The following is a 115,343-nucleotide window of genomic DNA, read 5'->3' on the forward strand; positions in this document are numbered from 1 at the left end:
CGCCGCAGGAGCCGGGCACCGTGTAGCGTCGGCCCTATGCGGCCGCGCGCAAGCGCGCGAAGCCGTTGCGCAGGTGGCGGGCGAGTTCCGTCGCGGCCGGTGTGTGCTGGCCGCGCGGAAGATGAAGGTTGATCGCGAAGTTCGGCAGCGCGGGCAGGCCGCTGCCGGCCGGCAGGATGTCGAGGTCGGCCGGCACGGTCGACGCGAGCCACGCGGTGACGGCGAGGTCGGAGCGCACGGTCGCGGTGGTGGCGTCGATGCTGCCGTTCTCGAACACGGTGCGCCACGCGCGATCGCAGCCGCGCAGCGCGTCGAGCACCGTCGGGCGGAACGCGCAGGTCGGCGCGACCATCGATACGGGCAGCGGCGTGTTCCGGTACGCGGTGCCGCCTTTCGCGCCGACCCAGACCAGGCGGTCGACGGCGATGCACTCGCCGCGTGACGGCCCGACCGGCGCCTCGATCAGCGCGACGTCGAGTTCGCCCTGCGCGAGCCCCCGGTGCAGCTCCGGCGACGCCTCGCACACGAGCGTGAGCGCGACCTGCGGATGCGCCTGCGCATAGCCCTTCAGGATCGGCGCGAGACAGGTGCCGACGAGATCCTGCGGCGCGCCGAGGCGCACGGTGCCGTCGACCGCGCCGGCCGTCATGTCGGCCAGCAGCGCATCGTGCACGGCGAGCAGCCGGCGCGCCTGCCCGAGCAGCCGCTCGCCGTCCGGCGTGAGCAGCAGGTTGCGGTGCTCGCGGACGAACAGCGGGCCGGCCAGCGTTTCGAGCCGCGCAACCTGCTGGCTGATCGCGCCTTGCGTCAGGTGCAGCGCGCGGCTGGCCGCCGTCATGCTGCGATGATCGGCGACCGTGACGAAGGCGCGCAGCAGCGCGAGGTCGAGATGACGTGCCATGCGACGCATTATGAACGCTAATGACAGGCATAAAAAGCTTTCGCTGTCGTAATGGCGGGATCGCGCGTAAAACAGGGCTTCGACGACGCCAACCGGGAGCTTCCGTGCCGTTCCGAGACTACCTGCCGCTGATGCTGTTCGTGATCGTGTCCACCGTGACGCCGGGCGGCGCGACGACGCTCGCCACTGCGTCGGGCGCGCATTTCGGCTACCGGCGTTCGCTGCCGATGATGGCGGGCATCGCGGCCGGCCTGGCGTCGATGGCCGCGGCGGCGGCGGCCGGGCTCGGCGGCGTGCTGCTTGCGCTGCCCGCGTTGCAACTCGTGATGAAGGCGGTCGGTTCGGTGTACCTCGTGTGGCTGGCCGTGCGCATCGGGCGCGGCGGCAAGCCGCGGCTCGATGCCGAGGTGCACCGGCCGCAGGGATTCCTCAGTGGCGTCTGGATGCTCTGGCACAACCCGAAAGGCTGGGCGATGACGCTCGGCGCGGCCGCGTCGTTCGCCGCGCTCGCGTCCGGCCCGGCCCGCCTCGGCATATTGCTCGGGCTGGCGTTCGGCGTGGCCGCGATGGCTTCGCTGTCGCTCTGGTGTTTCGCCGGGCTGCTGTTCGCGCGGGTGTTGCGCACGGAGCGGCAGTGGCACTGCCTGAATGCGGCGCTCGGCGTGCTGCTCGTGATCTCGATCGTGCCGATGTGGCTGCCGTAGCGGGGCGGCCGCACGTGTCGTGCGGCCGCCCGAAGGTCAGCGCGAACCGGCGCGCGCGGTGCCGGCCGGCTGCCCGCCCGTACCGGGCGACCACAACGGCAGGCGCAGCGTCGTGACGACGCTTGCCGCGTGCAGCACGCAAAGCAGGCCGAACGCCCACGCATAGGCGTTCGCCGGCGTGCCGCCGCCCGCCGCCGATTCGACCTGCAGCCGCCATGCGAGGAACAGCGTGCACACGGTGGTGAACGTCGGGCCGCCGAGACGCTGCACGATATTGAGCGAGGTCGTCGCCATCGGCAGGTTGCGGCGCTCGACCGACGCATACGCGGCGGCGATCGACGGCGCGCCGATCGCGCTCTGGCCCATGCCGCGCAGGAACAGGGCCGGCACGAGCAGGTAAGGATCGTAGCCGGTCAGCGCGAGGAACACGAACGGCAGCGTCGCGAGGAGTGCGAGCAACGCGCCGGCCGAGGCCAGCCGGCGCACGCCGAACCGGCTCGTCAGCGCGCCCATCGACGGATACGTGACGAGCATGCCGAGGCCCATCGGCGCGAGCAGCCAGCCCATTTCGCCGGGCGTGCGCCCGCACGCCTGGATCAGGAACACCGGAATCAGCATCTGGCCCGCGAACAGCGCGCCGTTCGACAGGAACTGCGTCGACGCGGCCGCGCCGAACACCTTGCCGCGAAACAGCGCAAGGTCGATCAGCGCATCGTCGCCATTGCGCGTCTCGACCCGCAGGAAGGCGGCGAGCAACAGCGCCGACACGACGATCGCCGCGATGCCGGGCGCTTCGTTGATCCGCTCGATGCCGTACAGGAACAGCACGAGCCCCGGCGACAGCAGCGCGAGGCCGACCCAGTCGAGCGTGCGCCGTGGCGCGTCGTCGCGGTCGGCGGGCAGGAACCGCGCGGCCAGCGCGAGCGCCAGCACACCGACGGGCAGGTTCACGAGAAACAGCCAGCGCCACGACGCGTGTTGCAGGATCGCGCCGGCCACGACCGGGCCGAGGATCGGCGCGAGCAGCACGGGCACGGCCGCATAGCCGATCACGCGCGCCATCTGCTGGCCGGCGACACGCGCGATCATCATCTGCGCCATCGGCGCGAGCAGCCCGCCGCTGACCCCTTGCAGCACGCGGAAGGCGATCAGCGACGGCGCGGACCATGCGAGCCCGCACAGGGCCGACGTGAGCGTGAACGCCGAGAAGCACCACAGATACAGCGCCTTTGCGCCGATCCGGTCGACGAGCCAGCCGTTCAGCGGCAGCACCAGCGTCAGCGCGAGCAGGTAGCCGCTCGTCACCCACTGGATCGTCGCGAGACTCGCGTGCAGGTCGGTCGCGAGGCTCGACAGCGACACGTTGACGATCGTCGCGTCGAGCTGCGACAGCAGCGAGCCGAGCGTGGCTACCGCGCCGACCTTCCAGATCGACGGATCGAGCCGGCCGGCCGCGCGGCGCGGCGCCGGCTGCGCGCGTTCGCCGCTCACGCGCCGCGCCGGTCGAGCAGCGCGACGATGTCCTGCGTCGTGCCCGTCTCGCCGAGGCGCGGGAACAGGCGCTCGACGCTGTTCGCATGCGCGTCCGCGTTGAGGTCGGTCATCGCGTCGATGGCGAGCGTGACGTTGTAGCCGAGTTCGTGCGCCTGCCGTGCGGTCGACTCGACGCCGATGCTCGTCGCGACGCCGGCCAGCACGATCTGCGTGACGCCGGCCGCCTTCAGGTGCGCGTCGAGGCCGGTGCCGGTAAACGCGCCCCAGGTCTTTTTCGTCACGACGTGGTCGCCGGGCTGACGGTTCAGTTCGGGGACGAGCTCGGTCCAGTCGGCGGGCAGCGCACCGGCGCGCGCCTGCTGCTGCGTGCGGCCCGGCGCAACGCCGGCGACGTTGACGAGCACGACCGGCAGGCCGCGGCTGCGGAATGCGTCGAGCAGCGCGCGGCTGTGTGCGACCACCGGCTCGACCGGGTGCGCGGTGGGGAGGGCGACGATGCCTTTCTGCAGGTCGATGACGACGAGTGCCGTGTTCGTGTCGAGACGGGTTGCGCTCATGATGGGGGCTCCGTGGAAGGGACGAGGAAAGCCGTGCGCGCGAATGCCGCGAGGCGCGCGGGCCGGGTTCACTGCTCGCCGATGCGGCGGATCAGCGGGATTGCGGCGGCGAGCGTGTCGATGTCTGCGGGGTCGAGCTGCTCGATCGCGGCGCCGAGCCACTTGTGCTTGGCGGCGTTGCGCTTGAGTCGTGCGTCGAGGCCGGCCGCGGTCAGCCGGAACAGGATCTGGCGGCCGTCGGTCGGATGCGGTTCGCGCTCGACGAGACCGTCTTCCTCGAGGCTCGCGAGAATCGCCTTCATCGATTGAGGCTTCATCGCTTCGGCGCGCGCGAGATCGGCGGTCGTCATCGGCCCGTGCCGCTGGAGTCGCGCGAGCGCGCTCGTCTGGGACATGCCGAGCCCGTCGGATTCGATCGCGGAGCGGAGCCGGCGGACCAGTTGGCCGACCGCGAGGGTCAGGTCGGCCGCGACGATATCGGCGGAAACGCCGGATTTGCGTGGAGGGTTCATGCGGCGAATCATAGAACACGACAGTTAAACTTGCAAGTTTAACTGTCGAATTGACCGCCGGATCGAGGTACGGCCGGGTGCGGTTACGCGCCGCGGAGCGGGACCGGTACGACCTCGTTGTATCTGGGGGTCGCGTTCTCGTGCAGCAGGTCGCCGAGGTATTGCGCGAGTTCGTCGGCGGCGAGCGCGGACGGTATGTGCAGGTTGGCCGCGCGTCGCTTGCCTTCGGTGCCGAGATCGAACACGGCCCAGCGGTCGTCCTTGCGCACGACGGCGAGTAGACGGCCAAATGCGTTGAAGCGGTATTCGTCCTGCATGGCTGCGCTCCCGTAGGAGAATGCGCCGGCCGCCCGCGCGCTCACTGGATCGAGCAGGACAGCCAGCGATGGATCTTGATGGCATCGCTCGAGACGCCCGCACGCGTCGGTGCGCCGAGCAGCACGACCGTTTCGCGGCGGCCCTTCACACGCATGCGCATCACGACGCCGTGCCCCGACTCGTTGATGAAGCCGGTTTTCTGCAGCCGGATCGGCAGGCGGCGGTAGCGGACGAGCGGGTCGGAATTCACGTACACCAGCTCGCCGTCGCCCGGGCGCACGGTGGTGGACGTATCCGTCGAGAAATAGCGGATCAGCGGGTCCTGCGCCGCCGCGCCGACGAGCTTCGCGAGATCCTCGGCCGTCGACACGTTGTGCGGCGACAGGCCGGTCGGCTCGCGGAAGTGCGTATGGTGCATGCCGAGCCGGCGCGCCTCGCGATTCATCGCGTTGACGAACGCGGCGCGCCCGCCCGGGTAGTCGCGGCTCAGCGCGGCGGCCGCGCGGTTTTCCGACGACATCAGCGCGATATGGAACATCTCGCGGCGCGACAGTTCCGAACCCACCTGCAGGCGCGACCCGGTGAACTTGATCGTGTCGCGGTCGCGCGCGGTGACGCGCAGCACGCCGTTCAGCGGACGGTCGGCGTCGCGCGCGACGACGGCCGTCATCAGCTTCGAGATCGACGCGATCGGCCGCACCGTGCGTGCGTTGCGCGCCAGCAGCGGCGTGCCGGAGTCGACGTCGAGCAAGTAGGCCGCACGCGAATGCAGGGCATTGACCGAGCGCGGGGTGTAGCCGCAGCTTGCCATCAGGCGCGGTTTCGCGGCGGCCGGGCGCGGACGGACGGCGGTCGTGCGCTTCGCGCGGCGATGCGGGGCCGGGGCGGCGTGACGCTTGATCGTCTGATGCTTCGCACTCGGGCGGCGATGCTTTATCGCCTTGTGCTTGCGGAGGGGTTTCTTCTTGACGGCTTTCTTGTGCGGATGCGCGTGGGCCTGCGCGGTGCGATGCGGCTGCGCGCGCTGCGCGGACGCGTTCGCGGCGAACGCGAGCAGCAGGAACGAGAGAGCGAGGATCAGCGTGGTCCGGGCGCGAGGCACGCGCGCGATGAGGCCGGTCAAGCGAAAGTCTCCTTTCCACGCGCGAGGTGGCGGCGCGGAATGCATGGGCGGTCAGCGGGTGCGGGAAATTATAAGGTCGTTCGCGGAAGGATGACGATAGCAGCCGGCCGTCGGCGCGCTGTTTTGCCGGCTGTCGCTGCGGTGTGCCGCGTTTTGAGTCGATATGTCGCGCCGGCGTGACAAACGATGGCACGGCCGGCAAGATGGCGAGCTCATCGTCAGGAGAACCCATGTCACGCCAACCGCATGCGTTGCCCGTGCTGCCGCTTGCATCGATCGACAGCCTGTCCGCGACAGGTGAACTCGTTGCCTTCAACGTCGGCGCGGACGATGCGTTGTACGCGGCATTTGCACTGGAACCGCTCGATGACCGGACACGCTCCGACGGCGCTTCGTTCGCGATCACGCCCCCCTCGGCTGCGCAGCGCCATCGCTTGATTGCGTGGCGCGAAGGCGAAACGCTGCTCGATCTCGTCGTCGACAACGAACCGTTCGATATTCACGAGATCCAGCCGGTGGGAGACGATCTGCTGCTGGTCTGCTGTCGATCCTCTTATCGCGGGCCGGACGACTTCGACCTGAACGGCCGCCTCTATTGCCGCGACGGCACGCGTTGCGGAGAAATACTGCTGGGCGACGGCATCCGGTCCGTGCAGGTCACGGACACGGGAGAGATCTGGACGTCCTATTTCGACGAAGGTGTCTTCGGCAATTTCGGCTGGGGGGCGCCGGTCGGGGCGTCCGGACTGGTCGCCTGGAGCCGGCGCGGCGAACTGCTTCATGCGTTCTCGCCGCCCGAGGGGCTGGGCCCGATCGACGACTGTTATGCGCTCAACGTTCAGGGCGACCACGACGTCTGGTTGTATTACTACAGCGAATTCGCGCTCGTCCACTTGCGCGACCGGCAGCCTGTTGCGTCATGGCGTATTCCGGTCAAGGGCAGTCACGCGTTCGCGGTGATGGAAGACCAAGCGCAACACGGTGAATGCGTGGCGCTGTTGTGCGGGGCATACGGCGATCGCGACGTGTTGCAGCTCGTGCGTCTGGGCACCGATGGCCAGGTACGGGTGGTACGCGCGTATCGCATGCTGAATGGCGGCTCGGCGCCTGTGGGTGTGGCACGCGCGGTCGGCCGTGGTCGTGCGCTGTACGTTGTCGGCACGGACGGCAACGTGTATCGGATCGACATGACGGGGCTTTGCGCGGCCGATACCGCTTAACGTGGCCAGTTCCGCCGCGACACGACCGCGAAACTGATCGCGATCGACCCCGTTACCACGCGCGGCGGCGGATCGTCGAGCGCGTCGCCGAAGCGAAAACGGCGGCTGCGTCCGTCGCTGCGTTCGGCACGACGTTTCGGCGCACGCGTATCGGCCGCGGCGGTGCGTTCGTTCGCGACGGCCGTATCGCACGGCTGGTCGGCCACGCAGTCGGCGGCATGATCGAGGGGCATGACAGTCGGTTCCGGGAAGGGCATGCCCGTATTGAACGTCATTGCCTTCGATCGGTAAAATGAATGTTTCAATCGTTATGATTCCTTTTAAGAATGGAATTGAAACTGCTGCGTACGTTCCTGACCGTCACCGAGCTGTGCCATTTCAGCCGCGCGGCCGATACGCTGCACATGAGCCAGCCGGCACTGAGCAAGCAGATCGGTGCGCTGGAGGCGAGCCTCGGCGGCAAGCTGTTCGAGCGCGGGCGGCACGGCGCGGAGCTGACGCCGTTCGGCGAGCGTTTCCTGCCCGACGCGCAGGCGCTCGTGCGCGATGCCGACGAGATCCTCGCGCGCGCACGGGAGGCGACCAGCGGGCAGCGCGGGCATCTGCGGCTCGGCATTTGCCTGTCGGTGCTGACGATCGTGCCGAAGCGGGTCGCGGAGTTTCGTCGCCGCAATCCGGGCATTGCGGTCACGTTGAGCGACCTGTCGTCGTCCGAGCAGACACGCCGGCTGCGCGCGGGCAAGCTCGATGCCGGGTTTCTGCGCCTGCCGTCCGACGAAGGTTTGTCGTCGTTCAAGGTGATCGACGAGGGGCTCGCGCTGGCGGTGCCGCCGCATCTCGGCTTCAAGCGCGTGCCGGCCGATCTCGACGTGCTCAACGAGATCGGCTTCATCGCGCTGCAGCGAGCGCGGGGCCCGGGGCTCGCCGCGCAGATCGATCGATGGTGCGTCGAGCGCCGCTTCGTGCCGCACGTGACGCAGCAGGCCGAGGACGTGCAGTCGGTGCTGACGTCGGTCGCGGCCGGTGTCGGCGTCGCGTTCATTCCGTCGCGCGCACAGTACCTGCTGCGCGATGCGACAGTGCTGCCGCTCGATGGCCGGAATGCAAAGTGGCGCGTCGGGCTTGCGTGGCGGTCGGATCGCGACGATCCCGTGACCACGCGCTTCGTGTCGTTCATGCGTGCCGCGATCAAGGACGCCTGACGGACGAAGCGATATAGTCTCCGCAATCGGCGCTGAATGCGCGAATGAATACCTGTCTGCTACGGACCGAACCGATGACCTCAGAATCCGACGAATCCCCGCTCGATCCCGCACTCGTCGCGACGCTCGCAACGCTGAACGACGCCGCGAGCGATCCGGCCGGCAAGACCTGGTCGTTGCCGAAGATCGCGAAACGCACGCAACTGCCGATGAGCACGCTGCGCCGCGTGCTGACGCAGCTCGACGCCGCGGGCCTGAGTGCGACGACGCTGAACGAAGACGGCACCGGCAGCGCCGCGCTGACCGACGAAGGGCGCGCCGTGTGCGCGCAATTGTTCGGCGCGAACGATACGCAATGAAAAACGGGCCGCTGGAAGCGGCCCGTCGTCTGGCGGTTCGGTATGCGGTTCGATGCCGCATACCTGCGTGTCACCAGCGCGCCGTCACGCCGCCCATCACCGAATGACGATAGGTCTGGTCGTTCAGCCCGCGCCGGTAGCCGATGTCGAGATCGAGCCACGGCTTCGGCGAATAGATCGCGCCCGCGATCGCGAATGCGGGATTCGCGCCGGCGCCGCGCTCCGTGTTGCGCGACGTGCCGATGTCGGCCACGATCTGCAGCTTGTCGGTCGCCTTGTAGATCGCCGCGCCCGACACGGCCCAGATCGACGTCAGGTCGCCCTGGCGATTCGGCTGGTAAGTGAGGCCCGCATTCGCAAGCAGCGAGAAGCGAGCGATGTCGGCCTGCGCGAGCAGCGTCGCGCCGGTGCCGACGCGGCCGGTGCCGAGCCCGCGGCCGTCGTTGCCGGTCGGCATCGTCACCTTCGGTTTCAGCGCGAGCGACAGCGGCCCGCGTTCGACGAAGCGCCATTTCATGCCGATCTCGACATCGCCGATTCCCGCGCCGTTCTCGTCGGTCCGCGTTTGCAGATGCGTATAAGGCGCGTTGACGTAGAGGTCGACGTGTTCGCCGAACCCGCGCGTGAGCGTCGCGTTCCATAGCTGGTGGCGGCCGTTGTCGTCCTGCTTCGAGGTTTCCTCGCCGTTGAACTCGAACTGCCAGTTCGCATTGCCCTGCGTGCCCGTATCGTCGCTGACGAGCGGGTGAGCCGGATAGGCGTCGAACGGTGCGAGGAGTGCGCTCGCGGCGGCGAGCGGAAGGATTCTTTTCATCACATTACCGATAGAGCGTCGTGAAAGGCCGGCCCGCGCGCGTTGCGCGGGCCGGTACATCGTCATCCGAACGGAATCAGAACCACTGCTTGTAGCGGCGCACGTAGATCGTCTTGACGATCTGCGCGAGCAGGATATAGCCGACCATCGTCGTGGCGAGCCACAGCCAGAAGGTGCCCGGCAGGTGCATGAAGCCGAGCGACTCCGCGAACGGCGAGAACGGCAGCCAGCAGCCGATCGCGATCGCGGTGAATGTTGACAGCAGGACCGGCAGCGCGGCCGTGCTCTGCAGGAACGGAATCTTCTGCGTGCGCAGCAGGTGCACGACGAGCGTCTGCGACACGAGGCTCTCGATGAACCAGCCCGAGTTCATCACGATCTGGCCGCCCGTACCGCCGTTCAGGTGATACATCGCACCCGCGCCGAATACCGTCCACATCAGGATGTACGTCGTGATGTCGAACACCGACGACGTCGGCCCGACCCACAGCATGAAGCGGCTGATGTTGCCGGCTTCCCACTTGCGCGGCTTCTTCAGGAACTCGGGGTCCATCTTGTCCCACGGCAGCAGCATCTGCGACGTGTCGTAGATCAGGTTCAGCACGAGCAGCTGCGTCGCGAGCATCGGCTCCCACGGCAGGAACGCGCTGGCGACGAGCACCGAGAACACGTTGCCGAAGTTCGAGCTCGCGGTCATGTTCAGGTACTTCAGGATGTTGCCGAACGTCTCGCGGCCCTTGATCACGCCTTCCTCGAGCACCATCAGGCTCTTTTCGAGCAGGATGATGTCGGCGGTTTCCTTCGCGATGTCGGCGCCGCTGTCGACCGAGATGCCGACGTCGGCGTCGCGCAGCGCGGGGGCGTCGTTGATGCCGTCGCCGAGGAAGCCGACCGTGTGGCCGTTCGCCTGCAGCGCCTTGACGATGCGAGCCTTCTGCAGCGGCGTCAGTTTCGCGAACACCGTCGTGCGTTCGACGACCTGCGCGAGCGTCGCGTCGTCGAGCGCTTCGATCTCCGTGCCGAGGATCGGCTTGCCGGGTTCGAGGCCGACCTGGCGGCATACCTTCATCGTGACGATCGGGTTGTCGCCCGTCAGCACCTTCACCGCGACACCGTTTTCGCGCAGCGCGGCGAGTGCCGGCGCGGCCGATTCCTTCGGCGGGTCGAGGAAGGTCAGGAAGCCGCGCACGACGAGGTCGTGTTCGTCGGCGGTGCGGTACTGCTCGCGCTCGTCGCCGCGCGGGATCGTGCGCGTCGCGAGCACGAGCACGCGGAAACCGTCCTCGTTGTACGCGCTGGCCTGTTCGAGCAGCCGCTTGCGCGCGACGAAGTCGAGCGGACGCACGCCGTCTTCATCCTGCACGTGCGTGGAGACGGCCAGCATCTCCTCGACCGCGCCCTTGCAGATCAGCAGGTGCGTGCCGCGCGTGTCCTCGACGACGACCGACAGGCGGCGCCGGACGAAGTCGAACGGCAGTTCGTCGATCTTCTTGTAGCCCTGCGGCTTCACGCGCTCGCCGATCTCGTCGGCACGTGCGACGACCGCGATGTCGATCAGGTTCTTCTGGCCGCTCTGGTGGAAGCTGTTCAGCCAGCCGAGCCGCAGGATGTCCTCGTTCTTGTGGCCCGACAGGTCGAGGTGATGCTCGAGGATGATCTTGTCCTGCGTGAGCGTGCCGGTCTTGTCGGTGCACAGCACGTCCATCGCGCCGAAGTTCTGCACCGAGTTCAGGCGTTTCACGACGACCTTGCGGCGCGCCATCGCGACCGCGCCGCGCGCGAGGTTCGCGCTGACGATCATCGGCAGCATCTCGGGCGTGAGGCCCACGGCCACCGCGAGCGCGAACGTGAGCGCGCTCAGCCAGTCGCCCTTGGTCAGCCCGTTGATCATGAACACGATCGGCACCATCACGAACATGAACTTGATCAGCAGCCAGCTCACGCTTGCGACGCCGCGGTCGAAGCTCGTCTCGATGCGCTTGTGGCTCACGACGTTGCGCGCGAGCGAGCCGAAGTACGTATCTTCGCCGGTCGCGACGACGACGGCCGTCGCCGTGCCGCTGACGACGTTGGTGCCCATGAAGCAGACGTTCTCGAGATCGAGCAGCGATGCCGATGCATCGTTCGCCGCACCGTCCGCGGGCGAGCTCGCGGATTTGCCGGCCACCGCGCCGAGCGTGTCGTATTTCTCGACGGGCAGCGCTTCGCCGGTCAGCACGGCCTGGCTGATGAACAGGTCGCGCGATGCGAGCAGGCGCACGTCCGCCGGGATCATGTCGCCGGCCGACAGGTGCACGATGTCGCCGGTCACGACTTCGCGCATCGGCACTTCGCGGCGCGCCGGCTCGGACGTGTCGGTCACGGAACGCTGCACGGTGGCCGTCGTGCGGACCATCGCCTTCAGCTTCTCGGCCGCGCGCAGCGAGCGGAATTCCTGCACGAAGCGCAGCAGCGCGCTGATCGTGACCATCGTCAGCAGGATCGTCATGCCGACGTAGTCGCGATCGTCGGGTGCGGCGAACCAGACGTCGGTGAAGAAGCTGATGGCGGCCAGTACCAGCAGCACGTAGACGAACGGGTTGTGGAAGGAAAGCAGCAGCTGGCGCGTCCAGTGCGGCGGCTTGTCGTGCGCGATTTCGTTCGGGCCGTAGTGCTGCAGGCGATCGGCGGCCTGGTCGTAGGTGAGGCCGCGCGTGCTGGTATGCAGCGCCTTCAGCGTGTCTTCGAGCGGACGGGCCGCTTCCTGCGCGACGCGCATGATGCGCGGTTCGTTCTGCTGGCCGGCGCCGGTCTTGATGAAGCCGCGCTGTTTCTTCTGCGAGGTGTTGTGTCGTGTCGTCATGAGTCGTTCCTTGCGCACGAGGCGGCGGGCGGGGAGCGACCGTGACGTTATCGACGCACGAGCGCTCCCCGCCGCGTCGCGTCAGGCGCGATCGGCTGTGGATCGGTGATGGATGGAACGCTCGCCGGCGCGTGCGGTGCGGCCGGAGGGGCGATGCGCGGCGTCGCACCGGCGAGCGGTAATCGACTACTGTCGTCTGAGTTCATCTGCACTCCTGTCGGTTGCGGGTAATCAGCACGGGCGATCGACGGCGACGCACGCACGAAGGCGCGCGGCCGGACGGCACGCGAACGGAAGGCGCACGCGGCTGACGCTGCGCGCAACACGAACGCACGCGCGCGACGGCGCGGCGCGTGCGTTCGACAACATCGAAAATTCGGCGGGAGATCTGGCCGGTCAGGCCGGAAGGGCGCCGCATCCTGCTTCCCGGGATGCGGCAGAAGACGAGGCTCTGCGCGTTTTCCTCAGGCAGCAGTCAAGTTGGTCAAGCACCAACTACAACTCGCATCGGTGTTCACAGAACACTCCATGTAATTAGACGGGAGCGATGGTAATGGGTCGCTGTGCGAAGCGTCAACCCTTTTGTCGGTCGTTATTTCGAGAAACGTAATCGGGCTGATGTGTGCGTGGCGCCGCCCCGGATTGCCGCGAATGAAACGGCCGCGCGCATGCGTGATCGGCATGCGCGCGGCCGCGTGGAAGCAGGGCGGGTTACTGGCCCGCTGCCGCGATGGCGGCCCCTGCGTCGACAATGCCCGAGCCTGCCGGCATCGCGGAGCACGACGTGCCGGCCGCGAGCTTGGTCGTGCGCGCGCCGCCTTGCAGCTTCTGCTGGATCTGCGCGGGCGTGAGGTTGCCGTTCACCGACAGCATCAGCGCGGCGATGCCCGACACCTGCGGCGTCGCAAGGCTGGTGCCGTTCGCGAGGCCGTAGGTGTCCGAGCCCGGCGTCGTGGTGCCGGTGTTCGACGTCGACAGGATGTTGACGCCCGGCGCGCTCAGCGAGACATCGGCGCCGAAGTTGCTGAACGAGGCACGGCGGCCGGTCGCATCGGTGGCGCCGACGCTGATCACGCCGCGGCAGTTCGCAGGCTGGTCGAGCCCGGTCGACAGGCCGTCGTTGCCGGCCGCGACGACGACGGTCACGCCCTTCGCGGTCACGTCGTCGATGGCCTGCTGGAACGTCGTGCTGCACGCGCCGACACCGCCGAGGCTCAGGTTGATGACCTTCGCGGGGCGCGGGTTCGTCGGCACGCCGTTCACCGGGATGCCGGCTGCCCAGCGCATCCCGTCGGCGATATCGCTCGTCACGCCGCCGCACTTGCCGAGCACGCGCACCGGCAGGATCTGGCTGAGCCATGACACGCCGGCGATGCCGGTGCCGTTGTTGGCGGTCGCGCCGATCACGCCCATCACGCGCGTGCCGTGCCAGCTGCTGTCGCTCGGCTGGCTCGCGCAGTGATAGTACGGGCCGTTTGCGTTGTCGAGTTCCTGTTGCGTGACCCAGTCGCCCGGATCGGTTGCGTCAGGGTTGCGCGTCAGGCCGTTGTTGCTGGTGTTGACGTTGCTGATGAAGCTGTAGCCGGACAGCAGGTTGCCCATGAGGTCGGCATGCGGCCGGTAGCCGGTGTCGAGCACGGCCGTGACGACGGTCGGCGAACCCTTGGTCACGTTCCAGGCGGGCGGCAGGTCGATGCCGGCGGTCGGGTCGGACAGGTACCACTGCTGGTTGTAGAGCGGATCGCTCGGCGTGTCGCGGATCTGCATCGGGTGATCCGGTTCCGCGTAGTCGACGTCCGAATCGGCCGCGAATGCCTGCGCGAGCGCGGCTGCGTCGGTGGCTGCCATGCGCTGGCCGAGCGACAGCACGGCCGCGCCGTTCGAGATCGTCCGTTCGACCTGCACGTTCACCGGGGCTTGCCCGACCGTGCTCGCATAGGCACGTGCACTGCCGGCGACCGGTGCCGTCCAGCGCGTCATCGAGCGCTGGATGACCGCGTCGAGCCGCGTCCCGTTGTCGATGGCCGCCATCGCACGCGTGGCCGTCAGCGTCTTCAGCTTGACGATCAGGTGATCGATCGGCGCTTCTGCCGGCGCGGCCTGCGCGGCCATCTGCACGGCGGCCTGCTGCGTCGCGCATGCATTGTTGCCGGCCGAGGCGGGCGGGGTCGTCGGTGTGCCGGGAGCGGGCGTCGGGGCGGGGGCAGGTGCCGGTGCCGGCGCCGCGTTGGACGAAGACGGGTTGCTGCCGTCGCCGCCGCCTCCGCCGCCGCAACCGGCGAGGGGCAGGAGGGCGGCGGCGGACAGCATGCCGGCGAGCATGCGCGCATGTGCGGAGCGCGCCAGCGCAAGATTGAAACGCTTGGTTCTCATGTTGAAACTCGATCCTCGTAGATAACCGTCGTGCCGGCGGTGGCGCTGGTCCGGCTGACCCGGACCTTGTCGTTTTTTGTCTGGCGGCCGCGGCAAGCTTGCTGCGACGCGCCATGCACTGGGTAACGGCTGGCGCGGCGGCTTCTTGAGTGCGTTTCACGAGAAAAACCGGGGCTTGCGCAAACGATTACGTTGCTGCGTCGCAGCATGAACACGTGTTTGGAACGTGTGGCACAGAAGGCGGGGCGAGCCCGCGTGCGGCCGGTCGGGCGAAATGCGCGGCAAGGGCCGGTTTGCGCGGCACGGCAAACGTCTTTCAATGCGCGGTCACGGTGGAAGGTTGCTTACGCTTTCCCTGATGCGACGCGAATTTTGTCGGGCGTAGGATCGCGATTCGATCAACGTTTCGTCAGGAGAAAAGCATGGATCGCCGCTTATGCAGGCTGGCCGTCGCGCTGTCCTGTGCGCTGGCGGGTACCGCGCACGCGCAGGCCCTCACCGGCACGCTGAAGAAGATCAAGGACACGGGCGTCGTGTCGCTCGGCATTCGTGAGTCGTCGGTGCCGTTCTCGTATTCGGACAACCAGCAGAAGAACATCGGCTATTCGCGCGACATCGCATCGCGCATCGTCGACCAGCTGAAGACGGAATTGAACCTGCCGAACGTCTCGGTGAAGGAGATCCCGATCACGTCGCAGAACCGGATTCCGCTGCTGCAGAACGGGACGATCGATTTCGAATGCGGATCGACGACGAACACGCTCGAACGGCAGAAGCAGGCCGCGTTCTCGAACAGCATCTTTCTTTATGGCATCCGCTTCAGCACGCGCAAGGATTCGGGCGTGAAGGATTTCGCGGACCTGGCCGGCAAGACGGTCGCGACGACGGCCGGCACGTCGGACGAGCGCCTGCTGCGCAAGCTCAACGAAGAGAAGGCGATGAACATGACGATCATCAGCGCCAAGGATCACGCCGAAGCGTTCATGAACGTCACGACCGGGCGCGCGGTGGCGTTCGTGATGGACGAGCCGTTGCTGTACGGCGAGATCGCGAAGGATCGCAACCCGGGCGCGTACACGGTGACGGGCACGCCGCTGGTTCACGAGAATTACGCGTGCATGATGCGCAGGGACGATCCGGCGTTCAAGCGCGTGGTCGACGGCGTGATTGCGAAGATGCAGACGTCGGGCGCGGCCGAGAAGCTCTACGACCAATGGTTCATGCAGCCGATCCCGCCGAAGAGCGTGAGCCTCAACTATCCGCTGTCGGCGGAGATGAAGCAGCTGTTCAGGAATCCGACGGATCAGGCGCAGTATTGACCGGATGCGGTATTGATCGACATTCGGTAATGAAAAACCGCCGGTGCGTGCCGGCGGTTGCGGTGTGGAAGGCAAGTGGCTGGAACAGCATCAGGTCTTGATCTCCGGGCCAAGCGCGACCGGTACCGCCAGGAACGCTCGAGGTACCGGCCCAAGTCAGGATTCGAGCGGCCTGAAGCGTCTGCTGCAATGCCCGTAGCGGATTTCCGGGTATGCCGCAATCGGCATTCAACCTCGTCCGTGCCAGGGGAATCCGGCGGCATGACGCGACAACAGGCACAATACGGCATTCGACATGACGCACGGGTGTTCGCGGTTCGAACATCGCACGACTGCGTCACCGCTGTCCGACCTCCTCCCCAGTCGTCATGAACGCCACGCTCACTCCCGCGCGCGAGTCGAACTCGCCGCGTTTCCTGTTGTTCCTGATCTGCCTGTTCGCGTCCGCCGGCCAGCTCGCGATCGACATCTACGTGCCCGCGCTGCCCGACATGGCACGTTCGTTCGCGACCACGCCGCAGGCGATCCAGTCGAGCGTGTCCGGCTACATGGCCGCCTACGCGCTCGGCCAGCTCATCTTCGGGCCGGTCGCCGACGCATATGGGCGCAAGCGCGTGCTGGCGTTCGGGCTCGTGATCTATACGATCGGCTGCCTGCTGTCGCTCGGCGCGCAGAACCTGGAGACGTTCGTGCTGGCGCGCTGCCTGCAGGGTTTCGGGATCGCGACCACCAACCTGCTCGCGAAGGCGATCATCACCGATTCGTTCTCCGGCCAGGCGCTGATGCACGCGTTCACGTACATGTCGATCGCGTGGGGGCTCGCGCCGATCATCGCGCCGGTGATCGGCGCGCACCTGCAGGAATGGTTCGGCTGGCGCGCCTGCCTCGTGTTCCTGCTGGTGTACTCGCTGGTGATGTGGGCGCTGCTGTGGCGATACCGCGAAACCTTGCCGAAGCCGGTGCATCTCGAGCCGCGCACGCTGATGGCGAACGCGGGCAAGGTGCTGGCGAGCCCGGTGTTCCAGAGCTGCTTCCTCGCACAGGGGCTGTGCTACAGCATCCTGCTGGTGTTCAACATCGTCGGGCCGTTCATGGTGCAGACCACGCTGCACAAGCCGCCGACCTTCTTCGGTTATCTCGCGCTCGGCATCGGGCTCATGTATTTCCTCGGCGGGCTGTCGAACCGCATTCACGGGCGCGGGCTGCCGAGTGCCGAGCAACGGCTGCGTATCGGTGCACGCGTGATGGCGGGGGCGTCGGTCGCGATGCTGGTGCTGGCGCTGACCGTCGGGCTGCGCGTGTGGACGCTCGCGACGCCGGTGCTCGTGATGGGTTTCTGCGCGGGCGCGATGTACCCGACGCTGATGGCCAAGGGCAATTCGCTGTTTCCGCATATCGCCGGCTTGACGAGCGCGATCCTCGGATGCGCGCTGCTGCTCGTGTCGTCCGCGATGATGGGGCTGGCCGGTTTCGTGTCGATCCATGTCCTGACGCCGCTCGCGGTCTTCTTCGTCGCGCTGTCCTGCATCGTCGTGTGGATGGTCACCAAGCTGCTGCGGTACCTGTCGCAGCAGCAGGCCCAGGCCGCGCCCGTCGCGTGCGGGCGTGGGGAGGCCGCGTAAATGCCGCCTGTCGACTGCTCCATGACCCCGATCCTGCTGAACCGCGTCGCCCGAACCGACGCCGCCGACCTGATCGCCGCCAATCGCGCGAGCCGGGACCATCATCTGCCGTGGGTCGACTCGTTCACCGACCAGGCGGGATTCGACCAGTGGTTCGGGCGCTGCCTGACGGGGCCGAACGTCGGCTTCGTCGCGCGCGAGCGCACGTCCGGGGCGGTGGTCGGCGTGGTGAACCTCAACGAGATCGTCGGCGGCGTGTTCCAGAGCGCGTATCTCGGGTACTACGGGATGGTGGCGTTCAGCCGCAAGGGGCTGATGACCGACGCCATGCGCGCGGCGATCGGCGTCGCGTTCGGCGAACTCGGGCTGCATCGGCTCGAAGCGAACATCCAGCCGGGCAACCATGCATCGATTGCGCTGGTTCGGCGGCTCGGCTTCACGAAAGAGGGGTTTTCTCCGCGTTATCTGCGCATCGACGGCGCATGGCGCGACCACGAACGGTGGGCGCTGCTGGCCGACGACGCGCCCGAAGCGCGCGGCTGACGCGCGATACCAGGCAGTAGCGGGCGACCTTCTTCCCGCCGCCGGCCGCTTGTCAAAGCGGATGCGCCGCGCCGGCCTGCGTGAGCAGCGTAACCGCAGCCGGATCGGGCATCCCGTTCGCGTCGATCGCGCCGGCTTTCGCGAGCGCGACGAGATCGCTGTCGACACCCGGTTGCCCGACCGTGAACGACGTGGTCAGGAACGCCGGCGCCGTGAGCGTGACCGAATAGCGCTGCTGCAGGTTCGTCACCACGGCCGATTGCGCGGCCTGTACGGTGTTCGGGCTGTTCATCGCCTGCTGGTAGCGCGGATTGCCCTGGAAATTGCCGATCAATGCGGCGGTGTTCGTGCCGAGCTGGGCGGCGAGATAGACCAGCATCAGTTCGGTCTCGGGCGTCGTATTGAACGTGCCGCCCGCGTACGCGAGCGAATGCAGGCTCGTGCCGCCCGACGTCACGGTGACGACGCACGGCAGCGCGGCATTGACCGTCACGCGGTAGTTGCCGCCGCCGTCGGTCAGCGTCGTCGCCGAGCCCGTCACGCAGCTGACCGTCACCTGCGCGCTCGCGAGCGCGTCGCCCGTCGCGGCCGTGCCCGACAGCGCGACGGTTTGCGTGTTGTTGTTGTTGAAGCAGACATCCACGCCGAAGCAGGCATCGCCGTTGCACGCCTGAAGCGTTGCGAGGGTGGCGAGGCAGAGCGTGCCCAGCGCGGGGCGGATGAAACGCCTGGGGTGCAGGTTCATGGTCGCTGGCCTTGAGGAGAGTGGGGCAACCGGTAGGCGACGACGGTGCGGCGCCGTTCACATTCTATGTCCCGAAGCGGGGCGCTGCTTGCCCGTTTCGGTCGTCTGGCCGGCCTGCGGCCGGACGCGGCCTGACGACGAGCGCGACGTGCAGCGGCACGCTGAAATGACGAGATCCGGAAGTCGGCCGGAAACCTTTCAGTTCCTTTCACAATTGGTTATGCTGCGGGACGATTAAAAACGACGAGAGAACGTGCCGTTCCCGATGGAGCCGGCGCGCCGTTTCCGACATGAATTCGAAACGACAGACGGGCCGGCCGTGCGCGCCGGGCGGCGAGGGCGATCCGGCATCGCGGGCAGGCACGGCCCGAACCGGCATTCGGCACACACGCGGCACCAAGGGCGTGACCGGCAGGTCCGGCTTCCGGAAGGCCACTGCCTTGCTCGCGGGCGCGATCCTGCTGTTCGGCGGCACGGCCATCGCGGCGCCGGCCGAAGAAGGCGGCGTTGCCGTCGCGGCGTCCATGGCCGCCACGTTTTCCACCCCGACCCGGTCGGCCTGCACACACGTGGCCGCCGCGGCAGCCTATCCGGTCGCCCCGAAGCCGGAAGCCGCACCGCCGTTGAAAGGCCGCGTGACGGACACGACGGGCGTGCTGAGCGCGGCCTGCGCCTCCGAGCTGACCGACCGCCTCGCCGCGCTCGAACAACGGCTCGGCGTACAGGTCGCGATCCTGCTGGTCGGGTCGACCGGACAATCGACGATCGAACAGTTTGCGACCACCGTGTTCGACCAATGGAAACTCGGCAAGGCCGAGGTCAACAACGGCCTGCTGCTCGTCGCCGCGCTCAACGACCATACCGTGCGGATCGAAGTCGGCTACGGGCTCGAAGGCACGATTCCGGACATCGTCGCGGGCCGGATCATTCGCGAGCGGATCGTGCCGGCATTCCGCGAGAACCGCATTGAAGCCGGCATCAACGATGCGCTGGACGCGCTGACGCACGAAATGATGCCGGCCGACGTCGCCGCGCCGGAGCCGCCCACACCCGCCACGGCGCTCGACGGGCGCGACGAAGCATACGAAACGGCCGCGGCGACCGCGACGGATGCCGCGAACCCGCCGCCCCGCGACGCGCGAGCCGGCGGCGAAAAATACCAGTCGAACGGCCTGCCCGAGCGGAAACGCCCGAACACGGGCGGCGTGCGGTTCTGGTTCCTGCTCGGGGTTGCCAATGTCGTGCTCGGCGTGGTCGCGCAATGGCGCAAGCTGCGCCGCAGGGTGGCGCTCCTGGCCGCCTGGCTCGTGGCGGCCGTCGTGCCGGTCGTGATGCTGCCGGTCGGCGCGATCTTCAACGGCAATCTCGAAGCCATGCTGGGCGCCGCGGCGTTCGTTCCGGCGGCCGCCGGTGTCGGGCCGTGCCTGCTCGGCATCAACCTGTTCCGGTCGGCGCGCGTGCGCAAAATCACCGCGATCGTGGGCGGGACGCTGTTCATGATCGTCGCGATCGGGCGCGAAATGGACTATTCGGTCGGGGAAGTGCTGTCCGGCATCTTCGGCGTGCTGTGCGTACTCGCCGTGATCTGGGCGAAGCTGACGGGCGGCGGCTCGTCTTCGTCGTCATCCTCGTCCGGCTCCCGGTCGCAATCGAGTTCCGATTCGTTCCGCGGCGGCGGCGGATCGAGCGGCGGTGGCGGCGCATCGGGCCGCTGGTAGCGTCCGCGCGCAGCCTGCCTGCGCACCTGATTCCTTTCACCTGCCGCTCCGCCCGGAGCGTTCAACCGGAAACAACCCATGATGAAATGGATTCGAATCCTGCTCGTATGCTGCGTGCTGGCCCCGCTCGCGGGGTGCGGCTACAACGCGATCCAGTCGTCCGACGAGGACATCAATGCCGCATGGTCCGAAGTGCTGAACCAGTATCAGCGCCGCGCGGACCTCGTGCCGAATCTCGCCGCGTCGGTGAAGGGCTACGCGTCGCACGAGGCGCGCGTGCTGACCGAGGTGGCATCGGCCCGTGCGCGCGTGGGCAGCGTGCAGATGACGCCGGAGATGGTGAAGGACCCGGCCGCGCTCGCGGCGTTCGACCAGCGGCAGGGCGAGCTGTCCGGGGCGCTGAGCCGGCTGATGGTGGTGTCCGAGCGTTATCCGGAGCTGAAGGCGAACGAAGCGTTCCGCGACCTGCAGACCCAGCTCGAAGGCACGGAAAACCGCATCGCGGTCGCGCGCGGCCGCTACATCAAGACGGTGCAGCACTACAACGTGCAGATCCGCCAGTTCCCGGGCGTCGTGATCGCGAAGATCTTCGGCTACCAGCCGCGCCCGAATTTCAGCGTCGCGAACGAAGCGGCGGTTTCAACCGCGCCGGCACTCGATTTCTCGGCGCAGTCGCAGTCGCAGCCGCAGCCGGCGAAGGCAAACGCGGCCGGCGAGTAAGGCCGGAGCGTCAGGTCGAAACGTCCGACCGAAGCGCGCACTCAGGGCTTGCGCGCGGCCGCCTTCGCGAACGCGCCGCGCACCTCGAAGCCGATCGCGTCGGCAACATTGCCGCGCGCATCGACGAGTTCGAGCCGGTGCCGGCCCGGCCACGGCATCCACGCGACGCGGTCGGCATGCCCGATCACCTTGTCGTCGAGCCGCCACGCGAACTTCGCGGTGCGCCCGGCCGAGCGCTCGAACCAGATTCGCTGATTCTTCGGCGGAATGTCCGGGTCGATCGCGAAGATCGTGCCGTCGGTCGGCGTGCCGATCGTCAGCGGCGCGCGCGCGCCGTCCTTGCCCGGCGTGACGGGGGCGGCGAGCCGGATCGTGTCGACCGCCGTGCCCGCGACGAACCACTCGTTGCGTGACGGTTCGATGTCGCGCTCGAAGGTGATGCGGCGCGTCTCGACGCCGGCCGGCGCGCGCGGCGCGCGGCTCGGCACGTCGCGGTGCAGGTAGCCGACGACGGCCGACCACACCGGCGACGCGCCCGTGACACCCGACACGTCCCACATCGGCGAGCCGTCCGCATTGCCGACCCACACACCGACCGTATAGCGCGACGTGAAACCGACGGTCCAGTTGTCGCGCATGTCCTTGCTCGTGCCGGTCTTGACTGCCGAGAAGAAGCGCGTCGCGAGCGGATTGTCGAAGCCGAACGTGCGCACGCGCGCGTTGTTGTCGGAGAGGATGTCGGTCACGACGAAGCTGGCTGCCTCGCTGAACACGCGCGTGCCGTCGGCCGCGCGGGCGGGCGAGGCGGCCGATGCGCCGGATGCCGGTGCCGGCGTTGGCCGGTCGACGACCTGGCGGGCGACGCCGCCGTTCGCGAGCGCGCGGTACGCGTTGGTCAGCGACAGCAGCGTGACGTCCGCACTGCCGAGCGCGAGGCTGAAGCCGTAGTAGTCGCCTTCCTGCGCGAGCGGCAGGCCGAGCGCAGTCAGCGTGCGCGCGAAGCGGTGCGGCGTGACGAGCACGAGCGTGCGCACGGCCGGCACGTTCAACGAGCCGCCGAGCGCGCTGCGCACGCTCACCCAGCCCTTGAAATCCTTGTCGTAGTTCTGCGGGATGTACAGGCCGCCGCCGGCGGCGAGGTTGATCTGCGCGTCGTCGAGCAGCGACGCGGCCGTCAGCCGTTTCTCGTCGATCGCCTGCGCGTACAGGAACGGCTTGAGTGTCGAGCCGGCCTGGCGCGGCGCGAGCACGGCGTCGACGTCGCGCGCGCTCGACAGCGCGCCGGACGAGCCGACCCATGCACGAATCTCGCCGGTCGCGTTGTCGATCACGACGACCGCACCGTCCTGCACGTTGCGCCGGTGCGCGGGCGCGTTGAGTTCGGTCAGCGCGCGCATCAGCGTGTCGCGTGCGAAGCGCTGCAGCGGCGCATCGAGCGTCGTGCGCACCTGCGCGCCGGCCGCCGGCCGGACCTCGGCCGCGATGCGTCGCGCGAAGTGCGGGGCGAGGGCGGCGCCGTCGTCGCGCGCGGCGCTGGCCGGCCGCGCGGTGACCAGCTGCACGTAGCCGTCGAGCGAAGCACAGGCCGGCTCCGCGTGCATGTCGCGCAGGATCCGGCACGCGCGCTCGGCGACCTTCGCGGGCGTGGCGTTGGGCGCACGCACGAGCGCGGCCGCGATCGCGGCTTCGCGTGCGTCGAGGCCCGACGGCGCCTTGCCGAACAGCACCTGCGACAGCGCGGCGAGGCCGATCGTCTCGCCGCGGAACGGCACGAGGTTCAGGTATGCTTCGAGCACCTGGTCCTTGCGCCAGCCGCGTTCGAGCAGCAGCGCGTTGACGGCCTGCGAGGCCTTCTGCGGCAGCGAGCGCTGGCCCGACCGGCGCGGCGAATCGCTGAGCAGCCCGGCGAGCTGCATCGTGACGGTCGATGCGCCGCGCGTGCGTTCGTTCCACAGGTTGCCCCACGCGGCGCCGGCGATGCCGCGCCAGTCGACCCCGCTGTGTTCGTAAAAGCGCTTGTCTTCCGACACGACGATCGCCTCGCGAAACGCGGGCGACACGTCCGCGAGCGACACCCAGTCGCCGCGCCGTTCGGTGAGGTCGACGCGCGTGCGCTGCAGCGGCGTGCCGTCGCGCGCGAGCAGCACCCAGTCGGAGCTGCGCCAGTTGCGGCGCACTTCGTCGTAGCCCGGCAGCGCATGCGCGACGAGCGGCGCGGCCAGCACGACGGCGACGAATACGCGGCCGGCGAAACGCGCCGGCCGCGGCAATACCTGATCGATCATCGCGTACTCGTTACTTGCCCGCGTCGGCCGGCTTCACGGTCATCGGCGGGTTCGGCCACAGGCCGTACACGGACGGCGCGTACAGCGCCTCGACACGCGTCGGCGGCAGCCCGAACGTGCCGACGTTGTTCAGCCGCACCGTGTACTCCACCGAGAATTTGCCCTTCGGCAGATAGTCGTAGTACGCACGGTAGCCGTCGAAGTCGCGCTCGATGAACGCCGGCCAGGCGCCGTCCGGCGTCTTCTCGCCCTGCGTCGCGGCTTCGGAGTCGCGGCCGAGGCCCGAGCCGAGGATCGTCGAACCGGCCGGAACCGGATCGTTGACGACGACCCACGTCATGTCGCTCTGCGCGTCGATGTCGAGATGCACGCGCACGACGTCGCCGCGCGTCAGCACGCCCTTGACGGCGGGCGACACCGGCGTGACGGTCTTCGTGATCCGGTAGCCGGCCGCGAACGGCGAACGCAGCGGCACGGCCGCGAGGCTTTCGATCGTGGCCCACGGGCGGCCGGTGCCGTCTTGCGTGACGGACAGCGTGGCCGGTGCCTGCGACGCGCGCGGCCACGGCAGCATCACGCTGCGGGCCGCGGCGGCGCGGGTGGCCGGGGTGGCCGGGGTGGTCGATGCAGCCGGGTCGGCGGGCGCGGGTGCCGGCGCCTGCGACCACGAGATCGTGCGTTCGTCGCCGCCGAGCGCGACCTTCGTCGCGCCGGCAACCGGCGTGCTCTCGTAGGTGCGCGAGAAGCGCTCGACCGCGAGCAGGCCGAGCGCGTTCGACGTGGTCGTCTGCCATGCGCCCTGGCGCTGCAGGGCGAGCAGGCCGGCCGTCACGCGCGGCATCTCGTCCTTCCACGCCGGATCGCCGGCGAATTCCAGCGCGAGGCGGGCCGCGTTGGTCTCGTTGCTGGTCATCAGCCACCACAGGTCGTCGTCGCGCGCGGTCGAGAACACGAGCTGCGTGCCCTGGTACGTGAGGCGTGCCCGCAGGATCTGCTCGACCTGCGCGCGTTTCTCGTCGCGTTGCGGGATGTCCTTCACGCGCGTGAGGATCGCGTGATAGTCGATCACCGCCGACGTCGGCCACTGGTTCGGCGCGATCTCGATCGAGCCGAGCATGCGTCCTTGCGCGGCACCGTAGCGCGACAGCGCCTCGATCGCGGCGAGCTTGCGGAGGTCGCGATCCTGGCGCGGCGCCCACGTGTTGCGCTCGAGGCGGCCGTCGACGAAGCGCGCGAGCCCGGCTTCGAGCTGCGTGCGGAGGTCTTCCGGCAGCGCGAAGCGCGGGTCGAGACGGCTCGCCTCGTCGGACACCACGAGCAGGTACGACGACAGCGTCGCGCTGCCGGCGTGCGAATCGTCGGACGACGGCGGGAAGTAGCTCGCGAGCCCGTCGCTGTCGAGATAGACGGGCATGCGGGCGATCAGCGCCTGCCATTGCGCGGGATCGCGCAGGCCGATCGCGCGCGACGTCTGCTGTTCGAGGCAGCGGTACGGATAGCGCTCGAACCAGCGCTTCACGCCGGGCAGTCCGTCGGCGAGCTTCGACTGCAGCGACACGGCGATGCCGCCGCGCGGCAAGCCTTGCGCGTTGTTCGCGGCGCCGGCCGGGGAGGCCACCGGCACCGTCAGCGTGCCGTCGACCTGCGCGAGCGTCGCCTGCTGAACCGTGACCGGCAGTGCGGGCACGACCTTCTGCGCGACCGCCAGCGCGTCGGACGCGCGCTTGCCGCCTTGCTCGGCCGCTTCGATGCGCCAGTTCAGCGCACCGGCCGCGTCGAGCGCCTGCTCGGGCACGGTGATCGTCCATGCGACTTCGGTTGCCGTATTGGCCGCCAGCGATATGGTTTGCGGTGCGACATCGAGGCCCGTCACACGCGGCGTCACGACGACCTGCATCGCGCGGTCGGTCGTGTTGCGCAGCGTGACTTGCGCGCGGAACGCGTCGCCTTCGCGCACGAGCGGCGGCAGGCCGGAGATCAGCTGCAGATCCTGCGTACTGCGGATCGACGTGCTGCCGGTGCCGAAGCGGTCGGGGCCGACCGCCGCGATCGCGACGATCCGGAAGCGCGTGAGCGCGTCGTTCAGCGGCACCTCGACGGTCGCGCTGCCGTTGGCGTCCAGCGTCACGCGCGGATTCCACAGCAGCAGCGTGTCGAACAGCTCGCGCGTCGGCGCGCTGCCGCCGCCGCCGCCGGCCGGCACGGCCTTGCGGCCGAAGTGGCGGCGACCGACGATTTCCATCTGCGCGGTGGCCGTCTCGACGCCGTACGCGCGTCGCCGCAGCATCGCGTCGAGCAGGTCCCAGCTGTTGTTCGGCATCAGTTCGAGCAACGCCTCGTCGACGGCCGCGACCGCGATCTGCGTGCCGGCCGGCGCGGGCTGGCCGTTCGGCAGTGTGACCTTCACGTGCGCCTGCGCCTTGCTGCGCACGGTGTAGCGCGTCGCGTCGGTCGTCACGGTCACGCCGAGACGGTGCACGCCGGTGCCGACCTTGATCTCGCCGAGGCCGTAGCGGAACGCGGGTTTCGACAGGTCGACGAACGCCGTCGGCGCTTCATAGTGACGGCCCTCGCGCCAGAATGCGCGTGCCCATTCGACCGGTGCCTTCCAGCCCCACGTGAAGAACGAGTACCAGGGCACCTCGCGAATCCGGCCGCGCAGCGCGAGCACCGACACATAGACGTTCGGCCCCCACGTGTCGCCGACCTTCAGGTCGACCGTCGGGTTCTTGCCGTTCAGTTCGACGATGTGCGTTTCCATCACGCCGCCGCGCTCGACCGCCACCAGCGCGGTCGCGTAGCGGAACGGCATGCGCACCTGGAAGCGGGCGGTTTCGCCCGGTTCGTACGAGGTTTTCTCGGGGATCACGTCGATCCGGTCGGTGTTGTCGCCGCCGAACCAGAGTTCGTCTTCGCGCGTGACCCATACCGAGGTCGACGCGTTCGACGTGCGGCCGTCGCCGTCCTTGGCCACCGCGATCAGCTGCACGTTGCCGGCCTGTTCGAGCGTCGCGTCGCAGGCCATGCGGCCCTTGTCGTCGGTCTTGCCCGAGCACAGCACGCCGAGGTCGCGGGTGTCGCTCTTGTTGTCGTACGCATAGAAGCCGCCGACCATCCGCTTGCGCGACGACGTCGTGATGCGCGCGACGCCCTTGATCTCGATCGGCACCGACGCGCGCGGCTTGCCTTGCAGGTCGACCGCCAGCGCCTGCACGGGCACGCGCTGGCCGACCGAGACCCAGCGGCCCGCCTTGATGCCGGCCACCACCGCGGCCGGCCACAGGATCGTGTCGCCGCGAATCGTCTGCACTTCGCCGTTCGGGTCCGCGAACGTCGCTTCGAGCGCGATGCGCTTCGGTGCGTCGACGTCGGGCAGGCCCTTCAGCGTGACCGAGCCGGCACCGTTGCGGTCGAGCGTCAGCGGCAGCTTGTCGGCGATCAGCTTCGTCGCGTCGGGATCGTTGTTCGACGACGACGCGTTGTCGCCGTCCTGCGAATCGTCGTCGGCATTGCCGTCGCTCGTGTCGGGGCGATACGGCGTGAAGCTGAAATCCTCGAAGCGATCGGCGAACGGCGGCGATGCCCACTTCATCAGCGCCGACACCTGCACGGGCAGGTTCGATGCGCCGCCGCCCGACACGTAGTCGATCTGCACCGCGAGCGGCGCTTCCTTCACGGCGACGAGCGGGCTCTTCTGCGCGTCGCGCGCGCCGATCGATCCCTTCAGCACCGGCAGGCGGAACGCCTCGACGCGGAAGCTGCCGCTGTAGTAGGTGGACGTGGGCGAGTCTTCCGGGCCGCCTTCGAGCTCGACGCTGTATTCACCGAGCTTCGCGGCGGCCGGCAGCGTGAACTGCGAGTCCGCGCTGTGGTCGGCCGCCCACGTGAGCGGCAGCTTGTAGGTCTGGCCCGTGCCGAGATGGCGGATCGTCACGCGCGTCGGGTATTGCGACGGGAACGCGAGGCTCTGCAGCGTCTCGGACCGGATGAAGTGCTTCATCGACACGGTTTCGCCCGCGCGCAGCAGCGTGCGGTCGAACACCGTATGCGCGCGCACGGTCCGTGCGCTGTCGGTATCGGTCGGCACGTTGAAGCGCCACGATTCGATCCCGCGGTTCCAGCCCGAGCTGACGAACGCCATGTCGGGGCCCGTCTTCGGATCGTTCACGCGGGCCGACACGAAGTAGTCGTCGAAGCGTTGCTCCGAGTCGGACGAGCTGCATGCGCGCTTCGATTCGAACGCGCCGTCGATCTTCAGCAGCCCCTGCGCGTCGGTCGTGCCCGATGCGATTTCGTCGCCGTTGCAGTCCGACACGCGGATCTGCGCGTTCGGCACGGGCTTGCCCTTGTCGAGCGTCGTGACCCACACGAGGTTGTTTTCGCGGCCCTGTTTCAGGTGCACGCCGAGGTTGGTGACGAGCACCGTGGTGCGCACGTACATGCTCGACGGCTTCGCGAGTAGCGAGCGGCCGAGCGCGGGCGACGCGAGTTCGAGCACGTAGAAGCCGGGCTTGTCGATCGGCACGCCGACGACTTCGAACGGACGCAGTGCCTTCGGGTCCGCCTTCGGCAGCGTCAGCGCCTGCACGCCGGGCTGGCCCTTGAGCAGGGTCAGCGAGCGCACGTCGATGCGGCGATCCTTCGGTGCGGGCGCCTTCTCGCCGGCTTCGCGCGGCACGTAGGCGGGGTGCTGGCCCTTGCGTTCGAGCAGGCCGGGAATCTGGCTGTCGATCGAGCCGGCCGTCATCGACCAGTTGTCGAAGCGGTCGACGGTGCGCATCCACTGACGAATCGCGGTGTCGTCGTCGACCTTCAGGTTCGAGAACTGCGCGCCCTGGGTGTTCAAGCCGTCGATATGCAGGTCGGCCTCGACGTTGCGCAGCGTGACGGGTACGAGCGCGGGCGTATCGGGTTCGGCGAAGCGTTCGACGATCCCGAAGGTGCCCGACGAGAACTTCGCGAGCGGCGGCATCGGCGCGGTGCGCGTCGCGAGCGGGAACAGGTCGGCGTTCGACAGCGGTCGGTCGGTCACGTCGCGCAGGCCCGACGGCAATTCGATCGTCAGGCCGGCCTGCTCGGGCAGCGGCGGGTTGAACGTGACGGTGGTGACTTCCTCGCTCTTGTCGTCGGCCGCGAAGGTCGGCGACAGCGAACCGTCAGGGCCGCGCAGCTTGATCGCCTCGGCGTTCTTGCGCGAGATCGGCGCGTTGAACGACAGCGTGAGCGGGCGCAGCGGCGTGCAGGGCGCTTTCGCGTTCTCGCGCTCGCACGAGAAGCTCGCGGCGAACGGTGCGCGCACGGTGAAATCGAAGCGCCGTTCCGTTTCGTTCGGAATCCCGCTCGGGCTCGTGACGCCCTTGCCGTACACGAGCTGCATCTTTGCGCTCGCGGGCAGCGCCTGCGCGCACGACAGCGTCAGCACGCGCGCGGCATCCTTCTTCAGCCCGAAGTGATCGAGCAGCGCGTTGCGCGCATCGTTGTCGGCGGCCGTGACGGGAATGCGGTTGCCGATGCCGGCCGCTTCGCACCAGATGTTCGCGAGCGCCGAGCGCGGTTCGGCCGGGCCGTTCAGCTTGAGCACGAATACCTGGTGTTCCTCGATCTCGCGCGAGCCGGGGCGGACGTTCACCGGGAACGGGCCGCCCGTCTGGAACGTGAAGCGGCGCGGGCCGCTGGCCGCATTGCCGGCGACCGAACGCAACGTGTCGTTGAGCGCGACCGAGCAGCGCACGCCGGGCGGCAGGTCGTTTTCGAAATCGTAAACCCAGGTCTTGTCGTCGAGCCAGTGACCCTGGCCGCGCGCGGCCGCGGAATCGTTGCAGGTGACGCGTGCGGGATTCGGCGCGGACGCCGAGCCGAACGCGACCATCGGTTCGTCGAACTTGACGACGCTCTGCCGGACTTCGGTGACGGTGCCTTGCGGCGAGACGCTCACCGTGCGGGCCGCGCCGGCATGCAGCGACAGTGCCGTGGCGCCGCCGAGCGCCGCGACGGCGCCAAGGCGCCAGAGCAGCCGGGTGGTGTGGTGGATGCGTTCCGTTTTGTTCTGTTTGTCGTGCTGCTTCATCGCTCGATCGCCCTCGGAGGGAAGCTTTCTGTTTGATTGCACGCGATTCTAACCGACCGACATGCGCATGCATCGTCGCGCGCGGTCAGTGTGTCGCCGGTGTACGACATGGGTGCGTCGGCCGCAACTTTGTCGCGCCGACGATACAAAAAAGCAGCGAAATGTCGATTGTCTCGGATTGCGGAACATTTAATGGACTATAAAAAGATTGTTCGATCCGATTTGTGCGCGTACATTTCAGGTCCGCGCCAATGTTTGAGAAATATCAAGCGTGGTTTTCCCGAATCCGGTGTTCGAGAGAAAAGGAAACATGCACAACGACAACACTCCCCACTCGCGTCGCACTGGCGACGCAGCCGTAACAGGCATCACTCGGCGTCAATGGCTGCAGGGCGCACTGGCGCTGACGGCGGCGGGCCTCACGGGCTCGCTGGCGTTGCGGGCCCTGGCCGACGATCCCGGCACCGCGCCGCTCGATACGTTCATGACGCTCTCCGAAGCATTGACAGGCAAGAAGGGGCTGAGCCGCGTGCTCGGCCAGCGCTTCCTGCAGGCCTTGCAGAAGGGTTCGTTCAAGACCGCCGACAGCCTGCCGCAACTCGCCGGCGCACTCGCGTCCGGTTCGCTGAATCCCGATCAGGAAACACTCGCGCTGAAGATTCTTGAAGCGTGGTATCTCGGCATCGTCGACAACGTCGTGATTACCTACGAAGAAGCATTAATGTTCAGCGTCGTGTCCGATACGCTCGTGATCCCGTCGTATTGCCCCAACAAACCCGGCTTCTGGGCCGACAAACCGATCGAGAGGCAAGCCTGATGGCCGATACCGATACGCAAAAGGCCGACGTCGTCGTCGTCGGCTCGGGTGTCGCAGGCGCGATCGTCGCGCACCAGCTCGCGATGGCGGGCAAGTCCGTGATCCTGCTGGAAGCCGGCCCGCGCATGCCGCGCTGGGAAATCGTCGAGCGCTTCCGCAACCAGGTCGACAAGACCGACTTCATGGCCCCGTACCCGTCGAGCGCGTGGGCGCCGCATCCGGAATACGGCCCGCCGAACGACTACCTGATCCTGAAGGGCGAGCACAAGTTCAACTCGCAGTACATCCGTGCGGTGGGCGGCACGACGTGGCACTGGGCCGCGTCGGCGTGGCGTTTCATCCCGAACGACTTCAAGATGAAGACCGTGTACGGTGTCGGCCGCGACTGGCCGATCCAGTACGACGACATCGAGCATTGGTACCAGCGCGCCGAGGAGGAACTCGGCGTGTGGGGACCGGGCCCCGAGGAGGATCTTTACTCGCCGCGCAAGGAGCCGTACCCGATGCCGCCGCTGCCGTTGTCGTTCAACGAGCAGACGATCAAGAGCGCGCTCAACGGCTATGACCCGAAGTTCCACGTGGTGACCGAGCCGGTCGCGCGCAACAGCCGCCCGTACGACGGCCGGCCCACTTGTTGCGGGAACAACAACTGCATGCCGATCTGCCCGATCGGCGCGATGTACAACGGCATCGTGCACGTCGAGAAGGCCGAGCAGGCCGGCGCGAAGCTGATCGACAGCGCGGTCGTCTACAAGCTCGAGACCGGGCCGGACAAGCGCATCACCGCCGCGGTCTACAAGGACAAGACGGGTGCCGACCATCGCGTCGAAGGCAAGTACTTCGTGATTGCCGCGAACGGCATCGAGACGCCGAAGATCCTGCTGATGTCCGCGAACCGCGATTTCCCGAACGGTGTCGCGAACAGCTCGGACATGGTCGGCCGCAACCTGATGGACCACCCGGGCACCGGCGTGTCGTTCTACGCGAACGAGAAGCTGTGGCCGGGTCGCGGCCCGCAGGAGATGACGTCGCTGATCGGCTTCCGCGACGGCCCGTTCCGCGCGACCGAAGCCGCGAAGAAGATCCACCTGTCGAACATGTCGCGCATCAACCAGGAGACGCAGAAGATCTTCAAGGCCGGCAAGCTGATGAAGCCCGAGGAGCTCGACGCGCAGATCCGCGATCGTTCCGCGCGCTACGTGCAGTTCGACTGCTTCCACGAAATCCTGCCGCAGCCCGAGAACCGCATCGTGCCGAGCAAGACGGCCACCGACGCGGTCGGCATCCCGCGCCCGGAGATCACCTATGCGATCGACGACTACGTGAAGCGCGGCGCCGTGCACACGCGCGAGGTCTACGCGACGGCCGCGAAGGTGCTGGGCGGCACCGAAGTCGTCTTCAACGACGAGTTCGCGCCGAACAACCACATCACGGGCGCGACGATCATGGGCGCGGACGCACGCGACTCGGTCGTCGACAAGGACTGCCGCACGTTCGACCATCCGAACCTGTTCATCTCGAGCAGCTCGACGATGCCGACCGTCGGTACGGTGAACGTGACGCTGACGATCGCGGCGCTTGCGCTGCGGATGTCGGACACGCTGAAGAAGGAAGTCTGACCGTGCGGAAATCTACTCTCACCTTCCTCCTCGCCGGCTGCCTCGCGCTGCCGGGCCTCGCACGCGCGGCCGATGCGGCCGATCCGGCGCTGGTCAAGCGCGGCGAATACCTCGCGGTCGCGGGCGACTGCATGGCCTGCCACACCGCGAAGGGCGGCAAGCCGTTCGCGGGCGGTCTCGGCATGCCGATCCCGATGCTCGGCAAGATCTATACGAGCAACATCACGCCCGATCCCGAGACGGGCATCGGCAACTGGTCGGCCGAGGACTTCGAGCGCGCGGTGCGCCACGGGGTGTCGAAGAACGGCGACAACCTGTATCCGGCGATGCCCTACGTGTCGTACGCGAAGATCAACGACGACGACGTGCAGGCGCTGTATGCGTACTTCATGCACGGCGTCGAGCCGGTCAAGCAGGCGCCGCCGAAGAACGAGATTCCCGCGCTGCTGAGCATGCGCTGGCCGCTGAAGATCTGGAACTGGCTGTTCCTGAAGGACGGCGCGTACGAGCCGAAGCCGGCGCAGAGCGCCGAGTGGAACCGCGGCGCGTATCTCGTGCAGGGCCTCGCGCACTGCAGCACGTGCCACACGCCGCGCGGCATCGCGATGCAGGAGAAGTCGCTCGACGAGACGGGCGGCAGCTTCCTGTCGGGTTCGGTGCTGGCGGGCTGGGACGGCTACAACATCACGTCCGACGCCAACGCGGGGATCGGCGGCTGGACGCAGCAGCAGCTCGTCCAGTACCTGCGCACCGGCACCGTGCCGGGTCTCGCGCAGGCGGCCGGGCCGATGGCCGAGGCGATCGAGCACAGCTTCTCGAAGATGACCGAAGCCGACATCGGCGCGATCTCGACGTACATTCGCACGGTGCCGGCAGTTGCCAGCGGCGACGCGAAGCAGTCGCGCTCGTCGTGGGGCAAGCCGGCCGAGGACGGCCTGACGCTGCGCGGCGTCGCACTCGCGTCGTCGGGCATCGATCCGGCACGGCTGTATCTCGGCAACTGCGCGACCTGCCACCAGATGCAGGGCAAGGGCACGCCGGACGGTTATTACCCGCCGCTGTTCCACAACTCGACGGTGGGCGCACCGAATCCGACCAACCTCGTGCAGGTGATCCTGAACGGCGTGCAGCGCAAGGCCGGCAGCGAGGACGTCGGGATGCCGGCGTTCCGCCACGAGCTGTCGGATGCGCAGATCGCCGCGCTGACGAACTACCTGACCGGGCAGTTCGGCAATCCGGCCGCGAAGGTGACCGAGCAGGACGTCGCGAAGCTGCGTTGATGCGGCGCGCGACGAAGCAGGGCGATAACTGACAAGAGGAGGAGCACAGCACATCGGGTTGTTGCCCGATGCCGGTTGTTGCAGAGCGGGATGGGCGGCGCAGGCGGCCGTCCGTCCTGGTTCATTCGCAATCCGGTGCGCCGGGCGTATTTGCGCCATGCGCATCGCTTTCGTTGATCGACACCATGACACCGAATCAACCGTTTCTCGCGTCCCAGCGCGATGTGCTGCTGCTGCTTGCCCGGATCCTGCTCGTGATCCTGTTCGTGATGTTCGGCTGGAAGAAGATCGTCGACTTCCCCGGTACCATCGCGTTCATGGGTTCGGAAGGCGCGCCCGCGCCGATCATTTCCGCCGCGATCTCCGTCGTGATGGAGCTGTTCGTCGGGGTCGCGATCCTGGTCGGCTTCCAGACGCGCGCGCTCGCGCTGCTGCTGGCGCTCTATACGATCGGCACCGGCATCATCGGCCATCACTACTGGACGATGACGGGCGGCGAGCAGATCAACAACATGATTCATTTCTACAAGAACATCGCGATTTCCGGCGGCCTGCTCGCGCTTTGCGCGGCGGGCCCCGGGCGTTTCTCGATCGATCGCGGATAAACGGACCCGGGGCGCGCGCATGGGGCGCGCGCGGGAAGGTCGAGACTCCGAGGGGGCATCATTTTGCGACTCAAACATTTCGCATGGCTGATCGCGGCCGCCACACCGGCGGCTGCCTTTGCACAGACGAGCGTGACGCTGTACGGCCGCATCGACGGCGGCATCGAATACCTGAACCACATCGCGCAGCCGAACGGCGGCAGCGCGACCCGCTGGAGTGCCGAAGGCGGCGACTGGGGCACCAGCATGTTCGGCTTGAAGGGCTTCGAGGATCTCGGCGGCGGGCTGTCGACGGTCTTCAACCTGGAGACCGCGTTCCAGGTGATGAACGGCACGACGGGCGGCGGGCGCATGTGGTCGCGGCGCGCGTATGTCGGGCTCAAGAGCGACACGTGGGGCCAGCTGCAGGCCGGCCGAAACCTGTTCATCGACAGCGACGGGGTGTGGGAATTCGACCCGTTCGTCCAGCAGGCGTTTTCGTCGGCATCGCTCGTGCGCGGCCGCAACTGGCAGCAGACCAGCAACAACATCGAATATCACAGCCCCGTGATCGGCGGTTTCGACGTGCAGGCGCAATATGCGTTCGGCAACCAGTCGCGCGGCTTCAACTACGGCGCGGCCGACGATTTCGGTCGCTCGGACGGGATCATGATCTCGTACCACTCGCCGTTGCTCGACGTACGCGGCATCTACGATGAACTGCGCGACAACAACGGCAAGTTCAGCAACATCTTCACCGCGTCGCGCGAGTACTTCGTCGGTGCGAACGTGAAGGTGTCGAAGTTCAAGATCCAGGGCGCGTATACGCACTACCAGGCGCCGGACAGCCCGGCCGGGGTGGCCGATCGTGCCGATCACTACTGGCTCGGTGCGACCTACACCGCGACGCCGCAATGGGCCGTGACGGGCGGCGGTTACTACGTGAAGGTGGGTGATGGCGGCGGCGACGCGTCGCACGATCCGTCGGGGCACGCGATGATGTACGTGCTCGGCACCACGTACAACCTGTCGAAACGCACGTTCCTGTACGGCACGGTCGCGTATGTGCGCAACGGCGGGAATTCGAACTTCTCGCTGCTCGCGACGCCGCGTGATGCGACGTCGGGGACGAGCCCTATGACGGGCGAGTCGCAGACGGGGGCGTATGTGGGGATGATGCATACGTTTTGAGCGGCGAAGGTATACGCCTTGCACGCAACAACGCACGGACGGTTGCCGCCCGTGCGTTGTTGCTTTGACGGCGGCGTGACCGGTGCCGGTCAGAACACGCATGCGTCGGTCGTGGTGAGCGTCGCGAACGGGCCCCCAAGCGTCACATTGTGATGCGTAACGATCCGCTCGGCCGGCAACGCGGGCGTGTCCATGCAGGTATGCGCATCGGCGACCAGCACCGCACGAAAACCATGATCTGCGGCCGCACGGCACGCCGTATCGACGCAGTACTGCGTCTTCATCCCCGCAATCACGATCTCGCCGATGCCGGCCGCATGCAGCCATGCGGCGAGCGGCGTGCCGGTGAAGCAGCTCGACTGCGTTTTGGCGAACACGGTATCGCGTGCGGCATCGATTGCGAGTTCAGGCAGCAGTGCGGTCAGCGGCGAGTCGGGTGCGATCGGCGAACCGGCGGGGCCGGTGTGCCGCACCGCAAATACCGGTGCACCGGTTTCATGCGCACGGCCGATCAACCGGTTGATGTTCGCGAGCACGCGTTCGCCGTCGTAGGGCCGCTCGGGGCCGTGATACAGGCCGACCTGCATGTCGACGACGAGCAGTGCGCGCTTCGGGGAAGAGGTTTCGGGCATGGCGTTTCTCCTGAGTGACCGATACGGACGGAGAAACGACAAGACCCCGTCCGGAACCGGCGGGGCCTGTGAGGAATCGTGGCGCTACGACCTTGCGCGCACTCGCCGCACGAGCCCGCCGAAGGCGGTCGTGCGCGTCGTGGTCGAGGAGGTGGTCGTGGTGTGGCGCATGGAGCGATCATGCCCGATGCGCACGCACTGCGTCAATCGCGCATCCGGCATCGCCCACCGGTCAGTCGAGTGCCTTCCCGGCTTTTTCGTCCATGCAGCGGATGGCGAGCAGCGTGAACGCACCGCACCCAATCGCATACCACGCCGGCGCATTCGGATTGCCGGTTGCCGCGATCAGCCACGTGACGAAAAACTGCGCGAAGCCGCCGAAGATCGCGACGCCCACGCTGTACACGAGTGCGCCGCCCGTCGCGCGCACCGCACGCGGGAACAGCTCGCCGAGCATCGCACCCGTCGCGCCGATGTTGATCGCGTGCACGATCGACAGCGCGGCGATGATCGACAGCAACGATGCAGCGCCCGGCCAGCGGTTCAGCGCGATGAACGCCGGGTAGATCGCGGCCATCAGCGCGATGCGCGTCCACCAGACGATCCGGTTGCGCCCGTACACGTCGGACAGGTGGCCGCCGATCGGCGTCACGAGCATCAGGATTGCGCCCGCGACGCAGCCGGCCGTCATCGACAGCCAGGTCGGCAGATGCAACACCTGCACGCCGTAGATCGCCATGTAAAACACGATGATGTAGTGGATCGACGTGCCGCCGATCGTCACGCCGAGGCCCGCGAACACGGCCTTGCCGTGATGGCGCAGCACGTCCGCGAGCGGCAGCGATGCGACCGGCTCGTCGTGCGTGGCGGCGGGCGCGGCGGCCGGCACTTCCTCGACGGTGCGGCGCAGCCAGTAGCCGAGCGGCACGAACAGCGTGCCGATGATGAACGGGACGCGCCAGCCCCAGCTTTCGAGCTGCGCGGCATTGAGCGTCGACGTCAGCGCGACGCCGGTCAGCGCACCGGCGAGCGCGGCGAGTCCCTGGCTCGAGAACTGGAACGATGCGTAGAAGCCGCGACGATGCTGCGGCGCCTGTTCGAGCAGCAGCGTGGTCGACGCGCCGACTTCGCCGCCCGACGCGAACCCTTGCAGCAGGCGCGCGAGCACGAGCAGCAGCGGGGCGGCGAGGCCGATCTGCGCGTAGGTCGGCGCGACGGCGATCGTCGCGGTGCCGAGCGCCATCAGCAACAGCGTGAGGATCATCGCCTTCTTGCGGCCGGCGCGGTCGGCATACATGCCGATCACGAGCCCGCCGAGCGGGCGCGTGACGAAGCCGACACCGAAGCTCGCGACCGCGAGCATCAATTGCCCGAACGACGAATGCACGGGAAAGAACAGCTTGCCGATCAGGATCGCGAAGAAGCTGTAGACCGTGAAGTCGTAGAACTCGAGCGCGTTGCCGACGGCGGCGGCCGCGATCAGCCGGCGTTTCTTCGCGGCGGCGCGAGCATCGACCGGCGTGCCGGCGAGCGAAAGGGCGGACGTTTCCATGTGGGGTTCCCCCGGTTGGCGCGAAACGATGGGATGAGGGGCCGTCAGGCCGCGAGCCAGGCTTCGGCGATGCGAACCCAGTAGCTCGCGCCGATCGCGAGGATGTCGTCGTTGAAGTCGTAGCCGGGGTTGTGCACCATGCAGCCGCCCTTGCTGCCGATCCCGTTGCCGATGAATGCGTAGCAGCCGGGGCGCGCTTCGAGCATGAACGCGAAATCCTCGCTGCCCATCAGCGGCGCTGTGTCGGTTTCGACACGCTCGGCGCCGAGCATCTGGCGCGCGATGTCGGCCGCGAATGCAGTCGGCTCGGCGTGATTGACGAGCACCGGGTAGCCGTAGTCGTAGTCGACTTCCGCCGTGACGCCGAAGCTTTCCGCCTGGCCTTTCGCGAGCGCTTCGATGCGGCGCGCGAGCAGCGCGCGCACATCGGCGTTCAGCGCGCGCACCGACAGCTTCATCACGACGGTTTCGGGAATGATGTTGAAGGTCTCGCCGGCCTGCACGCTGCCGACCGTGATCACGGCCGCATGCTGCGCATCGACCTCGCGCGCGACGATCGTCTGCAGCGCGACCATGATGCTGCCCGCGGCCGACATCGGATCGCGCGCGAAATGCGGCATCGCGCCGTGCCCGCCGACACCGCGCAGCGTGATCGTCACGCGGTCGGCCGATGCCATCGCGGCGCCGGTGCGGAAGGCCATGTCGCCGGCCGCGCGGCCCGGCATGTTGTGGATCGCGAAGATCGCGTCGCACGGGAAACGGTCGAACAGGCCATCGTCCATCATCGCCTTCGCGCCGCCGAAGTTTTCTTCGGCCGGCTGGAAGATCAGGTTCAGCGTGCCGGAGAACTGGCGCGTTGCCGCGAGGTGGCGCGCCGCGCACAGCAGCATCGCGGTGTGGCCGTCGTGGCCGCACGCATGCATCTTGTTCGCATGGCGGCTCGCGTACGGCAGGCCGGTGGCTTCCGCGAGCGGCAGTGCATCCATGTCGGCACGCAGCCCGACCGTGCGTGTGCCTTGCCCTTCGCGCAGCACGCCGACCACGCCCGTCTTGCCGATGCCGCGATGCACGTCGTAACCCCAGCTGGCGAGCAGCTCGGCGACGAGGTCGCTCGTGAGCGTTTCCTCGAATGCGAGTTCGGGGTGAGCGTGGATGCGGCGGCGCACCTCGACCAGCTCGGGCGCGATCGCGGCGATACCGGGGATGACGGGGTTCACGGCTTGCAGCATGGTCTCTCCTGTGGGGCGGCTGGGGCGTTTGACGCACATATGACGAGCAAGCATATAAATTTCTTTTGCGTACCAGAAGCTGATAAATTGCTTTGGTGCTCACCACCGGTTGCCGCTCGGGAATACCCTGAGCCGGTGTGTGCCGTGCAGCACAGGGTTTCCACGGATCACGCGTCGCCGCCATGAAATACCATCAGCTGAAAGCGTTCGTCACCGTCGCGGAAGAGGGGAGCATTCGCGCGGCCGCGCGGCGCCTGAACGTGTCGCCGGCGGCACTGACGAAGGCGGTCAAGGAGCTGGAGATCGCGCTCGGCGTGTCGCTCGTCGTGCGCACCGCGCGCGGCGTCCAGCTCACCGCGTTCGGCCAGCAGTTGCAGGTGCGCGCGCGGCTGATCGTCGCCGAAATGCAGCGCGCCCGCGACGACATCGAGCAGGCGCAAGGGGCGATGACGGGCTCCGTCGCGGCGGCGGTCACGCCGGCCGCCGCGGTGACGATCCTGCCCGATGCGTTTCGTGCGTTCCGGCGGCGTTTTCCGGTGGCGCGCGTCAGTATCGTCGAAGGGTTTCCGGGCGTCGCGCTGCCGCGGCTGCACGACGGCTCGCTCGATTTCGCGGTGGCCGTCGTCGTGCCCGAACTGCTGGCCGCCGAGTTCGATCACGCCGAACTGTATTCGAGCCGTTCGCTGATCGTCGCGCGCAAGGGGCATCCGCTCGCATCGGCCACGTCGCTCGCCGATCTCGTCGAAGCCGACTGGCTGATGAATCCGTCGCCCGAAAGCTCGACGCAGGTGCTGTTCAATTCGTTCGTCGCCTACGGGTTGCCGGTGCCGGCGCGCGTCGTCGAATGCCCGAGCTTCGGGCTCGCGCGCAGCCTGATGATGGGCTGCGACCTGATTGCCTCGATGCCCGAGCAGCTGCTGCAGGGCGAGTGGGCGCGCGACCAGTTCGCGGTCCTGCCGATCCGCGAGCGGTTGCCGGCCGTATCGGTGCAGGTCATCACGCGTCGCGACAGCCCGCTGACGCCGGCAGCGGCCATGCTGCTCGATTGCCTGCGCGATTCCGCGCGGCGCAAGGGGCTGCTGTGAACCTGCACCCGCGAGCAGCGACCGTCATGTGTCGTTATCCTGACGATCGGGCGTGCGACGTTGCCGTCGCCCGGCGGGCACGTGGCTTGCGCAGCGGGCACGTCATCGCGGCGCAAGCCGCGCGAGCCGGTATCATAGCGGCCGGCCCGCCGCTCCGGCCGGCCTCCAACAACATCGCCATCCGGCATCCAGCAAGCAGAGGCATTTCATGACCAGTGCAACCCAATTCGACAACGTATCGATCGTCAAGCGCGCGAACGTCTATTTCGACGGCAAGTGCGTGTCGCATACCGTGCTCTTCCCGGACGGCACGCGCAAGACGCTCGGCGTGATCCTGCCGTGCGCGCTCAACTTCGGCACCGATGCGCCCGAATTGATGGAAGTGCAGGCCGGCAAGTGCCGCGTGAAGCTCGACGGCAGCAGCGAATGGCAGACCTACGGCGCCGGCGAATCGTTCTCGGTGCCGGGCAAGAGCCGCTTCGACATCGAAGTGCTCGAGACGCTCGATTACGTCTGCAGCTACCTGTAAGACGCGCGCAGCAAAAGAAAAGCCCCGCCGAAGCGGGGCTCGTCACAAGCGGATGGCGCAAGGCCATCCGGAGCGCCTGTTCTCTTACAGGCAGGCGTTGATGTCGCCGGCCGACGATGCGTCGCCGCCGCGGAAACCAACCCACGTCTTTGCATTCGCGGCGTTGGCCGGACGCACGACGGCCGCGGCGCCGTTCGGCGGCTGCTGGCCCGGCGCATACACGGCCATGGCGAGGCCGTTCGCGAGTTCATACTGCGACGTCACTTGTTGCTGCGACTTGTCGGCCCAGGTCTTGGCGATGCATTGCGCGACCTGATCGGCGGGCTTCTGGCTTTGTCCCACGTTTTGGAGGGCAGAATCGGCTGCATGAGCAGAAAATGCCACGGTCAATGCGATGAGCGGTAAGTATTTCGCGTTCACGTTATCTCCCTCGAGTCGTGATTGATTGAGTGGGATGCGCAGCAGGACTGCGTGCAAGTGAGATCGCATCGAACAAGCACGGTTCCGGCTATTCCGAAACAAGTTGTTAACGCGCTTGCCAAATGGCGACTCCGATGCTGTGCATTTTGCTGCGGCACGGCATGCATCGTGTGCGGTTCGACGTCATGCGCGGCGTGGTCGGCGCGCTGCCCGGTCGTGTGGTGAGGTGATGGTCGCGGCGAGCGGCATGCGTGTGCATGCCGTGCCGCAACTCTTTATTTGATCGCGCAGTGGAATGGCTGATTGATGGCCCCGTCGCATGAGCACCATGATGACAAACTTTCGGCCGTCGAATTGTTAACCAACTTTAAACAGGGGAAGCGACGGAATGCGAGGCGGCACGCGACGGGCGTGCCGAATCGCGTGCAGAGGTGACGCGAGCGGCGCGTGCGCGGCGAGGGTGCCGCGCGGTGCGGTGGGTCAGCCGGCCTTGCGCGTGCCGATGTCGCGCAGGTTGGCCGGGACGATCGGGCGGAAGCGCTCGCGTTTCTGTTCGTCGTCGACGTGCTGCAACGCGGGCTTGATGAGGTCGCTGCGCGACACGATGCCCGTGATGCGCATCGAGTGCTCGTCTGCGACGACGGGCAGGCGCTCGAGCCCGAGCATCGCGAGTCGCGACGCGACGACGCGGCACGTTTCGTGCGCTTGGGCAACCGCCGGCGCACGATTGGCGAACGCGCGCGAGATCGGCGTGTCGGCTGCAGCCTGTGCGCGCTGCGCATCGAGCGTCGCGCGATCGACGAGACCGAGCAGGCGCCCGTTCTGCACGACCGGGTACGCACGGTGCGTCTGTTTCGCGCCGAAGTACCGCGACTCGACGGCATCGAGCGTCGCCGCGCCGTCGATCGTGACGAGCAGGTCGGCGGACGTCATTACTTCGCCGATGTCGTGCCGCTCGAGCGGATCGACGCCATATTCGCGATAGATGTGATAGCCGCGGCGTGCGATCTTTTCCGTCATGATCGAGCGTTTCATCACGATGGTCGCGAAGCCGTGCGCGACGAGCGTCGCCGCGAGCAGCGGCAGCAGCGCGTTCGCGTCATGCGTGAGGCCGAACGCGAACACGATCGCGGTGAGCGGGGCGCCGAGCGTCGCGCCGAGAGTCGCGGCCATGCACACGAGCGGCCACAGTACCGGGTCGCCGCCCGGCAGCATCGGCGACAGCACGGTGCCGAGGCCGGCGCCGAGCATCAGCAGCGGAGCGAGCACGCCGCCCGACGTGCCCGAGCCGAGCGCGATCACCCACATCACGGCTTTCACGAGCAGCAGCGCGAGCGCGATCTTCAAGGCGATGTGCTGGTGCAGCAGGTCGCCGATCACGTCGTAGCCGACGCCGAGCGCGCGCGGCTCGAGCCAGCCGCCGATGCCGATCACGATCGCGCCGAGCGCGGGCCACCACATCCAGTGCACCGGCAGCTTCGCGAAGGTGTCCTCGACGCGGTACAGCGCGGCCGACAGCCCGCATGCGAGCAAGCCCGACAGCAGGCCCGCGACGATGCACGACAGCAGCGCGACGGGCGTCGGCGCAGCCGTCGTCAGCGGAAACAGCGGATCGACGCCGAAGAACACGGCGCGGGCGAAACCCGCCACCGCGCATGCCAGGGCGACCGGCAGGAAACTGCGCGGACGCCATTCGAACAGCAGCAGTTCGACCGCGAGCAGCACGGCGGCGACCGGCGTGCCGAACACGGCCGTCATGCCGGCGGCCGCGCCGGCGACGAGCAGCGTCTTGCGCTCGGCGGCGGTCACGTGCACGCACTGCGCGATCAGCGAGCCGAGCGCGCCGCCCGTCATGATGATCGGGCCTTCGGCGCCGAACGGGCCGCCGCTGCCGATCACGACGCCGGACGACAGCGGCTTGAGGATCGCGACCTTCGGCGACATGCGGCTCTTGCCGAACAGGATCGCCTCGATCGCTTCCGGAATGCCGTGGCCGCGGATTTTTTCCGAACCGAAGCGCGCCATCAACCCCACGATCAGCCCGCCGATCACCGGCACCACGATCACCCACGCGCCCAGCGTGTTGTTCGCGGGCGAGCGTTCGACGAACGAGAACTGCTGGAAGAAGAACAGGTTCGTGAACAGATGGATCAGGCTCAACAGCACGAACGCGGCAAGCGTGCTGAGCAGGCCGATCCCGGCGGCAAGCAACGCGATCCTGGGCAGGCGTTCGTTGGTCGAGAAATCGCGTTTGTGTGGGGCGTTCATCGGCGTGGAAAAGGCATGGGTCAGTAATCGATCTGCGGAACCTGGAACGCGTCCTTGAGCGATTTCAGCTCGGCGCGATGCATGGCCGCGAGGCGGACGAGCAGCGTCTCGCCGGCCGGCTCGAGGTGAACCTCGACCTGCCGGCGATCCGCTTCGCTCGTCTTGCGCTTCACGAGGCCGAGCGCTTCGCAGCGCGTGACCAGCGCGACGACTCCGTGATGCTGCGCCTGCAGGCGTTCCGCGAGTTCGCCGATGGTCGCCCATTCGCGATGCGGGTAGCCCTTGATGTGCAGCAACAGCAGGTATTGCAGCGGCGTCACGCCCTCGCTTTGCGCGGCGCGCTCGGAGAAGCGCTCGAAGCGGCGCATCTGGTAGCGGAACTCGGACAGTTGCTGGAAATCGCTTTTCGTCAGCGCGCGTCGGGTATCGTTCATCGGGGTCGGTCGGGCGGTCGGTTACGGTGACGTTGAATATATCACAACATGATATAAATGGCCGAATTCGTGCGGACAGGATGCGTTCCGCGTTGCACCGGCCGCTACATGGCGTTACGTGCGCGGCATACGTCAGGCGGCATCGAGCATTTGCGTCTGCCGATAGAGGCCCGTGACGAGATCCGTCTGGGTAATGATCCCGACGAGCCGGTGCGATTCATCGACGACCGGAATGTGGTGGTGGCCCGAATGCGTCAACAGCGGGACGAGCGCGGTGATCGGCATCGTTTCCGGCGCGCACGCGACGTCGCGCGTCATCACGGAGGCGACGCTCGCCGGCTGGCCGCCGAACGATTGTGGCAGCCGCGCGGACAGGCGTTGCCACAGCGGGGTCGGGCGGCGCAGCTGGCGCGTGAGGTCGGCGCGCGTGACGATGCCGGTCAGGCGGCCTTCGCCGTCGACGACGGGCAGCGCCTTCACGCGGTGGCGGTCGAGCAGCGTGAGCGCGGCCGTTACCGATGTCGACGGCGCGACTTCGATCGCATGCTTCGTCATCAGGTCGGCGCACGAGAGCTGGCCGAACGTGCGTGTGTAGGCCTGCATCTCGGTTTCGCGCAGCAGCGCTTCCAGGTCGTCCGGATCGACGTCGAGCCATTCGCCGCGGCGCTTGAGCACCGCGTCGAGGTCGCCGCGTGTGAAGCGGCCGCGTGCCGGTGCGGCGCCGCCCGCCTGCGGTTTCGCTTCGGGGCGCACGCCGCCGTGCGGATAGCGGTGCCCGGTCAGCGTGTGATAGGCGAGTGCGGCGGACAGCAGGATGGCCGATTGCAGCGCGATCGGCTCCAGCACGAAGCGGAACCCGAGCGAATGGATCGCGGGGCCGCCGACCACGGCCGTGAGCGCGACGGCGCCCGACGGCGGGTGCACGCAGCGCAGCGCGAACATGCCGCCGATCGCGCATGCGATCGCGACTGCGGCGGCCGTGACCGGATCGGCGATCCATTGCGCGCAGGCGACACCGACCGTCGCCGCGACGAGATTGCCGCCGATGATCGACCACGGCTGCGCGAGCGGACTCGCCGGCACCGCGAACAGCAGCACGGCCGATGCGCCCATCGGCGCGACGAGCAGCGGCACGAGGCCCGGTACGCCAGGCAGCACGCGCATGGTCACGCCGACTGTCGCGATGCCGACGAGCGCGCCCGTGCACGAACGCAGGCGCTCGCGCCAGCCCGGCGACATCGGATGGGGAATGAAGCTGTGCAGCCATTGCCGCAACGTGCGGCGCGACGAAGGGGAGCCTGACGACATGGACGGTAAGCGGTAAAGATGACAGCGCGGGCGCGCGCAGCGACGAGCCGCGAATTATATCGCGTTGTGATATAAATTGTCGCGCCGCATCAAGGCGTTGCATGTGCGTGACACGCATGTCTTGCAAAAACCTTTCATCCGATGAAAGGTTGCGGTACTGGCAATAGCGCAAATTTGTCTGTAGCGGCGTACAATTCGGGCCACTGAATCCCCCTTCATGCCAGAACCACGTACGCGATGCCCGCTCTCCCGCCTTTCTCCCGGCCCGGTGATCGATTCGACGTGGTTCGCGGCCGCGTTCCGTTCCTCACCTGACGCGAGCGCTGCCGACGCCTCCCCACTGACTCTCCCCAAGCCAATTCAATGGACATGCTCGAAAACATGCGCCTGTTCGTGCGCGTTGTCGAAGCCGGCAGTTTTACTGCGGTCGCAAAGGAAATCGACGCGACCACCGCGCAGGTGTCGCGCGCGGTTTCGAACCTCGAAGCGCACGTACAGACGCGCCTGCTGCATCGCACGACGCGCCACCTCGGCCTCACCGAAAGCGGCGAACGCTATTTCGAGCGCGCGAAATCGATCCTCGCGGAAATCGACTACGCGAACGCGGAGGCGCGCAACGCACTGCTGCGGCCGAGCGGCAAGATGCGCATCCACGCGATGACCGGGCTCGGGCAGAGTCATGTCGTGTCGTCGATCGTTCGCTACCAGGAGGACAACCCCGACGTGTCGGTCGAGCTGACGCTCGCGCAGCGGATGCCGAATCTCGTCGAGGAGGGGTATGACGTATCGATCGTGACGGCGTCGCAACTGCCCGATTCGGGCTACGTCGCGCAGACCTGCGGCACGAGCTGCAGTGTGCTCGTCGCGTCGCGCGAATACCTGGCGCGCCACGGCACGCCGCAGACGCCCGACGAATTGCCGAACCACGTGTGCCTGCGCCTCGACACGCCCGCATCGCCGGCCGGCGAATGGCGGCTCGAGCGCAACGATGGCGAGGAGGCCGTCTACGAACTGCAGCCCGCGCCGTTCCAGGTCAACGTGCCGGACGCGCTGTGTGTCGCGGTGCGCGCCGGGCGCGGGATCGCGTGCGTCGCGCTGTATACGGTGCTCGACGACATCCGCGAAGGGCGGCTGATCCGCGTGCTGCCCGAGTATCGGCTGCAGACGGTGAGCGTGTATGCCGTCTACGCGACGCGTCGTTATCTCGATGCGAAGATCCGCACGTTCCTCGACCACCTGCGCACGACGCTCACGCCCGCGCTGGAGGACGACCTGCGCGAACTCGACCGGCTGACCACCGAACAGTCGCCGGGCGGCCGCAAGCGCGCTTGACGTCTTGCGCGGCCCGCGCCGCGCATCGGGTGCAATCGAGTATGGAAATCGTATCGATATCGGTCTAACGTCCAGAGACGATCGATCGATTCAAGAATTGCATGATTGAACTGCACCAGCTTCGCTGCTTCGTCGCGGTCGCCGAGGAGCTGCATTTCGGTCGCGCGGCCCGGCGGCTCTTCATGACCCAGCCGCCGCTCAGCCGGCAGATCCAGCTGCTCGAGCATGCGCTCGGCATCGCGCTGCTCGAACGCAGCAGCCGGCAGGTCAGCCTGACCGCGGCCGGCGAGCGGTTTTTGCGCGACGCGCGGCACATTCTCGAATTCTCCGCACGGGCCGAGCAGGCCGCGCAGCGCGTCGCGCATGGCGGCGCCGGCCGCATCACGCTCGGCTTCACGGCGGTCAGCGCGTACCGGATGATCCCGATGCTGCTGGCGCATGCCGCGCACGCGCTGCCGGACGTCGACGTCGAATTGCGCGAGATGGTGTCGACCGTGCAGATCGATGCGCTGGCGTCGCGGATGCTCGACGCGGGCTTCGTGCGCCAGCGGGCCGCCCGCCAGCCGCTCGAATACCGGCTCGTGCAGCGCGAACCGATGCTGGTCGCGGTCGCGGAGGGGGCGCCGCTCGCCGCGTGCGAGCGCATCGGCCCCGACGATCTCGACCGGCAGCCGTTCATCGCGTATTCGCCGAACGAGGGGAAATACTTCCACGACCTGATCTCGGGCCTGTTCGCGAACGCGGGGCGGCTGCCGAACTACCTGCATTACGTCGGGCAGACGCATACGATCCTGGGCCTCGTGCGCGCGGGCCTGGGCGCCGCCCTCGTGCCGGCGTCGGCGCGCGAGCTGCATGTCGACGGCGTGGTGTTCCGGCCGCTGGCGGGCACCGACGTGGCGGCCGAGCTGTATCTCGCATGGCGCACGGACAACGACAATCCTGCGTTGCCGGTGTTCAATGCGATGGTCGAGCGGTTTCTCGCGCAGGAGCGGGGCGGCGCGGCGACGTGATGCGCCGGGGCATCCGCCCGGCGATGTGACAAGCTTTCAGTCCGGAAGGGGGCGCATGCGATGACAAGCAATCCTGACCGAGCACGACGGGTCGCAGTCCTGCGAATCCTTACCGTACTGAAAGCCGTTTCGCTGCCGGTGTTCCAGCGGAGGAACGCAGCGCTTCGCTGCACTGCGACAACTGCTTGACGCTGCATGCCGGTCGGCGCAGGATACGCTCGTGCATTTGGAGCGGGACGCGCCGGCCGCGCGGTTCCTGCACCCGCGATACGCAGAAGAACAACGATGAGCCTTTACGCACTCGTACCGGACTACCGGCCCCGCGTCTGTCGGCCCGCCGGAACCACGCTTCTCCCGACGCCCGTCGCGTCACGTATCCGTCATCCCGTTTCGTACCGTGCCTCGGTACGCCTTCCCGTTCGCGCGCGAGCCGCGACGATGAACGGCGCCCGTCCGGCGCGCCGCATCGCGGCACCGTCCGCCATCCTTCATTACCGCATCCTGAACGGCGCCTACACCGGCGTCTCGTGACGCCCGTCGCGCCCGTCCTTGTATTGCGCCGCCGGCTTTGCCTGGCTGCCCGGCGGCACCGAAGTCCGAAGCATTTCGATTGAGCTTGAAAGAGCACACGCAAGCAGTTCGGTTCGAGGTTCAAGGAGAAAAACTCATGTCGCAGCTTTCGAATGAAGAAGCAAACGGCAGTTCGGGGAGTGGCAAGGTCAAGCTGGTCAAGTGGGCGATCATCATCGCCGGCGTCGCGATCGCGGCACCGGCCGCGCTGTTCATCCTGAAGGGGGTGATCGCGCTGGTCACGGCGGGCGTGATCGGTCTCGGCGCGATCTACCTGGCGCCGGTCGTCGCGATGAAGTTCGCGAACCAGAAGGTGAAGATGATCGTCGAGGAGGCGCAGGCGAATCCGATCGAGACGCTGATCAACCAGCTCGCGGAAAAGCGCCAGGCGGCACAGAAATTCGCGGACAGCATCACCGCGTTTCGCACCGAGGTGAAGAACTTCGAGAACAAGACGGAACTGTTCGAGAAGCAGTATCCGGACGACGCGCCGCGCTTCAGGCAGCAGCTCGACACGATGAAGCAACTGCTCTCGTTCCGCGAGGGGCGCTACAAGCAGGTGCAGGCCGAGCTGAAGAACTTCGCGTCGGCGATCGACCGCGCGAAGGCGATGTGGGACATGTCGCAGGCGGCGCAGCAGATGAACAAGCTCGCGGGCCGGCAGGCGTCCGACACGTTCGAGCAGATCAAGACCGACGTGGCCGTCGATTCGGTGATGCGCTCGGTCAACAAGGCGTTCTCCGAAATGGAGACGTCGCTGATGGATAACCCCGAGGTCAAGCAGGCGCAGCAGCAGGCGGTGGCGAACGCCCCGCACGCGCCCGGGCTCGATGCGGCGAACCCCGCGCAGCTGCCGTCGAAACAACAATAACTTCCTGCAGGCACGCAACCATGAAAAAACTGCTTGGCGCCATCGCGTTTCTGGTAGTGCTCGTCGGCGTATGGATCGTTCATCAGGGCGGCCTGTCGACGCTGATTCCCGCGCATGACGCGGCCCCGGCCTCGACATCCGCGCAAAACGGCGACAGCGGCCAGTCGGCGCAGACGCCGCCGTCGGCCAGCGTACTGCCGGCTGGCTTCACGCCGCAGGCCAGCACGCTGAAATCGATCGCCGAAAACGGCATCGTGCGGATCTCGGTGCAGAACCCGAGCGAACCGTTCTTCGGCGAGGACAAGGGCTCGCCGCACGGCTTCAACGTCGAGTTCGCGCGGCTGCTGTTCGCGGACCCGTCGTTCTCGCATGGGGGCAAGCCGGTCGTCGTCGATACGCGTCACGAGGTCGACACGTACCCCGGCGTGCCGAAACAACTGCTCGATACCGACGCGAAGGGGAACCACGTGGTCGACGTGGCGATGGACGGGCTGACGTTCCCGGACAACACGCCGGCGGGCGTCGTCTATTCGGTGCCGTACGTCGACGATTTCGGCTATTCGCTGATCGTGCGGCAGGGCGCCGCGATCCGCTCGACCGACGATCTCACGGGCAAGACGGTCGGCATCCTGAAGGGCGACCCGGACGTGCGTGCGTTCGTCACGCGCCAGTATCCGAACGTGAAGTTCGTCGAAGTCGACGATTCCGATCCGGCGTTCATCGCGAAGAGCATCGACGGCCATACGGTCGATGCGTTCATCTACGACTATCCGTTCGCGGTCAGCTCGATCAAGGGCACCGACCTGAAATTCGCGGTGACCAAGCTCGACGGCTCGAACATCGCGTACAAGATCGGCGTGCGCGCGGATGACCAGGATCTGCTGATCTACCTGAACGCCGCGATCGCGAAGCTCAAGCAGTCGCCGCAGTATCTCGAGCTGCTGCGCAAGTACTTCGTCAGCGACCAGGCGGTGACGACCGCGGCCGCGTCAGGCGAACACACGTACGTGGTGAAGGCGGGCGACACGCTGAACATGATCGCGGCGAGCAAGCTCGGCAGCGGCCAGCGTTATCGCGAGATTCAACGCCGCAACAACCTCGCCAACCCGAACCTGATCCTGGCGGGCCAGCATCTGGTGATTCCGGCGCGCTGACGGCGGCGTGAAGTGAACGAAAAGGAGGGGACGTGAAGGACGGCGCGCGGCCCGGCGGAGGTGATTCGCCGGGCCGCGCGCAGGTGGGCGTCAGTGGGTGATCGACAGGAACAGGTAAGCGGCGAACAGCGACAGGTGCACGACGCCGTGCAGCACCGTCGTGCGGCCCTGGCTGAGCGTCAGCGTGCTGACGAGCAGCGTCAGTGCCAGCAGCACGGTTTCCATCGGGCCGATGCCGAGCGTAAGCGGCTGGCCGACCCAGATGAACACGGCCGCGACGGTCGGGATCGTGAGCCCGATACTCGCGAGCGCCGACCCGAGCGCAAGGTTCATGCTGGTCTGCAGGCGATTCGCGCGTGCGGCGGTGACGGCCGCGAGCCCTTCCGGCAGCAGCACGAGCGCGGCGATCACGATACCGACCGCGGCTTCGGGCGCACCGAGCTGCAATACGGCATGCTCGACGGCCGGCGACAGCAGCTTCGCGAGCAGCACGACCGCGACGAGGCTCGCGAACAGCAGCAGCAGGCTGATCAGCGCGGTGCGGCTGCTCGGCGGCGCAGCGTGCACCGATTCGTTCGCGCTGTCGTGCGCGGTGAGGAAGTAGTCGCGGTGACGCACGGTCTGCACGAACACGAATGCGCCGTACAGCACGAGCGACGACACGCCGGCGAACGCGAGCTGCGATTTCGAAAAGAACGGGCCCGGTGCGGCGTTCAGGTAGTTCGGCATCACGAGCGACAGCACGGACAGGGAAGCCAGCACCGCGAGCGCCTTGCTCGCGCCGCGCCCCTGGAAGTCCTGCTCGCCGTGCTTCCACGCGCCGACCAGCAGGCAGATGCCGACGATACCGTTGCAGATGATCATCACGGCGGCGAACACGGTGTCGCGGGCGAGGCCCGATTTCTCGGGGCCGGCGCCGAGCATCACCGACACGATCAGCGCGACTTCGATGACGGTCACGGCGACCGCGAGCACGAGCGTGCCGAACGGTTCGCCGACCCGATGGGCGACGACTTCGGCATGGTGGACGGCGGCGAACACGGCGCCGGCGAGTGCGGCGGCGAACACCGCGATGACGAGGCCTTCGGCCGGCACGACGCGCGACAGCGCGAGGACCAGCCATGCGGCAAGCGGGGCCACGAGGGTCCAGCGCGGGAGCTGGTTGGACGAGAGCGGCATGGAGGGTTTCCTTATGCGAGTGGCGGCGCGCGACGCGCCGTCACGGGTTGACGAAGCCCGGCCGTACTATCCGCCGAACGAGGGTGATGAAACCGAAGGGCGGCAGCACGCAACGGTGCTGCCCTGGGTTCGCCGCCGCGAGGCAGCGAGGGGCGCGGGCGGGCCGGAGCCCGTCGCGGGATGAAACGATTCGATGCGGCCGCCGCAAACGGCGAGGCGGGCGCGCGAGACGACGCGCGTGCCGGAGGCTCGGTTCCGACCCCGGAAGGGCGGCCGGCAATGGACGGCGGTGGCGGCGTGACACGCGGTTTCCCCCTGAAATCCGGCGGTTTGCCGAATTTTATCAGGCGTTCGGGGGTCACTATCTCATATTCGAATCCTTTCATTGACCTTTCGGTTGGCAAAAAGTGCCCCGATCATTCGAATTTTTTGTCTTTGCAGTTTCCGTAACGGTCTCTTGCACGACAAATTCGGGCACGCCCTGACATAAATCTACCGACCGGTCGGTTTATAATCGCTCGCACTTCCACTTCATGACGGATCGCAAGCGATGGCTGTTTCTTCTGCACATTCGGTGAACTCGGGCGCGCTGGCGCCGTCGGCCGTCGTCGGCGTGATCGGTGCCGGCGCGATGGGCGCGGGCATTGCGCAGGTCGCGGCGGCGGCCGGCCATACGGTGCTGCTGTACGACCTGAACGAAGTCGCTTGCGACAAGGCACTGGCCGGCATCCGCGCGCAGTTCGCGCGGCTCGCGGAGAAGGGGCGGCTCGAACCGGCACAGGCCGATGCGGCAGGCAGCCGGCTCCGCGCGGTGCGTGCGCTGGCCGATTTCGCGGGTGCCGCGCTGATCGTCGAGGCGGCCGCCGAGCGGCTCGACGTGAAGCGCGAGATCTTCGCGACGCTCGAGCGCCATGTCGACGACGCGTGCCTGCTGGCGACCAACACGTCGTCGATCTCGATCACGTCGATCGCGGCCGGGCTGCGCGCGCCGCAGCGCGTCGCCGGCCTGCATTTCTTCAACCCGGCCCCGCTGATGGCGCTCGTCGAGGTGGTCAGCGGGCTCGCGACCGCGCCCGAAGTCGCACAGGTGCTGGTTGCGACCGCCGCCGCGTGGGGCAAGCGGCCCGTGATGGCCAAATCGACGCCGGGCTTCATCGTGAACCGCGTCGCACGGCCGTATTACGCGGAGGCGCTGCGCGTGCTGAACGAACAGGGTGGTGCGCCGGCGTCGATCGACGCGGTGATGCGCGAGGCCGGCGGCTTCCGGATGGGGCCGTTCGAGCTGATGGACCTGATCGGTCACGACGTGAACTTCGCGGTGACCGAATCGGTGTTCCGCGCGTACTTCAACGACCCGCGCTACGCGCCGTCGCTGATCCAGCAGGAACTCGTGAACGCGGGTTTCCTCGGGCGCAAGTCGGGGCGCGGTTTCTATTCGTATGCGGACGGCGCGACGCCGCCCGCGCCCGATCTCGAAGCCCCGCGCGACGCGCCGGCCGACGTTGCGCTGTTTGCGCAGGACGGCCCGGCCGCTGCGCTGCATACGCGTTTCACCGAACGCATCGCGGGCGCCCGGCAGGCCGGCACGCATGCCGACGACCTGCTCGCGACGGCCGGCCGTGCATCGATCGCGCTGACCGACGGCCGCACCGCGACCGCGCGCGCCGCGCAGACGGGCGTGGCCGATCTCGTGCTGGTCGACCTCGCACGCGATTACACGCAGGCCGGGCTCGTCGCGCTGACGCGTGCGCTCCAGTGCAGCGACGCGGCCTATGCGGACGCGGTCGGCCTGTTCCAGCAGGCGGGTTTTCGCGTCGTCGGCGTCGCGGACGTGCCGGGCATGGTCGCGATGCGCACCGTCGCGATGCTCGCGAACGAGGCGGCCGACACGGTTAACCAGGGCGTGTGCTCGCCCGCCGATCTCGATCTCGCGATGGAGAAGGGCGTGAACTACCCGTGCGGCCCGCTCGCGTGGGCCGATGCGATCGGCGTCGGCCGCGTGTTTCGCGTGCTGTCGAACCTCGCGGCGAGCTACGGCGAGGACCGCTATCGCGTGTCGCCGCGCATCGCCGCACTGCATGCGGCCGGCCGCACGTTCCGGTCGTAACGCCGGCTTCGTCACCTCGATCACGATAACGACATCACTCCATTGGAGGAGCACCCCGATGACCCACCCGACGCATCCCGCCGCCGCCCTCGAGCCGATCGAGACCGCCAGCCGCGACGAACTGCAGGCACTGCAGCTCGAGCGCATGAAGTGGTCGCTGCGCCACGCGTACGACAACGTCCCGCACTATCGCCGCACGTTCGATGCGGCGGGCGTGCATCCGGACGACCTGAAGTCGCTCGCCGATCTCGCGAAGTTCCCGTTCTCGACCAAGAACGATTTGCGCGACAACTATCCGTTCGGGCTGTTCGCGGTGCCGCGCGAGCAGGTCGTGCGCGTGCACGCGTCGAGCGGCACGACGGGCAAGCCGACGGTGGTCGGCTACACCGCGCGCGACATCGATACCTGGGCGAACGTGACCGCGCGCTCGATCCGCGCGGCCGGCGGCCGCCCGGGCGACACGCTGCACAACGCGTTCGGCTATGGCCTCTTCACGGGCGGCCTCGGGATTCACTATGGCGCGGAACGGCTCGGCTGCATGGTCGTGCCGATGTCGGGCGGGCAGACCGAGAAGCAGGTGCAGCTGATCCGCGATTTCGAGCCGAAGATCATCCTCGTCACGCCGTCGTACATGCTGAACCTGATCGACGAGATGGTGCGGCAGGGGATGGACCCGGCCGAGTCGTCGCTGAAGATCGGCATCTTCGGCGCCGAGCCGTGGACGCAGGCGCTGCGCGAGGAAGTGGAGACGCGCGTGGGCATCGACGCGCTGGACATCTACGGGCTGTCGGAAGTGATGGGGCCGGGCGTCGCGTGCGAATGCGTCGAGACGAAGGACGGCCCGGTAATCTGGGAAGACCATTTCTATCCGGAGATCATCGATCCCGTCACGGGCGAAGTGCTGCCCGACGGCAGCCAGGGCGAGCTCGTGTTCACGTCGCTGACGAAGGAAGCGATGCCGGTGATCCGCTACCGCACGCGCGACCTCACCGCGCTGCTGCCGCCCACCGCGCGCGCGATGCGCCGGCTCGCGAAGATCACCGGCCGCTCCGACGACATGCTGATCGTGCGCGGCGTGAACGTGTTCCCGAGCCAGATCGAGGAGATCGTCGTCGCGCTGCCGCAGCTGTCGGGCCAGTTCCAGATCACGCTGTCGCGCGACGGTCACATGGACCGGCTCGACCTCGCGGTCGAACTGCGCTCCGAAGCGGCCGCGTCCGTCAGCGAAAGCGATCGCGCGGCGCTCGCGCGCGAGCTGCAGCACCGGATCAAGACGATGGTCGGCGTGTCGTCCGGCGTGACGGTGCTGGCGGCGGGCGGCATTCCCGCGACCGCGACCGGCAAGGCCCGGCGCGTGATCGACCGCCGCCAGGCCGCGTAATTCCGATGTTTGCCGTTCTACCCGAGGAAACCTGTTCGATGGATGGATTGAAGACCCTGGCCGTCACGGTCGATGCGCGCGGCATCGCAACCGTCGCGTTGCAGCGCGGCGACGTGCTCAACGCGTTCGACGAGACGATGATCGCCGAACTGACCGCCGCGTTCACCACGCTCGGCTCGCGCGACGACGTGCGCGCGATCGTGCTGCGTTCGGACGGCCGCGCGTTCTGCGCCGGCGCCGATCTGCAGTGGATGCAGCGCGCGAGCGCGAACGACGCGGCCGCGAACCTGCGCGATGCGGAGCGGTTCGCCGCGATGATGCGCGCGATCCGGCAATGCCCGAAGCCGACGGTGGCGCGCGTGCAAGGTCACGCGTTCGGCGGCGGCGTCGGCCTGTGCGCGGCGTGCGACATCGTGATTGCGAGCGATCACGCGCGCTTCTCGGTCAGCGAGGCACGCTTCGGGATCCTGCCGGCCGTGATCGGGCCGTATCTGGTCGAGGCGGTCGGCCAGCGCCAGGCGCGGCGGCTCGCGCTCACCGCGACGCAACTCGCCGCCGGCGAGGCGGTCGCGATCGGCCTGATCCACCAGGCCGTGCCGCTCGATTCGCTCGACGAAGCGCTCGACCGGACGCTCGCCGAACTCGGCCGGAACGGCCCGAACGCGCTGATGGAGATCAAGCGCTTCTTCGACACGATCGGCGAGTATCCGTCGTCCGACGAGCGCGCGGCGTTCACCGCGCAGACGATCTCCCGCGTGCGGGCGACGCCGGAAGCGAAGGAAGGCTTCGCCGCGTTCTTCGCGAAGCGGCCGCCGGCATGGGAGGCGGGCGCCGAATAAGCGCAAGCGGAGACGATCGGCGGCGCAACGGGCGAGCCCGCATTTTGCGCCGCGGGCGCTTGCTCTACAATGCGTGACCCCCGGCGCCCCGCCGGCCCAGCCCCGACCGATTCTTCATCCGATGATCGTCAACCGCCTTATCTCCGAGATCCTGTTCGGCTTCACCGGCCTGATCGGCATCATCAACCCGATCGGCATCGCGTTCCTGTTTCTCGAACGGACCGAGGCGCTCACCGAACACGAGCGGGACCTGCTCGCCCGGAAGGTCGCGTTCAACTCGTTCATCGTGCTGCTGGTCGCGTTTTTCGCCGGCACGCCGGTGCTGCATTTCTTCGGGATTTCGATGGAAGCGCTGCGGATCGGCGGCGGCTTCGCGGTTGCCGTGGCCGGCTGGCAGATGCTGAACGAACCCGACGGGCCGGGCGGCGGCGACACGCCGGTCAAGCCGATCGACGCGAACGCGATCATGACGCGCGCGTTCTTCCCGCTGACCGTGCCGCTGACGGTCGGCCCCGGCTCGATCGCGACCGCGATCGCGCTGAACGCGAACCGCACGCACAAGCTGTCGGAGTTCATGCTGTCGAGCATCGTGTCGATCGCCGTGTCCGTGCTGGTCGCGGTCGTGATCTGGCAGGTCTACAGCCGCTCCGCGCTGCTGTCGCGCTACCTCGGCAGCGAAGGCACCAAGGTCGCGAAGCGCGTGTCGGCGTTCCTGCTGCTGTGCATCGGCGTGCAGATCATGCTGACCGGCTTTTCCGCGTTCCTGCAGCCGATCGCCGACCAGGCCAAGTAAGCGGCCCGCGCCGCAGCGCACGTCCCGCGAAGCCGGCGCCTCGCTCGGTCTCGCACGACCAAGCACGATCAAGCACGACCTCGCGCCGGCGAACGCCGGCGAACGCCCCTTCGTCCGACGCGGCGACGCCGCACGTCTTTTTGCCGCCCGGGATACCATGCGACGGTCCGGCGGATGCGCGGCGCGCATCCGGCCGTCAGCTCAACTTCAATCGCGAGGCGTGCAATGGAATACGTGAAATTCGGATCGACAGGGCTGGAAGTGTCCAGACTGGTGCTGGGTTGCATGACGTTCGGCGAACCGTCACGCGGCTCGCACCCGTGGACGCTGCCGGAAGCGGAGAGCCGCCCGATCATCCAGCGGGCGATCGAAGCCGGCATCAACTTCTTCGATACCGCGAACATCTATTCGGACGGCACGTCGGAGGAGATCGTCGGCCGCGCGCTGCGCGATTTCGCGAAACGCGACGAGATCGTGATCGCGACCAAGGTGTTCTACCGGATGCGGCCGGGGCCGAACGGCGCGGGATTGTCGCGCAAGGCGATCATGACCGACATCGACCAGAGCCTGAAGCGGCTCGGCACCGATTACGTCGATCTCTACCAGATTCACCGCTGGGATTACGGCACGCCGATCGAGGAGACGCTCGAGGCGCTGCACGACGTCGTGAAGGCCGGCAAGGCGCGTTATATCGGCGCGTCGTCGATGTTCGCGTGGCAGTTCGCGAAGGCGCTGCATACGTCGAAGCAGCACGGCTGGACCCGCTTCGTCAGCATGCAGAACCACCTGAACCTGCTGTATCGGGAAGAAGAGCGCGAAATGCTGCCGCTGTGCGCAGACGAGGGAATCGCGGTGATTCCATGGAGCCCGCTCGCGCGCGGCCGCCTGACGCGTAACTGGGACGAGTCGACCGAGCGGCAGCAGAGCGACGAGGTCGGCCAGCGGCTTTACGACGCGACGGCGGAGTCGGACAGGGCGGTCGTCGACGCCGTTGCGACGATCGCGGCCGCACGGAACGTGCCGCGTGCGCAGGTGGCACTCGCGTGGGTCGCGCAGAAGGCCGGGGTCACCGCGCCGATCGTCGGTATTTCGAAACCGCGGCAACTGGACGACGCACTGGCCGCGCTCGAACTGAAACTGACCGACGACGAGATCGCCACGCTCGAACGCCCGTACGTGCCGCACGCGATCGCCGGGTTCAACTGAGCGGCGGTGCCGCGCGGCCGTCAGCGCGCGGCGGCGAGCATCGGGTAGGTGAACAGTCCGAAGTGGACGACGTTGAGCCCCGCATGCGCGAGCGCGGACGCGAGCAGTCCGCCGCGCCGCCATGCGAGGCCGTAGCCGACGCCGGCCACCGTGCCGAGCACGATCCATGACCAGCCGCCGGCCGCGTGCGCGGCGCCGAACAGCACCGCGCCGATCGCCAGTGCGGCCCATGGCCCCCACGCGAACGCTCCGAACGCGCGCGTCAGCCCGCCCTGCACGTAGCCGCGGAACAGCGCCTCCTCGGCGAGCGTCACGAGCAGCAGGTTATTGACGAGCCACAGCCAGCCCGACGCCGGCCACTTGGGCGCCCAGCCGACCATGCCGAACGCGAGCGCGCCGGCCAGGCACGCGGCCGCCGTGGCGACGGCCGCCACCGCGCCGGTGCGCAGCGCGCGCGACAGCGGGACGTCGGGGGCGACCCACGGCAGCACCCACACCAGCCACAGGCCGACGAGCGGCTTGTCCAGGTTCAGGTACATCGTGAACGGGACGGCATCCGGCGTGAAGCGCGTCGGGGCGATCACGAGGGGATTGTGGAAGCCGGGAATCAGGTGCAGGCTGAGCGCGATCGCGAGTGCGGCGAAGACGGCGTGCGCGGCGATGCGCACCGCGCGCGGGCGCCTGGGCATCACGCCCCAGGCGGCCGCGGCCAGCAACGCGAGCGGCGCCAGCGCGAGCGGCGCGAGCTTGCCGAACGCCAGCGCGCACGCATAAGCGAGCGCGGCAAGGCCGACGCTCAGCCTGTGCTGCGGGCGATGCCACGCAAACGCGGCGGCCGCGAACAGGGCGAGCCAGATCGTGGCGGATGGAAGGAGCGAGAGGGACATGACAGGAGCGGCATTCGTCGGACGAGACGCCGCGCATCATACAGCAGCCTTCCGGTCATGCCGGCCGGGAGCCGTCAGCGGCCGGCGGTTTCGGTGACGCCGTCGCGGCCCGGGATGTGGACGCTGTTGCGCACGCGCATCCGCCGCCGGTACCAGAACGTCCACGTCAGCAGACAGCCGAACACGGTATAGCCGATGATCGGCGACACGACCAGCACGCGTTCGACCGGCCAGGTCACGACCATCCAGCAGCGCAGCAGCATTTCCAGCGTCATGAACCCGCCCCAGACGAAGGTCATGCGCCGGAGCATCTGTCGCAGCCCCGGCTGCGCGTTCCAGACCGCTTCGAAATGCGCGGCACCGCCATCCATTTCGCGGGCGATGGTGGCGCGGGCGAGATAGAAGATCAGCGGGCGTTCGCGGAACAGCGACAGCAGGAACACGACGCCGATCGTGCCCGACGCGAGCGATTCGCGCATCAGCAGCGTGCGTGCGCTGCCGCCGAACGCCATCCCGATGATCGACAGCGCGATGCCGAGCAGCACGATGGCCGCCACCGCATCGACGCGGCGCGAGCGGATGAATTCGACGATCGACCAGATGACCGGCGGGACTGCCGACGCGTACAGCGCGCCGGTTTCGCCGAAATACGGCTGCGCGGCCCGGTAGGCAACCCAGGGCAGCACCAGGTTGACGAAGAGTTCGAGAATCAGTCCGGCTCGCGGTTTCACGGTGAGCAATTCCACGCAGGTTGGGGCGAACGCGCAATGGGTGTGGTGGCCACCGGTTGCCCCGAAAAGGGTTCGGTCCAGTATATCGAAGAATCGCGCGGGGCTGCGGCACGGCTTCGGCCGCTTTCCGCCGGCACCGGCGGCACCGTCGTCATGGCGCCGCCGCGGCCGGCAGCGTGATCGTGATGGTGGTGCCCTGCAGCACGACGCTGTGCACGTGGATGTGGCCTCCGTGCCGTTCGACGACGGCCTTGACGAACGCCATGCCGAGCCCGACGCCGCTGGTTTCCGGCTGGCCGGCGGTGCGGAAGCGCCGGTAGCGCTCGAACAGCCGCGTCTGGTCCCCGCTGCTGATTCCGCACCCGCTGTCGCGGATCGTGCAGCGCACGGTCTTGCCGTCGGCGCCCGGCTCGACCTTGCATTCGACGCTCGTCAGCGGCGCGCTGTACTTGATGGCGTTGTCCAGCAGGTTGATCAGCGCGCGCGACAGCAGCGCCGGGTCGCCCGGCACGATCGTGTCGTCGCGCCGCGGCACGTCGTCGATCGACATGGATTTCCGGTGCGCGAGCGGCCACACCGCATCGCGTGCCTCGTTCATCAGGTCGGCGAGGTTGACCGGCACGCGTTCGTATTCGCTCGCCTCCGCACGCGACAGCTGCGCGAAACCGTCGGCCATCGCCAGCGTGTGCCGCGCCAGCCTGGCGATTCTCGCGAACTGCTGCTTTATCTGCGCGTCGCCCGCCCGCTGCGCCTGCGTGTCGATCAGGATGATCAGCGATGTCAGCGGGGCGCGCATGTCGTGCGAAAACAGCGTCAGCATGTCGTTGCGCTGGCGCTCGAGCATGTCGCGGCGGACGGTCGCGTTGCGCAACGTTTCCAGCGACGCGTGGATCCGCGCGATCTCGGGCCCGACGCCGCGCGGCATCGCGACGTGCGACGTATCGCCTTCGCTGAGCGCGACGATCCGGCGGCCGAGCACATCGAGCGGCTTCGACAGCAGCCGCTGCATGCCGCGCGCGAGCGAGGCCAGGATCGCGATGCACAGCGTCGTGGCGAACGCCGACACCCCGACCTTGATTCGGGCGGCGTTCCGGTCGCCGATCGCGCGATGCCGGGCAAGGTCGATCACGCGGTCGCGCAGCAGCTCGCTCGGCCGGAAATGCGGCACGATCGCGCGGGAAAAATCGGCGGCGGTCATGGCATACGCGCCGTCCCGGCCGCCGGCGATGGTCGCGTCGACGAGCGGCAGGATGTGCGCGTCGAAGGCCGCGTTGAGCTGTGCATATTCGCGTGCGACGTCGGGGTCGTCGAGCTGCGTGCCGATCGCGCCGTCGATCAGCGCGCGCAATTGCTCGATGCGGCCGCGCATCCGCATGATGTCCGCGAACTGCGCGCGATCGAGCGCCTGCCGCGCGAACATCGGCGCGATCAGCAGCGAACCCGTGCGCCCCGCGTATTCCCGGAGATCGCCGAGGAGCCGCGCGAGCAGGATCGCACCGGACGTGCGCGGGTCGCGCATCGCCGTGTCGCTCGTCGCGCCGTCGATCAGCAGCGACAGCGTGTCGACGATCCGGAACAGGCGCGCCTGCGCGTGCTGGATATCGTGAACGGTGCGCGACGCGAGCGGCCGCGCGTCGAGCGCATCGACTTCGGCACGCGCATCGGCAAGCGTCATCCGGACGGAGTCGAGTGCATGCAGCAGGTTGCCGCGTTCGCGGTCGTCGAGCACGGCCGCCTGCGCGATGCCGGCGCGAAAACGGTCGAGCGCGTTGTCGGAACGCGCGCGCGCGGCGAGCAGGTTGCGAATCTCGGCGGCGCCGTCGTCCTGCAAGCGTACCAGCAGGTCGTTCGTCGGGCCGCGTTCGGCCGAGATCACGTTGGCGGCGCTCATCGCGCCGCGGACGAATTCGAAGCTCTGCAGGTCGGCGTTTTCCTGCCGGTATTGCCGGAAACTCCCCCAGATGATCGTGCCGCAGAGCAAGGCCAGCAGCGTGGTGACGAGCGCGAAGCCGATATGCGTCTTCTGCAGGATCGTCAGCGATCGAATGTTATATGCGTGTTCCCGGCTAAACGAGAATGAACGATTCATGACACACCATGTTTGCAAGCTATCCCGGGTGGGCCCGTATTCTCGGCCTGTCGGCGCCGTGACGCCGTAAGGTTTTGTGGGGGGGCGCGGCCGCCTTCACGGGGCGGCCACGATCCCGGCCGGGAGGCCGGATCTCGCGTTGCACAGGATCGCCTTGCATCAGTGCCCTGTCGACATCGGGCGAATCGCGCTTGATCCGGAGAAACCCTGATCGCGTATCGAACCCGTGGCGCGCTACGGCAGATGGTTTGGATTACGAATATTTTTGGTCCGCGCGTCTGTCGTGAAGTGCGGCATCAAGTCCGCTTCGGACGACGGCGGCAAGGAGGGGGGGGCTGGACGGGAATGGAAGGCAGGTGCATCGCCCGTGTACGGGCGACGCTTCAGGACGATGCTGCAGCAGGCGTGCCGCGGCGCGAATCGGTGCCGCGGCCGCGCGAGCGGTCAGGCGACGGCGGGCCGAACGATGATCTTCACGTTACGGTCCTTGTGATTGACCAGTTCCTCGAAGCCGTGCGAGACGATGTCGCCGAGCGCGATGCGCCCGGTGATGAGCGGCTGTACGTCGATGCGGCCGTCCGCGATGAAGCGGATCACGTCCGCGAACTCGCCGTTGTACGCGAGCGAGCCGATCACTTCCTTTTCGGTCGACACGATGTCGAAGAAGTTGAACGGTGCCGGCTCCTCGAAGATGCCGACCATCACCGACTTGCCGGCCTTGCGGATCACGTCGATCGCGAGCTTTGCCGTGGCCGTGTGCCCGATGCACTCGAACGACACGTCGGCGCCGTAGCCGTCGGTCAGCGCCTTGACTTCGGCGATCGCGTCGGACGTCTTCGGATCGATGACGACGCTCGCGCCGACCTCAAGCGCCTTCTGCTTGCGCGCGGCCGACATCTCCAGCGCGATCACGCGCCCGGCGCCCGCGGCCTTCGCGCACATGATCGTGCACAGGCCGATCGTGCCCGCGCCGACCACGACGACGGTCTGCCCGACGATGTTGCTGGCCTTCTTGACCGCATGCAGCCCGACCGCGAGCGGCTCGATCAGCGCGCCGGCCTCGGTCGGGAAACCGTCGGGCAGCTTGTACAGCAACTCGGCCGGCACGTTCACGTATTCGGCGAACGCGCCGTTGTTCATCAGCCCGGTGAACGCGAGGTTCTCGCAGATGTTGTACAGCCCGTGCCGGCAATACCAGCAGGTGCCGCAATGCTGGCATGCGTCGGCCGTCACGCGGTCGCCGACCGCGAAGCCCGTCACGCCCGCGCCGAGCTCGGCGATCTCGCCGCTGAATTCGTGGCCGAGGATGCACTGGCCCTTCAGGCCCGTCAGCGGATGCGGCGCGTCGACCGGGATGAAGACGGGGCCGGCGACGTATTCGTGCAGGTCGGAACCGCAGATCCCGCACCAGTGCACGCGAATCGTGACCCAGCCGGCCGGCGGGCGCGCCGGAACGGGAACCTGTTCGACGCGGATGTCGTGGCGGCCGTGCCAGACGGCGGCTTTCATGCTGGGGGCGGTGGTCGATGCCGGTGTACTCACGTTGCTGTCTCCGTCAGGTTGTCGTCGGGCACGCGGCATGGCTGCCGGCGTGTCCGTTGCGCGATTGCGCGATCGACCGGTATGCAGGAACGGGGCCAGCTCGAGCGGGTACGCCGGGTGGCGATTCAACGGAACGTGCGTGACGCGATGCACCATTCGCCTGTTCCGTTGACCGGAAACGATTCGACGGGGGAAATGCACGAATTTTGCTGCAATCGCTGCACGGCACGCCGGTGAGACGCTGGGACGTTCGTCTCAGTGCAATGAGACGAATCGCGAGACGCGCGGCGATGGACAGCGCCGTTCGACGCGCGGTCAGGCGACGATTTCGTCGACGGCGACCGGTGCGAGCCGCGTAAATCCGGCGGCGCGGTACAGCGGCAGGCCGGCCTCGGTCGACACGAGCCACACGCGCCGCGCGCCGCGTTGCCGCGCGTGCGCGACGATCGCGGCGAGCAACTGCATCGCGAGACCCCGGCGGCGGTACGCATCTGCCGTCGCGACGCGGTCGACGACGATATCGTGCGCCGACGCAAAACCGTAGCGCGCGGTGGCGGCGATCTGCCCGTCCAGGCGGTGCGCGAACAGGAACGCGGCCGGATTCGGCTGGAATGGCGGGAACGGGGCGTCCGCATTGAACGTTTCGACGTCGCGCGGCGTATGGCAACCGAGCGCCTGCGCGAGTGCGTCGTCGCCGGACAGCGTGTCGATATCGGCGGCCATGAAATGCTCGTCCGACAACCGGCGTGTCCTGCCTTCCAGCGCGGGCGGCAGCGGCGCGGCGCCGAAGCGCGTGATCCATGCGCCGACGGTGAACGGGCCGTCGCCATACGCGGGCGCGCCCTCGATCACGAAGTGCTCGAAAGGCCGCCCCATGCCGGCGTCGAACCGCACGACCTGGCCGTCCGGGCTGTCGTGCAGCGGCGCATCGCGCCGGTCGCGTGCGGCGCAGTAGCCGGCGACGAAGATGCGCACGGCGGCCTTGCGGCGGGGGAAGGTCGACCAGGCTGCGGCGAGCGGAAGCGGGGCGGCGGGAGCGGGAGAGGCGGTCGGCATGCGGGCGCAACGTGGTCGGGGCGAAGCCGACAGCTTAAATCAGGCGGCCGCTCGCCGCCGCGCGGGCCCATTGCCGCGATCGGCGAAACGGATCGTTGCGCGCGATACCCCTTTACTTGAAGTTAACTTCAATTTGTATCATGTGCGCCAGTCCGATCGCGGACGCGTGACGCACCCCGTTGCACGCGGCCGCTCCAACGGAGGTGGAGATGACCGAATCGCCTGTCGCGGCCGATGCCGCGACGCTGCCGTCGCGCAGCTACCGGGCCGCCGTCGCGAACGTCGTGCTGGCGAGCATCGTGTCCGCGTTGCACGTCGGCAAGGCGACGATCGCGTTGCCGTCGCTGCAGCACGAGTTCGGCGGCTCGCTCGCTTCGCTGAGCGGAATCATGTCGGTGTTTCCGTTCGTCGGCGTGTTCGGCGGCATCGCGGCCGGCCTGCTGGTACGGCGCTGGGGCGACCGGCGGATGCTGATCGCGGGCCTGGTGATCCTCGGCCTGTCGAGTGTCGCCGGCACGTCTGCCGGCAGTTTCGCGCTGCTGCTCGCCACGCGCTTCGCCGAGGGGCTCGGTTTCGTGATCGTGGTGGTCGCCGCGCCGGCCGTGCTGAATCGCGTGACGCTGCCCGAGCGGCGCAATCTCGCGTTCGGGCTGTGGAGCACGTTCATGCCGGCCGGCATGGCGCTGTCGATGCTGGTCGGGCCGCTGCTCGGCGGCTGGCGCAACGGCTGGCTCGCGGCCTCGGCGCTGACGCTCGCCGCGGCGGCCGCGGTGCCCGTCACGACGTCCGCCGAAACGCCGGCCCGGCAGGCCGCGGCGCCGCGCATCGGGCCCGCGCTGCGCGACGTGCTCGCGTCGCGGTCGACCACGCTGCTCGCGCTGGGTTTCGCCACCTACAACGTGCAGTTCTTCGCGGCGATGACGTTCCTGCCGGTTTTCCTGATGCAGCGCCTCGGCGTCGCGGTCGGCGCGGCGGGGCTGATCAGCGCGGCGATCGTCGCAGCGTGCGTGATCGGCAACCTGACGGCCGGCTGGTTGCTGTCGCGCGGCGCACGGCCGGGGATCGTCATGGCTGCGACGTCGGTCGCGATCGGCGCGGCGGGCGCGGGACTCTTCAGCGCGGCCACACCGGCACCGCTCGCGGTCGCGCTGGGTTTCGCGTTCTCGGCGATCGCGGGGATGCTGCCGGCGACGATCCTCGCGTGCGCACCGGGCTCCGCGCCGACGCCGTCGCTGGCGCCGCTGAGCATCGGCTGGGTCGTGCAGGGCAACTATCTCGGACAGGTGATCGGGCCGCTGGCAATCGGCGCGATCGTCGGTGCATTCGGCTGGTCGGGCGGCATCGGACTGATGCTCGCGGCCGCCGTCACCGGCGCGGCGATCGGCCTGTCGCTGCTGCGCGAACCGATGGGCCGGCGCTGAGCGCGGCGCCGTTCAACCTGCACGGAAATCCGTCAAGCATGCTCAACACCATGGAAAGCCTGATTTGCGAAGAAGACGTGCCGTGCGATGCGTCGGCACGGATCGAACACGATGCGATGCCGCCGCGCGGCGGCGTCGCGCATCCGCTCGTGACGCTCGGCGGAGTGCCTGCTCCCGAGCACGCCGCTGTGGCCGTCTCGCCGTTGCGCCCGCAACTGTTCGTCACGGTGCTGGAGGCCGGCGACGACGCGTTGCTGGTTCGCTGGGTCGAGAGCGGCCGTTGCCATTACGGCGAACAGCGCTGGCGCTTGCGCGTCGCGTTGCAGCCGGGCCGTTGCGCGATCTCGGGGCAGCCGATCGAGCCGGGCGAGCCGGTGTTCCGGCCGGTGCGGCGGCCCGTGCCGGCCAATGGCGACGAGATGATCTGCCCGGCGTCGGTGCACTGTGCAACCGGCGCGGCGTGTGGCGTCACGGCGGAGGGTGACGACGCATACGTTCCGGCCGATGTTCGCGGCTGAACGCCGGCCGGCCGCGGCATCACGTCATTTCTTCACGTCGTGCCGGTACTGGATGAACCCGGCGTTGTTCGCGAGCTTGTCGTACAGCGCGCGCGCGGTCGTGTTGGTTTCGTGCGTGAGCCAGTACACGCGGCTCGCGCCGGCTTCGCGGGCATGGTCGTACACGGCCTCGATCAGCGCACCGCCTGCGCCTTGCCCGCGTGCGTCGGGCGCGGTGTACAGGTCCTGCAGGTAGCAGTACGGCCCTTCGGTCCAGCACGAGCGGTGGTAGATCGAATGCACGATCCCGACCAGCGCCCCCGATGCGTCGAATGCGCCGAGCACGAACATCGGCTCGGCAGGATCCATCAGGCGGGCCCACGTCGTCGCGAACACAGCGTCGCTCAGCGCGGTGTCGTAAAACTTCTGATAACCCTGCCACAGCGGGCGCCACGCGGCTTCGTCGGCGGCGACGAGCGGGCGCACCGTGACGCGCGTCGCGTCGTGCGCGCGGCCGGCCGCATCGCGCGCGCGCGCCTGCGCGTGGCGGATCGCGGTGAGTGACTGGCGCTGCTTGCCCTGCGCGTCGAAGTTTTCCGGTGCGAGCCACGCGTCGAACGCGGCGCGGACATCCGGCCATTCGCCGTCGATGATCGAGAACCATGCGGTGTCGCGATTGCGGCCGCGGTAGATGATCGCCTGCCGGAACGTGCCTTCGTAGCGGAAGCCGAGCCGTGCGGCGGCCTTGCGCGACGGCACGTTCAGGTCGTCGCATTTCCATTCGTAGCGCCGGTAGCCGAGCGTGTCGAACGCGTACTTCATCAGCAGGAACTGCGCTTCGGTCGAGACGGGCGTGCGCTTGAGCAGCGGCGAGAACGTGACGGAGCCGACCTCGATCACGCCGTTGGCCGGATCGATGCGCATCAGCGCGAGCGTGCCGACCGCGCGGCCCGTGGCACGGTCGATCACCGTGTAGTGCAGCGGATCCGCGCTCGCCTGCGCGCCGCGCGCGTAGTCGCGGTAGCTCGACTCGTCGGTGTACGGGCCGTGTGCGAGATAGGTCCAGTCGCTGCCGTCCGGCGCCTGGGCGTAGGCGGCGTACAGGTCGGCCGCGTGGCGCTCGGCGTCGAGCGGTTCGAGCCGGCAGTAGCGGCCTTCGAGCACGATGCGCTCCGGGCGCGGGCGCGCGGACCAGTCGGGAACGGGGTGGCCGATGGATTGCTGGAAATCGTTGGTGAGCGTGGACAAGGTCGATCTCGCTTCGGTTGGCGGCCGGCGACATGCCGGCATGCAGACGATCGTAGTCGTGGCGAGGTACCATGAGAAGCGCCAGGGATTGGCAAATTTATGGTGCCACGAGCCACGAGCCACGAGCCACGAGCCAAGAGCCACGAGCCAAGAGCCACGAGCCAAGAGCCAAGAGCCAAGAGCCAAGAGCCAAGAGCCAAGAGCCAAGAGCCAAGAGCCAAGAGCCGTGCGCCGCTGGCCGTCCGCAACCGGCCGTCCACCACCGGCCGTCCGCCACGTTCCGACATTTTCACGCTGAGATGTTCCGATGACGACAATCCTGCCTTCCAGCGACGCACCGTTGTTGCCGCTCGACGCGCCGCTGGCGCGCACGCCCGGCGCGCCTTCGCTGCAGCGCCAGTTGCTGCGCCGCGTGCGCGACGCGATTCTCGGCGGCGCGATGCCAGCCGGCACCCGGCTGCCCGGCACGCGTGCGCTGGCCGAGACGCTCGGCGTGTCGCGCAACACGACGGCCGCCGTCTACGAGCAGCTCGTCGCCGAAGGCTTCCTGCAGTCCGACCGCCGCGGCACGCGTGTCGTCGGGTTGTCGCGGCCGGCGCCGCCGCGCCGGCGTGCCGCGCCGCCGGCCGTCGCGCAGCGGCTCGGCCGCATTCGCCCGAGCCGCATCGGCACCGGCGAAACGGAGGGGTTCCGGCCGGGCGTGCCCGCGCTGACGCATTTCCCGGTGGACGCGTGGCGCCACGCGATCGACCGTGCGCTGCGCCGCAGCGGCCGCGACCTGCTCGGTTATGGCGATCCGCTCGGCGAGCGCGCGCTGCGCGAATCGATCGCGCGCCACCTGGCCGTGACGCGCGGCGTGCGCTGCGATCCCGAGCAGATCGTGATCACGGAGGGCGCACAGGGTGCGATCTCGTTGTGCGCGCAGCTGCTGACGAACCCGGGCGATACGGTGTGGGTCGAGGAGCCCGGCTATCGCGGCGCGCGCACCGCGATGCAGGCGGCCGATCTCGACGTCGTGCCGATGCCGGTCGACGCGGAAGGGCTGCGCGTCGAAGCGGACGACTGGCGCGAGCGGACGCCGCGCCTCGTCTATACGACGCCGTCGAACCAGTTCCCGACCGGCGCCGTGCTGTCGATCTCGCGCCGGCTCGCGCTGATCGATGCCGCGCGCCGGCATCGCGCGTGGATCATCGAGGACGACTACGACAGCGAATTCCGTCATACCGGCGAGCCGATCGGCGCGATGCACGGGCTCGCGGACGATTCGCCCGTCGTCTATCTCGGCTCGTTCAGCAAGACGATGTTTCCGGCGCTGCGCATCGGTTTTCTCGTGCTGCCCGACGCGCTGCTGGCCGCGGTGCGGCCGGTGCTGCCGGAGATGCTGCGCGGCGGCACCCGCCATGTGCAGCTCGCGCTGGCGGATTTCATCGAGACGGGCGAGTACGGCCGCCATCTCGGCCGCATGCGCCGGCTGTACCGCGACCGGCGGCGGTTGCTGCTCGCCGCGCTCGACGGCAGCCTGAGCGTGCCGCACCAGATCGAGGGCGGGCCGTGCGGGCTGCATCTTGCGCTGCGGCTGCCTGCGCGCTACCGCGATCGCGCGATCGTCGACGCGGCGCGCGCCCACGGCATCGGGCCGTTCCCGCTGTCGGGCTTTTCGATCGATGCGGCATCGGCAGGCAACGGGCTGGTGCTCGGGTTCGGCAATACGTCGGCCGACGCGTTCGAGCCGATGTTGCGGATGCTGTCGGCGATCGCGGAGCGGGTGGGCGGGGCGTGACGTGCGTACGCGTTGCCTGTGCCGGCGGCGCGGCGATCCGGTGAAGGAAGCCGCCAACCTTTGACTCGGTACCGCGTCCCGGCGGTCGGCAGCAGCAAGTTCACCGCTGTCAGCGGGCCGTTTTTCGTACATCGACCGGATGCAGCCGCCGGGTTCGGCTCCGCATACCAGCACACACCGCTCACCGCCGCGCACGACAATCGGACTTGTGCGGATTGACGAACCGCACACTTTGTTCGAAACGAACGCCGTCGCGGCTCCGCGCCCGGCGTGCCGCCCGGCATACGGGTTTCGATTCGTATGTTCGAACAGGCCGCGTGGACTATAAATGGATGCGTGTACCGGTGCTTGTCAGGCGCCTGCGCGTCTCGCGCATGTCGGCGCCGCGACTCCCGGGGGAGGTGCACCGTGGTTCGCCAGACGCTTGCTCGCGCCGTGCTTCGCACCGCGTTGATCGGGGGCGTGTTTGCCGGCTGTTTGCTGCCTTCGCCGGCCGCCATTTCCGGAACCCTGTCGCCATCCGCCACGCCACCCGCGACGAAGCAAAGGCCGGGTGCGACGCCTTACGCGATGCCGGTCGATTTTCCGGCGATCGTCGACCGCTACGGCCCGGCGGTCGTGACCATCATGACCGCCGCACCCGACCAGCAGGCCGGTGTCCAGTCGTTCACGATCCTCGATCCCGACGATCCGCTCGCCGCATTCTTCCGGCGCGGCGCGCCGCCTCCCGCGCAGGGCCCGCAGACGCCGGCGCCCGACACGGCGCCGCGTGCGGTATCGGGCACCGGCTCGGGTTTCATCGTCAGCGCCGACGGCCTGATCCTCACCTCCGCGCACGTGGTCGACGATGCGACCGACGTGACCGTGCGGCTCACGGACCGCCGCGAATTCAAGGCGACCGTGCTGGCCGTCGATCCGCAAAGCGATGTCGCCGTGCTGCGCGTTACCGCGACGAAACTGCCGTTCGTGCGCATCGGCGATTCGGCGAAGGTACGCGCGGGCGAACCGGTGATGACGATCGGCGCGCCGGACGGATCGGGCAACACGGTCACGGCCGGCATCGTCAGCGCGACGTCGCACCGGCTGCCGGACGGCAGCGCGTTTCCGTTCTTCGAAACCGACATCGCCCCGAACCCCGACAACTCGGGCGGCCCCGTATTCAATCGCGCGGGCGACGTGATCGGCATCGCGGTGCAGGTGTATACGGGCACCGACCGCTACGCGAGCATGACGTTCGCGATTCCGATCGCGTTTGCCGCAAAGGTGCGTGCGCAACTGCAGAAGCAGATGCAGGCGCAGCAGTCCCAGGAGCCGGGCGAGCCGTCGTCCGGCAACGCGCTTGGCGTCGACGTGCAGGATGTCGGCATCGGGCTGGCCGCGGCGTTCGGGCTGCCGCGTCCGGCAGGCGCGCTCGTCAACGGTGTCGCGCCCGGCTCGCCGGCCGCCGCGGCCGGCGTGAGGCCCGGCGACGTGATCGTCAAGCTGGGCGACAAGTCGATCGGCCGTTCGGCCGAGCTGAACGACCTGGCCGCCGCGCTGCCGGCCGGCCAGAAGACGCCGCTGCGCGTGATCCGCAATCGCGCGCCGGTGAGGCTGACGATCACGGGCGCCGACGAGGCTGCCGGCAACGCGGGCACGACCGTCGGCATGGCCGCGCCGAAGGCGGCCGCACGACCGGGGCCGGGGGCAGGGGCGAGTGCGGGCGCGGGCGCGGGAGCGGGAGCGGGAGCGGGAGCGAGTGCGGGTGCGGGTGCGGGCGACGGCGGCGACCGCCTCGGGCTGACGATGCACGCGCTGAGCGACGACGAGCGCCGCTCGACCGGGCTCGCGGTCGGGATGATGGTGGACGCGGTGCACGGCCCGGCAGCGCACGCGGGCATCCAGCCGGGCGACGTCGTGCTGGAGCTCAACGACACGCTGCTCGAGACGCCGGACGACGTGCAGTCGCTCGAAGCGAACGGCGGCAGCGTGATCGCGGTGCTGATCCAGCGCAACAACGCGCGGAAGTTCGTGTCGGTGCGGGCGCGTTAGGGCGTTGACGCGGCCGGTATCGTCCGCCTACCATCGTCCGGTACCGTCCGACCCCGCACCAAGCCAGCCAGGCAATCAGGAGCCATCCGGCATGAAAGCAGCAACCTTCATCGTAGTCGTACACAGGCGCAGGGTCCGGTAGCGGCACCGCGCCGGCATCCCTGCGCCCCCGACTCGTTCGGGGGTTTTTTTTTTGCATTGCGCACGGCCGTGCGGCACGTGCGCGGAGGACATCCGCTTGCAACCGAACCTGCCGATCGCTTCCGAACGGGCGTCGCCGAGGCACGCGACGCTGATCCTGCTGTGCGCGTGCTCGGTGCTGCCGCTGAGCCTGTTCCTGCCGTCGCTGCCGGCAATCGCGCGCGACCTGCGCGCTGACTATGCGCTCGTCGCGCTTTCGCTCGGCGGCTACGCGGCGGTGGCCGCGTCGCTGGAGTTCGTGATGGGGCCGCTGTCGGACCGGTTCGGGCGGCGGCCGGTCGTGCTGGCGAGCGTCGGCATCTTCGCGCTCGGCTCGCTCGGCTGTGCGATGGCGACCGATATCCGGGTGTTTCTGGCATGCCGGCTGATGCAGGCGGCGATCACGTCGGTCTATCCGGTGTCGATGGCGACGATCCGGGATACCGGCGGCGGTGCGCGCGCGGCGAGCCGGATCGGCTATGCGGCGATGGCGGCCGCGTTCGCGCCGATGCTCGGCCCGACGCTCGGCGGCGCGCTCGACCAGACGGCGGGCTGGCGCGCGAGCTTCTGGCTGCTCGGCGCGGCGGGCGTCGCGCTGTTCGTCTGGTGCGGGTTCGATTTCGTCGAAACCCATGCGAACCGGTCGTCGAGCCTCGGGCAACAGCTTCGCGCGTATCCGGCGCTGCTGCGCGCGCGCCGTTTCTGGGCCTACGCGCTGTGCATGGCGTTTTCGACCGGCTCGTTCTACGCGTTCCTGGCCGGCGCGCCGCTGGCCGCGCAAACGGTGTTCGGCATCGCGCCCGCGGAGATCGGCTTCTACATGGGGACCATCACGGCCGGCTTCGTGTGCGGCAGCTTCCTGGCCGCGCGTTACGCGCGCCGCTTCGCGCTGGCCACGACGATCCTGTGCGGGCGGATCGTTGCATGCGCGGGACCGTTGATCGGCCTCGCGTCGATGTTCGGCGGCGCGACGCATGCGATCGCGTGGTTCGGGCCGTGCGTGCTGGTCGGCATCGGCAACGGGCTGACCAATCCCGGTGCCCATGCGGGTGCGGTGTCGGTGCGCCCGGCGCTGGCCGGGAGCGCGTCGGGGCTGGCCGGTGCGATGACGATCGCCGGCGGCGCCGCGCTTTCGTCGCTGACGGGGGCGGTATTGACGCCCGGCAACGCGGGCTATGCGCCGCTGGCGATGATGCTGCTGTCGGCCGCGATCGCGCTGGCGGCGGCCGTCTGCGTGCGGGTGTTCGACGCACGGGACGACGGGCGGTGAACGCGAGTACGCGGTATCGCCGCGCCGAATCGGGCACCGGCGCGGGCATCGGCGCGGGCATGGGTGCGGGCATGGGTGCGGGCACCGCTACCGTCCCGCGGGCGATGGGCGGACAATCGAGCGCATATCGGGAGACGACGAACCCGCCGCGCGCCGAGCATACTCCGCCGCGCGAAGGGCGATTGGACGAGGGAGCGATGAGCGACTTTTCTGATTTCCAGCGAGACATCGCCGACGCCGCGAGAGCGACATTCAGGGCGCTGCGGGCGCTGCACCCGGACGAGCATTTCTACGCGTTCGCGCTGTATACCGACAGCGGCGCGATGACGGTGGTGCCGGCCGCCAATTCGGTCGAGGGGCTGCGCCGGGTCCGCGAGCAGCAGGCCGTCGCGGACGACGACCCGTGGTATGCGTGGGGCTTTTCGGAATGGGCGTATGCGGCGGCGGAAGCGTCGCCGTTCAATGCGATCTGCGGCAAGCTCGCCGACGACGTGCTGAGCCCGCAGTTTGTCCGGTCGAGATTCCCGGAATTTTCGCGGCAACTGCACGCCGCCATGATCGGCGCGTTGCGCCTGCTCGACCGCGAGGGCCTGTTCGGCACCGGCGACGAACGGGCGGCGATCACGCTGTTCGTGTCGATCAGCGACGACAACGCGGCCGAAGCGCTGGAAAACGAATCGGCGAAAGCGCTGAATCCGCCGGCCGTCGCCGACGCATTCCTGCGCCGCTACGACTGACCGAAATCGGGATATCGCACGGCGGCCCCGCGCGGGCGGCCGCCGTGCTTGCTGTGTCACGGCTTATGGCTTACGGCTTCGCGCCCACCACGAACTCGAACGTCGCGACGCCGTCGACGCCGCCCGTCACGCGATCGCCCGGTTGCAGCGCGCCGACGCCGGCCGGCGTGCCGGTGAAGATCAAATCGCCGGCCTTCAACTCGACCGAGCGCGACACGTACGCGATGACGTCGGGCACGGCCCAGATCATGTCGGCCAGGTCGCCTTGCTGGCGCGTGTCGCCATTGACCGCGAGCCAGATGCGGCCCTTGGCCGGATGACCGGTGGCCGACGCCGCGCGCAACGCGGTCACGGGGCCGGACGCGTCGAAGCCTTTCGCCCAGTCCCACGGACGGCTCAGTTTCTTCGCTTCGGCCTGCAGGTCGCGGCGCGTGAGGTCGACGCCGACGCCGTAGCCCCATACGTGCGACAGCGCGTCGGCCGGGTCGATCGACCGCCCGTCCTTGCCGATCGCGACGACCAGCTCGATTTCGTGATGGAGGTCGTTCGTCAGCGGCGGATAGGGGACGGTGCCGCTGGCCGGGACGATCGCGTCGGCCGGCTTCGTGAAGAAGAACGGCGGTTCGCGGTCGGGGTCGGCGCCCATTTCGCGCGCGTGGTCGGCGTAGTTGCGGCCGACGCAGAAGACGCGGCGCACCGGAAAGCGCGCGGACGACTGGTCGACTTCGACGGAAGGACGCTCGGCAGCGTCGATGACAAATGCGGACATCGGATGGCCTCGTTCGGTGGGAAGACGGATGCCGCGCCCGTGCGGCGCACGGGCCGGCATGCGTGCAACGATACCCGACGCCCGTGCGGCCGGATGCGACGCAACTGCGTTTTACCGGGACAAAACTACGCGTCGGGCGCTGCCGGCGTGTCGTCGCCGTCCGGCAGCGCGGCATTCGCGTCGCGGTACGCCTTCGGCGACACGCCGACCCGCGCGCGGAAGCGCCGCGCGAAATACCCTTCGTCGCGGAAGCCGACCGAGCGGGCGATGTCCGCGATGCGCCGGCTCGTATGGGCCAGCAGCGACTGCGCGAGCGCGATCCGGCGCTCCGTCACGAGATCGGTGAAGGTGCTGCCGGTTTCCTTGCGGACCAGGTGCGCGAGGTAGTTGGGCGACAGGAACGCGGCTTCGGCGGTCGCGGCGAGCGTCAGGTCTTCGCGGGTGAGGTTGGCGCGGACGTGCCGCAGCACGCGCGCGAGCGCATCGCGCCGGCCGGCGCGCTGGGCGCCGCGCTGCGCGAGCTTGTCGAGCGCGCCCGCGTACTGCGTGCAGACGAGCCCGATCAGCTGCAGCAGGTAGCCGCGCAGCAACGTGGTCGAGCCGAACGTGCGCACGCGATCGGTGTCGAGCATGCATAGCGCGAGGCGGCGCGCTTCGTCGTAGGTGTCGCCGGTCAGGATGAAGTCGAGGTGTTCCTGGAAGCGGAACGGCGTCAGCTCGGGAAAGCGGTGGGCGGGCACGTCCTCCAGGTCGAGCGGGTCGACGTCGAGATCGGCGCGCAGGAACGCCTGGCTGAAGTTGATCACGATGAAGTGCGCGCCTTCCGGATGCGGGATCAGGTGCTCGCGGTGCGGCAGCACGAACGCGAGCGCGCCGCGCGGAAACGGCCGCGTGACGCCGCCGATCCGCTGCTCGGTGTCGCCGCCGAGATTGAACTGGATCTGGAAATACGCGTGCCGGTGCGGCTCGGTGATCGCCTGGCGTGACGCCTGGTCGCGGATGTAGAAGTCGAGCCGGTCGCTGCGTTCGGGCATCCCGTACAGGCGCGGCGGGGCGGTGGAGGGCATGAAGGATTCTGCTGGTCGTGACGCGGTTGAGCCGCGATGGTACAGCGAACCGGGCGCGACGGCGATCCGCGCCACCTTGCGGCCTGGCCCGGAACCGCTCGCGGCGTGCCGCGCGGCGGTCATTCGTCCGGGTGGAAACCGAGGTAGCGGGCGTGCGCGCTGTCGCCGCCGGCGCGCCGGCTTGCCCCGCCGACCGATGCGAGCGCGTCCACCGTCGTCGCGCGGTTCGAGATCAGCGTCCACGCGATGGTGTCGTCGGCGCCGGCCGGTGCGGACGCGCGCAGGTCCGTCAGCGCGGCGAGCAGCGTGGCGGCCGGCGGCGCGTGGATCGCGAACCCTTCGTTGGCCACGGCCGCCGTCTCGATCCCCAGCCTCTCGCACAACCGTGCCCGCAGCGGCGTTTCGGCTTCGCTCGCCGCGCGCGAGCGCGCGATGTTCTCGTGGGTGGCCGCGTCGACGATCGTGCCGCCGCGGACGAACGGCGTTTGCTGCCACGCGTCGGGCGAGCATTGCTTGCCGGCCGGTGCCAGCGGCACGAACGGATTCACTTCGGCCGGGTAGATCCGGCACACGAGCGGTCGCTCGTCGTAGATCGCGCACCGCAGGTCGTCGCGCAGGTTCGGGCACGGCCCCGCATGGGACGCCGTGAGCATGACCGTCACGCGGACGGGCAGCGAGCCGCTGAGCGCGGCGGTCGAGCGTGCGCGTTTGTACGCGGCGAACGCGTTGTCGGGCTCGGGCTCGACGAGCCACGGCATCGCATCGCACAGCAGCTCCACGTGGCCGCCGCGCTGCAGCCACGCGGTGGCCTCGTCGATCGTCAGTGGAATGCGCAGGTCGCGGCAGCATCCGCCGCAGCCGTTGCAGGCAAAGTCGAGGTCGGTGGGGGTGTCGTTCATGCTTGATTCGATACGGATGACGGGGTGTCGCGAAGCGTCGCGACACGGCGGTGATTTCGTTTACCGCGCGGCCAGCGGCGCGACCCGGCGCCGCAGCTCGGGCACGACGTCGGCGTCGAACCAGGGGTGGTGCTTGAACCACGCCTGGTTGCGCGGCGACGGATGCGGCAGCGGCAGCACGTCGGGGCCATAGTCGCGCCACGCGTGTACGGTGTCCGTCAGCGTGGCCTTGCGCGCGTCGCGCAGGAAGTGCCGCTGCGCATACTGGCCGATCAGCAGCGTGAGCCGGATCGACGGCAACCCGGCGAGCAGCCGGTCGATCCACAGCGGCGCGCATTCGGGGCGCGGCGGGTTGTCGCCGCTCGTGCCGCGGCCCGGGTAGCAGAAGCCCATCGGCACGATCGCGAAGCGGGTTTCGTCGTAGAAGGTGTCGGCGTCGACGTCGAGCCAGCCGCGCAGCCGCTTGCCGCTCGCATCGTCCCACGGGATGCCGCTCGCATGGACGCGTGCGCCCGGCGCCTGCCCGATGATCAGGATGCGCGCGTCGCGATGGGCACGCACGACCGGGCGCGGGCCGAGCGGCAGGTCGGCTTCGCAGGCACGGCACGCGCGGATTTCAGTGAGCAGCACGTCGAGCGGCGCGCGCGTGGGTTTCGGCATCGAATCGGATCGGGGACGGAGGGGACATGCGGCGCCCCGGGCGCCGACAGGCGGCCCGGGCAGGCGTGGCGCGGGAGCGCGCGCCGCCTGCATTACGCGGCGCGCCTCACGCCCGCGACGGGCCCGGTGCGCCGCTTTCGGCGACGGCAGCATCATACAACGCGGTTTGCGCGATCGCGCGGGCGATCGCCGCGTCGTCGTGCGAACCGTCGAGCATGCCCCAGCGCCGGTATTGGGACAGGAACCACTCGCCTTCGCGCGGATCGGGGCGGTTCACGGCGCCGCCGTCGTGGAAGCGGATCGGCAGCGGCGGCACGGCGAACGGCCCCGATCCGTAGTCGCCGAGCAGGCGCGGCGCGATCAGCCGGGCCGGCACGCCGAGCGCGTCGGGCGACGCGAGCCAGCCGGCCGCCTCGCGACGGTGCGCGGCGCTGTCGAGCCACGCGCAGGCATCGACGAGCGTGCGGATCAGCGCGCGCGCGGTGGCCGGATACAGCGCGACGAAATCGCGCCGGGCCGCGAGCACCTTCTCCGGATGATCGGGCCAGATCTCGCTCGTGACGGCGACGGTCCGCCCCGCGTCGCAGGCCTCGGCCACGGCATGCCACGGTTCGCCGGCGCAGAAGCCGTCGAGTTCGCCGCCGGCGAGCGCGGCCACCATCTCGGGCGGCGGGATCACGACGCTGCGCACGTCGCGCAGCGGATCGACGCCGTGCGACGCGAGCCAGTAGTTCAGCCACATCGCGTGCGTGCCGGTCGGGAACGTCTGCGCGAGGAGCGGCTTGCGGCCGAGCGTCGCGAACGCGTCGCGCACGCTGCCGCTGTTGCGGTACGCGTCGGCGAGGCCGCGCGACAACGAGATCGCCTGACCGTTGCGGTTCAGCACCATCAGCGCGGCCATGTCGGCCTGCGGGCCGCCGATCCCGAGCTGCAGCCCGCAGACCAGCCCGTACAACGCATGCGCGGCGTCGAGCTCGCCGCTCAGCAGCTTGTCGCGGACGGCGGCCCACGACGGCTGGCGGCTGAGTTCGAGCGTGAGGCCGTGCCGCGCACCGAGGTTCAGGCGCTGTGCGACGATCAGCGGGGCCGCGTCGCTCAGCGCGACGAACCCGAGGCGAAGATGCGCGCGTTCCGGCGCGACGGGAGAGGTGGTATCCATGGCGGTCATGACTGGGGTGACGCGTCGAGCAATTGCCGCGCGACGTCGACGATGCGCAGGCCCTGATCCATCGCGCGCTTGCGCAGCGCCGCATACGCGTCGTGTTCGGACAGCCTGCGCTGGTCCATCAGCATCCGCTTCGCGCGGTCGATCAGCTTGCGTTCGGCGAGTTCGCGCTCGACATCGGCGAGCCGGCGGCGCAGCGCGTCGTCGTGCGAGAAGCGCGCGAGCGCGACTTCGAGAATCGGTGCAAGGCGTTCGGCCGACAGCCCTTCGACGAGATACGCGCTGACGCCCGCGCCGACCGCCGCGCGGATCAGCGACTGGTTGGCGTCGTGGCTGAACATCAGCACGGGGCGCGGCGCAGTCGCATGCATGACCGCGAGCTGCTCGAGCGTGTCGCGCGACGGCGAATCGGTATCGATGATCACGACGTCGGGATGCTGCTCCTCGACGGCGGCCGGCAGGCGCGCGGGCGTCGCGACGTCGTTGAGCATGTCGTAGCCGAGCTGCGCGAGCGCGTCGCCGAGCTCGCCGATCGGTTTGTCGGTATCGGTGACGAGCAGCACGCGCAGGCGGGGGGAGGAAGCGGGCGCACTCATGATGCGAACGGCGGCGGAGAAATCGTGGCGCAATGCGCGGATCGGAGGCGGCCCCGCGCGCACGTCGTGCCGGTGCCGCGCGCGGCGACCCGGCAGCCGGTGCGAACGGCGCCGCTGTTTTCATGGCAGGTGGGCGGCCGGTGCCGCGTGGTGTCGCGCATGCTACGCGGCCCGGGACAAGGCCGTGTCGATCGCGGCCCCCGCTGCGCCCGCGTCCGGCACCTCCCGCACGGCCGTTTCGCCGATCGCGCCGCCGACGAGGATCACGGCCGGACTGCCGAGCCGTGCTGCGTCGATGCCGCGCGCGAGATCGCCGAGCGTGCCGGTCCAGCGGCGTTCGTCGGGCGTGCCGGCCCATTGCACGGCCGCGGCCGGCGTCGATGCCGGCAGCACGGCGAGCAGGCCGGCGGCGATGCTGTCGACGCGGCTCATGCCCATGTAGATCGCGAGCGTGGTGCCGGTCGCGGCGAGACGCGACCAGTCGGGTTCGCCGTGGTCCTGACGATGGGCGGTGACGAACGTGACGCCGTGGCAATGCGCGCGGTGCGTGAGCGAGATGCCGAGGCTCGCGGCGGCGGCGAACCCCGACGAGATGCCGTTGACGATCTCGACCGGAATCGCGGCGGCGCGCAGCGTCGCGAGTTCTTCGCCGGCGCGCCCGAACAGCAGCGCCTCGCCGCCTTTCACGCGCACCACGTGCGCGCCGCGCAGTGCGTAACGGCGCATCAGCTTCTCGATGAATGCCTGCGGCGTGGAGCGGCAACCGCCGCGCTTGCCGACGCGGATGACGCGCGCCTGCGGCGCGAGTTCGACGATGCCGGGCGCGACGAGATCGTCGAGCAGCAGCACGTCGGCAGCGGCCAGCGCTTTCACGGCCTTGAGCGTGAGGAGATCGGGATCGCCGGGGCCGGCGCCCAGCAGGGTGACTTTGCCTGTCGTCATGTCGTGTTCCAGTGCCGCCTGCATGCGGCGGCCGATAGCGCGTTGTTGCGCGGCGGCGGCGGGCGGTCGACGTATCGGCATCCGGCCGTGCCGCGCACGGGAGGACGCCGTTGTCCTGGGCGGCCCGCCTGTGCGACGGGCCCGGTTTTGCGGGGGACTGCCCACCGGCGCCGTTGCCGGTGTCATGCAGCGGGTTCAGCAATATCCGGGCCAACCGGCATCGACCGTCGCGCACCGCGCCGCGCGATGGCCACGTGCGGGCGAAATGCGGGCCGAATACGGGCCGAATACGGGCCAATTGCGGGCCAAGTACGGCCCCCGTGCCCGCCGGCGGCCGCCGCATGCCGGCACCCGCAATGCCGCATCGGCGTGCATCGTGCCCCGCCCGCGCGCACCGCGATGTCGCACGGCGACAGTGCTGCATCGCACCACATCTGTGCCTCGCTGCATCACCACGCATCGTGTGCCGGCTGTCGCCGCGCGCCGCACGACGCCGGACGAGCCTTGCGCGGCGGGGCTGCAGGCCCGATTCACGGCGACATGGCACGGCGTTTGCGTAAGCCGGTTCAGGCGAATCAATGGCGATTCGTCCGGCAGTACCGATTACAGACGCGCCCGGCAACGGGCTTCATGGGCAACGGCGTCCTACGCATCGGGTCTCGACGAGACCGGGTGCGCAGGACGCCGTTTTTCGTTTGGCGGATGACATGACCGACAAAGCTACCCGTATCGATCTCTTCAGCCTCCGCACCGCGCCGATGCGCGCGTTCCACCTGACGTGGATGGCGTTTTTCGTGTGCTTCTTCGCATGGTTCGCGTGCGCGCCGCTGATGCCGCTGATCGCACGCGAATTCCACCTGAGCGCGGCGCAGGTCGCCAACATCAACATCGCGGCCGTGGCCGCGACGATCGCCGTGCGGCTGCTGGTCGGCCCGCTGTGCGACCGCTTCGGCCCGCGCCGCGTGTACGTCGGCCTGCTGCTGCTCGGCGCGATCCCCGTGTTCGCGGTGTCGTTCACGCACGACTACCTGTCGTTCCTGATCTGCCGGCTCGGCATCGGCGCGATCGGCGCGGGTTTCGTGATCACGCAGTACCACACGTCGGTGATGTTCGCGCCGAACGTGGTCGGCACCGCGAACGCGACGACGGCCGGCTGGGGCAATGCCGGCGCGGGCGCGACACAGGCGCTGATGCCGCTGCTCGTCGCCGCCGGCCTGATGCTCGGCTTCGGCGAGGATTCGTCGTGGCGTGTCGCGCTGGTCGTGCCGGGCGTCGCGATGCTCGCGATGGCCTGGGCGTACTGGCGCTTCACGCAGGATTGCCCGCAAGGCGACTTCGTCGCGCTGCGCAAGGAAGGCGTGACGGTCGACAGCGGCAAGAAGGGCGGCTGGGCGAGCTTCTTCGCGGCCTGCGGCAACTATCGCGTGTGGATGCTGTTCATCACGTACGGCGCGTGCTTCGGCGTCGAGGTGTTCATCCACAACATCGCCGCGCTGTACTACGTCGATCACTTCAGCCTGTCGCTGAAGGACGCCGGTTTCGCGGTCGGCATGTTCGGGCTGCTCGCCCTGTTCGCCCGTGCGCTCGGCGGCTGGCTGTCCGACAAGGTCGCCGCGCGCCGCAGCCTCGACGTGCGCGCGATGCTGCTGTGCGCGTTGATCGTCGGCGAAGGGCTCGGGCTGATCTGGTTCTCGCATGCGCAAAGCGTCGGCATCGCACTCGTCGCGATGCTCGCGTTCGGCCTCTTCACGCACATGGCGTGCGGCGCGACCTACGCGCTGGTGCCCTTCATCGACCGCAAGGCACTCGGCGGCGTCGCGGGGATCGTCGGCGCGGGCGGCAACGTCGGCGCGGTCGCCGCGAGCTTCCTGCTCAAAGGTGTCGGCGACGTGCAGCACACGCTCGGCCTGCTCGGCCTTGCCGTCACCGCGACCGCGCTGTGCGCGATGGCCGTGCGCTTCAGCGAAGAACACAAGGCACGCGAAGCCGAGCTGCGCGACCGCGCGCTGGCTGCCGGCAGCGTCGCGAACTGATCGACCGAGGGAAACGTCATCATGAAACTCATCGTCATCGGCCACGGGATGGTCGGCCACAAGCTCCTCGAATGCGTCGCGGCGGAAGCGGGCGCCGCGGGCGCGCTGCAGGTCACCGTGCTCGGCGAGGAACCGCGCCCGGCCTACGACCGCGTGCACCTGTCCGAGTTCTTCGCGGGCAAGTCGGCGGACGACCTGTCGCTCGTCGAACCCGGCTTCTTCGAGCGTCATCCGCAGTTCGACCTGCGCCTGAATGCGCGCGTCGCGTCGATCGACCGCGCCGCGCATACGGTCACGCTCGCGTCCGGGGAAACGCTCGCGTACGACAAGCTGGTGCTGGCGACGGGTTCGCGCCCGTTCGTGCCGCCGATGCCGGGGCACGATCGCGCGGGCTGCTTCGTGTACCGGACGATCGAGGATCTCGAGGCGATGCAGGCGTGCGGCACGCACGCGAAGCGCGGCGTCGTGGTCGGCGGCGGGCTGCTCGGCCTCGAATGCGCGAAGGCGCTGCGCGACATGGGGCTCGACACGCACGTCGTCGAATTCGCGCCGCGGCTGATGGCCGTGCAGGTCGACGACGGCGGCGGCCGGATGCTGCGCGCGAAGATCGAGGCGCTCGGCGTGACCGTGCATACGGGCAAGAACACGCTCGAGATCGTCGACGGCGAAGAGGGCTCGCACCGGATGGCGTTCGCCGACGGCTCCCATCTCGACGCCGACATGATCGTGTTTTCGGCCGGCATTCGCGCACGCGACGAACTGGCGCGTGCGTGCGGCCTGGAAATCGGCCCGCGCGGCGGCGTCGCGATCGACGACGCGTGCCGCACGAGCGACGCCGACATCTACGCGATCGGCGAATGCGCGGCCTGGAACGGCATGGTTTACGGCCTCGTCGCCCCCGGCTACGACATGGCGCGCGTGGTGGCGAAGCAACTGGGTGGCAATACGAACGACGCACCCGCGTTCGCGGGCGCCGACATGAGCACGAAGCTGAAGCTGATGGGCGTCGACGTCGCGAGCATCGGCGACGCGCACGGCACGACGGCCGGCAGCCGCACCTACCAGTACGCGGACGAGCGCCGCCAGGTCTACAAGAAGCTCGTCGTGTCCGACTGCGGCAAGTTCCTGCACGGCGCGGTGATGGTCGGCGACGCGGCCGAATACGGCACGCTGCTGCAGATGATGCTGAACCGCATCGAGCTGCCCGAGTCGCCGGAATTCCTGATCCTGCCGTCGTCGGACGGCGTCGCGAAGCCGGCGCTCGGCGTCGACGCGCTGCCTGACGGCGCCCAGATCTGCTCGTGCAACAACGTGTCGAAGTCGCAGATCTGCACGGCGGTCGCCGACGGCGCGACGAGCCTCGGCGCGCTGAAGTCGTGCACGGGCGCCGGCACGTCGTGCGGCGGCTGCGTGCCGCTCGTCACGCAGATCATGAAGGCCGAGATGAAGAAGCAGGGCCTCGCGGTCAACAACCATATCTGCGAGCACTTCCCGTATTCGCGCCAGGAGCTGTTCCACCTGATCCGCGTGGAGCGCCTCACGACCTTCGACGCACTGCTCGCGAAGCACGGCCATGGCCTCGGCTGCGACGTGTGCAAGCCGGCGGTGGCGGGCATCCTCGCGTCGTGCTTCAACGAATTCGTGCTGAAGAAGGAACACGCGGGGTTGCAGGATTCGAACGACTACTACCTCGCGAACATCCAGCGCGACGGCACGTATTCGGTCGTGCCGCGCATGCCGGGCGGCGAGGTCACGCCGGAAGGGCTGATCGCGGTCGGCCAGGTCGCGAAGAAGTACGGGCTCTACACGAAGATCACCGGCGGCCAGCGCGTCGACCTGTTCGGTGCGCGCGTCGAGCAGCTGCCGTCGATCTGGGAGGAACTGATCGCGGCCGGTTTCGAATCGGGCCACGCATACGGCAAGGCGCTGCGCACCGTGAAGTCGTGTGTCGGCTCGACGTGGTGCCGTTACGGCGTCGACGATTCGGTCGGCCTCGCGATCGACCTCGAGAATCGCTACAAGGGGCTGCGCGCGCCGCACAAGATCAAGTTCGGCGTGTCCGGCTGCACGCGCGAGTGTGCGGAAGCGCAGGGCAAGGACGTCGGCATCATCGCGACCGAGAAGGGCTGGAACCTGTACGTGTGCGGCAACGGCGGGATGAAGCCGCGCCACGCGGAACTGCTCGCGTCCGACCTCGATCGCGCGACGCTGGTTCGCTACATCGACCGTTTGCTGATGTTCTACGTGCGCACGGCCGACCGGCTGCAGCGCACGAGCGTGTGGCGCGACAACCTCGAAGGCGGCCTCGACTACCTGATCGACGTCGTCGTGCACGACCGGCTCGGGATCGGCGCCGAACTCGAAGCCGACATGCAGCACGTGGTCGACACCTACGAGTGCGAGTGGAAGCGGGCCGTCACCGATCCCGACACGCGCAAGCGCTTCCGTCACTTCGTGAACAGCGATGCGCCGGACACGACCATCGAATTCGTCGAGACGCGCGGCCAGATCCGGCCCGCGACGCCCGGCGAACGCGTGCGCAGCAAGCCCGTGACGATTCCCGTCGTCGCCGAAGGCGCGACGCAGGCCGTGACCGAATCCGCCACCGTTTGACCCTGACCGACACCAGCGTCTTTTCCAAGGAGCCCATCATGAACGATCGTCTGCCGCCGTCCTGGACCCGCGTGTGCCCGCTCGACGACATCGTGCCGAACACCGGCGTGTGCGCGCTCGTCAACGGCGAGCAGGTCGCGGTCTTTCACGTCGCGCATGCCGAGGAAGGCGGCGTGTTCGCGATCGACAACGTCGATCCCGTGTCGCAGGCGGCCGTGATGTCGCGCGGGCTGATCGGCAGCCTCGGCGAGCGCGTCGTCGTCGCGTCGCCGCTGTACAAGCAGCATTTCGACCTGCGCACCGGCGAATGCCTGGAGGCACCCGAGCAGTCGGTGAGCACGTATCCGTCGCGGGTCGAGGACGGCTTCGTGTGGATCGCGGCCTGACCGCCCCGGAGCGCGCATGACCGCTACCCCCGTCAAGAGCGTGTGCCCGTACTGCGGCGTCGGCTGCGGGATGGTGCTGCACGTCGAGGAAGGCGAAGTCGTCAAGGTGTCCGGCGACGCCGACCATCCGGCCAACTTCGGGCGGCTGTGCACGAAGGGTTCGTCGGCACACGTCGCGCTGCGCCGCTCGGGGCGGCTCGACCGCGCGTTCGTGCGCCGCGCGCGCGAGGACGACCTTGTGCCGCTGCCGGCGCGCGACGCGATCGCCGACACCGCGCGCCGCCTGCGCGCGGTGCTCGATGCGCACGGGCCGGACGCGCTGTCGTTCTACGTATCGGGGCAGATGTCGATCGAGGCGCAATACCTCGTCAACAAGCTCGCGAAGGGTTTCGTCGGCACCAACAACATCGAGTCGAACTCGCGCCTCTGCATGGCGAGCGCGAGCACCGGCTACAAGCAGTCGCTCGGCGCGGACGGCCCGCCCGGGTCGTACCAGGACTTCGATCGCGCGAACCTGTTCTTCGTGATCGGCGCGAACATGGCCGACTGCCATCCGATCCTGTTCCTGCGGATGATGGATCGCGTGAAGGCCGGCGCGAAGCTGATCGTCGTCGATCCGCGCCGCACCGGCACCGCCGACAAGGCCGACCTGTTCCTGCAGATCCGGCCGGGCACCGATCTCGCGCTGACCAACGGGCTGCTGCACCTGCTGCATGCGAACGGCCGCACCGACGGCGCGTTCATCGACGCGTACACCGAAGGCTGGGGCGCGATGCCCGCGTTCCTCGCCGACTACACGCCCGGGCGCGTGGCTGAAATCACGGGGCTCGCGGAAGCCGACCTGCGCACGGCCGCGCAATGGATCGGCGATGCGCAGGAATGGATGAGCTGCTGGACGATGGGGCTCAACCAGAGCACGCACGGCGTGTGGAACACCAACGCGATCTGCAACCTGCATCTCGCGACGGGCAGGATCTGCCGTGCCGGCAGCGGGCCGTTCTCGCTGACCGGCCAGCCGAACGCGATGGGCGGGCGCGAGATGGGCTACATGGGCCCCGGCCTGCCGGGCCAGCGCTCGGTGGCGTCCGACGACGATCGCCGTTTCGTCGAGCACCTGTGGCGCGTGCCGGCCGGCACGCTGCGCAAGGAAACCGGCAACGGCACCGTCGACCTGTTCGAGCGGATGGCGGCCGGCGACATCAAGGCATGCTGGATCATCTGCACGAACCCGGTCGCCACGGTGCCGAACCGGCAGAACGTGATCGCCGGATTGCAGGCCGCGGAACTCGTGATCGCACAGGACGCGTTCCTCGATACCGAAACCAACCGCTACGCGGACATCCTGCTGCCCGGCGCGCTGTGGGCCGAGGGCGACGGCGTGATGATCAACTCCGAGCGCAACATGACGCTGATGCGCGCGGCGGTCGCGCCGCCGGGCGACGCGCTGCCCGACTGGCGCATCGTCGCGGAAGTCGCGCGCGCGATGGGGTTCGGCGATGCGTTCGACTATGCGTCGGCGGCCGATGTGTTCGACGAGATCGTCCGCTTCTCGAATCCGGCGACGGGCTACGACCTGCGCGGCGCAAGCCATGCGGCGCTGCGCGACGGGCCCGTGCAGTGGCCGGTCGCGCCGGGCACCGCGCGCGAGCGGCACCCGATCCGCTACCTGAACGACGGCGTGAGCCAGCCGCTGCGCCCGGCCGCCGATGGTGACGACGCGCCGCGTATCGCGTTCCCGACGCCGTCGGGCAAGGCGCGCTTCTTCGCCCGGCCGCACGTCGATCCGGCCGAATTGCCCGACGACACGTTCCCGATCGTGCTGAACACGGGGCGGCTGCAGCATCAGTGGCACACGATGACCAAGACGGGCAAGGTCGCGATGCTGAACAAGCTGAACCCGCGCCCGTTCGTCGAGCTGCATCCGGACGACGCGAGCGCGCTCGGCATCGCCGCGAAGGACAGCGTCGAGATCCGCTCGGCGCGCGGCCGCGCGGTGCTGCCGGCCGTCGTGACCGAGCGCGTGCGGCGCGGCGACTGCTTCGCGCCGATGCACTGGAACGATGTGTACGGCGACGACCTGTGCATCAACGCGGTGACGAACGACGCGATCGATCCCGAATCTCGGCAACCCGAACTGAAATACTGCGCGGTCGCGCTGCGGCGCGTCGAGACCGCTGCGTTCGAGTCCGCCGACGACCAGACGGCGCAACCCGATGCCCGCGCCGACGACGCACGGCCCGCGCCGGAGACGGCGCAGGCGACTGCTTCACAGGAATCCGACATGGCAGACATCGACACTTTCGCGGCCGCGCTCGGCGTCGCCGACTTCGCGCCGCCGCCGTTGACGGACACCGAACGGCTGTATGTGGCCGGGTTCGTCAGCGGGCTGAAGGCAAGCGCCGGCCGGCGCGAGGGCGGCGTGCCGGTGCTGCCGGCCGGCGCGCCGCTCACGCCGCCGGTGCGGTTCTGGCTCGACGGGATGCTCGCGGGGTTGTTCAGCCGCTCGCTGCCGGCGAGCTTGCCGGGCGCCGCGGCCCCCGTGCTGCCGGCCGATGCCGCCGCGTCCGGCGGCGTGCGGATCGTGCGCACGCGGCCGAAGGTCGTGCTGCTGTGGGCGTCGCAGACCGGCAACATCGAATCGTTGACCGAGGATTACGCGACGCAACTGATGAACGCGGGCTTCGAGATCCGCACCGCGTGCATGTCCGACTATCCGGTGGCGTCGCTCGCCGGTGCGCAATACGTGCTGCTGATGACGAGCACGTTCGGCGACGGCGACGCGCCCGACAACGGCAGCGAATTCTGGGAAGCGCTGCAGGTCGGCGGCGCCGCGCGCCTCGACGGCGTGCACTTCGCGGTGCTCGCGTTCGGCGACCGCAACTACGACCAGTTCTGCGGCCATGGCCGCCGGCTCGACGCGCGGCTCGCGGAACTCGGCGCGGCACGCCTGTGCGCGCGCGTCGATTGCGACGTCGAATTCCAGCGCGATGCCGACCAGTGGCTCGAACGCGTCGTCGCGCGGATCAAGGAGGCCGATGCCGCGCTGCACGCGGTGCCGACCGGCGGCCTGGGTTCGTCGGGGCTGCTGCCGACGAAGGCGCATCCGGCGCCGTCGAAGCTCGTCGCGAACCTGCGGCTCAACCGTCCGGGCGCGGCGAAGGACACACGCTACGTGTCGTTGTCGACCGAAGGCGCGAACCTCGAATACGAAACCGGCGACGCGCTCGGCGTGTGGCCGACCAACTGCCCGGAACTGGTCGACGAACTGCTGTCCGTTACCGCGCTGAAGGCCGATGCACCCGTGTCGGTGGCGGGTGTCGGCGACGTGCGCCTCGGCGACGCACTCGCGCGTCACTTCGACATCACGCGCCCGCATCCGGACACGCTCGCGTTCATCGCGTCGCGCAGCGCGAACGGCGCACTGAAGTCGCTGCTCGGCGACGACCGCAAGGGCGACCTGAAGCAATGGTTGTGGGGGCAACAACTCGCGGACGTGCTGCACGAGTTTCCGGTCGAGCTGTCGGGCAACGAACTCGTCGGGATGCTGAAGCGCATGCAGCCGCGTCTTTATTCGATCGCGTCGAGCCCGAGCGCGCACCACGGCGAGATCCACCTGACCGTGTCGGCCGTGCGCTATCACAACGGCCGGCGCGCGCGCAAAGGTGTCGCATCGACGTTCCTCGCCGATCGCGCGGACGACGGCCGCGTGCCCGTGTTCGTGCAGAAATCCGCGCATTTCCGGCCGCCGGTGAACGGCGACGTGCCGATCGTGATGGTCGGCCCCGGCACCGGCGTCGCGCCGTTCCGCGGCTTCCTGCACGAACGGCAGGCGTGCGGCGCGCGCGGGCGCAACTGGCTGTTCTTCGGCGAACAGCATGCGCAGACGGACTTCTACTACGGCGACGAGCTGGGCGCGATGCGTGACAGCGGTTTCCTGACGCGGCTCGATCTCGCGTTCTCGCGCGACCAGGCCGACAAGATCTACGTGCAGGACCGGATGCGGGAGCAGGGCGCCGAACTGTTCGCGTGGCTGGAGGAAGGCGCGCACTTCTACGTGTGCGGCGACGCCGCGCGGATGGCGAAGGACGTCGATGCCGCGCTGAAGGCCGTCGTCGCCGAGCACGGCGGCATGTCGGACGAAGCCGCGAACGACTACGTCGCGCGGCTCGCGAAGGCGCGCCGCTACATGCGGGACGTGTACTGACCGCGAGCGGTGCGGTGCGGTGCGGTGCGGCGCGGCCCGCCGGTTTGCGGGCCCGTCTCCGGGCGACGCGTTGGCCTGCGACGAGCCGCGCCGGGCGGTCCGTCGCGAAGGCCGTCGACGGCGAACGTCGCACGCGACAGGCCGGGCGGCGGGCACGGCGTTTCTGCATGACATGAACCGCCGGGCCGCCGCCGGTTTGCGTTACTGCTGACGCTCCCACGCGCGCGCCTGTTCGGCACGGACGAGCGTTTCCGACGACCGCGGCAGCAGGTTGCGGAACGCGCCGCCGTCGCTGTCGATCACGTCGACCATCTTCGCGATCATCTCTTCCGGATCGTGCTGTTCGAGCGGGAACGTCAGCCGCTCGGGCGTCACCGTGTGGACGGCCGGATCGTGCCAGCGCCGCGTCGTTTCCATCATCCGGTCGTTGAAACCCGTGCTGTACGGGCCGGGGTTCACGACCGCGACACGGATTCCGTGCGGCGCCAGCTCCGCGTGCATCGCCTCGGCGATCGATTCGACCGCGTGCTTCGACGCGCAATAGGCGCCCGTGAACGGCCCGGTGATCAGGCCCGCGATCGACGACACGAACACGATCTTGCCGTGCCGGCGCGCGAGCATCCCGCGCGCGATGTGCTGCGTGAGTTCGAGCGGCCCGAACACGTTGACGTCGAACAGGTCGCGGACGATCCCGACCGGCAGGTCGACGAGCGCGCCGGCTTCGCCGACGCCCGCGTTGTTCACGAGCACGTCGACGTCCAGCTCGGCCGCGCGGGCGCGATCGTCGGCCGACGTGACATCGAGCTTGATGGCGCGCAGCGTGGTGCCGCGTTGCGCGGCGGCGTCCGTCAGTGCGTCGATCTCGACGGTGGCGCGCACGCCGGCCGTCACGTCGCGGCCGCGTTCGGCGAGCCGCAGCGCCACTTCCCGGCCGAAGCCGGTGCCTGCGCCGGTAATGAGGATGCGTTTCTGTGCCATGTGCTTACCTTGTGGTGGGAAGGGTTGCCTGAAAGCGGTCGCGGCCGTGCCGGGCGATCGCGGTGTCTTCGTCGACGCTGCCGCCCGAAACGCCGATTGCGCCGACGCAGCGTCCGCTGTCGTCGACGAGCGGTTCGCCGCCGCCGAACGTGACGAGCCCGCCGTGGCTGTGCTCGATCCCGCGCAGCGGGCCGTCGCCCGACATCGCACCGAGCGCGCCGGTCGATATGCGGAAGCGGACCGCCGTCAGCGCCTTGCGCTGCGCGAGATCGATCGCGCCGAGGAAACAGTCGTCGGTGCGCGCGAACGCGAGCAGGTTCGCGCCGGCATCGACGATTGCGATGGCGACGCCGGCGACCTGCAGCGACGCGGCATGCGCGAGTGCTGCGTCGATCGTACGGCGGGCGGCTGCGAGCGGCAGCGCGGCGGTGAGCGGGTCCATGCGAGGCTCCGGTGGGACGACAGGCCCCAGTGTAGGCAGTTGCGGTATATGGGAGAATCCGCATTCCGCTCGAAAGAGTTTCAAGTTTTTCTAATGATGAGCCGACGCGATCCGATGGCCGGGCTGCACGTGTTCATGACGGTCGCGACGGCCGGCAACTTCACGCGGGCGGCTGCCGCGCTCGGCCTGACGCCGGCTGCCGTCAGCCTCGCGATCGGGCAGCTCGAGGGCGAACTGAACGTGAAGCTGTTCAATCGCAGCACGCGCGGCGTGAGCCTGACGGAAGCCGGGCAGCACTATTGGCGGCAGACGGAGCCCGCGTACCGGCAGGTCGTGCACGCGCGCGACGCGCTGAAGGATGCGCGCAGCGAGCCGAGCGGCGTGTTGCGCGTCACCGCGCTGCCGCTGGCGCGCACGCTCGTGATCGCGCCGGTGCTGGCCGTATTCCGCGAGCGTTATCCGAAAGTGCGGCTCGAGATCCGCTACGAGAACGAACTCGTCGACATCGCGAAGGACGGGTTCGATGCGGGGATTCGCCTCGGCGACCGGCTGCAGCCGGGGACGATCGGCGTGCGGATCGCGCCGGCGCTTTCGTGCGCGCTGGTCGCGTCGCCCGGTTATCTGGCGCGGTACGGCACGCCGGCGTCAATCGCGGCGCTCGAACGTCATGCATGTATCCGCTTCCGGTTTTCGGAGAGCGGGCGGCTGCACAAATGGCTGCTGCACGACGGGCGCCGCGATGTCGATCTCGATCCGGAAGGCGTATTCGTGACGAACGATGCCGATGCGGTGATCGACGCGGCGCGTGCCGGTGTCGGGATCGCGTTTGCGTTCATGCGCGAGCGCATCGAGCAGGACTTGCGCGACGGCACGCTCGTCGAGGTGTTGCCGGGCACGTGCCGGACGCTGCCGCCGATGTGGTTGTATTACGTGAATCGCAAGCACGTGCCGGCGAAGCTGCGCGCGTTCATCGACGTGCTGCGGGAGCGCGACGGCGCAGGCGCGGCGTAAGCGTTGCGCCGGCTGCCTGCGGCGATTTGTCCGGCAGCGCATGATGGCGGCTCCAGCCACGAAACGAAGGAGTCGCGTCATGACGGTATCTCTTCATTTTCCGGTTCGTACTTTGGCCGTTGCCGCGGCGCTGGTGGCGGCCGTGACCTGCAGCGCGCCGGCCATCGGCCAGACATCGACCGTACCCGCTGGTTCGGCTGCGGCGACGCCCGACAATGCGGTGCTGCTCACCGTCTTCCTGAAACACGACCAGTCGCGTCCGCTCGCCGAACTGAACGCGCAACTGGCGAAGCAGGGGTTCTACAAGGCGTTCCCGCCGCCGGGCGTCGAAGTGGTGAGCTGGACCGTGACGATGGGGATCGGGCAGATCGTCGTGTTGCGGTTGCCGGCATCGCGGGTGCGCGAGGTCAATCGGGTGCTCGAAGATACGGCTTGGGGTGCGTATCGGACGGAGTTCTACCCGACTTACGACTACAAGGCGATCGGGTTGGGGGAGCATGAGCGGGCGAAGTGAGGTTGAATATTCAAAAAAGTCGCATCAATGAAATTGCGCTGTTCTCGGTCACTGGAATGAGTCGTTATTTTCAAGATAATGCAGGGCTGGAGTTTTTTGCGGCGGCGAGGGTGGTTGTTTATTCCTCGAAAAAATACGAAGGCACGCTCGGTATCCTGATAAAACTGTTAAAAGAAACATATTTTGACTATTTCCTGTTTGGCAGATCGGGGGCCGACTTTGGTGCGATTCGTACCTGACGTGAAAACGGTCGGGAAGCAATGCCAAGGAATTTTCGTCGATTCTGCGCTAGAGGAAGAGAATTGGCCGCAGATAAAAAATTGCAATCAGACAAGTCTTAAATTGGTGTGCTTCACATATTTACGACGCTTGGCAATTGTTCACATTCATCCTGTGGTTTCCTGACGATTGATTTGCTAACGTTCATCGGCTTAAAAAGACATCAATGACGGACGATGAACAAGAAGACCTACCGCCTGGTGTATTCCAGGCTCCGGGGAATGGTGGTGGCGGTCGAAGAGACAGCTACTGCCGCGGGGAAAACCGAATCCGGTGAGAGCCGGGCCGGTCGGCGTTCGCGCGGCAGCTCGGGCTTGCTGATCGCGGTCGCGTCGCTGGCGGCCGTGCCTTCGTTAGCATCGGCGCAGATCGCGCCGATGCCCGGCACTACCACCCATGTGATCCAGACGCAGAACGGGCTGCCGCAGGTAAACATCGCGAAGCCGTCGGGTGCGGGCGTATCGGTCAATACCTACAACCAGTTCGATGTTCAGAAAAACGGCGCGATCCTCAACAACTCGCCGACGCTCGTCAATACGCAGCAGGCCGGCTATATCAACGGGAACCCTAATTTCGGGCCCGGACAGTCGGCGCGGATCATCGTCAACCAGGTGAACAGCGCGAACCCGTCGCAGCTTCGCGGTTACGTCGAAGTCGCCGGAAATCGCGCGGAAGTGGTGCTGGCCAACCCGGCCGGTATCGTCGTCGACGGCGGCGGCTTCATCAATACGTCGCGCGCCACGCTGACGACTGGGCAGCCTTACTACGGCGTGGACGGTTCGCTCGCCGGCTACAACGTCAATCGCGGCCTCGTCACCGTGCAGGGCGCGGGGCTCAATGCGACGAACGTCGACCAGGTCGACATCATTGCCCGCGCCATACAGGCGAATGCGGCGATCTACGCGAAGAACCTGAACGTCGTCGCTGGAGCTAACCAGGTCAATCACGAAACGCTGACAGCGAAGCCGATCCAGGGCGACGGCGCCGCGCCTGGCGTCGCGATCGACGTCGGCCAGCTCGGCGGGATGTATAGCGACCGGATTTATCTGGTCGGCACAGAGGGTGGCGTTGGCGTGCGTAATGCCGGGGCAATTCCTGATTTTGTTACAAGTGCCAATAAGATTGGGATAAGTCAGGCCGCGGCTCAGCCCGAAAATGTGTTGCAGAAACAAAAGGAGTAGATCAATGATCGATGGTCTATGGAGTGGTCTTTTGAGTGGATTTTTGGGGCCTGTTGTTGCAAAAATTATCGGGAAATTCTCATATTGGAAGGTTTTTGTTTTCATGTTGGCGTGCATTTATATTTTCATATTCTCGGTTGCGATATTTAAGTCTGGAGTTGAGAAAGGGTTTTCGACTGCGGTGGCGATTTCTTTGGGGATGCCAGGGGCATTGGTGCCGATTGGGTTTGCCGCGGTTTTTGCATTTTGCGCTTTTCTTCAAGTGCGTTCGGGTAAGAAGGGTTGATTTTTTGAGGGGTGGGGTGGTTGAAAATAAATTATTGAAGAGATGAAAGTTGTCGAGAATTGCTGGGATTGCTTGGCTGCATTTGATTGTCAGTATGGTGCTCATTTTTTTGATGGAGAGGATGCGCATATATACGTCAACGACTGGCTTGGCGTGTTTGGTGCGATGGAGGACGATTTTTGCAAAAAGAATGACGATGGATTTGTTGGGCATTGTGTTTTGGTATTTAGAGGGGTGAGTAAGTTTGATTTTGTTGTGACGCCATATGACAGGGTTGGCGGCATTGTGTCATGGAAAAATCCAATCTCCTTTAATTATGTTGGCAAGCGAGGTGGCGGCGAGCAGGCGTACGAGTTGGCAGGAGGTTTACATGGATTTGCATCGTCGGTAGGTATTTATGTCGAATCGCGAGGATTTGAGTTGCATATTTTGGCGGAAGATGAGCCATCGCGCCGCTTCCATGTCTGATTATAGGTTTTAAATTTGATATTGAATTTGTGGGTGTTCGTGGTGGGAATTGATTAATTTCTTGGTCGTATTTGTGAGTCGGGATTGTTGGTGTTGTGTGTTGGGTGTGGCTGGTGAAGTTAATAAATGAAAGACATAGCGGAATAAATGCGAGAGACTCAAAGACCACCGCTTGTCGTCGACCTCGACGGCACGCTGACCCCATCGGACACCCTGATGGAATCAGTGATCCACGCGGTAAGACGCAAGCCTTCAAATCTGCTGCGATTGCCTTTCTGGCTCGCCGGCGGGCGCGCCGCGTTCAAGGCCAAAGTTGCAGAACACGCCGATTTTCGAGCTGAGACACTCCCGTATCGCGAACCGCTTGTCGACTATCTCGAGAGCGAACGCGAAAGCGGCCGCAAGATCGTGCTCGCAACTGCCGCGCATCGTTCGATCGCCGAGCAGGTGAGCGCGCATCTCGGTCTGTTCGATTTCGTCATCGCAACTACCGGCGACACGAATCTCAAGGGCGCGACCAAACTGGCCGGCATTCGCCGGCAGGTCGGCGACGACTTCGTCTATGCGGGTGACAGCAAAGCCGATCTGCCGATCTGGGCAGGCGCGAAAGGTGCGGTCCTGGTCGGCGTTACGAATGGTGTCGCGGCGAATGTCCGCAGCCGCATTCCGGTTGAAAGAGAGTTCTCGAACGCGCGCGCAGGCTTTGCCACATGGTGCAAAGCGCTGCGTGTCCACCAGTGGCTGAAAAACCTGTTGCTGTTCGTTCCGCTGCTGACTGCGTTTGCGTTCCTCGACACCGGCAAGGTTGCCACACTCGTGCTCGCCTTCCTGTCGATGTCGCTTGGCGCGTCGGCCACCTACATCGGCAACGATCTCTGGGATCTGGACAACGATCGCCGACACCCTCGCAAGCGCAACCGCGCATTCGCAAGTGGCACGCTGCCGATTGTGCAGGGGCTCGGTTGCGCGGCACTGCTGCTGACCCTGGCATTTGCGCTGGCATTTGTGGTGTCGCCCGAATTTGCCGGCATGTTTGCGCTCTACCTGCTGCTCACGACCGCATACAGTTGGCGCCTGAAATCGATCGTGCTGCTCGATGTCGTCGTGTTGTCGTTGCTGTACACCTATCGAATCATCGCCGGAGCCGTCGCTGCGGAAATCACGGTCAGCCGCTGGTTGCTCGCGTTTTCCGTATTTGCGTTCCTGAGCCTCGCGCTGGTAAAGCGCTGCTCCGAGCTGGTGCTTTTGCGTCAGCACAACAAACGCGCTTCAGCAGGCCGCGATTACCGCGTGGGCGATCTCGAAGTGCTCTGGCCGTTCGGTATCGGCGCATCGCTTGCCGCAGTAGTCGTCTTCGGCCTTTTCATCAACGCCCCCGAGACCGCCGCACGCTACGCGATTCCGCACTTGCTCTGGTTCGTGCAGATCGGCCTGATCTACTTGTTCGGCCGACTCTGGATCACCACGGTTCGCGGCGCGATGCACGACGATCCGATCGTTCATATCCTCGAAAACCGCGGCAGCTTCACCATGCTTTGCGTCATGGTGACGATCGTGCTGGCCGCTCACTTCCTGCCGGCGCCGTAAGCGGCGATAACCCTATGACGGAAAAGAACCAGAACCGGGTGCGAGCCTTCTGCCGTTTCGCCATCGTCTACGTGCTGCTGTTCATCTGCGCCGGAAACATCACGAACAGCATGCTGCTGAAATGGGGTTTCCGCGACGATCAGAAGGGCGACTTTGCAACGAGCTACAGCCTCGTCGGCATGATGAACGGCGACGCACCGAAGCCTTACGTCTACCGGTCGTCGTTTCCGACTGCCGCCAAGTGGATTGTCGAGCAGCTTGACCAGGCAAAGCAGGACAAGCTGTTCAAATCGATCAAACGGCATGACTCCCTGCGCAACGCCTATTTCACGAGCGTTCCGGAAGAATACTGGACGCCTGTCACGGCGCTCGTCTATCACCTGACGTACATCGCGATCGTGCTGTCGACTCTCTTTGCGCTTCTGCTGATCTATAAGCTGGCGAGGCTGCACGGACTCAGCTTCGGGCATTCCGTCGGCTTTCTGGCGGCGTTCAGTTTCGTCTATCCGTTGACGTTTCAGCAGGGCGGCTACTACTACGATTTCTTTGAACTGCTCGGCGTGCTGGGTGCGTGCTACTTCCTGATCAAGAGGCGAATGCTGGCATGCACGCTGATGATTGCCGTCTTCTCCCTGAACAAGGAAACGTTCTTTCTCGTACCGCTCGCGTTGTTCCTGTTGCACGAGCGGGACGTCGCAATGTCGAAGCGCGTTGCGTGGCTCGTGCTGCAGCTCGGGATCTGCATCGCGACCCGGCAGTTCATCATGAGCGGATACAGTGAAAACGCTGGAGGATTCGTCGAATATCACGTGTGGGACAACCTGAAGTTCTGGGTGAATCCCAAGTCCTATTTGTCCTTCTACAACCTCATCGGCAAAGGCATTTTCACGCCGAGCCTGGAAAATCCGCTGATGGTCGTGCCACTTGCCGTGTTCTTCCGGGCAGCCTGGCGCGCGACGCCGACGCGCTACCGAAGCTACTTCTTCGCGGCATTCCTGCCCGTGCTGGTGCTGTTCATCTTTTTCGGCTATCGGGACGAGGCGCGCAATTTCTCGGTCGTGTTCCCCGCGCTCGTGTTGATTGCGCTGCACGGCGCGAACCGGGTCAACGCAATTTTCAGCAGCAGTACAGATACATCGGGTGACAGTCGTGTCTCGCCCAATCGTCGGACGGATATCGAAGTGGCGACGGAGGCGGCGCGATGAACTGGCTGATCGTTGCCGCGAGTGGCGTGTTCGGCGGGCTCGCCAGCGTATTGCTCAGGGTTGCCGCGCTCAAGGAAATCTCGCTTGGCGAGTCGGACGTACTGCCATGGATTGCACGCGGTGCCGCCGTTGCCGCTTACGGCGCAGGGTTCGTGCTTTACGCGGCCGCATTGCGCAAGACAACCCTCGGCATTGCCTATCCCACCATGGTGGCGATCTCCATGCTCGTCGTGCTGTCGTTCACAGCAATGCATGAGCATCTATTGCGGCCGATGCAGGCGGCCGGCGCATTCGTCATCCTGATCGGCGTTTGGATGATCACGCGGTACGCGTAATCCAGAGAAACCAGCATATGAAGAAAAAAATCCGGGGAGCCAATCTCGTCGCGGCTTCGGTACTGCTCGCATCGGCCGGAGTCGCGGCGCAATCCGCTTCGCCTGGCACGCTACCCGCAAGCAATGATCAGCGCGCTCGCGAGCAGGAAGAAGCGCGTGAACGCGAAAGAGCCGTTTCTGCTCCTGCAGTTCGTTCATCGGTGACCGAGCGTGTCGCATTCCCGTCATTGCCGACCGAATCGCCATGTTTCCGCATCGACCGTTTTGCACTCGACGTACCCGATTCGCTGCCCGACACGGTGAAAGTCCAGGGCGCGTCCGCGTTGCCGATGGATCGCTTCGCCTTCGCGCGCGAGTGGCTCGGTCACTATGACGGGCAGTGCGTTGGCAAGCAGGGCCTCGACGTGCTCGTGAAAGGGCTGTCCCAGGCGATCCTTGCGCGCGGCTACATCACGACGCGCGTGCTTCTGCCTGAGCAGGATTTGTCCGCAGGCACGCTCAAGCTGGCGTTGATCCCCGGCGTCATCCGCCAAGTGCGCTTCTCCGACGAGAAACTCCGCGGCACCTGGAAGACCGCCTTCCCGACCCGCGACGGCGACCTCCTGAACCTGCGCGACCTCGAGCAAGGCCTCGAGCAGATGAAGCGCGTTTCGAGCCAGGACGTCTCGATGCAGATCGTCCCCGCCGACACGCCGGGCGAAAGTGACGTCGTGCTCGACATCAGGCGCGGCAAACCCTGGACCGTCGTCGCCTCGATCGACAACTCCGGCACACGTGCCACCGGCCGCCTGCAAGGCAACTTGTCGGTCGGCATCGACAACCCGCTCGGCCTGAACGATATCTTCAACATCGGGGTGAGTCAGGATCTCGAACTCGGCGACAAGCGTCTAGGCTCGCACGGCTGGAACGGCTTTTATTCGATTCCGTGGGGCTACTGGACTGCGACGCTGTCGGCCTACACGAACACGTACTACCAGCAGATTGCGGGTGTGAACCAGACCTTCGTCGCGAGCGGCAACTCGAAGACCATCGACTTCAAGCTGAACCGCGTGCTGTCGCGCAGCCAGAACGACGTGTTCGGCGCGCAATTCCGGCTGTCGCGCCGCTTCGGCCAGAGCTTCATCGAAGACACGGAAATCCCGCAGCAGCGCCGCAACAACACGTTCGTCGAGATCGGCCTGACCGATCGTCACTACTTTGGCGGCGCGCAGTTCGACGGGATGCTCGCGTACCGGCAGGGCATCGGTGCATTCGGCGCGCAGGACGACATCCTGGCGGCCGAAGGCGGCCCGACCTACCGCTACCGGATGGCCGTGCTCGACGCGAACCTGCAGATGCCGTTCGCCATTGCGAAACAGCCGTTTCGCTATGTCGGTACCTTCCACGGCCAATACACGGGCAACACGCTGTACTACATCGACGACCTGACGATCGGCAGCCGCTATACGGTGCGCGGTTTCGATGGCGAGACGATGCTGGCAGCTGCGCGCGGCTTCTACTGGCGAAACGAATTGCAGATGCCGATCGGGCAGACGGGGCAGGCTGTGTATGCAGGGCTCGATTACGGTCGCGTGTGGGGGCCGCAGCCCGTCGCGCTGGTCGGCACGCAATTGGCCGGCGCCGTGATCGGTGTGAAGGGAAGCGTCGGTACGCGATTCGGCGCTTACGCGTACGACTTGTTCGCGGGGACGCCAGTGTACAAGCCGTCGGGTTTCCCGACCGCGCGCGTGACGTTCGGCTTCCAGCTGACGGCGCAGTTTTGACGGCGCTGGCTATGTGAAGGAAAGCTGGCGTAGCCCGCCAAGTGGGGAATGGGCTGCATCGATCAAGAGGGCATGCGGCATCAATAATTAGCAATATTTAATAAATAAGAGAGAAGCAAATGAAAATGAATCGACTGTATGCGGCAACCGTGATCGGAGCGGCGGTACTGCTGGCGGGATGTGGCGGTGGCGATGGTGACGGTAGCGGCGCCAAGGCAACCGGTACCACCAGCACCAGCAATAACGGCTCGACCGGTGCGGCGACCGATACCACGTCGACCGATCAAACCGCCACATTCAAGTGTCCGAGCGGCTACAAGTCGATACAGGTGACGAAGAGCACGATCCCGAATGCAACGATGACGCTCGTGACCGACGATGGCGTGGCGACGTATACGTTCAAGACGCCGCAGGACGGCGTGGTTCGTGACGGGACGGTGTGTCTGGGCAAGCCCGATCCGGTTCCCGCGGGCGTTCAGGCCGATGTGATCTACGAGATCAAGACATATGGCGGTTTCTACGAAATGTCCGACCGGAAACTGACCCTGAACTTCACGTCGAACCTCATTCCCGATCCGTCCCCGCCGGTGATTGAGCTGGCCGACGTATCGAGCGGAACGGTCACGTACAAGCCGGCTATTCAGGGGAGCCTCATTTCAACGCCGCCGAATTTCAGCCTGAGTGTCTATCCGAACGCTCCCGGTTTGTATGTGGTGCGCCTGAAACGATAAGCACCGTGCCCGGGCCATGGCCAGCGTTCCGTGCCGTCAGACCGACGACTTGGCGCGTTGAGCCGTAGCCATCATGGCGAGCACTGCTTCTTTGATATCGGGTCGCCCAGGCGTCCTTGCACGCTTGGGCGGCGAAGGGCCAGCAAGATCTGACAAGCTGGCCGAAAGCATTTGACCCCATTCAAAGAGGCCCGCCCGGCCTTGCGAATTCGTGCTCGTCGCGGCGCTCCACCCGGCAGATTTCTCCCAAATGCATCACAAGTCATTCATCCGATGAAAAAACCCCGCCGGTTCCCGGTATGATGCGCACCTTGCGTTTGTCGAACGCACTATTTTTGATGCGATTTTGATGGGCGAGGCCCCACAAAACCGCACAATCCGAACCTGAAAGATTCTGTAATATAAATTCCGTATACTCGTAAGTTCTGATCCAGGCGCCGCCTGCCATTTCCTTCGGCCGACCGCCCACGCAGAACAACCAGATACGTCGCCGCCTGGCCGTCTTGCGCCGCGACACGCTATGCACCACCACTGAACAACTTATGTCTTCCCGCCACTCAGGTTCGCCCGGCCTCGCCGCGGCGGTGATCGCCCGTGTCCGGGCGCTGATCCGCAACGAGCGTGTGCTGTCGCCGCTGCTCGCGCTCGGCATCGGCCTGCTGCTGATCGTGGTTTTCCAGCACCTGTCGGAATCCGTCGACTACCGGTCGGTGATCCGCGAGTTGCGTCACATGTCCGTCGGCGAGTGGGGCGCATCGCTGGCCGCGACGGCCCTCAGTTATCTCGCGCTCGTCGCCCGCGATGCGGTCGGCCTGCGTTATGTCGCCGCGAAGGTGCCGCGCGTCGCGTTGTGGATCGGCGCGATCGCCGGGTCCGCGCTCGGTAACGCGACCGGCTTCGGCGCCCTGACGGGCGGCGCGGTCCGCGCACGCGTGTACGGCGTGTCGGGCGTCACGCCCGCGCAGATCGGCCGGATGACGGTGTTCACGAGCGGCACGCTGGCGCTCGCCATGGTGTTGATGACGGCGGTCGGCATGGTCTGCGTGCCGGAGGCGCTCGCCGCGATGCTGCACGTCGCGCCCGGCGTGCTGACGTGGACCGGCGCCGCGCTGCTCGTGGTGCTGGCCGCGATGGTCGCGATGTGCGGCAGCACGGCGCGCCCGGTCGTCACGCGCTTCAAGTGGCTGTCGTTCGACGTGCCGGCGCGGCGCGATCTCGTCGCGCAGGTCGTCTATGCGATCCTCGACGTCGTCGCCGCGGGCCTGACGCTGTGGGTGCTGCTGCCGGCCGCGCCGGTCGGCTTCCCGACCTTCATCACGGTGTATGCGGCCGCGCTGCTGCTGGGGATGATCGGCCATACGCCGGGCGGGATCGGCGTGTTCGAAGCCGCGATGGTCTTCACGCTCGGTCGCGAAGTGCCCCCGCACGCGATGGTCGCCGCGCTCATCGCGTATCGCGCAATCTATTTTGGCGTGCCGCTCGTGCTGTCGGCCGGCCTGCTGGCCGGTTTCGAGGGCCGCGCGCTGCGCCGCCGGCTCGTCACGCGGCAGGCCGTGCGCGTGTCGCAGCTCGCGCCGGTGTTCCTGAGCCTCGTGACGTTCGCGGTCGGTAGCATGCTGGTGATCTCGAGCGCAACGCCCGCGTTCTGGCACCGGATCGCGATCCTGCGCCACCTCGTGCCGCTGTGGGTGCTCGAAGGCTCGCAGGTGATCTGCAGCGTGCTCGGCGTCGCGCTGCTGTTCGTCGCGCGCGGGCTGCTGCGCCGCCTCGACGGTGCGTGGTGGATGACCTTCGCGCTGACGCTCGCAAGCCTCGCGCTGTCGCTCGCGAAAGGCCTCGCGTTCGTCGAGGCCGGCGTGCTCGGCACGCTGCTGGTGCTGCTGCTCGTCAGCCGCCGCCGCTTCAACCGCCATTCGTCGCTGCTCGCGGAGCGCTTCACGGTGAGCTGGTTCGTGTCGGTGGCGATGGTGCTGATGCTGGCCGTGTGGGTGCTGTTCTTCGCGTTCCGCGACGTGCCGTACACGCGCGAGCTGTGGTCGCATTTCTCGTTCGACGCGCGTGCGCCGCGCGCGCTGCGCGCGACGCTCGCAGCCGGCGTGTTCGTCGCGCTGTTCGCGCTGTGGCAACTGCTGCGCCCGGCGCCCGGCCGTTTCGTGAAGCCCGCGGCGCAGGACCTGTCGGATGCCGAACGGATCATCCGCGCGCAGGAATGCAGCGATGCGGGCCTCGCGCTGATGGGCGACAAGTCGTTCCTGTTCTCCGAATCGCGCCAGGCGTTCCTGATGTACGCGAAGTATGGCCGCACGTGGGCCGCGCTGCACGACCCGGTCGGGCCGCGCGAGGAATGGCCTGCGCTGATCGGCAAGTTCATCGCGCTCGCACACGCGCACAGCGGTCGTGCGGCTTTCTACCAGGTGCGCGCCAACGCGCTGCCGCTGTATCTCGACGCGGGGCTCACGCTGATGAAGCTCGGCGAGGAAGCGCATATCGCGCTCGACCAGTTCGACCTGAAAGGTTCGAACCGGTCGCACCTGCGCTACGCGCTGCGCCGTGGCGACAAGGATGCGCTGACGGTCGAGGTGATCGCACCGCCCGACGTGCCGGCCACGCTGCCGGCCTTGCGCGACATCTCCGACGGCTGGCTCGACAGCCGCGACGCGCGTGAGAAGAGCTTCTCGGTGGCGGCGTTCCACGACGGCTATCTGGCGACGCAGTCGGTGATGCTCGTGCGGCAGGCCGACAAGCCGATCGCATTCGTCACGTTCATGACGACCGACCTCAACACCGAGGCGACGGTCGGCGTGATGCGGCACCTGCCGGACGCATCGCCGTATGCGATGGAATATCTGTTTACGCAGCTCGCGCTGCATCTGAAGGAAGCGGGCTTCCGCAAGCTGAGCCTGGGCATCGCGCCGTTCTCGGGGATGGGGGCGGCGAAGATGCCGTCGCCGTGGCACCGGGTCGGCCTGATGGTCTGGCGCTTCGGCGGCCGCTTCTACAACTTCCGCGGCTTGCGCGCATTCAAGAGCAAGTTCGAACCGCACTGGGAGCCGCGTTATCTCGCGGCCTCGGGCTCGGTCGGCGTGTTCGTCACGCTCGCGGACCTGTCATTGCTGGCTGGAGGTCGGCGTTCATGATGTTGAAGAAGGGAATCGCGCGGGCGGCAGCCGCCTGCGCGGGAATGATGCTGGCCGGCGCCGCGTGCGCCACGCAGCCGGCCGCGGTGAAAGCCGAAACCGTATCGGGCGGCCGCTACGGGCCCGTCACCGTGACCAAGCCCGGCGGGCCGCTGCGCGGCTTCGTCGTGCTGTTCTCGCGCGAGGCCGGCTGGAGTGCGGCCGACCAGCAGGCCGCCGATGCGCTCGCGAAAGCCGGTGCGATGACGGTCGGCGTCGATTCGGAGCGTTACGCGACGAATCTCGCCGCGAAGCAGGAGACCTGCCACCACCTCGACGGCGACGCCGAAGCGGTCAGCCACCAGCTCGAACGCCTCGCGCAATCGTCGCGCTATTTCACGCCGATCGTCGCGGGCGTGGGCCAGGGCGGCGCGATCGCGAAGCAGATCCTGTCGATGGCGCCGGAGAACACGATCGCCGGTGTCGTATCGGTCGATCCGGCGGCGAGGCTCGATCCGCGCTTCAAGCCGTGTCCGCCCGATCCGACGATCGTGCGGCGCGCGATGCCGGGTTTCGTCGAAACGGCGGCCGCGGGCGATTCCGCGAAGCTCGTGTCGCTCGTCACGTCGCACCTGCGGGACACCACCAGCAGCGACGAACTCGACGTGTCGGATCTGCCGCTCGTCGAGCTGCCGGCCAAGGGCGGCAACGGCCAGCTCGCGATCGTGATCTCGGGCGACGGCGGCTGGCGCGATCTCGACAAGACGATCGCCGAGGCGCTGCAGCGCGATGGCGTGTCGGTGGTCGGCATCGACAGCCTGCGCTATTTCTGGAGCGAGAAGCCGCCGGCGCAGGTGAGCCGCGATCTCGCGCGCGTGATGCGCACCTACATGGCGCGCTGGCATGCGAATCGCGTGGCGCTGGTCGGCTACTCGTTCGGTGCCGACGTGATGCCGTTCGCGTACAACCGGCTGCCGGCCGACCTGCGCGACAAGGTCGCCGTGATGTCGCTGCTCGGCTTCGCGCCGGCCGCCGATTTCCAGATCCGCGTGACGGGCTGGCTCGGCATGCCCGCGAGCGACAAGGCGCTGAAGGTCGCGCCGGAAATCGCGAAGGTGCCGCCGCAGCTCGTGCAGTGCTTCTATGGCGCGGAGGAGAAGGACACGATGTGTCCGGCGCTCGTGAACACGGGCGCCGACGTGATCAAGACGCAGGGCGATCACCACTTCGGCCGCGACTACATCGCGCTCGAGAAGAAGATTCTCGGCGCGTTCGGCAAGCCGGTGGCGGCGCGCTGAACGCCGGCGCCCGCTTCGCGGCGGGCGCCGGCCGGACCTTTCCGGTTCTTCGTACGGGCGGCCAGCGTGCCGCCCGTTTCATTTTGCGGCGGGCGTTGCCGCGTTCTGCTGCGGCGCGACCGTTCTCGCATCGCGTTGATAGAAGCCCGGAAACCGGTCGAGTTGCCGCCGCGCGGCCGCGATGTCGGTATCGTCGCCGAGTACGGCGCTCGAGAACCCCGTGCGCTCCATCAGCAGCAACTGGTCGACCAGCACCTCGCCGGTCGCGCGCAGGTCGCCGGTGAAGCCGTAGCGCTTGCGCAGCAGGTACGCCTGGCTGTATGCGCGGCCGTCGGTGAACGACGGGAACTGCAGGTCGATGCGCGTGACTTGCGCGATCCGCCCGGCGAGCGGCGGCAATTCCTCGTCGTTGCCGATCGTCAGCATCGTGTCGTCGTGCGGCTGCGTGTCGTCGGCGTGTTCGGCCGGCGTCAGCAGGCGGATGCGCGCGTGTGCGTTCGAAGCTTGCTGGTTCATGCGGGCTCCACCTGATGGCGCGCGTCGTTTGCGGCGGCCTTGAAGGGTTCCGTGCCGATGCGGCGGACGGTGTCGATGAACCGTTCGCTGCGGCCGTCGTTGTCGATCCGTGCGTCGAGGTACGCGTTGACGATCGCTTCGACGACATCGACGATCTCGTCCGCCGAAAACGACGGGCCGATCACCTTGCCTGGCCGCGCCGGGCCGCTCGCGGTCGAGCCGTCCGAGCCGCCGAGCGTGACCTGGTACCACTCGGCGCCGTCCTTGTCGACGCCGAGGATGCCGAGGTGGCCGCTGTGATGATGGCCGCACGAGTTGATGCAGCCGCTGATGTGCAGGTCGATGTCGCCGACGTCGTGCAGCATGTCGAGATCCTGGAAGCGCTCGGCGATCGCATCGGCGATCGGGATCGAGCGTGCATTCGCCAGCGCGCAGAAGTCACCGCCCGGGCACGCGATCATGTCCGTCAGGAGTCCGACGTTCGCGCTGGCGAGCCCGATCGCGCGGGCGTTTTCCCACAGCGGGAACAGGTCGTCGACATGCACCCACGGCAGCACGACGTTCTGCGTATGCGTGACGCGCGCCTCGCCGGCCGAGAAACGGTCGGCGAGATCGGCGAGCGCGTCGAGCTGGTCCGGCGATGCGTCGCCCGGGGCCTGCAGGCGGCGCTTGAACGACAGCGTGACGATGCGCAGCGCCGGGTCGCGGTGATCGGCGACATTGCGTGCGAGCCAGCGCGCGAAGGCCGGGTGGTGTGCCGCCTGGGCCGACACGCGCAGGTTCGCGTCGCGCAGGCTGACCGTGCGCGGCTTGAGCCGCGGCGCGACGAACGACGCGGCGACGCGGTCGAACTCGACCTGGGCGATCGTGTGCAGCCCGCCGTCGTGCTCGACGATCTGGCGGAACTCTTCCTCGACGTCGTCGATGTAGCGTTGCCCCTCGGTCTTCACGAGGATCTTGATGCGCGCCTTGTACTTGTTGTCGCGCCGTCCGTAGCGGTTGTACACGCGGACGATCGCCTCGATGTAGTTCATCACGTGCTGCCAGGGCAGGAACGCGCGCAGCAGCGTCGCGATCGTCGGCGTCCGGCCCATCCCGCCGCCCACGCTCACGCGAAAGCCGAGTGCGCCCGTATCGTCGCGCACGAGCTTGAGGCCGACGTCGTGCCAGTCGGTCGCGGCACGATCCTCGGCTGCCCCGGTGATGGCGATCTTGAACTTGCGCGGCAGGAACGCGAATTCGGGGTGCAGCGTCGTCCACTGGCGCATCACTTCGGCGAACGGGCGCGGATCGGCGATCTCGTCCGGCGCGACACCGGCGCGCTCGTCGCACGAGATATTGCGGATGCAGTTGCCGCTCGTCTGGATGCCGTGCATGTCGACGGTCGCGAGCAGATCCATCACGTCGGCGGCCCTGGCGAGCGGAATCCAGTTGAACTGCACGTTGGTGCGCGTCGTGAAGTGCGCGTTGCGGGTCGGCAGGCGCATCGTGCCGAGCAGGGCCTGCGCGTCGCATGCGGCGCGGTAGGTGGCATCGTCGGGCACATCGTAGTCGCGCGCGATCCGCGCGAGCACGCGCAACTGCGCGCTCGACAGTTCGCCGTACGGCACGGCCACGCGCAGCATCGGCGCGTGGCGCTGCACGTACCAGCCGTTCTGCAGGCGCAGCGGCCGGAACGCGTCTTCGCTCAGCGTGCCGAGCTGCCAGCGCTCGAGCTGGTCGCGAAACTGGGCGGCGCGGCTGTGCACGAGCGCCCGGTCGAAAACGGTATATCGATACATGACGTGATACGCGAGAGGAGCCGCGGCGCGATGCGGGCGGCTCGAGGGGACGTTGCGACGGGTGTCAGGCAACCGGAGACAGCGTAGGGAACGCGGGGCGGCGGGACAAGCAGCAGATCGGGACGAAAAGGGCGCAGCAGATGGCCGGCGAGATGCCGGTGCAGGCCGGCGCGGGCCGGGCATGCGTGCATGCCCGCGACGGGTGCTTACGCGTCGGCGTCGACGACGAGCGCCGGATCGAGCGCGCGGATGCGCTGGTCGATGAAGTAGCCGCCGCCTTCCTGGTAGCGCAGGAACAGCCGGTTGCACGCGCGGCAGCGGCTCACGGTGCAGCGGTTGTACGGGAAATGGCGCAGTGCGATCGGCGCGTCGTCCGACGCGTAGCGCGTGCCGGCCGGATGATATTCGGCGTAGGTCGGCTCAGCCTCGCCCGGCGGCGTGAGCGTGGCGACTTCGGTCAGTTGCGCGTCCTGCAGCGACAGCGGCAAGGTCGTCCATCCGGCGAGCGGCGTTTTCGTGCAGGTGCACGGCTGCGCGACGTGCGCTGCTTCGGTGGCCAGTTTCAACAGCGCGTCGTGATCGAGGTAGGGCAGTTGACTCATGGGAAATCATGAAGAGGCGGCGGGATCAGCACTGTAACCCGCGCACGGGTTGCGTGCATGGCGCGTGACGCAGGCGGCGCACCGTGTGCGCTTCAATCGCCCTTGCGGACCGACGGCTGCGCGACCAGCTCGCCGAGCACGCGGATCGCGCGTTCGATGTCGCGGCTCCACGGATGGCCGAAGTTCACGCGCACGCAACGTTCGAAGCCGTGCGCGGCCGAAAACAGCGGCCCCGGCGCGAAACTGATCCCGCGTGCGATCGCCTGGCGATGCAGCTCCATCGCGTCGATCGCGTCGGGAAACGCGAGCCACAGAAAATAGCCGCCTTCGGGGCGCACCCACTCGACGCCGGCCGGCAGCCAGCGCCGCAGCGCGTCGTCCATCCGGTCGAGCTGCGTGTGCAGCGCGCCGCGCAGCTTGCGCAAGTGCCGGTCGTAGCCGCCGTGCTCGAGATAGTTCGCGATGCCGGCCTGCGCGGGAATGCTGGCCGACAGCGTCGTCATCAGCTTGAGCCGCTGCACCTTCTCCGCGAACCGGCCGGCGGCGGCCCAGCCGATCCGGTAGCCGGGCGCGAGCGTCTTCGAGAACGAACTGCAGTGCATCACGAGGCCGTGCCGATCGAACGCGCGCGCGGGCAGCGGGTAGTCGGGGCCGAAATGCAGCTCGCCGTATACGTCGTCCTCGATCAGCGGCACGTCGCGTGCGGCGAGCATTTCGACGAGCGCACGCTTTTTTTCGGTGGACAGCGTGACGCCGGTCGGATTCTGGAAATTGGTCATGAACCAGCACGCGCGAATGTCGTGCCGGTCGAGTGCGTTCGCGAGCGCATCGAGATCGAGGCCCGTGCGCGGATCGACGGGAATCTCGACCGCGCGCAGGTCGAGCCGTTCGATCGCCTGCAACGCCGCATAGAAGCCGGGCGCTTCGACGGCCACGACGTCGCCGGGCCGCGTGACGGCCATCAGGCACAGGTTCAGCGCCTCGAGCGCGCCGTTCGTGACGACGATCTCGTCGATGGGCTGCGAGATGCCCGTCGCGAGATAGCGCCGGGCGATCTGCTGGCGCAGCGCCTCGTTGCCGGGCGGCAGGTCGACGACCGTGCTCCACGGGCTGACGAGCCGCGTGGCCTGCGCGAGCGATTTCGCGAGGCGCGGCAACGGAAACAGTTGCGGCGACGGGAATGCGGAGCCGAGCGGCACGATGCCGGGCTGCGTGGCCGCGTCGAGGACGGAGAACACGAGGCTGCTGATGTCGACCTTGCGTGTGGCGCCGGCCCGTTTCGCGCGGCGCGTGGGCGCCGGGCCTGCCTCCGGCGTTGCGCCCGGCGCGACGTAGTAGCCCGAGCGTTCGCGCGCGCGGATCAGCCCCCACTGTTCGAGCAGGTAGTACGCGCGAAACACCGTCGACTGGCTCACGCCGTGCTGCGCGATGATCTGCCGCAGCGACGGCAGCCGCGTGCCGACGGCGAGGTTGCCGTTGCGGATGTCGTCGGCGATCGTGTGGGCGAGGGTTTCGTAGCGTTTCATCGGCGAGGGTGGTGCGCGCCGTCGCCACGCGCGGGCCGGACTGGCGCCGCGCCGGCGGGCGCGGCTCATTGTCCGATGCGCGGCCCGAAAAGGAAAGTGCACGCGTGTCGGCCACGCGTTCCTGCCGCGTCAGGCCGCGTTCGGCTCCACGTTCCGCCGGTTCGCACCGCCGCGCAGCGGCGGCAGCGGCTCGACCTTGCCGACGATGAACAGGTACGACAGCGCGCCGACCACGCACAACGCACCGGCCACCGCGAGCGGCACGACGAACGAGCCCTTCGTGATCGACAGCATCACGCCCGTGAACGTCGTGATGAAGATCCCCGCGAGATTGCCCGCGAAATTCTGGATGCCGCCGAGCGACGCGACATGCGCCGGCGTCGGCGCGACTTCGCCGACGAGCGTCCACACGTTGGCGCCCGCGAACGACAGGCTGGCATACGCGAGCGCGAACAGCGCAAGGCACGCCCAGACGTTCTCGACGAAGGCCGACAGCGCGATCGACGAAGACAGCAGCATCCCGAGCACGAGGCAGGTCTTGCGCGCGGCGGTCGCGCTCCAGCCGCGGCGGAACAGGCTGTCGGACACGTAGCCGCCGAGCCAGCCGCCCGGAATCGCGAGCAGCGCGGGCAGCATGCCCCACGTGCCGAGCGACGCGAGCGAGAAGCCGCGCGACTGCAGCAGGTAGCTCGGGAACCACGTGATGAAGAAGTAGATCGCGAAGTTCAGGCAGAACAGGCCGATCATCATGCCCCACACGGTGCGATAGCGGAACAGGTCGAGCCACGACACCTTCGGGCCGTCGGTTGCGGCCGCAACCGACGGTGCGCCGCGCTGCGCGAGCAGGGCATCGACGGCGTCAGGCGCGATCGCGCGATAGCGTTCCGGGTCGCGATAGACGAACCACCATGCCAGCGCCCACACGATGCCGATGCCGCCCGTGATCACGAACGACCCGCGCCAGCCGACGATCGAGATCAGCCACGCGACGAGCGGCAGCGACAGCGCGGAGCCGACGCGCGAGCCGCTGTCGAAGATGCTGCTCGCGAGCCCGCGTTCGCTGCGCGGGAACCAGTTGAACGCGACCTTCGCGAACGACGGGATCGCGGCCGCCTCGCCGACGCCGAGCATCAGCCGCACGCCGACGAGCTGCGCGAGGCCGCGCGCGGCGCCCGTCGCGACGGTGAACACCGACCACCAGCCGACCGCGAGCGCGAGGCTCACGCGCACGCCGACCTTGTCGATGAACCAGCCGGCCGGCAACTGCAGGAACGCGTAGGTCCAGAAGAACGCGCTCAGCACGAGCCCCATGCCGACCGCGTCGAGGCCGAGGTCGGCGCGGATGCTGGGCGCCGCGATCGCGAGGTTCGCGCGATCAATGAAGTTGATGACGTTGGCCAGGAAGCACATCAGGATCATGGCCCATCGGATGCGTGGCATGCGGTGTCTCCGCGCGGAATGTCGTGACGGGCGGCCGGCGATCCGCTGCGCCGGCCGCCGCGATGGGCGGGTTATCGCGTGACTGGCGACGGCGTGCGGTCGAACTTCGCGAGTGCTTCCCACAGGCCGTTCAGGTAGACCGCGCCGAGCGCGCGGTCATAGAGGCCGTAACCGGGCTTGCCCGTCTCGCCCCAGATCATGCGGCCGTGGTCGGGGCGCACGTAGCCGGTGAAGCCGGTGTCGTGGTACGCCTTCACGATCGCTGCGATGTCGAGCGAGCCGCAGCTCGACAGGTGCGCCGTTTCCTCGAAATCGCCGTTCGCGTCGACCTTCACGTTGCGGATATGCGCGAAGTGGATGCGGCCCATCGCGCCGAATTCGCGCACGAGCGCCTCGACGTCGTTCTGCGGGCCCGCGCCGAGCGAGCCCGAGCACAGCGTCAGCCCGTTCGCGGGCGTGTCGACGATGCGCACGATCCGCGCGAGATCGTCGCGGTTCTTCACGATGCGCGGCAGCCCGAAGATCGGGCGCGGCGGATCGTCGGGGTGGATCGCCATCTTCACGCCGGCTTCCTCGGCGACCGGGACGATCGCCTTCAGGAAGTATTCGAGGTTCGCCCACAGCGCCGCTTCGTCGACGTCGCGATACTCGGCGAGCAGCGCCCGCAACTGTTCGGGCCGGTAGCTCGAATCCCAGCCCGGCAGAGCGATGCCGTCGTCCGGATCGATCCGGTCGACCGCATCGGTGCTGAACGCGAGGCAGGTCGAGCCGTCGTCGAGCGTCTTCGACAGCTCGGTGCGCGTCCAGTCGAAGACTGGCATGAAGTTGTAGCAGATGACGCGCACGCCGGCCGCGCCGAGGTGGCGAATCGTCTGACGGTAGTTGTCGATCAGGCGGTCGCGGCCCGGCTTGCCGAGCTTGATGTCCTCGTGCACCGGCACCGATTCGACGACTTCGAACTGCAGGCCGGCGCGTTCGATCGTCGCCTTCAGCGCGTCGATCGTGTGCGCGGGCCAGACTTCGCCCACCGGTTCGTCGTAGATCGCCGACACGATGTGCGTGACGCCCGGGATCTGGCGGATGTATTGCAGCGAGACCGGATCGGACTCGCCGTACCAACGGAAAGACATCTTCACTGGAGCGGCTCCTGGCTGGCGGTTCATGCATCGGGCGACCGGGCGGCAGTGTGCCGGCCCGTCGTCGGTGTGCGGATTATGATTGGTATGCCAGTTGTGTGGGATAGTGGTTTACCAGTTGTCCGATTCAGGATTGGCCGGAACGACGCTTCCGGGAGCGTCCAGTCGAGCTGGCCGACAGGCCGAACCGGATGCGGGCCGGAATTGGTGTACCATTTTGGCGATCCGGCGCCGCGACGGCGCCGGCCAGCTTGTTGAGAGCCTTTCGATGACCGATCTTTCCAGCCTGCCCGCCAACCGCGACACCGATGCCGCGGACCGCTCCTATATCGGCCTTGCGCGGCAGATTCACGCGATGGTGGCCGCCGGCGCGTTCGAAGCCGGCGCGCGGCTGCCGTCGGAGCGCAGCCTGGCCGACCAGTTCGGCGTGAGCCGCACGCAGGTGCGCGAGGCGATCATCGCGCTCGAAGTGCAGGGGATCGTCGAGGTGCGGATCGGTTCGGGCATCTACGTGTCGGCGGCCGATGCCGCGCGGCCGGTGACGTTCGAGGTGCCGCGCGGCCCGGGGCCGATCGAGACGCTGCGCGCGCGCGGGCTGATCGAGGCGGAGGTTGCCGCGCTCGCGGCGACCGAGCGCAAGGATGCCGATCTCGATCGCCTGTTTTTCTCGCTGACGACGATGCGCGAGCAGATGGACGACAAGGCTGCATACGACGCGGCCGATCGCCAGTTCCACCTGCGGATCGCGGAATCGACCGGCAACACGGTGCTGCTGCACATGGTCACCGCGATGTGGGACTGCGCGCGCAGCGATCCGCTGTGGGACAAGATCGAGGAGCACTTTCACTCGACCGCGCTGCGCGAGGCGTCGCAGGAGGATCACCAGCGGATCTTCGCGGCGATCATGGCGCGCGATGCGGGAGGGGCCCGCGACGCGATGCGCGCGCACCTGTCGCGCGTGATCGCGGAGTTCACGCAAGCGTGGCGCTAGCGCGCCGGCAGCAGGCGAGCGGTGCGACAGGCCCGCTGCCGCGGGCCGCGTTTCAGGCCGCCGCTACCACCATCAAAGCCCTTCGAACAACGCGACATGCTCGTCATACGCGCGCTGCTGCCGTGCGTACGCATCGTCGAGATGCTCGTGCAGTGCGCGCTCGGCCGCATCGGCGTCGTGCCGCTCGAGCGCGTCGAGCACTTTCTGATGCTGCGCAAGCGTGACCTCGCCGACGATCGGATCGCGCACGGTCACGTGCCGCACACGGTCGATCGGCGCGCGCACGATCTCGACGAGCTGCTGCACGCGCGGTAGCCGGGCGGTCGCGCTGACGGTTGCATGAAACGCGTTGTCGCACGCGATCGCCGCGACCGCGTTGCCGCGTTCGATCGCGCGCCGGTGCGCATCCTGGATGTCGTGGAGCTGTTCGAGCTCGCGCGCGCTGATGACTTCGGCCGCGCGGCGGATCGCGGCCGTTTCCAGCACCTTGCGGATCAGCGCGCTCTCGACGAACTGCTCGCGCTTCACGGGCGCGACGAAGGTGCCCGATTGCGCGGCGATCAGCACGAGCTCCTCGCGTGCAAGCTGCAGCAGCGCCTCGCGCACGGGCGTGCGCGACACGCCGAGCGCCTCCGCGATCGCGCGCTCGTAGATCACGTCGTTCGGAAGCAGCGTCATCGTCACGATCGCGTCGCGCAACAGCGCGTGAATCTGCACGGACAGGGCCTGCGAGCGGTCCAGCGTGAATTCGGCTGGGATCAGGCGGGCGATGAAGGTGTCCTGGGTGGTGCGTTCTGACTTCATGAATGGGCTAGAGGGTGGCAGGCGACCGGCGTCCTCGGTGGGTGCCGGTCGATCAGTATATTAGTGCGCATACCGATTTCGGCGGATCGGTGGCGGATTCTCGATCGATCGATTCCGGGGTTTACCCCCGTATCGGCACCGGAAGGTATCTCTATAATCGCCAACTAATATATTAGTTGGCCAACGCTTCGAAGAAAGCGTGACCGGCGACCCATTCCCACTGGAGACACGTATGCACCTCGAAGACTCAGCCGGACCCCGCCCGACGGCCCATGCCTCGACCGCCGCGCCGACGGCCGTGCGCTGGCGGATTTTCTGGCTGCTGTTGTTGCTGTCGTCGATCAACTACATCGACCGCGCGTCGCTGTCCGTCGCGCTGCCGATCATCTCGACCGAATTCAGCCTGTCGCCCGCGATGGAAGGCGTGCTGCTCAGCGCGTTCTTCTGGACGTACGCGCTGATGCAGATCCCGAGCGGGCTGCTGGTCGACCGCTTCAAGGCGCGCACCATCGTCGGCCTCGCGACGATCGGCTGGGGCGCATGTCAGGCCGTCGCGGCCGCGTGCTTCAGTTGGGTGCCGCTGCTGCTGACGCGGCTCGGACTCGGCATCGCCGAATCGCCGATCATGCCGGCCGGCGCGAAGCTCGCGGGTACGTGGCTCACGCCGGCCGAGCGCGGCCGCGGCGCCGCGCTGCTCGACGGCGGCGCGCCGCTCGGCTCGGCGTGCGGTGCGATCATCATCACCGCGCTGATCGCGGGCCTCGGCTCGTGGCGGCTCGCGTTCGTCGTCGCGGGCGCGGGCACGATCGTCGTCGGCATCTTCGCGTGGTGGTACATCCGCAACCATCCGTCCGAGCATGCCGGCGTGAACGCGGCCGAGCTCGAGCACGTGACCGCGCATGCGGCCGCGGCCCGCGCGGGCGAGCCGAAGGGCAGCGTGCCGTTTCGCGAACTGCTGCGCGACCGTTCCGTGCTGTTCATGTTCGCGAGCTGGGCCTGCTACAACAGCGTGTTCTACGGGCTGATGACGTGGATGCCCAGCTACCTGCACAAGGCGCACGGCTTCGACCTCAAGCAGATGGGCGGCGCGACCTTCATCATCTTCATGTGCGGCTTCGTCGGCGAGCTGTTCGGCGGCTGGCTCGCCGACAAGTGGCGTGCGGCCGGCGGCGCGCCGAACCGCGTGATGCGCGCGATGTTCTCGGTCGCGGGCCTCGCGTCCGCCGCGGCGATCCTCGCGGTGAGCTTCGCGACGGGGCTCGTCAGCGTCGTCGTGCTGCTGTCGGTCGCGTTGTTCTTCATCCGCTGGTGCGGGATGTTCTGGGGCGTGCCGGCGGCGCTCGGCGGCCAGTCCCGGGCGGGCCTGCTCGCGGGCGCGATGAACTTCGGCGGCAACATCGTCGGCGTCATCGTGCCGATCCTGATCGGCCTCATCGTGCAGTTCACCGGCACCTATTTCCTTGCGCTGATGTTCTTCGTCGTCGCGGCATTCGGCCTGGCCGTCTGCGCGAGCCTCATCGATTACCGCGACCGGGGCCTCGACTGAAGCCCGTCGCCCGATTCAACCGGAACCGAACCATGTCGTCACTTCCCACCGAAACCCGGCAGCCGCCGGCCGCGTCGCGCACGCGCGCGATCCGGCTCGATCCCGCCGACGATGTCGTCATCGCCGTCGAGCAGCTCGTCAGCGGCACGCGCCTCGACGACGAAGGCGTGAGCGTCGCGGGGCTGATCCCGCCCGGTCACAAGATTGCGACGCGCGCGATCGACGCCGGCGCGCCCGTGCGCCGCTACGGCCAGATCATCGGCTTCGCGAGTCAGCCGATCCGGCCCGGCCAGCACGTCCACACGCACAACCTCGACATGGGCGAGTTCGCGCGCGATTACGCGTTCGGCGAAGGCACCCGCGATACCGCGTTCGTGCCCGAGGCGCAGCGCGCGACGTTCGACGGCATCGTGCGCGCCGACGGCCGGGTCGCGACGCGCAACTACATCGGCATCCTGACGTCGGTGAACTGCTCGGCGACGGTCGCGCGCGCTGTCGCCGATCATTTCCGCCGCGACATCCACCCCGACGCGCTCGCCGCGTATCCGAACGTCGACGGCGTGGTGGCGCTGACGCACGGCGTCGGCTGCGCGGTCGACCCCGACGGCGACGCCCTCGCGATCCTGCAGCGCACGCTCGGCGGCTATGCGTGCCATCCGAATTTCGCGGCCGTGCTGGTGATCGGGCTCGGTTGCGAAACCAACCAGATTCCGCGCCTGCTCGAAACCCAGGGGCTGACGGAGCACGCGCGGCTGCGCACGTTCACGATCCAGGACAGCGGCGGCACGCGCAAGACGATCGAGAAGGGCATCGCGCTCGTCGAGTCGATGCTGGCCGCTGCGAACGACGTGCGGCGCGAGCCCGTCGATGCGAGCCACCTGACGGTCGGCCTGCAATGCGGCGGCTCCGACGGCTATTCGGGCATCACCGCGAACCCCGTGCTCGGCGCGGCGGTCGACCTGCTGGTGAAGCACGGCGGCACCGCGATCCTGTCCGAAACGCCGGAGATCTACGGCGCCGAGCATTTGCTCACGCGCCGCGCGGAGTCGCGCGACGTCGGCGAGAAGCTGGTCGCGCGGATCCGCTGGTGGGAGGACTATTGCGCGCGCCATCACGCGGCGATGAACAACAACCCGTCGGCCGGCAACAAGGCGGGCGGTCTCACGACCGTGCTGGAGAAATCGCTCGGCGGCATCGCGAAGGCCGGCAGCACGAATCTCGTCGACGTCTACGAATACGCGATGCCCGTTCGCGCGAAAGGGCTCGTGTTCATGGATACGCCAGGCTACGACCCGATCTCCGCGACCGGGCAGGTCGCGGGCGGTGCGAACCTGATCTGCTTCACGACGGGGCGCGGCTCCGCATACGGCTGCGCGCCGACGCCGTCGCTGAAGCTCGCGACCAACAGCGCGCTGTGGCGGCGGCAGGCCGACGACATCGACCTGAACTGCGGCGATGTGCTCGACGGCGGCGCGCGCATCGACGCGCTCGGCGCGACGCTGTTCCGGATGATGCTCGACGCGGCGTCCGGCCACGCGACGCGCAGCGAGCTGCACGGCTACGGGCAGAACGAATTCGTGCCGTGGCAGATCGGCGCGATCACCTGATTTGAATCCTCTGCGGCAAGGAGTGCCACTGATGCAACCGAACATTTCATCCGCGCGCTTTCGTGGCGTGTTTCCCGTCGTGCCGACGATCTTCACCGACGACGGCCGTCTCGACCTCGACGGACAACGCCGCTGCGTCGACTTCATGATCGATGCGGGATCGAACGGCCTGTGCGTGCTCGCGAATTTCTCCGAGCAGTTCTCGCTCGCCGACGACGAGCGCGATGCGGTGATGCACTGTGTGCTCGAGCACGTCGCCGGCCGCGTGCCGGTGATCGTCACCACATCGCATTTCGGCACGACCGTGTGCGCGCAGCGCAGCCGCCGCGCGCAGGACGCGGGCGCCGCGATGGTGATGGTGATGCCGCCGTATCACGGTGCGACGTTTCGCGCGGGCGAGGCGGCGATCGTCGAGTTCTTCCGCAGCGTCTCCGATGCGATCGACATCCCGATCATGATCCAGGACGCGCCGGCGAGCGGCACGCACCTGCCTGCCGCGCTGCTCGCGCGGATGGCGATCGAGATTCCGAACGTGTCGTACTTCAAGATCGAGGTGCCGCAGGCGGCCG

At 67.9% G+C, this 115,343-nt stretch carries 96 protein-coding genes and 1 pseudogene (2 of these 97 cut by a window edge); 54 read left to right on the forward strand and 43 right to left on the reverse strand.

Translation table 11 applies throughout. The features are described from left to right. A protein-coding gene (locus PQB87_RS24670; protein ID WP_404824604.1) for a SulP family inorganic anion transporter crosses the window boundary here: on the forward strand, positions 1–26 show its 3' portion. The gene continues 1,891 nt to the left of window position 1, outside the view; 26 of the gene's 1,917 nt are visible here — the last part of the coding sequence; its start codon lies beyond the left edge, outside the window; its stop codon occupies positions 24–26. Positions 27–34: 8 nt separating this feature from the next. Here the strand turns inward: PQB87_RS24670 and PQB87_RS24675 are convergent, their stop codons facing one another. Then, positions 35–910 (reverse strand): LysR substrate-binding domain-containing protein, encoded by an 876-nt coding sequence (locus PQB87_RS24675; RefSeq protein WP_111939923.1) that lies wholly within the window; start codon positions 908–910, stop codon positions 35–37. A 95-nt stretch (positions 911–1,005) separates the two neighbouring features. Between PQB87_RS24675 and PQB87_RS24680 the strand changes: the two genes are divergently transcribed. Next, positions 1,006–1,605 carry a LysE family translocator gene (locus PQB87_RS24680; protein WP_081061174.1) on the forward strand — a complete coding sequence of 200 codons (600 nt, stop codon included), beginning with the start codon at positions 1,006–1,008 and terminating at the stop codon, positions 1,603–1,605. 36 nt (positions 1,606–1,641) lie between these two features. Here the strand turns inward: PQB87_RS24680 and PQB87_RS24685 are convergent, their stop codons facing one another. From PQB87_RS24685 to PQB87_RS24705, 5 genes are all read right to left on the reverse strand, one after another. After that, complete coding sequence (locus PQB87_RS24685; RefSeq protein ID WP_489244106.1) at positions 1,642–3,096, reverse strand: DHA2 family efflux MFS transporter permease subunit; 1,455 nt, start codon at positions 3,094–3,096, stop codon at positions 1,642–1,644. Beyond that, positions 3,093–3,656: an isochorismatase family protein gene (locus tag PQB87_RS24690; RefSeq protein ID WP_059687080.1), complete on the reverse strand. Its 564-nt coding sequence runs from the start codon at positions 3,654–3,656 to the stop codon at positions 3,093–3,095. The genes PQB87_RS24685 and PQB87_RS24690 overlap by 4 nt, the downstream gene beginning before the upstream one ends. 68 nt (positions 3,657–3,724) lie before the next feature. Beyond that, complete coding sequence (locus PQB87_RS24695) at positions 3,725–4,180, reverse strand: MarR family winged helix-turn-helix transcriptional regulator (RefSeq protein WP_081064779.1); 456 nt, start codon at positions 4,178–4,180, stop codon at positions 3,725–3,727. A gap of 71 nt (positions 4,181–4,251) precedes the next feature. Then, positions 4,252–4,485, reverse strand: a complete 234-nt coding sequence (locus PQB87_RS24700) for a DUF7661 family protein (protein ID WP_060061957.1) — start codon at positions 4,483–4,485, stop codon at positions 4,252–4,254. A 41-nt stretch (positions 4,486–4,526) separates the two neighbouring features. After that, positions 4,527–5,609, reverse strand: coding sequence for a serine hydrolase (locus PQB87_RS24705; RefSeq protein ID WP_489244108.1), 1,083 nt, complete (start codon positions 5,607–5,609; stop codon positions 4,527–4,529). A 230-nt stretch (positions 5,610–5,839) separates the two neighbouring features. On the opposite strand from PQB87_RS24705, the gene PQB87_RS24710 reads away from it, so the two are divergent. Then, positions 5,840–6,829 (forward strand): YxiH-YxzG fusion protein, encoded by a 990-nt coding sequence (locus PQB87_RS24710; protein ID WP_153489365.1) that lies wholly within the window; start codon positions 5,840–5,842, stop codon positions 6,827–6,829. Here the strand turns inward: PQB87_RS24710 and PQB87_RS24715 are convergent. Further along, positions 6,826–7,104, reverse strand: coding sequence for a hypothetical protein (locus tag PQB87_RS24715; RefSeq protein WP_059854141.1), 279 nt, complete (start codon positions 7,102–7,104; stop codon positions 6,826–6,828). The genes PQB87_RS24710 and PQB87_RS24715 overlap by 4 nt on opposite strands. Positions 7,105–7,155: 51 nt before the next feature. Between PQB87_RS24715 and PQB87_RS24720 the strand changes: the two genes are divergently transcribed. Further along, positions 7,156–8,031, forward strand: coding sequence for a LysR family transcriptional regulator (locus PQB87_RS24720; protein WP_489244110.1), 876 nt, complete (start codon positions 7,156–7,158; stop codon positions 8,029–8,031). 74 nt (positions 8,032–8,105) lie between these two features. After that, complete coding sequence (locus tag PQB87_RS24725) at positions 8,106–8,390, forward strand: transcriptional regulator (RefSeq protein ID WP_113046845.1); 285 nt, start codon at positions 8,106–8,108, stop codon at positions 8,388–8,390. Between the two features lie 70 nt (positions 8,391–8,460). On the opposite strand, the gene PQB87_RS24730 is transcribed toward PQB87_RS24725, so the two are convergent. The 3 genes from PQB87_RS24730 to PQB87_RS24740 all read right to left on the reverse strand — a co-directional run bounded on the left by PQB87_RS24730 (position 8,461) and on the right by PQB87_RS24740 (position 14,419). Further along, complete coding sequence (locus tag PQB87_RS24730; RefSeq protein ID WP_042976749.1) at positions 8,461–9,204, reverse strand: transporter; 744 nt, start codon at positions 9,202–9,204, stop codon at positions 8,461–8,463. 76 nt (positions 9,205–9,280) lie between these two features. After that, positions 9,281–12,046: a magnesium-translocating P-type ATPase gene (gene mgtA / locus PQB87_RS24735; protein WP_489244113.1), complete on the reverse strand. Its 2,766-nt coding sequence runs from the start codon at positions 12,044–12,046 to the stop codon at positions 9,281–9,283. Positions 12,047–12,757: 711 nt separating this feature from the next. Next, positions 12,758–14,419, reverse strand: coding sequence for a S8 family peptidase (locus PQB87_RS24740; protein ID WP_059687073.1), 1,662 nt, complete (start codon positions 14,417–14,419; stop codon positions 12,758–12,760). A gap of 422 nt (positions 14,420–14,841) precedes the next feature. Between PQB87_RS24740 and PQB87_RS24745 the strand changes: the two genes are divergently transcribed. The 3 genes from PQB87_RS24745 to PQB87_RS24755 all read left to right on the forward strand — a co-directional run bounded on the left by PQB87_RS24745 (position 14,842) and on the right by PQB87_RS24755 (position 17,903). After that, positions 14,842–15,738, forward strand: a complete 897-nt coding sequence (locus tag PQB87_RS24745) for a glutamate/aspartate ABC transporter substrate-binding protein (protein WP_489244115.1) — start codon at positions 14,842–14,844, stop codon at positions 15,736–15,738. 368 nt (positions 15,739–16,106) lie between these two features. Beyond that, a complete protein-coding gene (locus PQB87_RS24750; RefSeq protein WP_059687071.1) occupies positions 16,107–17,360 on the forward strand; it encodes a multidrug effflux MFS transporter in 1,254 nt (417 codons plus the stop codon). Between the two features lie 21 nt (positions 17,361–17,381). Next, on the forward strand, positions 17,382–17,903 hold the full coding sequence (locus PQB87_RS24755; protein ID WP_111939931.1) for a GNAT family N-acetyltransferase: 522 nt from the start codon (positions 17,382–17,384) through the stop codon (positions 17,901–17,903). A gap of 52 nt (positions 17,904–17,955) precedes the next feature. Here PQB87_RS24755 and PQB87_RS24760 read toward each other — a convergent pair whose 3' ends face one another. Further along, positions 17,956–18,648 (reverse strand): hypothetical protein, encoded by a 693-nt coding sequence (locus tag PQB87_RS24760; protein WP_175830254.1) that lies wholly within the window; start codon positions 18,646–18,648, stop codon positions 17,956–17,958. Positions 18,649–18,938: 290 nt separating this feature from the next. Between PQB87_RS24760 and PQB87_RS24765 the strand changes: the two genes are divergently transcribed. Beyond that, positions 18,939–20,366, forward strand: coding sequence for a TPM domain-containing protein (locus PQB87_RS24765; protein ID WP_489244117.1), 1,428 nt, complete (start codon positions 18,939–18,941; stop codon positions 20,364–20,366). An 81-nt stretch (positions 20,367–20,447) separates the two neighbouring features. Continuing rightward, the gene (locus tag PQB87_RS24770; protein ID WP_111940056.1) at positions 20,448–21,086 is read left to right on the forward strand and encodes a LemA family protein; all 639 of its coding nucleotides are present in this window, start codon (positions 20,448–20,450) and stop codon (positions 21,084–21,086) included. A 41-nt stretch (positions 21,087–21,127) separates the two neighbouring features. On the opposite strand, the gene pbpC is transcribed toward PQB87_RS24770, so the two are convergent. Together pbpC and PQB87_RS24780 are read right to left on the reverse strand one after the other, a co-directional pair. Then, a complete protein-coding gene (pbpC, locus tag PQB87_RS24775) occupies positions 21,128–23,371 on the reverse strand; it encodes a penicillin-binding protein 1C (RefSeq protein ID WP_111939934.1) in 2,244 nt (747 codons plus the stop codon). Positions 23,372–23,381: 10 nt separating this feature from the next. Next, on the reverse strand, positions 23,382–29,438 hold the full coding sequence (locus tag PQB87_RS24780) for an alpha-2-macroglobulin family protein (protein ID WP_489244119.1): 6,057 nt from the start codon (positions 29,436–29,438) through the stop codon (positions 23,382–23,384). Positions 29,439–29,748: 310 nt separating this feature from the next. Between PQB87_RS24780 and PQB87_RS24785 the strand changes: the two genes are divergently transcribed. The 5 genes from PQB87_RS24785 to PQB87_RS24805 all read left to right on the forward strand — a co-directional run bounded on the left by PQB87_RS24785 (position 29,749) and on the right by PQB87_RS24805 (position 34,929). Then, positions 29,749–30,255, forward strand: a complete 507-nt coding sequence (locus PQB87_RS24785; protein WP_027791852.1) for a sugar dehydrogenase complex small subunit — start codon at positions 29,749–29,751, stop codon at positions 30,253–30,255. After that, on the forward strand, positions 30,255–31,874 hold the full coding sequence (locus tag PQB87_RS24790) for a GMC family oxidoreductase (RefSeq protein ID WP_027791851.1): 1,620 nt from the start codon (positions 30,255–30,257) through the stop codon (positions 31,872–31,874). Before PQB87_RS24785 ends, PQB87_RS24790 begins: the two co-directional genes overlap by 1 nt. 2 nt (positions 31,875–31,876) lie before the next feature. Then, positions 31,877–33,154: a cytochrome c gene (locus tag PQB87_RS24795; protein WP_059687063.1), complete on the forward strand. Its 1,278-nt coding sequence runs from the start codon at positions 31,877–31,879 to the stop codon at positions 33,152–33,154. Between the two features lie 185 nt (positions 33,155–33,339). Further along, complete coding sequence (locus tag PQB87_RS24800) at positions 33,340–33,759, forward strand: DoxX family protein (RefSeq protein WP_027791849.1); 420 nt, start codon at positions 33,340–33,342, stop codon at positions 33,757–33,759. Between the two features lie 63 nt (positions 33,760–33,822). Further along, entirely contained in the window at positions 33,823–34,929 is a 1,107-nt protein-coding gene (locus PQB87_RS24805) for a porin (protein ID WP_021162030.1), read from the forward strand. 89 nt (positions 34,930–35,018) lie between these two features. On the opposite strand, the gene PQB87_RS24810 is transcribed toward PQB87_RS24805, so the two are convergent. From PQB87_RS24810 to PQB87_RS24820, 3 genes are all read right to left on the reverse strand, one after another. After that, complete coding sequence (locus tag PQB87_RS24810; protein WP_489244122.1) at positions 35,019–35,561, reverse strand: cysteine hydrolase family protein; 543 nt, start codon at positions 35,559–35,561, stop codon at positions 35,019–35,021. A gap of 232 nt (positions 35,562–35,793) precedes the next feature. After that, complete coding sequence (locus PQB87_RS24815) at positions 35,794–37,113, reverse strand: MFS transporter (protein ID WP_027791846.1); 1,320 nt, start codon at positions 37,111–37,113, stop codon at positions 35,794–35,796. A 44-nt stretch (positions 37,114–37,157) separates the two neighbouring features. Next, positions 37,158–38,342: a M20 aminoacylase family protein gene (locus PQB87_RS24820; RefSeq protein ID WP_489244123.1), complete on the reverse strand. Its 1,185-nt coding sequence runs from the start codon at positions 38,340–38,342 to the stop codon at positions 37,158–37,160. A gap of 182 nt (positions 38,343–38,524) precedes the next feature. Between PQB87_RS24820 and PQB87_RS24825 the strand changes: the two genes are divergently transcribed. After that, a complete protein-coding gene (locus PQB87_RS24825) occupies positions 38,525–39,427 on the forward strand; it encodes a LysR substrate-binding domain-containing protein (RefSeq protein ID WP_027791844.1) in 903 nt (300 codons plus the stop codon). A gap of 208 nt (positions 39,428–39,635) precedes the next feature. Then, on the forward strand, positions 39,636–39,956 hold the full coding sequence (ppnP, locus tag PQB87_RS24830; RefSeq protein ID WP_021162026.1) for a pyrimidine/purine nucleoside phosphorylase: 321 nt from the start codon (positions 39,636–39,638) through the stop codon (positions 39,954–39,956). An 84-nt stretch (positions 39,957–40,040) separates the two neighbouring features. Here the strand turns inward: ppnP and PQB87_RS24835 are convergent, their stop codons facing one another. The 4 genes from PQB87_RS24835 to PQB87_RS24850 all read right to left on the reverse strand — a co-directional run bounded on the left by PQB87_RS24835 (position 40,041) and on the right by PQB87_RS24850 (position 44,386). Beyond that, positions 40,041–40,376, reverse strand: coding sequence for a hypothetical protein (locus PQB87_RS24835; protein WP_021162025.1), 336 nt, complete (start codon positions 40,374–40,376; stop codon positions 40,041–40,043). Between the two features lie 480 nt (positions 40,377–40,856). Beyond that, positions 40,857–42,644 (reverse strand): chloride channel protein, encoded by a 1,788-nt coding sequence (locus PQB87_RS24840; protein WP_489244124.1) that lies wholly within the window; start codon positions 42,642–42,644, stop codon positions 40,857–40,859. Positions 42,645–42,664: 20 nt separating this feature from the next. Continuing rightward, the gene (locus PQB87_RS24845; RefSeq protein WP_174413963.1) at positions 42,665–43,078 is read right to left on the reverse strand and encodes a MarR family winged helix-turn-helix transcriptional regulator; all 414 of its coding nucleotides are present in this window, start codon (positions 43,076–43,078) and stop codon (positions 42,665–42,667) included. A gap of 132 nt (positions 43,079–43,210) precedes the next feature. Continuing rightward, a complete protein-coding gene (locus PQB87_RS24850; protein ID WP_489244126.1) occupies positions 43,211–44,386 on the reverse strand; it encodes an HPP family protein in 1,176 nt (391 codons plus the stop codon). A 363-nt stretch (positions 44,387–44,749) separates the two neighbouring features. On the opposite strand from PQB87_RS24850, the gene PQB87_RS24855 reads away from it, so the two are divergent. The 4 genes from PQB87_RS24855 to PQB87_RS24870 all read left to right on the forward strand — a co-directional run bounded on the left by PQB87_RS24855 (position 44,750) and on the right by PQB87_RS24870 (position 49,323). After that, the gene (locus tag PQB87_RS24855; RefSeq protein WP_059687057.1) at positions 44,750–45,718 is read left to right on the forward strand and encodes a LysR family transcriptional regulator; all 969 of its coding nucleotides are present in this window, start codon (positions 44,750–44,752) and stop codon (positions 45,716–45,718) included. 101 nt (positions 45,719–45,819) lie between these two features. Further along, positions 45,820–46,728, forward strand: a complete 909-nt coding sequence (locus tag PQB87_RS24860; RefSeq protein ID WP_021162019.1) for a LysR family transcriptional regulator — start codon at positions 45,820–45,822, stop codon at positions 46,726–46,728. Between the two features lie 667 nt (positions 46,729–47,395). Next, entirely contained in the window at positions 47,396–48,169 is a 774-nt protein-coding gene (locus PQB87_RS24865) for a hypothetical protein (protein WP_027791838.1), read from the forward strand. 20 nt (positions 48,170–48,189) lie between these two features. Continuing rightward, positions 48,190–49,323 carry a transporter substrate-binding and LysM peptidoglycan-binding domain-containing protein gene (locus tag PQB87_RS24870; RefSeq protein ID WP_111939942.1) on the forward strand — a complete coding sequence of 378 codons (1,134 nt, stop codon included), beginning with the start codon at positions 48,190–48,192 and terminating at the stop codon, positions 49,321–49,323. A 90-nt stretch (positions 49,324–49,413) separates the two neighbouring features. Here the strand turns inward: PQB87_RS24870 and PQB87_RS24875 are convergent, their stop codons facing one another. Further along, a complete protein-coding gene (locus PQB87_RS24875) occupies positions 49,414–50,502 on the reverse strand; it encodes a calcium:cation antiporter (protein ID WP_059687054.1) in 1,089 nt (362 codons plus the stop codon). A 180-nt stretch (positions 50,503–50,682) separates the two neighbouring features. On the opposite strand from PQB87_RS24875, the gene PQB87_RS24880 reads away from it, so the two are divergent. The 6 genes from PQB87_RS24880 to PQB87_RS24905 all read left to right on the forward strand — a co-directional run bounded on the left by PQB87_RS24880 (position 50,683) and on the right by PQB87_RS24905 (position 56,828). Beyond that, complete coding sequence (locus PQB87_RS24880; RefSeq protein ID WP_489244130.1) at positions 50,683–50,952, forward strand: hypothetical protein; 270 nt, start codon at positions 50,683–50,685, stop codon at positions 50,950–50,952. A gap of 100 nt (positions 50,953–51,052) precedes the next feature. After that, entirely contained in the window at positions 51,053–52,609 is a 1,557-nt protein-coding gene (locus PQB87_RS24885) for a 3-hydroxyacyl-CoA dehydrogenase (RefSeq protein WP_489244132.1), read from the forward strand. Between the two features lie 58 nt (positions 52,610–52,667). Further along, complete coding sequence (gene paaK, locus PQB87_RS24890; RefSeq protein ID WP_059687052.1) at positions 52,668–53,990, forward strand: phenylacetate--CoA ligase PaaK; 1,323 nt, start codon at positions 52,668–52,670, stop codon at positions 53,988–53,990. A gap of 38 nt (positions 53,991–54,028) precedes the next feature. Then, on the forward strand, positions 54,029–54,829 hold the full coding sequence (locus tag PQB87_RS24895) for an enoyl-CoA hydratase-related protein (RefSeq protein WP_048025524.1): 801 nt from the start codon (positions 54,029–54,031) through the stop codon (positions 54,827–54,829). A gap of 121 nt (positions 54,830–54,950) precedes the next feature. Continuing rightward, positions 54,951–55,622: a MarC family protein gene (locus tag PQB87_RS24900; RefSeq protein WP_021162011.1), complete on the forward strand. Its 672-nt coding sequence runs from the start codon at positions 54,951–54,953 to the stop codon at positions 55,620–55,622. A 225-nt stretch (positions 55,623–55,847) separates the two neighbouring features. Beyond that, positions 55,848–56,828 carry an aldo/keto reductase gene (locus PQB87_RS24905; RefSeq protein WP_059650451.1) on the forward strand — a complete coding sequence of 327 codons (981 nt, stop codon included), beginning with the start codon at positions 55,848–55,850 and terminating at the stop codon, positions 56,826–56,828. 20 nt (positions 56,829–56,848) lie between these two features. On the opposite strand, the gene PQB87_RS24910 is transcribed toward PQB87_RS24905, so the two are convergent. From PQB87_RS24910 to PQB87_RS24930, 5 genes are all read right to left on the reverse strand, one after another. Further along, positions 56,849–57,715, reverse strand: coding sequence for a CPBP family intramembrane glutamic endopeptidase (locus PQB87_RS24910; protein ID WP_489244136.1), 867 nt, complete (start codon positions 57,713–57,715; stop codon positions 56,849–56,851). Positions 57,716–57,789: 74 nt separating this feature from the next. After that, on the reverse strand, positions 57,790–58,446 hold the full coding sequence (locus PQB87_RS24915; RefSeq protein WP_027791830.1) for a VC0807 family protein: 657 nt from the start codon (positions 58,444–58,446) through the stop codon (positions 57,790–57,792). A 151-nt stretch (positions 58,447–58,597) separates the two neighbouring features. Beyond that, positions 58,598–60,535 carry a sensor histidine kinase gene (locus PQB87_RS24920; protein WP_489244137.1) on the reverse strand — a complete coding sequence of 646 codons (1,938 nt, stop codon included), beginning with the start codon at positions 60,533–60,535 and terminating at the stop codon, positions 58,598–58,600. Between the two features lie 444 nt (positions 60,536–60,979). After that, positions 60,980–62,044 carry a 2,3-butanediol dehydrogenase gene (locus PQB87_RS24925; RefSeq protein WP_489244279.1) on the reverse strand — a complete coding sequence of 355 codons (1,065 nt, stop codon included), beginning with the start codon at positions 62,042–62,044 and terminating at the stop codon, positions 60,980–60,982. A gap of 348 nt (positions 62,045–62,392) precedes the next feature. Further along, complete coding sequence (locus tag PQB87_RS24930) at positions 62,393–63,133, reverse strand: GNAT family N-acetyltransferase (protein WP_301861566.1); 741 nt, start codon at positions 63,131–63,133, stop codon at positions 62,393–62,395. 209 nt (positions 63,134–63,342) lie between these two features. Between PQB87_RS24930 and PQB87_RS24935 the strand changes: the two genes are divergently transcribed. Next, positions 63,343–64,554 (forward strand): MFS transporter, encoded by a 1,212-nt coding sequence (locus tag PQB87_RS24935; RefSeq protein ID WP_489244139.1) that lies wholly within the window; start codon positions 63,343–63,345, stop codon positions 64,552–64,554. Positions 64,555–64,592: 38 nt separating this feature from the next. Next, positions 64,593–65,072: a DUF3331 domain-containing protein gene (locus tag PQB87_RS24940; RefSeq protein ID WP_301861564.1), complete on the forward strand. Its 480-nt coding sequence runs from the start codon at positions 64,593–64,595 to the stop codon at positions 65,070–65,072. A gap of 24 nt (positions 65,073–65,096) precedes the next feature. On the opposite strand, the gene PQB87_RS24945 is transcribed toward PQB87_RS24940, so the two are convergent. Beyond that, a complete protein-coding gene (locus PQB87_RS24945; protein ID WP_059687045.1) occupies positions 65,097–66,299 on the reverse strand; it encodes a GNAT family N-acetyltransferase in 1,203 nt (400 codons plus the stop codon). Positions 66,300–66,606: 307 nt separating this feature from the next. On the opposite strand from PQB87_RS24945, the gene pdxR reads away from it, so the two are divergent. From pdxR to PQB87_RS24965, 4 genes are all read left to right on the forward strand, one after another. After that, positions 66,607–68,079 (forward strand): MocR-like pyridoxine biosynthesis transcription factor PdxR, encoded by a 1,473-nt coding sequence (gene pdxR, locus PQB87_RS24950; protein WP_059650465.1) that lies wholly within the window; start codon positions 66,607–66,609, stop codon positions 68,077–68,079. Positions 68,080–68,487: 408 nt separating this feature from the next. Continuing rightward, complete coding sequence (locus PQB87_RS24955) at positions 68,488–70,110, forward strand: trypsin-like peptidase domain-containing protein (RefSeq protein ID WP_489244140.1); 1,623 nt, start codon at positions 68,488–68,490, stop codon at positions 70,108–70,110. A 238-nt stretch (positions 70,111–70,348) separates the two neighbouring features. After that, a complete protein-coding gene (locus tag PQB87_RS24960; RefSeq protein WP_153489400.1) occupies positions 70,349–71,560 on the forward strand; it encodes an MFS transporter in 1,212 nt (403 codons plus the stop codon). A gap of 197 nt (positions 71,561–71,757) precedes the next feature. Next, positions 71,758–72,297, forward strand: coding sequence for a DUF4303 domain-containing protein (locus PQB87_RS24965; RefSeq protein ID WP_489244142.1), 540 nt, complete (start codon positions 71,758–71,760; stop codon positions 72,295–72,297). Between the two features lie 70 nt (positions 72,298–72,367). On the opposite strand, the gene PQB87_RS24970 is transcribed toward PQB87_RS24965, so the two are convergent. The 7 genes from PQB87_RS24970 to cobA form a co-directional block, all read right to left on the reverse strand. Beyond that, the gene (locus PQB87_RS24970; protein ID WP_060061613.1) at positions 72,368–73,066 is read right to left on the reverse strand and encodes a fumarylacetoacetate hydrolase family protein; all 699 of its coding nucleotides are present in this window, start codon (positions 73,064–73,066) and stop codon (positions 72,368–72,370) included. A gap of 125 nt (positions 73,067–73,191) precedes the next feature. Next, positions 73,192–74,133, reverse strand: a complete 942-nt coding sequence (locus PQB87_RS24975; protein ID WP_027791818.1) for a helix-turn-helix transcriptional regulator — start codon at positions 74,131–74,133, stop codon at positions 73,192–73,194. Between the two features lie 119 nt (positions 74,134–74,252). Continuing rightward, a complete protein-coding gene (locus PQB87_RS24980; RefSeq protein WP_060061614.1) occupies positions 74,253–75,032 on the reverse strand; it encodes a YkgJ family cysteine cluster protein in 780 nt (259 codons plus the stop codon). A gap of 60 nt (positions 75,033–75,092) precedes the next feature. Beyond that, positions 75,093–75,692: a uracil-DNA glycosylase family protein gene (locus PQB87_RS24985; RefSeq protein ID WP_489244143.1), complete on the reverse strand. Its 600-nt coding sequence runs from the start codon at positions 75,690–75,692 to the stop codon at positions 75,093–75,095. Between the two features lie 106 nt (positions 75,693–75,798). Further along, positions 75,799–76,851 (reverse strand): CmpA/NrtA family ABC transporter substrate-binding protein, encoded by a 1,053-nt coding sequence (locus tag PQB87_RS24990; RefSeq protein ID WP_489244144.1) that lies wholly within the window; start codon positions 76,849–76,851, stop codon positions 75,799–75,801. 5 nt (positions 76,852–76,856) lie between these two features. Next, the gene (locus tag PQB87_RS24995) at positions 76,857–77,453 is read right to left on the reverse strand and encodes an ANTAR domain-containing response regulator (protein WP_042977474.1); all 597 of its coding nucleotides are present in this window, start codon (positions 77,451–77,453) and stop codon (positions 76,857–76,859) included. A gap of 162 nt (positions 77,454–77,615) precedes the next feature. Further along, a complete protein-coding gene (gene cobA / locus PQB87_RS25000) occupies positions 77,616–78,395 on the reverse strand; it encodes a uroporphyrinogen-III C-methyltransferase (protein WP_489244146.1) in 780 nt (259 codons plus the stop codon). Positions 78,396–79,102: 707 nt separating this feature from the next. Here cobA and PQB87_RS25005 point away from each other — a divergent pair. Genes PQB87_RS25005 through PQB87_RS25020 form a run of 4 tightly spaced genes read left to right on the forward strand, consistent with a single transcriptional unit; the run spans position 79,103 to position 87,631 of the window. Beyond that, positions 79,103–80,428 carry an MFS transporter gene (locus PQB87_RS25005; RefSeq protein WP_060232459.1) on the forward strand — a complete coding sequence of 442 codons (1,326 nt, stop codon included), beginning with the start codon at positions 79,103–79,105 and terminating at the stop codon, positions 80,426–80,428. 21 nt (positions 80,429–80,449) lie between these two features. Then, positions 80,450–83,041, forward strand: coding sequence for a nitrite reductase large subunit NirB (nirB, locus tag PQB87_RS25010; RefSeq protein ID WP_489244148.1), 2,592 nt, complete (start codon positions 80,450–80,452; stop codon positions 83,039–83,041). A gap of 38 nt (positions 83,042–83,079) precedes the next feature. Continuing rightward, positions 83,080–83,427, forward strand: a complete 348-nt coding sequence (nirD, locus tag PQB87_RS25015; RefSeq protein ID WP_174413977.1) for a nitrite reductase small subunit NirD — start codon at positions 83,080–83,082, stop codon at positions 83,425–83,427. 16 nt (positions 83,428–83,443) lie between these two features. Then, entirely contained in the window at positions 83,444–87,631 is a 4,188-nt protein-coding gene (locus PQB87_RS25020; RefSeq protein ID WP_489244149.1) for a bifunctional nitrate reductase/sulfite reductase flavoprotein subunit alpha, read from the forward strand. A gap of 201 nt (positions 87,632–87,832) precedes the next feature. Here the strand turns inward: PQB87_RS25020 and PQB87_RS25025 are convergent, their stop codons facing one another. Together PQB87_RS25025 and PQB87_RS25030 are read right to left on the reverse strand one after the other, a co-directional pair. After that, positions 87,833–88,609, reverse strand: a complete 777-nt coding sequence (locus PQB87_RS25025) for an SDR family oxidoreductase (protein WP_489244151.1) — start codon at positions 88,607–88,609, stop codon at positions 87,833–87,835. Between the two features lie 4 nt (positions 88,610–88,613). Further along, positions 88,614–89,051, reverse strand: a complete 438-nt coding sequence (locus PQB87_RS25030) for a GlcG/HbpS family heme-binding protein (RefSeq protein WP_048025505.1) — start codon at positions 89,049–89,051, stop codon at positions 88,614–88,616. Between the two features lie 96 nt (positions 89,052–89,147). Here PQB87_RS25030 and PQB87_RS25035 point away from each other — a divergent pair, with 96 nt between their 5' ends. The 13 genes and pseudogenes from PQB87_RS25035 (at position 89,148) to PQB87_RS25095 (ending at position 102,825) form a co-directional block, all read left to right on the forward strand. Continuing rightward, entirely contained in the window at positions 89,148–90,062 is a 915-nt protein-coding gene (locus tag PQB87_RS25035; RefSeq protein ID WP_301861629.1) for a LysR family transcriptional regulator, read from the forward strand. A 79-nt stretch (positions 90,063–90,141) separates the two neighbouring features. After that, complete coding sequence (locus PQB87_RS25040) at positions 90,142–90,576, forward strand: hypothetical protein (RefSeq protein WP_027791805.1); 435 nt, start codon at positions 90,142–90,144, stop codon at positions 90,574–90,576. Positions 90,577–90,578: 2 nt separating this feature from the next. Further along, positions 90,579–90,815: a hypothetical protein gene (locus tag PQB87_RS25045; RefSeq protein WP_489244153.1), complete on the forward strand. Its 237-nt coding sequence runs from the start codon at positions 90,579–90,581 to the stop codon at positions 90,813–90,815. Positions 90,816–91,031: 216 nt separating this feature from the next. Continuing rightward, a pseudogene (locus PQB87_RS25050) lies at positions 91,032–91,949 on the forward strand (two-partner secretion domain-containing protein); the annotation flags it as partial. A 91-nt stretch (positions 91,950–92,040) separates the two neighbouring features. After that, on the forward strand, positions 92,041–92,322 hold the full coding sequence (locus PQB87_RS25055) for a hypothetical protein (RefSeq protein ID WP_489244154.1): 282 nt from the start codon (positions 92,041–92,043) through the stop codon (positions 92,320–92,322). 42 nt (positions 92,323–92,364) lie between these two features. Beyond that, positions 92,365–92,790, forward strand: a complete 426-nt coding sequence (locus PQB87_RS25060; RefSeq protein ID WP_489244156.1) for a hypothetical protein — start codon at positions 92,365–92,367, stop codon at positions 92,788–92,790. Positions 92,791–92,937: 147 nt separating this feature from the next. Further along, the gene (locus tag PQB87_RS25065) at positions 92,938–94,377 is read left to right on the forward strand and encodes a UbiA family prenyltransferase (protein WP_489244158.1); all 1,440 of its coding nucleotides are present in this window, start codon (positions 92,938–92,940) and stop codon (positions 94,375–94,377) included. 14 nt (positions 94,378–94,391) lie between these two features. Continuing rightward, positions 94,392–95,582, forward strand: coding sequence for a hypothetical protein (locus PQB87_RS25070; RefSeq protein WP_489244160.1), 1,191 nt, complete (start codon positions 94,392–94,394; stop codon positions 95,580–95,582). Continuing rightward, positions 95,579–95,917, forward strand: coding sequence for a hypothetical protein (locus tag PQB87_RS25075; protein ID WP_059854052.1), 339 nt, complete (start codon positions 95,579–95,581; stop codon positions 95,915–95,917). The genes PQB87_RS25070 and PQB87_RS25075 overlap by 4 nt, the downstream gene beginning before the upstream one ends. A gap of 17 nt (positions 95,918–95,934) precedes the next feature. Further along, positions 95,935–97,680 (forward strand): ShlB/FhaC/HecB family hemolysin secretion/activation protein, encoded by a 1,746-nt coding sequence (locus PQB87_RS25080; RefSeq protein WP_489244162.1) that lies wholly within the window; start codon positions 95,935–95,937, stop codon positions 97,678–97,680. 119 nt (positions 97,681–97,799) lie between these two features. Continuing rightward, positions 97,800–98,411 (forward strand): hypothetical protein, encoded by a 612-nt coding sequence (locus PQB87_RS25085; protein WP_489244163.1) that lies wholly within the window; start codon positions 97,800–97,802, stop codon positions 98,409–98,411. Positions 98,412–98,953: 542 nt separating this feature from the next. Continuing rightward, on the forward strand, positions 98,954–101,548 hold the full coding sequence (gene mprF / locus PQB87_RS25090) for a bifunctional lysylphosphatidylglycerol flippase/synthetase MprF (protein ID WP_060319652.1): 2,595 nt from the start codon (positions 98,954–98,956) through the stop codon (positions 101,546–101,548). Beyond that, the gene (locus tag PQB87_RS25095) at positions 101,545–102,825 is read left to right on the forward strand and encodes a virulence factor family protein (protein ID WP_175830224.1); all 1,281 of its coding nucleotides are present in this window, start codon (positions 101,545–101,547) and stop codon (positions 102,823–102,825) included. The genes mprF and PQB87_RS25095 overlap by 4 nt, the downstream gene beginning before the upstream one ends. Before the next feature lie 78 nt (positions 102,826–102,903). On the opposite strand, the gene PQB87_RS25100 is transcribed toward PQB87_RS25095, so the two are convergent. From PQB87_RS25100 to uxuA, 6 genes are all read right to left on the reverse strand, one after another. Continuing rightward, a complete protein-coding gene (locus tag PQB87_RS25100) occupies positions 102,904–103,341 on the reverse strand; it encodes a DUF934 domain-containing protein (RefSeq protein WP_301861551.1) in 438 nt (145 codons plus the stop codon). After that, complete coding sequence (locus PQB87_RS25105) at positions 103,338–105,122, reverse strand: nitrite/sulfite reductase (protein ID WP_489244166.1); 1,785 nt, start codon at positions 105,120–105,122, stop codon at positions 103,338–103,340. The genes PQB87_RS25100 and PQB87_RS25105 overlap by 4 nt, the downstream gene beginning before the upstream one ends. A 206-nt stretch (positions 105,123–105,328) precedes the next feature. Then, positions 105,329–105,724 (reverse strand): hypothetical protein, encoded by a 396-nt coding sequence (locus tag PQB87_RS25110; RefSeq protein WP_489244168.1) that lies wholly within the window; start codon positions 105,722–105,724, stop codon positions 105,329–105,331. A 92-nt stretch (positions 105,725–105,816) separates the two neighbouring features. Then, on the reverse strand, positions 105,817–107,250 hold the full coding sequence (locus PQB87_RS25115) for an aminotransferase-like domain-containing protein (RefSeq protein WP_059707279.1): 1,434 nt from the start codon (positions 107,248–107,250) through the stop codon (positions 105,817–105,819). 129 nt (positions 107,251–107,379) lie between these two features. After that, the gene (locus PQB87_RS25120) at positions 107,380–108,690 is read right to left on the reverse strand and encodes an MFS transporter (protein WP_111939966.1); all 1,311 of its coding nucleotides are present in this window, start codon (positions 108,688–108,690) and stop codon (positions 107,380–107,382) included. A gap of 71 nt (positions 108,691–108,761) precedes the next feature. Beyond that, the gene (gene uxuA / locus PQB87_RS25125; protein WP_489244170.1) at positions 108,762–109,826 is read right to left on the reverse strand and encodes a mannonate dehydratase; all 1,065 of its coding nucleotides are present in this window, start codon (positions 109,824–109,826) and stop codon (positions 108,762–108,764) included. Positions 109,827–110,094: 268 nt separating this feature from the next. On the opposite strand from uxuA, the gene PQB87_RS25130 reads away from it, so the two are divergent. Then, complete coding sequence (locus PQB87_RS25130) at positions 110,095–110,817, forward strand: FadR/GntR family transcriptional regulator (RefSeq protein ID WP_059697364.1); 723 nt, start codon at positions 110,095–110,097, stop codon at positions 110,815–110,817. 72 nt (positions 110,818–110,889) lie between these two features. On the opposite strand, the gene PQB87_RS25135 is transcribed toward PQB87_RS25130, so the two are convergent. Continuing rightward, a complete protein-coding gene (locus PQB87_RS25135) occupies positions 110,890–111,621 on the reverse strand; it encodes a GntR family transcriptional regulator (RefSeq protein WP_233343912.1) in 732 nt (243 codons plus the stop codon). A gap of 232 nt (positions 111,622–111,853) precedes the next feature. On the opposite strand from PQB87_RS25135, the gene PQB87_RS25140 reads away from it, so the two are divergent. The 3 genes in view from PQB87_RS25140 to PQB87_RS25150 are tightly spaced (at most 32 nt apart) and all read left to right on the forward strand, a layout consistent with a single transcriptional unit that may run on beyond the window. Then, the gene (locus tag PQB87_RS25140) at positions 111,854–113,167 is read left to right on the forward strand and encodes an MFS transporter (protein WP_059683769.1); all 1,314 of its coding nucleotides are present in this window, start codon (positions 111,854–111,856) and stop codon (positions 113,165–113,167) included. A 32-nt stretch (positions 113,168–113,199) separates the two neighbouring features. After that, positions 113,200–114,774, forward strand: coding sequence for a UxaA family hydrolase (locus PQB87_RS25145; protein WP_059683767.1), 1,575 nt, complete (start codon positions 113,200–113,202; stop codon positions 114,772–114,774). A 31-nt stretch (positions 114,775–114,805) separates the two neighbouring features. Continuing rightward, on the forward strand, positions 114,806–115,343 hold the 5' portion of the coding sequence (locus tag PQB87_RS25150) for a dihydrodipicolinate synthase family protein (protein ID WP_059683765.1). It continues 395 nt past the right edge of the window; 538 of the gene's 933 nt are visible here — the first part of the coding sequence; the start codon lies at positions 114,806–114,808; the stop codon falls past the right edge of the window.

Source organism: Burkholderia sp. KL41 (assembly GCF_057005415.2).

Coding starts and splice junctions, on each gene's coding strand:
- PQB87_RS24935 (WP_489244139.1), top strand. CDS start 63,343: ATGACCGAATCGCCTGTCGCGGCCGATGCCGCGACGCTGCCGTCGCGC.
- PQB87_RS24700 (WP_060061957.1), bottom strand. CDS start 4,485: ATGCAGGACGAATACCGCTTCAACGCATTTGGCCGTCTACTCGCCGTC.
- PQB87_RS24875 (WP_059687054.1), bottom strand. CDS start 50,502: ATGCCGCTCTCGTCCAACCAGCTCCCGCGCTGGACCCTCGTGGCCCCG.
- PQB87_RS24895 (WP_048025524.1), top strand. CDS start 54,029: ATGGATGGATTGAAGACCCTGGCCGTCACGGTCGATGCGCGCGGCATC.
- PQB87_RS24675 (WP_111939923.1), bottom strand. CDS start 910: ATGCGTCGCATGGCACGTCATCTCGACCTCGCGCTGCTGCGCGCCTTC.
- PQB87_RS24840 (WP_489244124.1), bottom strand. CDS start 42,644: ATGAACGCCCCACACAAACGCGATTTCTCGACCAACGAACGCCTGCCC.
- mprF (WP_060319652.1), top strand. CDS start 98,954: ATGTCTTCCCGCCACTCAGGTTCGCCCGGCCTCGCCGCGGCGGTGATC.
- PQB87_RS25025 (WP_489244151.1), bottom strand. CDS start 88,609: ATGGCACAGAAACGCATCCTCATTACCGGCGCAGGCACCGGCTTCGGC.
- PQB87_RS25135 (WP_233343912.1), bottom strand. CDS start 111,621: ATGAAGTCAGAACGCACCACCCAGGACACCTTCATCGCCCGCCTGATC.
- PQB87_RS24780 (WP_489244119.1), bottom strand. CDS start 29,438: ATGAAGCAGCACGACAAACAGAACAAAACGGAACGCATCCACCACACC.
- PQB87_RS24765 (WP_489244117.1), top strand. CDS start 18,939: ATGAATTCGAAACGACAGACGGGCCGGCCGTGCGCGCCGGGCGGCGAG.
- PQB87_RS24690 (WP_059687080.1), bottom strand. CDS start 3,656: ATGAGCGCAACCCGTCTCGACACGAACACGGCACTCGTCGTCATCGAC.
- PQB87_RS24925 (WP_489244279.1), bottom strand. CDS start 62,044: ATGAAAGCCGCCGTCTGGCACGGCCGCCACGACATCCGCGTCGAACAG.
- PQB87_RS24985 (WP_489244143.1), bottom strand. CDS start 75,692: ATGCCGAAACCCACGCGCGCGCCGCTCGACGTGCTGCTCACTGAAATC.
- PQB87_RS25115 (WP_059707279.1), bottom strand. CDS start 107,250: ATGAAACGCTACGAAACCCTCGCCCACACGATCGCCGACGACATCCGC.
- PQB87_RS24970 (WP_060061613.1), bottom strand. CDS start 73,066: ATGTCCGCATTTGTCATCGACGCTGCCGAGCGTCCTTCCGTCGAAGTC.
- PQB87_RS25030 (WP_048025505.1), bottom strand. CDS start 89,051: ATGGACCCGCTCACCGCCGCGCTGCCGCTCGCAGCCGCCCGCCGTACG.
- PQB87_RS24745 (WP_489244115.1), top strand. CDS start 14,842: ATGGATCGCCGCTTATGCAGGCTGGCCGTCGCGCTGTCCTGTGCGCTG.
- mgtA (WP_489244113.1), bottom strand. CDS start 12,046: ATGACGACACGACACAACACCTCGCAGAAGAAACAGCGCGGCTTCATC.
- PQB87_RS24790 (WP_027791851.1), top strand. CDS start 30,255: ATGGCCGATACCGATACGCAAAAGGCCGACGTCGTCGTCGTCGGCTCG.
- PQB87_RS24855 (WP_059687057.1), top strand. CDS start 44,750: ATGGACATGCTCGAAAACATGCGCCTGTTCGTGCGCGTTGTCGAAGCC.
- PQB87_RS24755 (WP_111939931.1), top strand. CDS start 17,382: ATGACCCCGATCCTGCTGAACCGCGTCGCCCGAACCGACGCCGCCGAC.
- PQB87_RS24910 (WP_489244136.1), bottom strand. CDS start 57,715: ATGTCCCTCTCGCTCCTTCCATCCGCCACGATCTGGCTCGCCCTGTTC.
- PQB87_RS24725 (WP_113046845.1), top strand. CDS start 8,106: ATGACCTCAGAATCCGACGAATCCCCGCTCGATCCCGCACTCGTCGCG.
- PQB87_RS24900 (WP_021162011.1), top strand. CDS start 54,951: ATGATCGTCAACCGCCTTATCTCCGAGATCCTGTTCGGCTTCACCGGC.
- PQB87_RS24820 (WP_489244123.1), bottom strand. CDS start 38,342: ATGCTGCAAGCCGTGAACCCCGTCATCCCCGGTATCGCCGCGATCGCG.
- PQB87_RS25060 (WP_489244156.1), top strand. CDS start 92,365: ATGAAAGTTGTCGAGAATTGCTGGGATTGCTTGGCTGCATTTGATTGT.
- pdxR (WP_059650465.1), top strand. CDS start 66,607: ATGACGACAATCCTGCCTTCCAGCGACGCACCGTTGTTGCCGCTCGAC.
- PQB87_RS25080 (WP_489244162.1), top strand. CDS start 95,935: ATGAAGAAAAAAATCCGGGGAGCCAATCTCGTCGCGGCTTCGGTACTG.
- PQB87_RS24750 (WP_059687071.1), top strand. CDS start 16,107: ATGAACGCCACGCTCACTCCCGCGCGCGAGTCGAACTCGCCGCGTTTC.
- PQB87_RS24965 (WP_489244142.1), top strand. CDS start 71,758: ATGAGCGACTTTTCTGATTTCCAGCGAGACATCGCCGACGCCGCGAGA.
- PQB87_RS25105 (WP_489244166.1), bottom strand. CDS start 105,122: ATGTATCGATATACCGTTTTCGACCGGGCGCTCGTGCACAGCCGCGCC.
- pbpC (WP_111939934.1), bottom strand. CDS start 23,371: ATGATCGATCAGGTATTGCCGCGGCCGGCGCGTTTCGCCGGCCGCGTA.
- PQB87_RS24815 (WP_027791846.1), bottom strand. CDS start 37,113: ATGGAAACGTCCGCCCTTTCGCTCGCCGGCACGCCGGTCGATGCTCGC.
- PQB87_RS24770 (WP_111940056.1), top strand. CDS start 20,448: ATGAAATGGATTCGAATCCTGCTCGTATGCTGCGTGCTGGCCCCGCTC.
- PQB87_RS24880 (WP_489244130.1), top strand. CDS start 50,683: ATGAAACGATTCGATGCGGCCGCCGCAAACGGCGAGGCGGGCGCGCGA.
- PQB87_RS25020 (WP_489244149.1), top strand. CDS start 83,444: ATGACCGCTACCCCCGTCAAGAGCGTGTGCCCGTACTGCGGCGTCGGC.
- PQB87_RS24865 (WP_027791838.1), top strand. CDS start 47,396: ATGTCGCAGCTTTCGAATGAAGAAGCAAACGGCAGTTCGGGGAGTGGC.
- PQB87_RS25005 (WP_060232459.1), top strand. CDS start 79,103: ATGACCGACAAAGCTACCCGTATCGATCTCTTCAGCCTCCGCACCGCG.
- PQB87_RS25085 (WP_489244163.1), top strand. CDS start 97,800: ATGAAAATGAATCGACTGTATGCGGCAACCGTGATCGGAGCGGCGGTA.
- PQB87_RS25095 (WP_175830224.1), top strand. CDS start 101,545: ATGATGTTGAAGAAGGGAATCGCGCGGGCGGCAGCCGCCTGCGCGGGA.
- PQB87_RS25130 (WP_059697364.1), top strand. CDS start 110,095: ATGACCGATCTTTCCAGCCTGCCCGCCAACCGCGACACCGATGCCGCG.
- ppnP (WP_021162026.1), top strand. CDS start 39,636: ATGACCAGTGCAACCCAATTCGACAACGTATCGATCGTCAAGCGCGCG.
- PQB87_RS24980 (WP_060061614.1), bottom strand. CDS start 75,032: ATGAACGACACCCCCACCGACCTCGACTTTGCCTGCAACGGCTGCGGC.
- PQB87_RS24885 (WP_489244132.1), top strand. CDS start 51,053: ATGGCTGTTTCTTCTGCACATTCGGTGAACTCGGGCGCGCTGGCGCCG.
- PQB87_RS25065 (WP_489244158.1), top strand. CDS start 92,938: ATGCGAGAGACTCAAAGACCACCGCTTGTCGTCGACCTCGACGGCACG.
- PQB87_RS25035 (WP_301861629.1), top strand. CDS start 89,148: ATGAGCCGACGCGATCCGATGGCCGGGCTGCACGTGTTCATGACGGTC.
- PQB87_RS24760 (WP_175830254.1), bottom strand. CDS start 18,648: ATGAACCTGCACCCCAGGCGTTTCATCCGCCCCGCGCTGGGCACGCTC.
- nirD (WP_174413977.1), top strand. CDS start 83,080: ATGAACGATCGTCTGCCGCCGTCCTGGACCCGCGTGTGCCCGCTCGAC.
- PQB87_RS24800 (WP_027791849.1), top strand. CDS start 33,340: ATGACACCGAATCAACCGTTTCTCGCGTCCCAGCGCGATGTGCTGCTG.
- PQB87_RS24785 (WP_027791852.1), top strand. CDS start 29,749: ATGCACAACGACAACACTCCCCACTCGCGTCGCACTGGCGACGCAGCC.
- PQB87_RS25075 (WP_059854052.1), top strand. CDS start 95,579: ATGAACTGGCTGATCGTTGCCGCGAGTGGCGTGTTCGGCGGGCTCGCC.
- PQB87_RS24975 (WP_027791818.1), bottom strand. CDS start 74,133: ATGCCCTCCACCGCCCCGCCGCGCCTGTACGGGATGCCCGAACGCAGC.
- PQB87_RS24850 (WP_489244126.1), bottom strand. CDS start 44,386: ATGTCGTCAGGCTCCCCTTCGTCGCGCCGCACGTTGCGGCAATGGCTG.
- PQB87_RS24995 (WP_042977474.1), bottom strand. CDS start 77,453: ATGAGTGCGCCCGCTTCCTCCCCCCGCCTGCGCGTGCTGCTCGTCACC.
- PQB87_RS24740 (WP_059687073.1), bottom strand. CDS start 14,419: ATGAGAACCAAGCGTTTCAATCTTGCGCTGGCGCGCTCCGCACATGCG.
- PQB87_RS25110 (WP_489244168.1), bottom strand. CDS start 105,724: ATGAGTCAACTGCCCTACCTCGATCACGACGCGCTGTTGAAACTGGCC.
- PQB87_RS25120 (WP_111939966.1), bottom strand. CDS start 108,690: ATGCCACGCATCCGATGGGCCATGATCCTGATGTGCTTCCTGGCCAAC.
- PQB87_RS24695 (WP_081064779.1), bottom strand. CDS start 4,180: ATGATTCGCCGCATGAACCCTCCACGCAAATCCGGCGTTTCCGCCGAT.
- PQB87_RS24920 (WP_489244137.1), bottom strand. CDS start 60,535: ATGAATCGTTCATTCTCGTTTAGCCGGGAACACGCATATAACATTCGA.
- PQB87_RS25100 (WP_301861551.1), bottom strand. CDS start 103,341: ATGAACCAGCAAGCTTCGAACGCACACGCGCGCATCCGCCTGCTGACG.
- PQB87_RS25070 (WP_489244160.1), top strand. CDS start 94,392: ATGACGGAAAAGAACCAGAACCGGGTGCGAGCCTTCTGCCGTTTCGCC.
- PQB87_RS24940 (WP_301861564.1), top strand. CDS start 64,593: ATGCTCAACACCATGGAAAGCCTGATTTGCGAAGAAGACGTGCCGTGC.
- PQB87_RS24870 (WP_111939942.1), top strand. CDS start 48,190: ATGAAAAAACTGCTTGGCGCCATCGCGTTTCTGGTAGTGCTCGTCGGC.
- PQB87_RS25140 (WP_059683769.1), top strand. CDS start 111,854: ATGCACCTCGAAGACTCAGCCGGACCCCGCCCGACGGCCCATGCCTCG.
- paaK (WP_059687052.1), top strand. CDS start 52,668: ATGACCCACCCGACGCATCCCGCCGCCGCCCTCGAGCCGATCGAGACC.
- PQB87_RS24730 (WP_042976749.1), bottom strand. CDS start 9,204: ATGAAAAGAATCCTTCCGCTCGCCGCCGCGAGCGCACTCCTCGCACCG.
- PQB87_RS24825 (WP_027791844.1), top strand. CDS start 38,525: ATGAAATACCATCAGCTGAAAGCGTTCGTCACCGTCGCGGAAGAGGGG.
- PQB87_RS24930 (WP_301861566.1), bottom strand. CDS start 63,133: ATGCCGACCGCCTCTCCCGCTCCCGCCGCCCCGCTTCCGCTCGCCGCA.
- PQB87_RS24990 (WP_489244144.1), bottom strand. CDS start 76,851: ATGGATACCACCTCTCCCGTCGCGCCGGAACGCGCGCATCTTCGCCTC.
- PQB87_RS24715 (WP_059854141.1), bottom strand. CDS start 7,104: ATGACGTTCAATACGGGCATGCCCTTCCCGGAACCGACTGTCATGCCC.
- PQB87_RS24810 (WP_489244122.1), bottom strand. CDS start 35,561: ATGCCCGAAACCTCTTCCCCGAAGCGCGCACTGCTCGTCGTCGACATG.
- PQB87_RS25145 (WP_059683767.1), top strand. CDS start 113,200: ATGTCGTCACTTCCCACCGAAACCCGGCAGCCGCCGGCCGCGTCGCGC.
- PQB87_RS24845 (WP_174413963.1), bottom strand. CDS start 43,078: ATGAACGATACCCGACGCGCGCTGACGAAAAGCGATTTCCAGCAACTG.
- PQB87_RS25040 (WP_027791805.1), top strand. CDS start 90,142: ATGACGGTATCTCTTCATTTTCCGGTTCGTACTTTGGCCGTTGCCGCG.
- nirB (WP_489244148.1), top strand. CDS start 80,450: ATGAAACTCATCGTCATCGGCCACGGGATGGTCGGCCACAAGCTCCTC.
- PQB87_RS24905 (WP_059650451.1), top strand. CDS start 55,848: ATGGAATACGTGAAATTCGGATCGACAGGGCTGGAAGTGTCCAGACTG.
- cobA (WP_489244146.1), bottom strand. CDS start 78,395: ATGACGACAGGCAAAGTCACCCTGCTGGGCGCCGGCCCCGGCGATCCC.
- PQB87_RS24710 (WP_153489365.1), top strand. CDS start 5,840: ATGTCACGCCAACCGCATGCGTTGCCCGTGCTGCCGCTTGCATCGATC.
- PQB87_RS25055 (WP_489244154.1), top strand. CDS start 92,041: ATGATCGATGGTCTATGGAGTGGTCTTTTGAGTGGATTTTTGGGGCCT.
- PQB87_RS24860 (WP_021162019.1), top strand. CDS start 45,820: ATGATTGAACTGCACCAGCTTCGCTGCTTCGTCGCGGTCGCCGAGGAG.
- PQB87_RS24720 (WP_489244110.1), top strand. CDS start 7,156: ATGGAATTGAAACTGCTGCGTACGTTCCTGACCGTCACCGAGCTGTGC.